At 70.6% G+C, this 114,219-nt stretch carries 99 protein-coding genes and 5 tRNA genes (2 of these 104 running past the window's edge); 31 read left to right on the plus strand and 73 right to left on the minus strand.

Annotated elements, in window-relative coordinates; translation table 11 throughout:
* The 4 genes from AC07DC_RS29220 to nsdA all read right to left on the minus strand — a co-directional run.
* Window positions 1-1,287, minus strand: the 5' portion of a protein-coding gene (locus AC07DC_RS29220; RefSeq protein ID WP_478917491.1) for a [protein-PII] uridylyltransferase. It extends 1,194 nt beyond the left edge of the window; 1,287 of the gene's 2,481 nt are visible here — the first part of the coding sequence; it begins with the start codon at window positions 1,285-1,287; its stop codon lies off the left edge, out of view.
* Window positions 1,288-1,346: 59 nt separating this feature from the next.
* Window positions 1,347-1,685: a P-II family nitrogen regulator gene (locus tag AC07DC_RS29225; protein WP_269273744.1), complete on the minus strand. Its 339-nt coding sequence runs from the start codon at window positions 1,683-1,685 to the stop codon at window positions 1,347-1,349.
* Window positions 1,682-3,034: an ammonium transporter gene (locus tag AC07DC_RS29230; protein ID WP_478917492.1), complete on the minus strand. Its 1,353-nt coding sequence runs from the start codon at window positions 3,032-3,034 to the stop codon at window positions 1,682-1,684. Before AC07DC_RS29230 ends, AC07DC_RS29225 begins: the two co-directional genes overlap by 4 nt.
* Window positions 3,035-3,313: 279 nt before the next feature.
* Window positions 3,314-4,774 carry a transcriptional repressor NsdA gene (gene nsdA / locus AC07DC_RS29235; protein ID WP_478917493.1) on the minus strand — a complete coding sequence of 487 codons (1,461 nt, stop codon included), beginning with the start codon at window positions 4,772-4,774 and terminating at the stop codon, window positions 3,314-3,316.
* 279 nt (window positions 4,775-5,053) lie between these two features.
* On the opposite strand from nsdA, the gene AC07DC_RS29240 reads away from it, so the two are divergent.
* Window positions 5,054-5,737, plus strand: coding sequence for a bifunctional DNA primase/polymerase (locus AC07DC_RS29240; RefSeq protein ID WP_478917494.1), 684 nt, complete (start codon window positions 5,054-5,056; stop codon window positions 5,735-5,737).
* A gap of 157 nt (window positions 5,738-5,894) precedes the next feature.
* On the opposite strand, the gene ftsY is transcribed toward AC07DC_RS29240, so the two are convergent.
* Window positions 5,895-7,100 (minus strand): signal recognition particle-docking protein FtsY, encoded by a 1,206-nt coding sequence (ftsY, locus tag AC07DC_RS29245; protein ID WP_478917495.1) that lies wholly within the window; start codon window positions 7,098-7,100, stop codon window positions 5,895-5,897.
* A 244-nt stretch (window positions 7,101-7,344) separates the two neighbouring features.
* On the opposite strand from ftsY, the gene AC07DC_RS29250 reads away from it, so the two are divergent.
* A complete protein-coding gene (locus AC07DC_RS29250; protein ID WP_478917496.1) occupies window positions 7,345-8,328 on the plus strand; it encodes an LLM class flavin-dependent oxidoreductase in 984 nt (327 codons plus the stop codon).
* A gap of 6 nt (window positions 8,329-8,334) precedes the next feature.
* Here AC07DC_RS29250 and AC07DC_RS29255 read toward each other — a convergent pair whose 3' ends face one another.
* The 4 genes from AC07DC_RS29255 to AC07DC_RS29270 form a co-directional block, all read right to left on the minus strand.
* Window positions 8,335-9,750 (minus strand): sugar porter family MFS transporter, encoded by a 1,416-nt coding sequence (locus AC07DC_RS29255; RefSeq protein WP_478917719.1) that lies wholly within the window; start codon window positions 9,748-9,750, stop codon window positions 8,335-8,337.
* A gap of 214 nt (window positions 9,751-9,964) precedes the next feature.
* Complete coding sequence (locus AC07DC_RS29260) at window positions 9,965-13,654, minus strand: AAA family ATPase (protein WP_478917497.1); 3,690 nt, start codon at window positions 13,652-13,654, stop codon at window positions 9,965-9,967.
* Window positions 13,655-13,839: 185 nt separating this feature from the next.
* Entirely contained in the window at window positions 13,840-14,043 is a 204-nt protein-coding gene (locus tag AC07DC_RS29265) for a hypothetical protein (RefSeq protein WP_138356463.1), read from the minus strand.
* Window positions 14,044-14,386: 343 nt separating this feature from the next.
* The gene (locus AC07DC_RS29270) at window positions 14,387-14,668 is read right to left on the minus strand and encodes an acylphosphatase (RefSeq protein ID WP_478917498.1); all 282 of its coding nucleotides are present in this window, start codon (window positions 14,666-14,668) and stop codon (window positions 14,387-14,389) included.
* A 121-nt stretch (window positions 14,669-14,789) separates the two neighbouring features.
* On the opposite strand from AC07DC_RS29270, the gene AC07DC_RS29275 reads away from it, so the two are divergent.
* On the plus strand, window positions 14,790-15,674 hold the full coding sequence (locus tag AC07DC_RS29275) for a CAP domain-containing protein (RefSeq protein WP_478917499.1): 885 nt from the start codon (window positions 14,790-14,792) through the stop codon (window positions 15,672-15,674).
* Window positions 15,675-15,736: 62 nt separating this feature from the next.
* Window positions 15,737-16,153, plus strand: coding sequence for a winged helix-turn-helix transcriptional regulator (locus tag AC07DC_RS29280; protein ID WP_478917500.1), 417 nt, complete (start codon window positions 15,737-15,739; stop codon window positions 16,151-16,153).
* A gap of 12 nt (window positions 16,154-16,165) precedes the next feature.
* Here the strand turns inward: AC07DC_RS29280 and mutM are convergent, their stop codons facing one another.
* The 10 genes from mutM to AC07DC_RS29330 all read right to left on the minus strand — a co-directional run bounded on the left by mutM (window position 16,166) and on the right by AC07DC_RS29330 (window position 25,732).
* A complete protein-coding gene (gene mutM / locus AC07DC_RS29285; RefSeq protein WP_478917501.1) occupies window positions 16,166-17,041 on the minus strand; it encodes a bifunctional DNA-formamidopyrimidine glycosylase/DNA-(apurinic or apyrimidinic site) lyase in 876 nt (291 codons plus the stop codon).
* Between the two features lie 70 nt (window positions 17,042-17,111).
* Window positions 17,112-17,849, minus strand: coding sequence for a ribonuclease III (gene rnc / locus AC07DC_RS29290; protein ID WP_478917502.1), 738 nt, complete (start codon window positions 17,847-17,849; stop codon window positions 17,112-17,114).
* 19 nt (window positions 17,850-17,868) lie between these two features.
* Window positions 17,869-18,042 carry a 50S ribosomal protein L32 gene (gene rpmF, locus AC07DC_RS29295; RefSeq protein ID WP_138356469.1) on the minus strand — a complete coding sequence of 58 codons (174 nt, stop codon included), beginning with the start codon at window positions 18,040-18,042 and terminating at the stop codon, window positions 17,869-17,871.
* Window positions 18,043-18,044: 2 nt separating this feature from the next.
* Window positions 18,045-18,662 (minus strand): YceD family protein, encoded by a 618-nt coding sequence (locus tag AC07DC_RS29300; RefSeq protein WP_478917503.1) that lies wholly within the window; start codon window positions 18,660-18,662, stop codon window positions 18,045-18,047.
* A gap of 202 nt (window positions 18,663-18,864) precedes the next feature.
* Window positions 18,865-19,944: an ATP synthase F0 subunit B gene (locus AC07DC_RS29305; RefSeq protein WP_478917504.1), complete on the minus strand. Its 1,080-nt coding sequence runs from the start codon at window positions 19,942-19,944 to the stop codon at window positions 18,865-18,867.
* 56 nt (window positions 19,945-20,000) lie between these two features.
* Window positions 20,001-20,480 carry a pantetheine-phosphate adenylyltransferase gene (gene coaD / locus AC07DC_RS29310; protein ID WP_478917505.1) on the minus strand — a complete coding sequence of 160 codons (480 nt, stop codon included), beginning with the start codon at window positions 20,478-20,480 and terminating at the stop codon, window positions 20,001-20,003.
* A gap of 26 nt (window positions 20,481-20,506) precedes the next feature.
* Window positions 20,507-21,088: a 16S rRNA (guanine(966)-N(2))-methyltransferase RsmD gene (rsmD, locus tag AC07DC_RS29315; RefSeq protein WP_478917720.1), complete on the minus strand. Its 582-nt coding sequence runs from the start codon at window positions 21,086-21,088 to the stop codon at window positions 20,507-20,509.
* A gap of 69 nt (window positions 21,089-21,157) precedes the next feature.
* Entirely contained in the window at window positions 21,158-21,676 is a 519-nt protein-coding gene (locus tag AC07DC_RS29320) for a hypothetical protein (protein WP_478917506.1), read from the minus strand.
* Between the two features lie 96 nt (window positions 21,677-21,772).
* Window positions 21,773-23,974 (minus strand): ATP-dependent DNA helicase RecG, encoded by a 2,202-nt coding sequence (recG, locus tag AC07DC_RS29325; protein ID WP_478917507.1) that lies wholly within the window; start codon window positions 23,972-23,974, stop codon window positions 21,773-21,775.
* Between the two features lie 57 nt (window positions 23,975-24,031).
* A complete protein-coding gene (locus AC07DC_RS29330) occupies window positions 24,032-25,732 on the minus strand; it encodes a DAK2 domain-containing protein (protein WP_478917508.1) in 1,701 nt (566 codons plus the stop codon).
* A 208-nt stretch (window positions 25,733-25,940) separates the two neighbouring features.
* Between AC07DC_RS29330 and rpmB the strand changes: the two genes are divergently transcribed.
* Window positions 25,941-26,126, plus strand: a complete 186-nt coding sequence (rpmB, locus tag AC07DC_RS29335) for a 50S ribosomal protein L28 (RefSeq protein ID WP_138356476.1) — start codon at window positions 25,941-25,943, stop codon at window positions 26,124-26,126.
* A gap of 141 nt (window positions 26,127-26,267) precedes the next feature.
* On the opposite strand, the gene thiD is transcribed toward rpmB, so the two are convergent.
* Entirely contained in the window at window positions 26,268-27,068 is an 801-nt protein-coding gene (thiD, locus tag AC07DC_RS29340; protein ID WP_478917509.1) for a bifunctional hydroxymethylpyrimidine kinase/phosphomethylpyrimidine kinase, read from the minus strand.
* 10 nt (window positions 27,069-27,078) lie between these two features.
* Window positions 27,079-28,059, minus strand: a complete 981-nt coding sequence (locus tag AC07DC_RS29345) for a thiamine-phosphate kinase (protein ID WP_478917510.1) — start codon at window positions 28,057-28,059, stop codon at window positions 27,079-27,081.
* Window positions 28,060-28,207: 148 nt separating this feature from the next.
* On the opposite strand from AC07DC_RS29345, the gene AC07DC_RS29350 reads away from it, so the two are divergent.
* Together AC07DC_RS29350 and AC07DC_RS29355 are read left to right on the plus strand one after the other, a co-directional pair.
* Window positions 28,208-28,441, plus strand: coding sequence for an Lrp/AsnC family transcriptional regulator (locus tag AC07DC_RS29350; protein WP_138356479.1), 234 nt, complete (start codon window positions 28,208-28,210; stop codon window positions 28,439-28,441).
* Window positions 28,442-28,461: 20 nt separating this feature from the next.
* Entirely contained in the window at window positions 28,462-28,941 is a 480-nt protein-coding gene (locus AC07DC_RS29355) for a DUF3515 domain-containing protein (RefSeq protein WP_478917511.1), read from the plus strand.
* Window positions 28,942-28,963: 22 nt separating this feature from the next.
* On the opposite strand, the gene AC07DC_RS29360 is transcribed toward AC07DC_RS29355, so the two are convergent.
* From AC07DC_RS29360 to AC07DC_RS29370, 3 genes are read right to left on the minus strand one after another with little or no spacing between them, the layout of a single operon-like run.
* Window positions 28,964-30,118, minus strand: a complete 1,155-nt coding sequence (locus tag AC07DC_RS29360) for a D-alanine--D-alanine ligase family protein (RefSeq protein WP_478917512.1) — start codon at window positions 30,116-30,118, stop codon at window positions 28,964-28,966.
* Between the two features lie 12 nt (window positions 30,119-30,130).
* Window positions 30,131-31,132, minus strand: coding sequence for an NAD(P)H-dependent glycerol-3-phosphate dehydrogenase (locus tag AC07DC_RS29365; RefSeq protein ID WP_478917513.1), 1,002 nt, complete (start codon window positions 31,130-31,132; stop codon window positions 30,131-30,133).
* Complete coding sequence (locus tag AC07DC_RS29370) at window positions 31,133-31,978, minus strand: lysophospholipid acyltransferase family protein (RefSeq protein WP_478917514.1); 846 nt, start codon at window positions 31,976-31,978, stop codon at window positions 31,133-31,135. It abuts the gene before it with no gap.
* A 288-nt stretch (window positions 31,979-32,266) separates the two neighbouring features.
* Here AC07DC_RS29370 and cofC point away from each other — a divergent pair, with 288 nt between their 5' ends.
* Window positions 32,267-32,899: a 2-phospho-L-lactate guanylyltransferase gene (cofC, locus tag AC07DC_RS29375; RefSeq protein WP_478917721.1), complete on the plus strand. Its 633-nt coding sequence runs from the start codon at window positions 32,267-32,269 to the stop codon at window positions 32,897-32,899.
* Window positions 32,900-33,126: 227 nt separating this feature from the next.
* Window positions 33,127-33,354, plus strand: a complete 228-nt coding sequence (locus tag AC07DC_RS29380) for a hypothetical protein (protein ID WP_478917515.1) — start codon at window positions 33,127-33,129, stop codon at window positions 33,352-33,354.
* A gap of 108 nt (window positions 33,355-33,462) precedes the next feature.
* Here the strand turns inward: AC07DC_RS29380 and AC07DC_RS29385 are convergent, their stop codons facing one another.
* The 4 genes from AC07DC_RS29385 to leuC form a co-directional block, all read right to left on the minus strand.
* Complete coding sequence (locus AC07DC_RS29385) at window positions 33,463-34,104, minus strand: HU family DNA-binding protein (RefSeq protein WP_478917516.1); 642 nt, start codon at window positions 34,102-34,104, stop codon at window positions 33,463-33,465.
* Between the two features lie 123 nt (window positions 34,105-34,227).
* On the minus strand, window positions 34,228-34,461 hold the full coding sequence (locus AC07DC_RS29390) for an SCO5555 family protein (RefSeq protein WP_478917517.1): 234 nt from the start codon (window positions 34,459-34,461) through the stop codon (window positions 34,228-34,230).
* A 154-nt stretch (window positions 34,462-34,615) separates the two neighbouring features.
* Window positions 34,616-35,209 (minus strand): 3-isopropylmalate dehydratase small subunit, encoded by a 594-nt coding sequence (gene leuD / locus AC07DC_RS29395; protein WP_478917518.1) that lies wholly within the window; start codon window positions 35,207-35,209, stop codon window positions 34,616-34,618.
* A gap of 5 nt (window positions 35,210-35,214) precedes the next feature.
* Window positions 35,215-36,645 (minus strand): 3-isopropylmalate dehydratase large subunit, encoded by a 1,431-nt coding sequence (gene leuC, locus AC07DC_RS29400; RefSeq protein WP_478917519.1) that lies wholly within the window; start codon window positions 36,643-36,645, stop codon window positions 35,215-35,217.
* A gap of 160 nt (window positions 36,646-36,805) precedes the next feature.
* On the opposite strand from leuC, the gene ndgR reads away from it, so the two are divergent.
* Complete coding sequence (gene ndgR, locus AC07DC_RS29405; RefSeq protein WP_138356489.1) at window positions 36,806-37,522, plus strand: IclR family transcriptional regulator NdgR; 717 nt, start codon at window positions 36,806-36,808, stop codon at window positions 37,520-37,522.
* A gap of 153 nt (window positions 37,523-37,675) precedes the next feature.
* Here ndgR and AC07DC_RS29410 read toward each other — a convergent pair whose 3' ends face one another.
* A complete protein-coding gene (locus tag AC07DC_RS29410; RefSeq protein ID WP_478917520.1) occupies window positions 37,676-38,167 on the minus strand; it encodes a DUF4188 domain-containing protein in 492 nt (163 codons plus the stop codon).
* Between the two features lie 83 nt (window positions 38,168-38,250).
* On the opposite strand from AC07DC_RS29410, the gene AC07DC_RS29415 reads away from it, so the two are divergent.
* On the plus strand, window positions 38,251-38,898 hold the full coding sequence (locus tag AC07DC_RS29415) for a MerR family transcriptional regulator (RefSeq protein WP_478917521.1): 648 nt from the start codon (window positions 38,251-38,253) through the stop codon (window positions 38,896-38,898).
* Window positions 38,899-38,969: 71 nt separating this feature from the next.
* On the opposite strand, the gene AC07DC_RS29420 is transcribed toward AC07DC_RS29415, so the two are convergent.
* From AC07DC_RS29420 to AC07DC_RS29460, 9 genes are all read right to left on the minus strand, one after another.
* Window positions 38,970-39,042, minus strand: a tRNA-Glu gene (locus tag AC07DC_RS29420).
* 29 nt (window positions 39,043-39,071) lie between these two features.
* Window positions 39,072-39,143 (minus strand) — tRNA-Gln (locus AC07DC_RS29425).
* A 12-nt stretch (window positions 39,144-39,155) separates the two neighbouring features.
* Window positions 39,156-39,228, minus strand: a tRNA-Glu gene (locus AC07DC_RS29430).
* 61 nt (window positions 39,229-39,289) lie between these two features.
* Window positions 39,290-39,362: transfer RNA gene (locus AC07DC_RS29435), tRNA-Glu, on the minus strand.
* A gap of 21 nt (window positions 39,363-39,383) precedes the next feature.
* Window positions 39,384-39,455, minus strand: a tRNA-Gln gene (locus tag AC07DC_RS29440).
* A gap of 88 nt (window positions 39,456-39,543) precedes the next feature.
* Window positions 39,544-40,275, minus strand: a complete 732-nt coding sequence (locus AC07DC_RS29445; RefSeq protein ID WP_478917522.1) for an HAD family hydrolase — start codon at window positions 40,273-40,275, stop codon at window positions 39,544-39,546.
* Between the two features lie 56 nt (window positions 40,276-40,331).
* Entirely contained in the window at window positions 40,332-41,813 is a 1,482-nt protein-coding gene (gene gltX, locus AC07DC_RS29450; protein ID WP_478917523.1) for a glutamate--tRNA ligase, read from the minus strand.
* Window positions 41,806-42,588: a fumarylacetoacetate hydrolase family protein gene (locus tag AC07DC_RS29455; RefSeq protein ID WP_399643196.1), complete on the minus strand. Its 783-nt coding sequence runs from the start codon at window positions 42,586-42,588 to the stop codon at window positions 41,806-41,808. The genes gltX and AC07DC_RS29455 overlap by 8 nt, the downstream gene beginning before the upstream one ends.
* Window positions 42,589-42,684: 96 nt before the next feature.
* Entirely contained in the window at window positions 42,685-42,867 is a 183-nt protein-coding gene (locus tag AC07DC_RS29460; protein ID WP_478917524.1) for a hypothetical protein, read from the minus strand.
* Between the two features lie 604 nt (window positions 42,868-43,471).
* Here AC07DC_RS29460 and AC07DC_RS29465 point away from each other — a divergent pair.
* The 8 genes from AC07DC_RS29465 (at window position 43,472) to AC07DC_RS29500 (ending at window position 53,942) form a co-directional block, all read left to right on the plus strand.
* Complete coding sequence (locus AC07DC_RS29465; protein WP_478917525.1) at window positions 43,472-47,329, plus strand: sensor histidine kinase; 3,858 nt, start codon at window positions 43,472-43,474, stop codon at window positions 47,327-47,329.
* A 9-nt stretch (window positions 47,330-47,338) separates the two neighbouring features.
* On the plus strand, window positions 47,339-47,752 hold the full coding sequence (locus AC07DC_RS29470) for a roadblock/LC7 domain-containing protein (RefSeq protein WP_285370762.1): 414 nt from the start codon (window positions 47,339-47,341) through the stop codon (window positions 47,750-47,752).
* A 76-nt stretch (window positions 47,753-47,828) separates the two neighbouring features.
* Window positions 47,829-48,236 carry a DUF742 domain-containing protein gene (locus AC07DC_RS29475; RefSeq protein ID WP_138358185.1) on the plus strand — a complete coding sequence of 136 codons (408 nt, stop codon included), beginning with the start codon at window positions 47,829-47,831 and terminating at the stop codon, window positions 48,234-48,236.
* Window positions 48,217-48,822 carry a GTP-binding protein gene (locus AC07DC_RS29480; protein ID WP_374117340.1) on the plus strand — a complete coding sequence of 202 codons (606 nt, stop codon included), beginning with the start codon at window positions 48,217-48,219 and terminating at the stop codon, window positions 48,820-48,822. Before AC07DC_RS29475 ends, AC07DC_RS29480 begins: the two co-directional genes overlap by 20 nt.
* A gap of 312 nt (window positions 48,823-49,134) precedes the next feature.
* Window positions 49,135-52,320: a nitrate- and nitrite sensing domain-containing protein gene (locus AC07DC_RS29485; protein WP_478917526.1), complete on the plus strand. Its 3,186-nt coding sequence runs from the start codon at window positions 49,135-49,137 to the stop codon at window positions 52,318-52,320.
* A 9-nt stretch (window positions 52,321-52,329) separates the two neighbouring features.
* Window positions 52,330-52,743, plus strand: coding sequence for a roadblock/LC7 domain-containing protein (locus AC07DC_RS29490; protein ID WP_138358230.1), 414 nt, complete (start codon window positions 52,330-52,332; stop codon window positions 52,741-52,743).
* 112 nt (window positions 52,744-52,855) lie between these two features.
* Window positions 52,856-53,383: a DUF742 domain-containing protein gene (locus AC07DC_RS29495; protein ID WP_478917527.1), complete on the plus strand. Its 528-nt coding sequence runs from the start codon at window positions 52,856-52,858 to the stop codon at window positions 53,381-53,383.
* A complete protein-coding gene (locus AC07DC_RS29500; RefSeq protein WP_138358192.1) occupies window positions 53,364-53,942 on the plus strand; it encodes a GTP-binding protein in 579 nt (192 codons plus the stop codon). Before AC07DC_RS29495 ends, AC07DC_RS29500 begins: the two co-directional genes overlap by 20 nt.
* 129 nt (window positions 53,943-54,071) lie before the next feature.
* Here AC07DC_RS29500 and AC07DC_RS29505 read toward each other — a convergent pair whose 3' ends face one another.
* The 6 genes from AC07DC_RS29505 to AC07DC_RS29530 form a co-directional block, all read right to left on the minus strand.
* Complete coding sequence (locus AC07DC_RS29505) at window positions 54,072-54,293, minus strand: acyl-CoA carboxylase epsilon subunit (protein ID WP_478917528.1); 222 nt, start codon at window positions 54,291-54,293, stop codon at window positions 54,072-54,074.
* A gap of 11 nt (window positions 54,294-54,304) precedes the next feature.
* A complete protein-coding gene (locus AC07DC_RS29510) occupies window positions 54,305-55,888 on the minus strand; it encodes an acyl-CoA carboxylase subunit beta (RefSeq protein WP_399643207.1) in 1,584 nt (527 codons plus the stop codon).
* A 147-nt stretch (window positions 55,889-56,035) separates the two neighbouring features.
* On the minus strand, window positions 56,036-56,908 hold the full coding sequence (locus AC07DC_RS29515; protein WP_478917529.1) for an HpcH/HpaI aldolase/citrate lyase family protein: 873 nt from the start codon (window positions 56,906-56,908) through the stop codon (window positions 56,036-56,038).
* 5 nt (window positions 56,909-56,913) lie between these two features.
* On the minus strand, window positions 56,914-57,975 hold the full coding sequence (locus tag AC07DC_RS29520) for an HpcH/HpaI aldolase/citrate lyase family protein (protein ID WP_478917530.1): 1,062 nt from the start codon (window positions 57,973-57,975) through the stop codon (window positions 56,914-56,916).
* A 109-nt stretch (window positions 57,976-58,084) separates the two neighbouring features.
* Window positions 58,085-58,633, minus strand: a complete 549-nt coding sequence (locus tag AC07DC_RS29525; protein WP_478917531.1) for an N-acetyltransferase family protein — start codon at window positions 58,631-58,633, stop codon at window positions 58,085-58,087.
* A gap of 69 nt (window positions 58,634-58,702) precedes the next feature.
* Complete coding sequence (locus tag AC07DC_RS29530) at window positions 58,703-61,111, minus strand: polysaccharide lyase 8 family protein (RefSeq protein WP_478917532.1); 2,409 nt, start codon at window positions 61,109-61,111, stop codon at window positions 58,703-58,705.
* 195 nt (window positions 61,112-61,306) lie between these two features.
* On the opposite strand from AC07DC_RS29530, the gene AC07DC_RS29535 reads away from it, so the two are divergent.
* Window positions 61,307-63,067 (plus strand): glycoside hydrolase family 35 protein, encoded by a 1,761-nt coding sequence (locus AC07DC_RS29535; RefSeq protein ID WP_478917533.1) that lies wholly within the window; start codon window positions 61,307-61,309, stop codon window positions 63,065-63,067.
* A 55-nt stretch (window positions 63,068-63,122) separates the two neighbouring features.
* Here the strand turns inward: AC07DC_RS29535 and AC07DC_RS29540 are convergent, their stop codons facing one another.
* The 3 genes from AC07DC_RS29540 to AC07DC_RS29550 all read right to left on the minus strand — a co-directional run bounded on the left by AC07DC_RS29540 (window position 63,123) and on the right by AC07DC_RS29550 (window position 65,402).
* Window positions 63,123-63,677 carry a hypothetical protein gene (locus AC07DC_RS29540; RefSeq protein ID WP_478917534.1) on the minus strand — a complete coding sequence of 185 codons (555 nt, stop codon included), beginning with the start codon at window positions 63,675-63,677 and terminating at the stop codon, window positions 63,123-63,125.
* 173 nt (window positions 63,678-63,850) lie between these two features.
* Window positions 63,851-64,852 (minus strand): peptidase, encoded by a 1,002-nt coding sequence (locus tag AC07DC_RS29545; RefSeq protein ID WP_478917535.1) that lies wholly within the window; start codon window positions 64,850-64,852, stop codon window positions 63,851-63,853.
* A gap of 19 nt (window positions 64,853-64,871) precedes the next feature.
* Window positions 64,872-65,402, minus strand: coding sequence for a hypothetical protein (locus AC07DC_RS29550; protein ID WP_478917536.1), 531 nt, complete (start codon window positions 65,400-65,402; stop codon window positions 64,872-64,874).
* Window positions 65,403-65,602: 200 nt separating this feature from the next.
* On the opposite strand from AC07DC_RS29550, the gene AC07DC_RS29555 reads away from it, so the two are divergent.
* Both AC07DC_RS29555 and AC07DC_RS29560 read left to right on the plus strand, forming a co-directional pair.
* Window positions 65,603-66,481: an SIS domain-containing protein gene (locus AC07DC_RS29555; protein WP_478917537.1), complete on the plus strand. Its 879-nt coding sequence runs from the start codon at window positions 65,603-65,605 to the stop codon at window positions 66,479-66,481.
* A 27-nt stretch (window positions 66,482-66,508) separates the two neighbouring features.
* Entirely contained in the window at window positions 66,509-67,354 is an 846-nt protein-coding gene (locus AC07DC_RS29560; protein ID WP_478917538.1) for a class II fructose-bisphosphate aldolase, read from the plus strand.
* 237 nt (window positions 67,355-67,591) lie between these two features.
* Here AC07DC_RS29560 and AC07DC_RS29565 read toward each other — a convergent pair whose 3' ends face one another.
* The 3 genes from AC07DC_RS29565 to AC07DC_RS29575 all read right to left on the minus strand — a co-directional run bounded on the left by AC07DC_RS29565 (window position 67,592) and on the right by AC07DC_RS29575 (window position 72,372).
* Window positions 67,592-71,104, minus strand: a complete 3,513-nt coding sequence (locus tag AC07DC_RS29565; RefSeq protein WP_478917539.1) for an endo-alpha-N-acetylgalactosaminidase family protein — start codon at window positions 71,102-71,104, stop codon at window positions 67,592-67,594.
* 149 nt (window positions 71,105-71,253) lie between these two features.
* Window positions 71,254-71,757, minus strand: a complete 504-nt coding sequence (locus tag AC07DC_RS29570) for a hypothetical protein (protein WP_478917722.1) — start codon at window positions 71,755-71,757, stop codon at window positions 71,254-71,256.
* A 195-nt stretch (window positions 71,758-71,952) separates the two neighbouring features.
* Complete coding sequence (locus AC07DC_RS29575) at window positions 71,953-72,372, minus strand: ATP-binding protein (protein WP_478917540.1); 420 nt, start codon at window positions 72,370-72,372, stop codon at window positions 71,953-71,955.
* Window positions 72,373-72,485: 113 nt separating this feature from the next.
* On the opposite strand from AC07DC_RS29575, the gene AC07DC_RS29580 reads away from it, so the two are divergent.
* Window positions 72,486-73,310: a helix-turn-helix domain-containing protein gene (locus tag AC07DC_RS29580; protein ID WP_478917541.1), complete on the plus strand. Its 825-nt coding sequence runs from the start codon at window positions 72,486-72,488 to the stop codon at window positions 73,308-73,310.
* On the plus strand, window positions 73,307-73,585 hold the full coding sequence (locus tag AC07DC_RS29585) for a DUF397 domain-containing protein (RefSeq protein ID WP_478917542.1): 279 nt from the start codon (window positions 73,307-73,309) through the stop codon (window positions 73,583-73,585). Before AC07DC_RS29580 ends, AC07DC_RS29585 begins: the two co-directional genes overlap by 4 nt.
* A gap of 7 nt (window positions 73,586-73,592) precedes the next feature.
* Here AC07DC_RS29585 and cimA read toward each other — a convergent pair whose 3' ends face one another.
* The 6 genes from cimA to ureA form a co-directional block, all read right to left on the minus strand.
* Complete coding sequence (gene cimA, locus AC07DC_RS29590; protein ID WP_478917543.1) at window positions 73,593-75,191, minus strand: citramalate synthase; 1,599 nt, start codon at window positions 75,189-75,191, stop codon at window positions 73,593-73,595.
* Window positions 75,192-75,468: 277 nt separating this feature from the next.
* The gene (locus tag AC07DC_RS29595) at window positions 75,469-76,815 is read right to left on the minus strand and encodes an MFS transporter (protein ID WP_478917544.1); all 1,347 of its coding nucleotides are present in this window, start codon (window positions 76,813-76,815) and stop codon (window positions 75,469-75,471) included.
* Between the two features lie 82 nt (window positions 76,816-76,897).
* A complete protein-coding gene (locus AC07DC_RS29600) occupies window positions 76,898-77,455 on the minus strand; it encodes a TetR/AcrR family transcriptional regulator (RefSeq protein WP_478917723.1) in 558 nt (185 codons plus the stop codon).
* An 81-nt stretch (window positions 77,456-77,536) separates the two neighbouring features.
* Window positions 77,537-78,571 (minus strand): agmatine deiminase family protein, encoded by a 1,035-nt coding sequence (locus AC07DC_RS29605; RefSeq protein WP_478917545.1) that lies wholly within the window; start codon window positions 78,569-78,571, stop codon window positions 77,537-77,539.
* Window positions 78,572-78,585: 14 nt separating this feature from the next.
* Window positions 78,586-80,277, minus strand: a complete 1,692-nt coding sequence (locus tag AC07DC_RS29610) for an urease subunit alpha (protein ID WP_478917546.1) — start codon at window positions 80,275-80,277, stop codon at window positions 78,586-78,588.
* The gene (gene ureA, locus AC07DC_RS29615) at window positions 80,274-80,975 is read right to left on the minus strand and encodes an urease subunit gamma (protein ID WP_478917547.1); all 702 of its coding nucleotides are present in this window, start codon (window positions 80,973-80,975) and stop codon (window positions 80,274-80,276) included. Before ureA ends, AC07DC_RS29610 begins: the two co-directional genes overlap by 4 nt.
* 165 nt (window positions 80,976-81,140) lie before the next feature.
* Between ureA and AC07DC_RS29620 the strand changes: the two genes are divergently transcribed.
* The gene (locus tag AC07DC_RS29620; protein ID WP_478917548.1) at window positions 81,141-82,568 is read left to right on the plus strand and encodes a cytosine permease; all 1,428 of its coding nucleotides are present in this window, start codon (window positions 81,141-81,143) and stop codon (window positions 82,566-82,568) included.
* A 114-nt stretch (window positions 82,569-82,682) separates the two neighbouring features.
* On the opposite strand, the gene AC07DC_RS29625 is transcribed toward AC07DC_RS29620, so the two are convergent.
* Both AC07DC_RS29625 and AC07DC_RS29630 read right to left on the minus strand, forming a co-directional pair.
* Window positions 82,683-83,768 carry a branched-chain amino acid aminotransferase gene (locus tag AC07DC_RS29625; protein WP_478917549.1) on the minus strand — a complete coding sequence of 362 codons (1,086 nt, stop codon included), beginning with the start codon at window positions 83,766-83,768 and terminating at the stop codon, window positions 82,683-82,685.
* 188 nt (window positions 83,769-83,956) lie between these two features.
* The gene (locus tag AC07DC_RS29630; RefSeq protein WP_478917550.1) at window positions 83,957-84,994 is read right to left on the minus strand and encodes a 3-isopropylmalate dehydrogenase; all 1,038 of its coding nucleotides are present in this window, start codon (window positions 84,992-84,994) and stop codon (window positions 83,957-83,959) included.
* Window positions 84,995-85,124: 130 nt separating this feature from the next.
* Between AC07DC_RS29630 and AC07DC_RS29635 the strand changes: the two genes are divergently transcribed.
* Window positions 85,125-86,714 carry a purple acid phosphatase family protein gene (locus AC07DC_RS29635; protein WP_478917551.1) on the plus strand — a complete coding sequence of 530 codons (1,590 nt, stop codon included), beginning with the start codon at window positions 85,125-85,127 and terminating at the stop codon, window positions 86,712-86,714.
* 486 nt (window positions 86,715-87,200) lie between these two features.
* Here AC07DC_RS29635 and pruA read toward each other — a convergent pair whose 3' ends face one another.
* Window positions 87,201-88,829, minus strand: coding sequence for an L-glutamate gamma-semialdehyde dehydrogenase (pruA, locus tag AC07DC_RS29640; RefSeq protein WP_478917552.1), 1,629 nt, complete (start codon window positions 88,827-88,829; stop codon window positions 87,201-87,203).
* A 94-nt stretch (window positions 88,830-88,923) separates the two neighbouring features.
* Window positions 88,924-89,853, minus strand: a complete 930-nt coding sequence (locus AC07DC_RS29645; protein ID WP_478917553.1) for a proline dehydrogenase family protein — start codon at window positions 89,851-89,853, stop codon at window positions 88,924-88,926.
* A gap of 135 nt (window positions 89,854-89,988) precedes the next feature.
* On the opposite strand from AC07DC_RS29645, the gene AC07DC_RS29650 reads away from it, so the two are divergent.
* Window positions 89,989-91,248 carry a PucR family transcriptional regulator gene (locus AC07DC_RS29650; protein WP_478917554.1) on the plus strand — a complete coding sequence of 420 codons (1,260 nt, stop codon included), beginning with the start codon at window positions 89,989-89,991 and terminating at the stop codon, window positions 91,246-91,248.
* A 130-nt stretch (window positions 91,249-91,378) separates the two neighbouring features.
* Here AC07DC_RS29650 and serA read toward each other — a convergent pair whose 3' ends face one another.
* The 6 genes from serA to AC07DC_RS29680 form a co-directional block, all read right to left on the minus strand.
* The gene (serA, locus tag AC07DC_RS29655) at window positions 91,379-92,971 is read right to left on the minus strand and encodes a phosphoglycerate dehydrogenase (protein ID WP_478917555.1); all 1,593 of its coding nucleotides are present in this window, start codon (window positions 92,969-92,971) and stop codon (window positions 91,379-91,381) included.
* Between the two features lie 235 nt (window positions 92,972-93,206).
* A complete protein-coding gene (ilvC, locus tag AC07DC_RS29660; RefSeq protein ID WP_478917556.1) occupies window positions 93,207-94,208 on the minus strand; it encodes a ketol-acid reductoisomerase in 1,002 nt (333 codons plus the stop codon).
* A gap of 123 nt (window positions 94,209-94,331) precedes the next feature.
* Window positions 94,332-94,859 carry an acetolactate synthase small subunit gene (gene ilvN / locus AC07DC_RS29665; RefSeq protein WP_138358736.1) on the minus strand — a complete coding sequence of 176 codons (528 nt, stop codon included), beginning with the start codon at window positions 94,857-94,859 and terminating at the stop codon, window positions 94,332-94,334.
* A 31-nt stretch (window positions 94,860-94,890) separates the two neighbouring features.
* A complete protein-coding gene (locus AC07DC_RS29670; RefSeq protein WP_478917557.1) occupies window positions 94,891-96,768 on the minus strand; it encodes an acetolactate synthase large subunit in 1,878 nt (625 codons plus the stop codon).
* 196 nt (window positions 96,769-96,964) lie between these two features.
* The gene (locus AC07DC_RS29675) at window positions 96,965-99,895 is read right to left on the minus strand and encodes a putative bifunctional diguanylate cyclase/phosphodiesterase (protein ID WP_478917558.1); all 2,931 of its coding nucleotides are present in this window, start codon (window positions 99,893-99,895) and stop codon (window positions 96,965-96,967) included.
* Window positions 99,896-100,102: 207 nt separating this feature from the next.
* Window positions 100,103-101,056, minus strand: a complete 954-nt coding sequence (locus AC07DC_RS29680; RefSeq protein ID WP_478917559.1) for a 2-hydroxyacid dehydrogenase — start codon at window positions 101,054-101,056, stop codon at window positions 100,103-100,105.
* Window positions 101,057-101,144: 88 nt separating this feature from the next.
* Between AC07DC_RS29680 and AC07DC_RS29685 the strand changes: the two genes are divergently transcribed.
* The 3 genes from AC07DC_RS29685 (at window position 101,145) to AC07DC_RS29695 (ending at window position 103,775) form a co-directional block, all read left to right on the plus strand.
* On the plus strand, window positions 101,145-102,137 hold the full coding sequence (locus AC07DC_RS29685; protein WP_478917560.1) for an aldo/keto reductase: 993 nt from the start codon (window positions 101,145-101,147) through the stop codon (window positions 102,135-102,137).
* A gap of 271 nt (window positions 102,138-102,408) precedes the next feature.
* Entirely contained in the window at window positions 102,409-103,596 is a 1,188-nt protein-coding gene (locus AC07DC_RS29690; RefSeq protein WP_478917561.1) for a PQQ-dependent sugar dehydrogenase, read from the plus strand.
* 17 nt (window positions 103,597-103,613) lie between these two features.
* Window positions 103,614-103,775: a DUF6191 domain-containing protein gene (locus tag AC07DC_RS29695; protein WP_478917562.1), complete on the plus strand. Its 162-nt coding sequence runs from the start codon at window positions 103,614-103,616 to the stop codon at window positions 103,773-103,775.
* Here the strand turns inward: AC07DC_RS29695 and AC07DC_RS29700 are convergent.
* From AC07DC_RS29700 to AC07DC_RS29710, 3 genes are all read right to left on the minus strand, one after another.
* Window positions 103,756-106,842, minus strand: coding sequence for a helix-turn-helix transcriptional regulator (locus AC07DC_RS29700; RefSeq protein ID WP_478917563.1), 3,087 nt, complete (start codon window positions 106,840-106,842; stop codon window positions 103,756-103,758). The two genes, AC07DC_RS29695 and AC07DC_RS29700, sit on opposite strands and share 20 nt — an antisense overlap.
* Window positions 106,843-106,880: 38 nt before the next feature.
* Window positions 106,881-107,096 (minus strand): hypothetical protein, encoded by a 216-nt coding sequence (locus AC07DC_RS29705; RefSeq protein ID WP_478917564.1) that lies wholly within the window; start codon window positions 107,094-107,096, stop codon window positions 106,881-106,883.
* A gap of 174 nt (window positions 107,097-107,270) precedes the next feature.
* Complete coding sequence (locus AC07DC_RS29710; protein WP_478917565.1) at window positions 107,271-107,870, minus strand: hypothetical protein; 600 nt, start codon at window positions 107,868-107,870, stop codon at window positions 107,271-107,273.
* A gap of 181 nt (window positions 107,871-108,051) precedes the next feature.
* Between AC07DC_RS29710 and AC07DC_RS29715 the strand changes: the two genes are divergently transcribed.
* On the plus strand, window positions 108,052-109,932 hold the full coding sequence (locus tag AC07DC_RS29715; protein WP_478917566.1) for a serine/threonine protein kinase: 1,881 nt from the start codon (window positions 108,052-108,054) through the stop codon (window positions 109,930-109,932).
* Here AC07DC_RS29715 and AC07DC_RS29720 read toward each other — a convergent pair.
* The 4 genes from AC07DC_RS29720 to gatA all read right to left on the minus strand — a co-directional run.
* Complete coding sequence (locus AC07DC_RS29720) at window positions 109,922-112,132, minus strand: MMPL family transporter (protein WP_478917567.1); 2,211 nt, start codon at window positions 112,130-112,132, stop codon at window positions 109,922-109,924. The genes AC07DC_RS29715 and AC07DC_RS29720 overlap by 11 nt on opposite strands.
* Before the next feature lie 204 nt (window positions 112,133-112,336).
* Entirely contained in the window at window positions 112,337-113,845 is a 1,509-nt protein-coding gene (gene gatB, locus AC07DC_RS29725; RefSeq protein ID WP_478917568.1) for an Asp-tRNA(Asn)/Glu-tRNA(Gln) amidotransferase subunit GatB, read from the minus strand.
* Between the two features lie 11 nt (window positions 113,846-113,856).
* The gene (locus AC07DC_RS29730; RefSeq protein WP_478917569.1) at window positions 113,857-114,096 is read right to left on the minus strand and encodes a hypothetical protein; all 240 of its coding nucleotides are present in this window, start codon (window positions 114,094-114,096) and stop codon (window positions 113,857-113,859) included.
* A protein-coding gene (gatA, locus tag AC07DC_RS29735; protein WP_478917570.1) for an Asp-tRNA(Asn)/Glu-tRNA(Gln) amidotransferase subunit GatA crosses the window boundary here: on the minus strand, window positions 114,093-114,219 show its end. It continues 1,367 nt past the right edge of the window; only the last 127 of its 1,494 coding nucleotides appear in the window; the start codon falls outside the window, past its right edge — the gene reads right to left on this strand; it ends in the stop codon at window positions 114,093-114,095. Before gatA ends, AC07DC_RS29730 begins: the two co-directional genes overlap by 4 nt.

A 114,219-nucleotide genomic window follows, 5' to 3' on the forward strand; every position in this document is an offset into this window, starting at 1 on the left:
GTCCGGCAGCAGCCGGGTGATGAGCCCCTCGGCCTCCAGCGCCTCCCAGACCTGGACGGTGGCCTCGCCCGCGCCGAGCAGCGTGAGCAGCTGTTCGCGGGCCTCGGCGGGCCAGGGCACCGGCAGCGGGCGGGCGGCGGCCGCCAGCCGGCGCACCGCGTGCAGGCTGAGCGGCAGCCCGGCCTGGGCGGCCGCGGCGGCGGCGCGCAGCGGCAGTACGGGGTCGCGCTCGGGCTTCGCGGCCAGCGCCAGGACGGCTTCGCCCTCGTGCTCGACGACGCCTTCGGCGAGCGGGGTGCGCTCGGCGGGGGCGGGGGCCGGTCCGGTGCGGCCGATGCCGAGCAGGCCGCGCCGACGCGGGCGGGCCTCGCGGGAGCGCAGCACCCGGCCGACCTCGCGCCAGGTGACGTCGGCGGCGTAGCTGATGGTGCGGGCGGCCTCGTAGACCTGGCGCAGCAGCGCGTCGGCGTCGAGCAGGCCGAGGGCTTCGGCGACCTGGTCCTGTTCCTGGAGCGCGAGCCGGTCGGTGGCCCGGCCGGTGACCAGGTGCAGGGCGTCGCGGGCGTCCAGCAGCCGGGTGCGGGCCTCCTCCAGGCCTTCGCGGGGGGCGTCGGCGAGCCAGGACGCGGCGACGGCGCGCAGCGCGGTGGCGTCGCGCAGCCCGCCCCTGGCCTCCTTGAGGTCGGGTTCGAGGAGGTAGGAGAGCTCGCCCTGGCGTTCGGCCCGTTCCTGGCACAGCTCGTGCAGGGCGGGCAGCCGTTTGGGGGCCTGGTTGCGCCACTCGGCCAGGACCGCCGTCCGCAGGGACGCGGTGAGGGACGGATCGCCCGCGATGTGCCGGGCGTCGAGCAGCCCGAGCTGGACCTTGAGGTCCTCGGCGGCGGTCTCGCGAGCCTCGGCGGGGGTGCGTACCGAGTGGTCCAGGTCCAGGCCCAGGTCCCAGACCGGGTACCAGATCCGGTCGGCGAGCGCGGAGATCCGGTCCTTGCCGGCGGAGCCGTCGTAGAGCAGCAGCAGGTCGAGGTCGCTGCGTGGGGAGAGTTCGCCGCGCCCGTAGCCGCCCACGGCGACCAGGGCGTATCCGGCGACGCCGGTCTCCCCTGCCGCGCCGGTGGCCAGACCCGCCAGCCAGCGGTCGGTCAGTCCGGACAGGGCGGAACGGCGCGGCGGCCCGGACCGCGCCTCCTCGTTGAGGAGACGCAGCCGGGCCGCCGCGTAGCCGCTGGGACCCTCAGGGGTTCCGGCGGCGGATTCGTCGTCCGCTTTCGCTTCGACGCTTTCCGTCACTTGTGCTCCAGCGCTGGGCGCTTGTTGCCAGATCCGGTCCGAATGATCACGGACAGGGTCTAGAGGGCGTCCGGGCCGCGTTCGCCGGTGCGTACGCGGACCGCTGTCTCGACCGGGATACTCCACACCTTGCCATCACCGATCTTGCCGGTGCGGGCGGCCTTGACGATGACTTCGATCAGCTGATCGGCGTCACTGTCCTCGACCAGGACCTCTATACGGATCTTCGGCACGAGGTCGACGGTGTACTCGGCGCCACGGTAGACCTCGGTGTGGCCGCGCTGCCGGCCGTAGCCGCTGGCCTCGGTGACCGTGAGGCCGTGCACCCCGAAGGCCTGCAGGGCTTCCTTGATCTCGTCCAGCCGGTGCGGCTTCACAACTGCCGTGATGAGCTTCACGCGTCCACCTTCTTGTCCGAGGCGCCGGCCTCGCTGCTCGTGCTGCCGGGGACGGGTACCGCGGTGGTGCGGACCGTGCCGCCGCCCGCTCCCGCGAAGTCGTACGCCGTCTCGGCGTGTTCGATCTGGTCGATGCCGGTGATCTCGTCGTCCTCGGTGACCCGGAAGCCCATGATCAGGTCGATGAGCTTGGCGAGGATCGCGGAGGCGACCAGGGAGTACCCCAGGACCGCGCCCACACCGACCGCCTGCTTGCCGAGCTGGTCGAGGCCGCCGCCGTAGAACAGGCCCTTGGCGGTCTGGCCGACGCCGCCGGTGGCGAAGAGGCCGATGAGCAGGGAGCCGACGATGCCGCCGACCATGTGGACACCGACGACGTCCAGCGAGTCGTCGTAGCCGAACTTGTACTTCAGGCCGACCGCGGCGGCGCACAGCACACCGGCGATCAGGCCGACGGCGATCGCGCCGAGCGGGGAGACGGAACCGCAGGCGGGGGTGATGGCGACCAGCCCGGAGACCGCGCCGGAGGCGGCGCCCAGGGTGGTGAAGGAGCCGTGCCGGATCTTCTCGTAGGCGAGCCAGCCGAGCATCGCGGCGGCGGTGGCGACCTGGGTGTTGGTGAACGCGACGGCGGCGACGCCGTCGGCGCCGAGCCAGGAGCCCGCGTTGAAGCCGAACCAGCCGAACCACAGCAGACCAGCGCCGAGCATGACCAGCGGCAGGCTGTGCGGACGCATCGGGTCCCGCTTGAAGCCGACCCGCTTGCCGATGACGAGGATCACACCGAGGGCGGCGGCGCCGGCGTTGATGTGGACCGCGGTACCACCGGCGAAGTCGATCACGCCGTACTTGAAGAGCCAGCCGTCCGAGCCCCAGACCCAGTGCGCGACCGGGAAGTACACGATCGTCGCCCACAGGGTGATGAAGAGCGCCCAGGCGGTGAACTTCACGCGGTCGGCGAGCGCACCGCTTATCAGCGCCGGGGTGATGATCGCGAACATCAGCTGGAAGACGGCGAAGACGTAGACCGGGATGCCGTATCCGGGCCACAGCTCGGCGATGCCGATGTTGCGCATCCCGAGCCAGTCGGTGCCGCCCATGAAGCCGTTGCCGGAGTCGAAGGCGAAACTGAATCCGTAGAGCGTCCACAGGATGGTGATGATGCCGAGGCTGATGAAGCTCATCATCAACATGTTCAGCGCGCTCTTGACGCGGACCATGCCCCCGTAGAAGAAGGCGAGGCCCGGCGTCATCACCATGACCAAGGCGGCGCTGAGCAGCATGAACGCCGTATTTCCGGTATCGAGCTTGGGCGCATCAGCGGCAAGCGTCAGGATGGCTGGTGCCATCGGCGTCTCCTCGTCATCCGAGCGGCCCTGCGGGACGGTGCTGGGTGGGCCGGTTATCGCCCAGAGGTTGTCCCAGTCGGGTTTCGCCCGATGCCGCAGGGTGTTTCGACGCGGTGACGAAGACGTCGCGTGTGTTACGTGAAGATGAACCGCTCCCGGCAGGCGCGGGCGCCGTATACGGGACCGGCCGCGGAAGCCACCCGGTTGACCTGGCGTGGGGGAGCCGAGTCGGGCTGATCGGGTGGGCTGCCGCGGCCGGGGTCTGGGTGGCTCCGCCGACTATGCGGTTTCGGCCACTTCCGGGAGCTCGACCGCCAGCCGCTCGGAGAGGTCGATGACCTCCGCCACGTCTCCGAAGTCGCGCAGCGCGGTGTCGGCGGTCTTGCGGATTCGGGTGTTGACCCGCTCCGAGCGCACTTTTCTGGCCACGGAGATGGCCTTGTGCGTCATGTCGGCGGCCTGTTCCGGGTTCCGCTCCAGGAGGTGGACGGTGGCCATGCCGATGAGGTTGAGGGCATACGCCCGCTGGTGGACGGAGTCCTTGCCGAACAGCTCGACCGCGCGCTCCATCACCGGGTGCGCGAGCGACGCGTAGGTGGAGCTGCGGCCGGCGACGTAGGCGAGGTCACGGTAGGAGTGGGCGTTCTCCGCGTTCAGCTCGGCCTCGTTGAAGAAGCTGATCCAGTCCGGGTCCTCGCCCCTGCGGGCGTCGGTGAAGGAGTCCTCGGCCATCCGGACCGCCCGGTGGCACTTGCTGACCTGGCCCATGTTGGCGTAGGCGCGCGCCTCGACCGCGTGCAGCATCGCCTGGGTGGTGGCGGTGGCCGAGTCCCGGCTGCCGTACTGGGCGAGGTGGATGAGCTCCAGCGCGTCGTCCGGCCGGTTCAGATGGATCATCTGGCGGCTCATGCTGGAGAGGATGAACGCGCCCAGCGGCCGGTCGGCGGCCTCCTTGGCGGCGTGCAGCGCCAGCACGAAGTATTTCTGCGCGGTGGGCTGCAGGCCGACGTCATAGCTCATCCAGCCGGCCAGCGCCGCGAGGTCGCCGGTGACCCGGTAGAGCCGCTTGGCGACGGCCTCCGGGTGCGACTCCTGGAGCAGGTCGGTCACCTCGTGGAGCTGGCCGACGACCGCCTTGCGGCGCAGCCCGCCACCGCACTGGCTGTCCCAGGTGCGGAACATCACCGTGGTGGTCTCCAGCAGCTGCAGCTCCGGCTCCGACAGCCGGTTCGGCCGGTTCCCGGTGTCCCGGGGCGCACCGACGGCGGGCGTCGGGAAGGCGCCGAGCGAGGGGGGCACCAGCCACCGCTGCATCGGCTCGACGAGGGCAGGGCCCGCCGAGAGGGCCAACGAGGCTCCGAGGAAGCCGCGACGGCCGAGCATCAGGTCGCTGCGGGAGAACTCGTTGATCAGCTGGACCGTCTGGGGGCCCGCCCAGGGCAGGTCCACGCCCGATTCGGACGGTGACTGGTGCGCCGAGCGCAGTCCCAGGTCCTCGACCGGGACCACGCAGCCGAACCGTTCGGAGAACAGCTCGGACATGATGCGCGGGATCGGCTCGCGCGGCTGCTCGCCATCGAGCCAGCGCCGCACCCGGGAGGTGTCGGTGCTGATGTGGTGGGCGCCCATCTGACGCGCCCTGCGGTTGACCTGACGTGCCAACTCGCCCTTCGACCAGCCACTGCGCACGAACCACGAGTTCAACTGCGCGTTGGGCTGCTTGTCTTGTGTGCCGCCCACCGGTAGGCCCCCATCCGAGTCGCCCAACGCCCTTACGGCCAAGGCCCGCTGAGTCCAGGTCCCGATGTGTTGCCTCCGGCATACCCGGAGGGGACACATCTCTGGGGCTCATGAACCGAAAGTAATCCTACGATCACCCATCCGGCGAGTGCCACAGCGGAAACGCCACCATTCGCCACCCCTTCGAATGAACTCGTCTGCGACTGCGCACGATTCACTTGACACACCCCGGTCAGCCAGGGGCGTAACCATCAGCGACCGCAACCCGTTGGGGGTGTCATGGGTTTCACGATCGGCGGCATTCGGGATATCCGGGCCGGCTCGCGCCGCAGGGAACGCGCCACGGCGTGCACCACGGTGGCGGAGTACACGGGGTTGTGCGGTTGGGCGGTCACGCCGGGAGCGCGCGCCGCCCGGGGTGGCGGGGCCTGCTCGTGCGGTGACCCGGGCTGCAAGGAACCGGGGGCGCATCCCCTGGTGTTCGCCGACGAGATCCCGGCCGGCGCGACCTTGGAGCAGGCCACCGAGGCATGGGACCAAGTGCCGGGAGCGGCCGTGCTGCTGCCGGTGGGCCGGACCTTCGACGTCATCGACGTGGCGGAGCACTCCGGGCGGCGCGCCCTGGTGCGGCTGGAGCGGATGGGGTTACGGCTCGGCCCGGTGCTGGTCACCCCGACCGGCCGCGCGCAGTTCTTCGTGGCGCCGGGCGCCGCGGCCGAACTCCCGCACCTGCTCTACCGGATGGGCTGGGACGACGCAGACCTCGATCTGCGCTGCCTGGGGCTGGGCGACCATGTCACCGCCCCGCCGTCCGACCTCGGGGGGCTCGGTCCGGTGCGCTGGCTGAGGTCGCCGCTGCTCGACTCGGTGCACCAGCCGCCCGAGGCCCGGCTGCTGCTCGGCACCCTGGCGTACGTCTGCCACCGGGACCGCGCGCCCGGCCCCTGGCTCGTACGGGCCTGAGCCCTCACCGCACCCGGCACGGAGAAAAAGCCATCACCCCGGGGAGGCGCGTAAGGGGCGCCCTCCAGGGATGGGCGCCCCTTACGTATACAACCGCTCGCGTCAGTGCGGGTCAGTCATCGATGGGTCGGTCGCCGATCGATGAGCCGCCGATCGATCAGTCGCCGATCAGGGCGTCGACGAAGGCCTCCGCCTCGAAGGGCGCCAGATCGTCCGCGCCCTCGCCCAGTCCGATCAGCTTCACCGGAACGCCCAGCTCGCGCTGGACCGCGATCACGATGCCGCCCTTGGCGGTGCCGTCCAGCTTGGTCAGCACGATGCCGGTGATGTCGACGACCTCGGCGAAGACCCGGGCCTGGACCAGCCCGTTCTGACCGGTGGTCGCGTCGAGCACCAGCAGCACCTCGTCGACCGGGCCGTGCTTCTCCACGACGCGCTTGACCTTGCCCAGCTCGTCCATCAGGCCGGTCTTGGTGTGCAGCCGGCCCGCGGTGTCGATCAGGACGGTGTCCGCACCCTCGGAGATACCTTCCTTCACGGCCTCGAAGGCGATCGACGCCGGGTCGCCGCCCTCCGGGCCGCGCACGGTACGGGCGCCCACCCGCTCGCCCCAGGTCTGCAGCTGGTCGGCGGCGGCGGCACGGAAGGTGTCCGCCGCGCCGAGCACCACGCTGCGGCCGTCGGCCACCAGGACGCGGGCGAGCTTGCCGGTGGTCGTGGTCTTGCCGGTGCCGTTGACACCGACGACCAGCACGACGGCCGGGGTCGTCTCGTGACTCTCGGTCTTCAGCTCGCGGTCCAGCGTGGGGTCGACCAGCGTCAGCAGCTCCTCGCGGAGCAGGGCGCGCAGATCGGCGGGGGTGCGGGTGCCGAGCACCTTCACCCGGGTGCGCAGCCGGTCCACCAGCTCCTGGGTCGGAGCGACACCCACATCGGCGGTGATGAGGATGTCCTCGATCTCCTCCCAGGTGTCCTCGTCGAGGTGCTCGCGGGAGAGCAGCGCGAGCAGCCCCTTCCCGAGCGTGTTCTGCGAGCGGGACAGCCGGGAGCGCAGCCGCACCAGGCGGCCGGCGCTGGGTTCCGGCTGCTCGATTTCGGGAGCGGCCGGTACCGGCACCTCCTCCACGGCGGTCGGCGCGCCAGGCGTCTCGGGGAGGACGACCTCTTCGATCGTCCGGCGCGGTTCGTCCCGTGGGACCTCCGCTTCGTCCCCGACGCCTGGCTCGGCGGGCGGCGCGGTGATGGTCGGCGTGCTCGGCGGCGCGGGCGGCAGCTGCTTCTTGCGGCGGCTGCCGACCACCAGTCCGCCGACCGCGACGACGGCGACCAGAGCGATGATTACAGCAAGGATGACGGTTTCCATATCGTCCCCAGTATCGGTCACGTGCGCGGGTGGCCGCGACAACGTGGCCCTCCGGGCAGGTCCCTGGTGCCGGCCGTTGCGGGCCGGTGCCGACCGGTGCGGGGTCGGGGCCGGGGCCGGGCTCTCCGGCGTGGGGGTCCGAACCCATTCGTGGCCGCCCGGTAGCCCGCGTGCAGGACTCTGGAAATCTGACACTGCGTCAGCTACCGTCTGGCCCATTCACCGGCGAAGGGGAGCGTCCGCCATGCCCATCACGGTCATCCGTTTCAACCTCGTCGATCCCGCCGCCGAGCCCGCCTCGCTCAGCGCCCGCTACAAGGCGGCCCTGGAGATGGCGGCGTACGCGGACGACCGGGGTGTCGGCACCGTCCAGACCGAGGAGCACCACGGCGCGGCCAACGGCTGGCTGCCGTCGCCGCTCACCTTCGCGGGCGCGGTCTTCGGCGCCACCCGGCGGATCGCGGTCACCGTCTCCGCTCTGATCGGCCCGCTCTACGATCCGCTGCGGCTGGCCGAGGACATCGCCGTACTGGACCTGCTCAGCGGCGGCAGGCTCGTCACCGTGGCCGGCATCGGCTATCGGCAGGCGGAGTACGACGCGCACGGCCGGGACTGGACGCACCGGGGCAAGCTCCAGGACGAGGTCCTGGAGACGCTCCTCACCGCGTGGACCGGCGAGCCCTTCGAGTACCGCGGCAGGACGGTACGGGTCACGCCGCGCCCGTTCACCCAGCCGCATCCGCTGCTGCTGGTCGGCGGCAGCTCCAAGGCGGCCGCCCGCCGCGCCGCCCGGCTCGGTCTGCCGCTCTTCCCCAGCGCGTACCTGCCGGAGCTGGAGGCGTACTACCAGGAGCGGCTCGCGGAGCACGGCACCGAGGGCTGGTGCATGATGCCGCCGGCGAAGGTCCCGCTGCTGCACATCGCCGAGGACCCGGACCGTGCCTGGGCGCAGTACGGCGAGCACCTGCTGCACGAGGCCCGGATGTACGCCTCCTGGCAGTCGGCCGACATCCGCTCCGCGGTGCGCTCGGCCGCCACCGGCGTCGAGGAGCTGCGCCGGGAGGGGGTCTACCGGATCGTCACGCCCGATGAATGCGTCGCCCTCGCCGAGGCCGGCGGGGACCAGGCGAGCCTGGTCCTGCACCCCCTGTGCGGAGGTATGCCGGTCGACGAGGGCTGGCGCAGCCTGCATCTGCTGGCGGAGCAGGTGCTGCCGCGTCTCAAGTGACGGGTGCTAGCCCATCTCCTCCAGCGTCATGCCCTTGGTCTCCTTCACGAAGATGAGCACGAAGGGGATCGAGAGCAGCGCGAAGCAGGCGTAGATGACGTACGTCGCCGACAGGTTCCAGTCCGAAAGGCTCGGGAAGCTCGCGGTGATCGCCCAGTTGGCGATCCACTGCGCAGAGGCCGCTACGCCGAGCGCCGCCGCGCGGATCCGGTTCGGGAACATCTCGCCGAGGAAGACCCAGACCACGACACCCCACGAGAGGGCGAAGAAGAGCACGAAGACGTGGGCGGCGATGAGCGCCACGGTGCCCTCGGTGTTCGGAAGCGTCCCCTCGGCGGTCTTGGCGGAGAAGGCCCAGGCCTCCAGTGACAGGGAGACGGCCATACCTGCGGAACCGATCAGCGCGAGCGGCCTGCGGCCGATCCGGTCGACCAGGAGCATCGCGATCACGGTGCCGATGATGTTCACGATCGAGGTGGTGAACGAGTACAGGAAGGAGCTGCTCGGGTCGATGCCCACCGACTGCCACAGCGTGGACGAGTAGTAGAACGCCACGTTGATGCCGACGAGCTGCTGGAAGACCGAGAGGCCGATGCCGACCCAGACGATCGGCAGGAAGCTGAACCGGCCGAGCAGGTCGCGGAAGGTGGACTTGTGCTCTCTGCGCATGGCGAGTTCGATCTCGGCCACCCGCGCGTCGAGGTCGATGTGCTTGCCCTCGACGTCGGCGAGCACCTGCTTGGCGTGGTCGGTCCTGCCGACGGAGATCAGGAAGCGCGGCGACTCGGGGATCGCGAAGGAGAGCAGCCCGTACAGGACGGCCGGGATGACCATCACGCCGAGCATGACCTGCCAGACCTCCAGGCCGAGCAGCTTCCCGCGCTGGTCCCCGCCGGCCGCGTTGAGCAGGGCCCAGTTGACGAGTTGCGAGACGGCGATGCCGATGACGATGGCGGCCTGCTGGAAGGAGCCGAGCCGTCCGCGGTAGGCGGACGGGGAGACCTCGGCGATGTACGCCGGGCCGATCACCGAGGCCATACCGATGGCGATACCGCCGAGCACCCGCCACATGGCGAGGTCCCAGAGGGCGAACGGCAGCGCGGAGCCCACGGCGCTGACCGTGAAGAGGGTGGCGGCGATCTGCATGACGCGGATGCGGCCGATGCGGTCGGCGATCCGGCCGGCGGTGGCGGCGCCGATGGCACAGCCGATCAGCGCGATCGCGATGACCTGGGCGAGCGTGCCGGAGCCGATGTCGTACTTGCCGCGGATGCCCTCGACCGCGCCGTTGATCACAGAACTGTCGTAGCCGAAGAGGAAGCCGCCCATGGCGGCCGCCGCGGTGATGAAGATGACATGGCCGAGGTGATCCGGATGGGCCAGACGGCCTTCCGGACCGGCCACAGGTGCGGTACTGGTCAACGTGTACTCCTGGGGCTCGGCGGTGAGCCTGCACATGAGGGGTTGGATCTTCCAGTGTTGACCGCCCCCTGGGTGGCCACCACTCGAATGTAAAAGTGACTTTGCAGAGACTATGCCTTCAAGTTTCGAAGTCAACACGGGGTCCACTGGCGCTTCTGGCACCGATGGGCACAGAGATCACCCGCTTGAGTTCATCAATTGAATGCATACGGACTTAGGCCAGCTTGCGCTTGCCCTCACGCAGCCGCTGGCTGATCACTTTGGAGACCCCGTCGCCCTGCATCGATACGCCGTACAGGGCATCGGCCACCTCCATCGTCCGCTTCTGGTGCGTGATGACGACAAGCTGTGAACTCTCCTGAAGCTCCTCCATGAGCCCGATCAGCCGCTGCAGATTGGTGTCGTCCAACGCCGCCTCGACCTCGTCCATGACATAGAACGGACTCGGCCGGGCCTTGAAGATCGACACCAGCAGCGCCACCGCGGTCAGCGAGCGCTCACCGCCCGACAGCAGCGACAACCGCTTGACCTTCTTCCCGGGCGGTCGCGCTTCAACCTCCACACCTGTGGTGAGCATGTTGTCCGGATCTGTCAGCATCAGCCGGCCCTCGCCGCCGGGGAAGAGCCGCGAGAACACGCCCTCGAACTCCCGCGCCGTGTCGTGGTACGCCGCCGAGAAGACCTGCTCGACGCGCTCGTCGACCTCCTTGACGACCTGCAGCAGATCCAGCCGGGTCCTCTTCAGGTCCTCCAGCTGCTCGGTCAGGAACTTGTGGCGCTCCTCCAGCGCGGAGAACTCCTCCAGCGCCAGCGGATTGACCTTCCCCAGCTGCTGGTAGGCCTTCTCCGCGGACTTCAGCCGCTTCTCCTGCTCCGCGCGCACGAAGGGCTTCGGCCGGTTGCGCGGGTGCTCCGGGTCCTCGGGCAGCTCCTCGCCCTCGGCGGGCAGCGACGGCGGCACCGGATGGTGCGGGCCGTACTCGTCGACCAGCCCGGACGGCTCGATGCCGTGCTCCTCCAGCGACCGGGTCTCCAACTGCTCGATGCGCAACCGCTTCTCGGCGCCCAGCACCTCGCCCTTGTGGACAAAATCGGTCAGCTTGTCCAGTTCGGCCTTCAGCTCCCGGCCCTGCCGGCGCTCCTCGCCCAACTGCGCCTCGCGCTCCGAGCGGGCCCGCTCGGCCGCGCCGCGCTCCTCCTCCGCGCGGGCCAGCGACACCGTCACGTACTCCAGCAGGGCGCGCGCACCGGCCAGCACCGCGGAGGCGACCCGCGCCTCGTACTCCAGCCGCGCCCGGCGCTGTTCGGCGCGGGCCCGGGTCTCGCGCTCGATGCGGGCGGCGCGGTCCAGCCCGTCCGCCCGCCCGGCCAGCCCCTTCACCCGCTCCTCGTGGGTGCGCAACTGGAGCCGCGCCTCCATCTCGGTCTGCCGTGCGTTGGCCCCGTCGGCGGACAGCCGGTCCCGTACGGAGGTGTCCGGCTCCTCCTCGCCGGGCGCCTCCACGGCCTCCCCCAGCCGCACCGACAGCTCCTCGAACTCCTCCATCGCCGCAGCCAATGACTCCTCGGCCCGCCCCACGGCGGCGGCGCTGCGCTCGGCCTCTCCCCCGGCGGCGCGCGCCTGGCCGGCCAGCCGCCCCAGCTGCTGGGCGACCGAGGACTTCTCCTTCTCCGCGGCCCGGCGCGCCTGCGCCAGCGAGTCCACGGTCCGCGCGCACGCCGCGCGCCGCTCCTTCGTCTCCTGCTGCTCCTGCGCCAGCGACTCGCAGAGCGCCGCCAGCCGCTCCAGCTCGCGGGCCGCCTCGTCGACGGCGGCCCGCACCTCCAGCAGGCTCGGCACGCCCGCCGACCCGCCGTGCGCGAAGTGCGCGGCGAGCACATCGCCTTCGGCGGTGACGGCAGTGAGTTCCGGGTGCGCGGCCACGAGGACCTCCGCGTCGGCGAGGCTCTCCACGACGACCGTGTCGCGCAGGATGCGGTGCACGGCGGGGAGCAGGTCGCCGGGACCGCCGACCAGCCTGGCCGCCTGCCTCGCCCCCGCGGGCAACGGGGCGGTTTCGGCGCGGGCGTGCGGTACGGAGGCGGCGGCCACGGCGGCCTGCGGCAACGTCGCCGATTGGGGGCCGGTGGCCGGGTGGGCGCAGGCGCCGCCGGCGGGACCGCCGGCCCACGCCCCGGACGACGTTCCGTCCGCCAGCACCAGGGCCGCCCGGCCGGCGTCGTCCTTGCGCAGTAGCCGCAGTGCGTCGGCGGCGGCCGAGGGGCCCGATACGGCGATGGCGTCGGCTGCCGCACCGAGGGCGGCGGCGACGGGGATCTCGAAGCCCGGCGCCACGCTGAGCAGTTCCGCGGCGGGGCCGAGCAGGCCGGTGAGCCGGTCGCCCGCGGCGAGCAGCGCGCCGGTGCCATCCTTGCGGCGCAGGCCGAGCGCCAGCGCGTCGCGCCGCGCGGTGAGGGCGGCGCGCTCGCGCTCGGCCGCGGTGGCCGCGTCGCGGACGGCCGAGAAGGCCTCCTCGGCCGCCGCCCGTTCGCGGGTCGCGGCCTCCAGGCGCTCCTCCAGTTCGGAGTCGTCCGCCGCCAGGCCGTCCACCCGCTCCTTGAGTTCCTCGTACTCCTCCTGCGCGGATTCGGCGCGGTCCCGTGCCTCGTCGCGGGCGGTGGCGAGCCGGCCGATCTCCGCCTCGGCGGAACCGGCCCGGCCGCGCGCCGCGTTGACCTGGCCCTGCAGTCGCGCCAACCCCTCGCGGCGGTCCGCGATCGCCCGCGCCACGGACCGCAGCCGCTGCTCCTCGGCCGCGAGCTCCTGTTCCAGGGCGGCACGGTGGCCGACGGTGTCGTCCAGCGCCCGCCGGGCCGCGTCCAGGGCCTCGGTGAGCTCGGCCTCCTGCTCGCGGATCCGGGCCGCCTCGCGTTCCATGTCCTCGGGCTCCCGGCCGCGCCGCTCCTCGGCGGGTTGGTCGGTGGCGTGCCGCACCCGTTGTTCGGCGAGGCCGATCGTGCCGCGCACCCGTTCGGCGAGCTGGGAGAGGCCGTACCAGGTGGCCTGGGCGTCGGCCAGCCGTGGCGCGAGCGCTCTGACCTGCTCCTCGAGACCGGCTTCCCGCCGCAGGACGGCGGCCAGGTCCCGTTCCACCGCGTCCCGCCGCTCCTTGAGCGACGCCTCGTCGGCGACTTCGGCGCTCAGCGCTTCGCGCAGCGTGACCAGGTCGTCGGCGAGCAGTCGCAGCCGGGCGTCGCGCAGATCGGCCTGGATGACGGCGGCGCGCCGGGCGACCTGCGCCTGCCGCCCCAGCGGCTTGAGCTGCCGCCGCAGTTCGTTCGTCAGATCCTGAACGCGCGCCAGATTGGCCTGCATCGCGTCGAGCTTCCGCAGCGCCTTCTCCTTGCGCTTGCGGTGCTTGAGCACGCCGGCAGCCTCCTCGATGAAGGCGCGGCGGCCCATCGGGTCGGCGTGGAGTACGGAGTCGAGCTGGCCCTGACCGACTATGACGTGCATCTCGCGGCCGATACCGGAGTCGGAGAGCAACTCCTGGATGTCCAGCAGCCGGCACGTGTCGCCGTTGATCTGGTACTCGCTGCCGCCGTTGCGGAACATGATCCGCGTGATGGTGACCTCGGCGTACTCGATGGGCAGCACACCGTCGGAGTTGTCGATCGTCAGCGACACCTCGGCGCGGCCCAGCGGCGGGCGCCCCGTGGTGCCGGCGAAGATGACGTCCTCCATCTTGCCGCCGCGCAGCGACTTGGCCCCCTGCTCCCCCATGACCCAGGAGAGCGCGTCCACCACATTGGACTTACCGGACCCGTTGGGGCCTACGACGCACGTGATGCCGGGCTCGAAGCGCAGCGTCGTGGCGGAGGCGAAGGATTTGAATCCGCGCAGCGTGAGGCTCTTGAGATGCACGCCGTCGGACTCTACCTTCCGTGTTCGGTTTCGCCAGGGAAGGTGCAGGGCACATCAGACGATGAGAGCAGTGATCGTCAGGGGGGCTGCCTGCGGGTGACGATGGAACGACGAAGGGACGCCGAGGCGTCCCTTGCAAAAAACTCTAGCGGTGCCGTAGCACCCGTCCGGTGGCTTGAGCCGGATCAGGCGGGTACGGGCTCCGCGCGAGATACATCGATGCTGCTGAGCAGCGACTCTTCGTGCGACGCCACAGTGAGCGCGTCGTTCTCGGTCTGCATCCGAACGAGCTCGGACTCCAGATCCTGAACGCGCTGCTGAAGCCTTCGCATCTCGGCGAGGAGTCGCGGGTCGGGGCCGCCGACGTAACCGAGAAGCGCCTTTGCCATGATTGATGGTCCTCCACGCTGAGTGACCGACCGGGAGCGGTAGGGTCGTGGGTGAGGGGTATGTGCACCCGCGCGGTGCGCCGAAGCCGCCGCTTTGATTGCATTACGGCTACGATGCGCGGGGCTTCCAGCGTCTCACCAAATACTGGGACGGTCAACACGATCACAGCCCAGCCATCGGGTCAGCCTCAGAAAACACGGCAAATGAGTGCCGGCGGCTGCCCGTGGGGCGTCGAGATCATCCTCGATGTCGGCAGCCTTGCACGACACTCCGGATATGGCAACTGTCGCGGGCAGCCTTGCCGTCGGCGATTGCCTACCGCATGTACGCGCGGCGTGACACTCAGCGGATCTCGAAGCCGTCGTACCCGCCGCGCGGTGGTCCCCAGATTTCGGTGACGCCGTCGACCCGGCCGGGCGTGTCCCCGGCCGCCAGCCAGTCGAGCAGCTGTTCGCACTGTGCGCGTGTCCCCTCCGCGACGACCTGCACCCGGCCGTCCCCGAGGTTGCCGGCGTAGCCGTCCAGCCCGCCGATCCGCATCGCGTTGGCCCGGGTCCACCAGCGGAAGCCGACGCCCTGGACGCGCCCGCGCACCCAGGCCGTAAGCCGGACATTTTCGTTCATGTGTGCACGCTATCCCGTCAGTTGCACAGGCTTCACTCCGGTCCCGTGCGTCATTCGCTACAGTCGGCCCGCAACAGGACTCACCCGTTCGGGTTAATCCGAGACCGTGAGGACAGCATTAATGGGCCGCCACAGTCGCAATGCCACCGAGGCCGTCGCGCCGACCCGGAGCCGCCGGGGCCACCGGGGCCCCCGGGGCCCCCGGCGACGCCACAGCGCCGTTCGCACCGGGCTGCTGGCGTCGTCCGCCGCTCTGGCCGTGGGCGCCGTCGCGATGTCGTCCGGACTGCTGTCGTCGCTGAACGGAGCACCGGGTGGCCTCACCGCCCAGGGCAGCCCCGGCGGGACGCGCACCCAGCCGGACGGCACGTCCGGCCCGTCGCTGCCGGACACCGGCTCCCCCTCCGCGAGCGACACCGGCCGCCCGAGCGTGCCGAGCAGCCCGACCACGACGCGCGGCGGCCGCCCTTCAACGACGCCGACGACGCCGCCGACGTCGGCCGCAGCGCCCAGCACCACCCCGGCCCCGACGATCCCGCCCAGCCGGACACCGGTCACGCCGCGGCCCACCACCCCTCCCGTGACGCCGTCCCACACCGCGACCCCGACGCCGAGCCGGACCGACTCCCCCGTCACCGCCCAGGCCGCGGTGCTGAAGCTGGTCAACGCCGAGCGCGTCAAGGTCGGCTGCGCCCCCGTGACCGCGGACGCCTCGCTGGCCAAGCTCGCCCAGTCGTTCAGCGAGGACATGGCGGTCCGGGACTTCTTCGACCACACCGACCCGGACGGCCACACCCCGTGGGACCGGGCCAAGGGGGCCGGTGTCACCAACCTCGGCGGGGAGAACATCGCCCGCGGCCAGGCCGACGCGGAGGCCGTGATGAACGCCTGGATGAACAGCGAGGGACACCGCGCCAACATCCTGAACTGCGACTACAAGACCCTCGGCATCGGCGTCCACTTCGCGGCGGGCGGCCCCTGGTGGACGCAGGACTTCGGCTACTAGGAGAGCCAACCTTCCGAAAGCGCAAACCGTGGGTTAGCGCAACCCAGGAGTACGCTGCCCTCATGGACACCGGCCCGCACGACCTCCGGCCCGACGCGCAGCTCCCGTTCAACGTCCTCTCCAGCAACTGCCCCTCCCGCGCCACGCTGGAGCACGTCACCGGCCGCTGGGGCAGCCTGACGCTCGGGGCGCTCGGCGAGGACACCGTGCGCTTCAACGAGCTGCGCCGGCGGATCGAGGGCGTGAGCGAGAAGATGCTCTCCCAGACGCTGCACGCCCTGGAGCGCGACGGACTGGTGCACCGCGAGGCGCAGACGACCAACCCGCCGCGCGTCGAGTACCGCCTCACCGAGCTGGGCCGGGAGACCACCCGGCGGCTGCTCGACCTGATCCACCTGGTCGAGGGCCGGATGCCCGAGGTACTGGCGGCCCGGGAGAGCTACGACGCGCAGCGCGCCGCCCGGGAAGCCAGCGCGTAGCGCCCTCGCGGCCTACCTGGGGATGCGGCCGGGGACCGGCGGGCGCTGGCAGCGCGGGCAGAAGTAACTGGACCGGTTCATCCACGGGCGGCGCCGGATCGCGGTACCGCAGCGGCGGCAGGGCTCGTCCTCCCGCCCGTACGCGTCCAGCGACCGGTCGAAGTAGCCGGATTCACCGTTGACGTTGACGTACAGGCTGTCGAAGCTCGTGCCGCCGGCCGCCAGCGCGTCGCTCATCACCTCGCGGATGTGCGTCACCAGCTCGGCCGTCCTGGGCCGGGTCATCGTCGCGGTGGGCCGCTCGTAGTGCAGCCGCGAGCGCCACAGCGCCTCGTCGGCGTAGATGTTGCCGACCCCGCTGATCAGCGACTGGTCGAGCAGGGCGCGCTTGATCGTGGTCCGGCGCCGGCGCAGCGCGGCGTGGAAGGCCTCCTCGTCGAAGGCGTCCTCCAGCGGGTCGGGGGCGATGTGCGCGAGCGGTACGGGCAGCGCCAGCGGACTGCCCGGCACGACGTCATGGAGCGACAGACCGCCGAAGGTGCGCTGGTCGACGAAGCGCAACTCGGTCCCGAGCTCGTCGTCGAACCTGATCCGGATCCGCAGATGGGTCTCGTCCGGGGCCGTGTGCGGCTGGATCAGCAGCTGGCCGCTCATGCCGAGGTGTCCGAGCAGCGCGGTCGTCCCGTCCAGCGGCAGCCACAGGTACTTGCCCCGGCGGTGGGCCGGGCCGATCAGCGCGCCGGCCAGCCGGTCCGTGAAGTCCGCGGCGCCCGCCAGGTGCCGGCGGACGGCACGCGGGTGCAGCACCTCCGCGTCCGCGACGGTGCGCCCGGTGACCCAGCGCTCCAGCCCGATGCGGACCACTTCGACCTCAGGCAGCTCGGGCAACGCCCCTCCTCCTGGTACGCGTCGAGCCCACCGACTGATCGTCGGTGGGCTCGTTCTGACGGGTGTGCGATCAGCTCGCCGCCGAGGCGGAATCGCGGATCGCACGCCAGGCGGCCTCGGCCGCCTGCTGTTCTGCTTCCTTCTTGCTGCGGCCGGTGCCGGCGCCGTACTCGACACCACCGACGCGGGCGGCAGCCGTGAAGGTCTTCTCGTGGTCGGGACCCGACTCGGTGACCACGTATTCGGGGACACCCAGGCCCTCGCTCGCGGTCAGCTCCTGGAGACTGGTCTTCCAGTCCAGGCCTGCCCCGAGGTTGGACGACTTCTCGATCAGCGGATCGAAGAGGCGGTGCACGAACTCGGACGCGGCATCCAGACCCTGGTCCAGATAGACCGCACCGATCACTGCCTCGAGGGTGTCCGCGAGGATCGATGCCTTGTCCCGGCCGCCGGTGCCTTCCTCGCCCCGTCCCAGCCGGATGAATCCGCCCAGGTCGAGTTCACGACTCACCTCCGCCAGCGCACGAGAGTTGACCACCGCGGCCCGCAACTTGGCCAGTTGGCCTTCGGGCAGGTCGGGGTGGGTGCGGTACAGCGTGTCCGTGACCACCAGGCCGAGCACGGAGTCCCCGAGGAACTCCAGCCGCTCGTTGGTGGGCAGACCGCCGTTCTCGTACGCGAACGAACGGTGGGTCAGCGCACGCACCAGAAGGGCGGGCTCGAGTGTGTACCCGAGCCGCCCTTCCAGAAGCGTGTGAGGCCAGGCTGTGTCCGCCGGCGCCTGCTTCGGCGATTTGGCGTCTGACATGAAGCCTGTCACCCGCCGATCAGACCTCGAGGACCTGACGACGGTTGTACGTGCCGCAGCTCGGGCACGCGATGTGGCTCTGCTTCGGCTGGTGGCAGCTCTCGCACGCCACCAGGCTCACGGCAACAGCCTTCCACTGCGCACGGCGGTGGCGCGTGTTGCTGCGCGACATCTTCCGCTTCGGAACAGCCACGGCTACTTCTCCTGGTTCTCGTCGGCGCCCTGGTCGGCACCGCTCTTCTTAAATTCCTGCAGGGCCGCCCACCGGATGTCGGCGACCTCATGGTGGTGGTCCGGGTCGTCCGCGAGCCGCTCTCCGCAATCGGAGCACAGTCCCGGGCAGTCTTCCTGGCACACCGGCTGCAGCGGCAGTGCGAGCACTACCGCGTCCCGCAGCGCGGGTTCGAGATCGAACAGGTCGTCCTCGAGGAAGAGAGCCTCCTCCTCCGCGTCGTCACCGGCTTCGTCCTTGCGGGCGGTCCGGGTGTCGGCGTCGGGGTAGGAGTACATCTCTTGGAAGTCCGCATCGAGCTTGCGCTCGAACGGCTCCAGACACCTTACGCACTCCCCCGTGAGCGGCGCACGGACGGTACCTGTGACAAGTACCCCCTCCATGACCGACTCCAGACGGAGCTCCAGCTGTACTGCCGTGCCCTCGGGCACCCCGATGACCTCGATACCGAGATCCTTGGGTGCCGGCACCGAACGGGAGACCTTCCGCATCGAACCAGGACGACGACCCAGCTCGTGCGTGTCGAACACGAGAGGCTCGCGGTGGTCGAGACGGGGGGTTTTCAGGGCTTCCTCTTTCATCGGTGCGGCATGCCGACATCCCGGAGGATGGGCAGCCCAAAGAGCCGGCGATTCACACGGCTGGAAAGGTCAGGATACTGGACGTGCGGGCAGGACCCAACTCGCCCACCCCTCGCCCGCCACCACCCTTGCAACGAGGCGCCTCGCGCCGCCCCTTTTTCCCTCACCCGTCGCCCACTACCCAACCCTCTGAGCAGCGCGTTCAGCGCCCCTGTTCCAGCTCCCGCAGCCGGTTCAGGTCGATCATGCCGGTGTCGAAGAGGCTGGTCTCGTCGAGCGCCGCGGCCTGGTGCTGGGGCTGGTGCTGCTGCTGGTGCTGGTGCTGCTGCTGGGCGTACGGCTGCTGCTCGTACTGCCCCTGCGGGTCGGCGTAGTTCTGCTGCCCGTACTCGGGCTGGTAGCCGTTGTAGGCGGGCTGCTCCGGGTATCCCTGCTGCTGGGCCGCGTACGGGTCGGAGTAGGCGGCCTGCTGGCCGTAGTCCTGCTGGTACCCGTAGTCGGCGTTGGCGGGAGTCGGGTCGTACGAGTAGTCCGTCTGCTGGGTCTGCTCGGGCACCGGCGCCGCCAGCCCCGCCATGAACTCGGCGTCGGTCTGGTGGCCGCCCGCCGCGTCCGCGGCGTCCTGGGCCGCCATGTGGGCGCCCAGCTCGTCGGCGACGCTGTGGCCGGTCAGCTTGAGCCGGCCGCGGCCGACGGCCTCCAGGGTCTTGGAGAGCACCGCCTCGAAGGCTCCGAGCTTGGTGTCCACGTACTCGTCGGCCCGGCGCCGCAGCGTCTCCGGGTCGGCGCTGCGCTCGGGGGCGTCCGCGTCCTCGTACCCCTGCTCGTCAAGGCCGGGGCCCTGGCCGAGCAGCTTCTCGCGGCCGCGGTCGACGGAGCCGATGGTCTTGGTGAGGACGACCTCGAAGTTGGCGAGCTTGCTGTCCACGTAGTCGTCGGCCTCGGCGCGGATCTCCTCCGCCTCGCGGCGGGCCTCGCCCACGATGCGCTCCGCCTCGTCCTGGGACTGCCGGGCGACCTGGGTGTCGGAGATCATCGAGCCGCGTTCGGCGTGCGCCGACTCGATGATCCGGTTCGCCTCGGCCCGGGCCTCCTCGACCAGCTGCTCGCGGCCGCCCAGCAGCGCCTCGGCCTGCGACAGCGAGTCGGGGAGCGCGGAGCGCACCTCTTCGAGCCTGCTCAGCAGCTCGGCGCGGTTGACCACGCACGAGGCGGACATCGGCATGGACCGCGCGCCTTCGATGGCCGCGACGATCTCGTCGAGCTTCTTCTGCACGTCCACGGGCGTCAGTCTTTCCTCAGCGGGGCCCGGCCGGGTCCGGACGGGACATGCAGACTCTAGCGCTGCCCGAGCCGGTCGTTGAGAGCCGCCAGGATCGCGGGCGGCACCAAGTGGGAGATGTCGCCGCCCCATTGGGCCACCTCCTTGACCAGACTGGAGGAGAGGAAGCTGTACGTGGGGTTGGTCGGGACGAAGAGCGTCTCGACCCCGGAGAGCCCGATGTTCATCTGGGCCATCTGCAGCTCGTAGTCGAAGTCGCTGACGGCGCGCAGGCCCTTGACGATGGCCGGGATGTCGCGCTGCTTGCAGAAGTCGACGAGCAGGCCGTGGAACGACTCGACCTGCACGTTTCCGAATTCGGCGGTGACTTCCTGGATGAGCTCGATGCGCTCCTCGACCGAGAACAGACCCTGCTTGGACTGGTTGATCATCACCGCCACGTACACGGTGTCGTAGAGCCTGGAGGCGCGGGCGATGATGTCGAGATGTCCATTGGTGATGGGGTCGAACGACCCCGGACAGACTGCGCGACGCAACTGAGACTCCTCGCTCTCCGGGCCGTTCATGACTCGGCGGTAACTTCGGCGGCGCGACCGTACCAAAGTGTTGCCTCGCCGTAACGGCGGGCCCTCACTGCCTCGAAGCCGTCGGGCCAGGGGGAGACTCCGCCACGGGTGCGCCGTTCCACGGTGACGATCGCGTCGTCATCCAGCCACCCCTGAATGCGGAGTGTGAGCAGGATCTCCCGCAGTTCGGCGTCGCCCATGTCGTAGGGCGGGTCCAGAAAGGCCATGTCGAACGGGGTCGCCGGCGCCGGGCCGGCGACGATCTGCTCGGCCCGGCCGGCCCGCACCTCGGCGCCGGGCAACCCGATCATCTGCACGTTCTCCCGGATGGTGCGGGCCGCGGCCGGGTCGGACTCGACCAGCAGGACGTGCTCGGCGCCGCGCGACAGCGCCTCCAGCCCGATCGCCCCGGAGCCGCCGTACAGATCCAGCACCCTGGCCCCGTTCAGCGTGCCGCGCAGCGACTCCCAGGTGGAGAACATGCCCTCCTTGGCGCGGTCCGAGGTGGGGCGGGTCCCATTGCCCGGGGGCACGGCCAGGCGGCGGCCACCGGCGGCTCCGGCGATCACGCGGGTCATCTCGTCCTTCACGTCCTCGACATCGTGGGGGAGCGGCGCTGTGCGCGGCCGCTCCCCCACGATACGGAGTCACTCCCTGCCGGGCTCCTCCACCGCCCCCACCAGGGAGGTGGACGCGTAGCGGGACCAGGACAGGCAGCCGTCGGGCGGGCAGAACTCGGGGCGGCGCGGGTCGTGCCCCAGCTCACGGAGCTTGGTGCGGACCGAGTCCGGGGTCCGCCCGAAGCGGGCGGCTATCCGGGCGACGGTCTCGCTGTCGTGGAACCGCCGCAGCAGCTCCTCCTCGTGCTGCGGCACCCAGGGGGCGCCGTGGCCGGGGAACAGCTCCCGGAGCACGTCACGGTCGGGGATGGGCTCCGATACGTCGGCGACGAGCGCGAGGGCGCGCAGGGCGCGGTTGAGCGCGATCCGCAGGGACGGTACGTCTGCCATGGGCAGCCGCAGATCGCCTGAGGCGAGGAGGGTGTCGGGGTCGTCCTCACTCCATCCGGAGAGGGTGAGAGTGACGTTGGTGTCGTCGTCGCTGGCGAGCTCGATCCGGAAGACCTTGTCGCCGAGCGGCAGTTCGTTGAGATGACGGAACGACATGCTTTTGCCCCCAAAGGTCCATCGACTTGGACTACGTCCATTCTCTCAGGGACCACTGACAATCCACCTGCTCAGCAAGGCTGTTGGGCTCTTGGGTCAGCCCTTGTCGAGGTACTCCTCGCGGTCCGCGTCGACCAGGCTCTCCAGGGCGCTCCGCAGGTCCGGGTGATCGGCCAGTTCGGGGTCGGCGGCGACCAGGGCGGTGGCCTCGTCGCGGGCGGCGGCGATGACCTCCTCGTCGTCGATGACGGTCAGCATGCGCAGCGACGAGCGGGTGCCGGACTGGGCCTGGCCGAGGACATCGCCCTCGCGGCGCTGCTCCAGGTCGATGCGGGAGAGCTCGAAGCCGTCCAGGGTGGCTGCGACGGCGGCGAGGCGCTGCCGGGCGGGGCTCGCCTCGTGCGCCTCGGAGACGAGCAGGCACAAGCCGGGGGCGGAGCCCCGGCCGACCCGGCCGCGCAGCTGGTGGAGCTGGGAGACGCCGAAGCGGTCGGCGTCCATGATCACCATGACGGTGGCGTTCGGGACGTTCACCCCGACCTCGATGACCGTGGTCGCCACCAGGACGTCCACCTGACCGGCGGAGAACCGGCGCATCACGTCGTCCTTGGCGTCCGGCTGCATCCTGCCGTGCAGCACCTCGACCCGCAGCCCGGCCAGCGGCCCCGCGACGAGCTGTTCCGCGATGTCCAGAACGGCCAGCGGGGGGCGGCGCTCCGCGTCGTCCGGCTTCTTCTTCGCGTCCTCCTCGTCACCGATGCGCGGGCAGACCACGTACGCCTGGTGGCCGTTGGAGACCTCCTCGCGCACCCGTTCCCAGGCGCGGGAGAGGAAGTGCGGCTTGTCCTTGGCCGGGACGACGTGGGTGGCGATCGGCGAGCGGCCGGCCGGCAGCTGGTCCAGGACGGACGTCTCCAGGTCGCCGAAGACGGTCATGGCGACCGTGCGCGGGATCGGGGTCGCGGTCATCACCAGCAGGTGCGGGGGCTTGGCGGCCTTGGCACGCAGCGCGTCCCGCTGCTCGACGCCGAAGCGGTGCTGCTCGTCGACCACGACCAGGCCCAGGTCGTGGAACTGGACCTTGTCCTCGATCAGGGCGTGCGTGCCGATCACGATCCCGGCGTCCCCGCTGATCAGGTCGAGCAGGGCCTGCCGGCGGGCGGGCACCCCCATGGAGCCGGTGAGCAGCACGATCTTGGTGGCGTTCTCCGCACCGCCGAGCATGCCGCCGCCGGCGAGGTCGCCCATCATCTCGGTGATCGACCTGTGGTGCTGCTGGGCGAGCACTTCGGTGGGCGCGAGCAGTGCGGCCTGGCCGCCGGAGTCGACGACGGCGAGCATGGCGCGCAGCGCGACCAGCGTCTTGCCGGAGCCGACCTCGCCCTGCAGGAGGCGGTGCATGGGGTGTTCGGTCGCCAGGTCGGCGAAGATCTCGGCCGAGACCTTCTGCTGGCCCTCGGTGAGGGTGAACGGCAGCCGGGTGTCGAACGTGGCCATCAGCCCGTCGGCGTGCGGCACGCGCGGGGTGGCGGGCAGCGCGGAGTCGGCGGCCCGGCGGCGCGCCAGCGCGACCTGCAGGACGTACGCCTCGTCCCATTTCAGGCGCGTCCTCGCATCCTCGATGTCGGCCTTGGTCCGCGGCCGGTGGATCTTCTCCAGCGCCTCGGGAAGCGGCGCCAGGTCATGTGCCTCGCGCAGCGCGGCCGGCAGCGGTTCGCCGACGCCCGCCCAGCCGGTGGCCTCCATCGAGTTGAGGACCGTCTGCACGGACTGCGCGATCTGCCAGGAGCTGATCTGCTTGCACGCGGGGTACAGCGGGATCTGCTGGTTGGCGAACGCGGCGGCCACGTCCGACTCCCCGCCCTTGGCATCGTCCGCATCGAGCAACTGGTAGTCCGGGTGGGCGAGCTGGCGGGTGCGGTTGAAGACCGAGACCTTGCCGGAGAACATGCCGCGGCGGCCGGGGATCAGCCGGTGGGCGTGGGCGTGCGCCGCCTTGCTGAAGAACACCAGGGTCAGCGAGCCGCTGCCGTCGGTGACGACGACCTCCAGGCGGACCCCCGTCCCGCCGTTGTAGGTCCGCTTGTCGGCCTTGGCGATCTCCGCGACGACGGTGACGTGCTCGTCGAGCGGGAGGTCGGCCAGCCGCGTCAGCTCTCCGCGCTCGGCGTACCGGCGCGGGTAGTGGTGCAGCAGGTCGCCGACGGTGTGCAGGTCGAGGTGGTCGGCGAGCACTTTTGCGGTGCGGCCGCCGACCGCCTTCTTCAGGGGTTCGTCCAGGGCAGACATCGGGTCCATCTTTGCGTACCGGACTGACAGAGCCCGGTCCGATGCCCCGTGCGGGTGCGTCGTCGGCTATTCGACGCCTATGAGGAGCGGGCAGGTCTGCTGGCCGCCCTGGTAGACCACGGTGTCCACGGTGATGTGCCCGGCCTGGACATGGGCCTCGATGCGGTCCGCGAGGTCGGGCGGAGCGGCGGCGCCGAGGACCAGGGTGACCATCTCACCGCCCGCGGCGAGCATGCGGTCCAGGACGATCGTGCCGGTCTCGACGAGGTTCCCGCCGATGACCGCGACATCGCCGTCGATCAGCCCGAGGACGTCGCCGGCCTGGCAGATGCCGGCCATCGTCCAGGACTGGTGCTCGGCGACGGCCAGTTCGGCGTAGCGGGTGGCGCCGGCCGCCGAGGTCATGGCGACGACGTCCTCGTCGAAGCGCCGTGCGGGCTCGTGCACGGCGAGCGCGGCGAGGCCCTGCACCGGGGAGCGGGTGGGGATCAGGGCGACGCGTACGCCGTCGGCGCGGGCCCGGTCCGCGGCGGCGCCCGCGGCGTGCCGCAGCTCCACGTCGTTCGGCAGCAGCACCACCTCGCGGGCGTTCGCCCGGCGGATCGCGGCCGCGATCTCGCCGCTGGCGGGCGGGTCACCGGGGCGGACGGCGACGACGGTCGCACCGGCCCGCCCGCAGAGGTCGGCCAGCCCGTCGCCCCGGACGACCGCGACGACGGCCCGCCGCACCCGCTCGGGCGGCCCGCCGTCGCCGGCCCGCTCGTGGTGCCGGGAGACCGGCTCGGGCACCGCGGGGGTGTCGGTGTCGGAGCGGTCCTGGGTCTGGTCGCCGAAGTGGGTGACGCGGATCCGGTAGGGGCGGCCGGCCTCGATACCGGCCTCGATGGCCGCTCCCGCGTCGTCCACGTGGACGTGGACGTTCCACAGCCCTTCGCCGCCGACGACCACCAGGGAGTCCCCGAGGGCGTCCAGCCGGCCGCGCAGCGCGGGCAGGGCGGTGTCGGCCGCCTCCAGCAGGTAGATGACCTCGAAGGCCGGGCCGCCGGGCACGACGTGCGGGTCCGCGCCGTCCTCGGCGCGGCAGCCGTACGGGACGGCGGGCGAGTGATCGGCCAGCGGCCCCATCGGCACCTCGCCGGAGACGGCGTCGGCGAGCGCGCCCAGGACGGCCACCAGCCCGCGCCCGCCCGCGTCCACGACGCCGGCCCGGCCCAGTACGGCGAGCTGGCCGGTGGTGGCGGCGAGCGCGGTGCGCGCGCCCTGGTGGGCGGCTCTCGCGACGGCCACCAGGGCGCCGCCGTCACCTTCGGCGGCCGTGGCCGCCTCGGTGGCGACGGTGAGCATCGTCCCCTCGACGGGGTGGGCGACCGCCAAGTAGGCGGAGCTCGCGGCGCGGCGCAGCGCCCGGCGCAGCAGTTCGGCGGCGTCCTGGTCCCCCGCGGCGTCCGTGAGGACGTCCGTCATGCCGCGCAGCAGCTGCGCGAGGATCGTGCCGGAGTTGCCGCGGGCGCCTATCAGGGCGCCGTGGGACATGGCGCGGACGACTTGGGCGAGGTCGGGCGAGTGGCCGGAGGCACCGTGGCCGTCGAAGACGGCGTCGACGGACTGGGCGGCGGATTCCATCGTCAGGTACAGATTGGTGCCGGTGTCCCCGTCGGCGACGGGATACACGTTGATCGCGTCGATCTCCTCGCGGGCCCTTCCCAGCGCCTGAAGGGCCAGTCGGCACCACGCGCGCACCGCGGAAGCGTCGAGCGTGTGCGGCACCAAGTCCTCCTGCGGGACACCTGAAGCGGAGACTGCTGCAGGTGAGAGTATCCGTGACACCGGTCACGGCGGCAGTCGGCCGGGGCGGCGGACCCCGCAACCATGGTAATTTCGTTGTCCGGGAGTGGCCGTTGTATGCTGCTCCGGTTGTCCGGGAATCTCCCGGGCTTTTCACTGTAAGTGCATCTCGAAGTCTTTGGAGTGACCCGTGGCTGCCAACTGCGACGTCTGCGGCAAGGGGCCGGGCTTCGGCAACGCTATTTCCCACTCGCACCGCCGTACTCCCCGCCGTTGGAATCCCAACATTCAGCGGGTGCGTGCTGTGGTCGGTCGGACGCCGAAGCGCCTCAATGTCTGCACCTCGTGCATCAAGGCCGGCAAGGTCTCGCGCTGACGCGTACACGTCGTAGCAGCGCAGCCTTGCGGCTACTCGAAGCCGGTCCACCTCAGGGTGGGCCGGTTTTCTTGCGTTTGCGGCCGGCCGTCAGACGCTGACGGCCGCCGGACGCTGACGGCCCCAGCACCCGGCGCGCGCTCACCGCTCCTGGCGTTGGCGCCAGGCGTGGTCGACCGGGCCGATGCCGCCGCCCAGCGGGAAGCCGGCCACGATGGCGCCCGTGACGTAGTCCTTGGCAGCGCCCACCGCTTCCGGCACCTCCAGACCCAGGGCCAGGTACGAGGCGATGGCAGCGGCCAGCGTGCAGCCGGTGCCGTGAGTGTGCCGGTTGTCGTACCGCGCGGCGCGGAACCAGTACTCCCGGGAGCCGTCGGAGAGCAGGTCCACGGCGTCGCCGTCGAGGTGGCCGCCCTTGATCAGGACCCAGCGCGGCCCGAGCGCCAGCATCGCTTCCGCGGCCTCGCCCATCGCGGCCTCACCGTCCACGACGACACCCGTCAACTGGGTGACCTCGTCGAGGTTCGGGGTGGCGACGGTGGCCACGGGCAGCAGCTCGGTGCGGACGACCTCCAGGGCGCCCGCCGTCAGCAGGGCGTCCCCGTGCTTGGAGATGCCGACCGGGTCGACGACCACGGGGGCGGCCACGTCCGCCAGCAGAGCGGCCACCTCGGAGGCGATCGCCGCCGAGGAGAGCATGCCGGTCTTGACGGCCTGTACGCCGATGTCGTCGACCACACTGCGGAACTGCGCGCGAACGGCCGCCACAGGCAGCTCCCAGGCCCCCTGGACGCCCAGCGAGTTCTGCGCGGTGACCGCCGTCACCACGCTCATACCGTGCACGCCGAGCGCCAGCATCGTCTTCAGGTCGGCCTGGATGCCCGCACCGCCGCCGGAATCGGATCCGGCGACGGCGAGCACCCTGGGCGGGGAGGTACGCATACCCGTGAACCTAGTCCCCGGAGCCCTGCTCCGCGGTGTCGCCGAAGTGGTCCCAGCCGCCGGCCTTGTCCCAGGCGGCGCCGTCCACCGTGACGTGCGGAGTGCCGGTGGCCTTGAGCACCTCACCGATCACCCGCCAGCGGGCCGGGAGCTTCACATCGGGCGGGAACGCCGCGACGATCGCGTGGTCCTCTCCCCCGGTCAGCACCCAGTGCAGCGGGTCCACGCCGACCGCCTGCCCGATGTCGGACATCTGCGCGGGTACGTCGATGTCCGCGGACTTCAGGTTGATCAGCACCCCGCTGGCCGTCGCGATGTGCCCGAGGTCGGCCACCAGGCCGTCGCTGACGTCCGTCATCGCGGTGGCGCCGAGCTCGGCCGCCGCGGGGCCCGCGTGGTACGGCGGCTCCGGCCGCCGGTGCGCCTCGACGAAGGCGCGCGGCGAGCGGAAGCCGCGGGAGAGCACCGCGAGGCCGGCCGCCGACCAGCCCAGCCAGCCGGTGACCGCGATGACGTCGCCCGGCCGGGCGCCGGACCGCTTGACGGGCTCGCGGTTGCGGAGGTCGCCGAGCGCGGTGATCGCGACCGTGATCGTGTCCCCGCGCACCACGTCGCCGCCGACCACGGCGGCTCCCGCCACCTGGCACTCGTCGCGGATGCCGTCCATCAGCTCGATCGGCCAGGTGGCCGGCAGCTCCGCCGGGACGACCAGCGCCAGCAGGACCGCGGTGGGCACCGCGCCCATCGCGGCGATGTCCGCGAGGTTCTGCGCCGCGGCCTTGCGGCCCACGTCGTACGCGGTGGACCAGTCGCGCCGGAAGTGCCGGCCTTCGAGCAGCACATCGGTGGTGGCGACCACCCGGCGGTCCGGCGCGGCCACCACCGCCGCGTCGTCCCCAGGCCCCAGGCGTACATTGGGAGTGGTCGTGAGCCGGGAGGTCAACTCCCTGATCAACCCGAACTCCCCCAACTCGCCCACGGTCCCCTTCATCTGTTTGTCCCTTTCACGTCGTCATTCCCCTGGAGATTCCGCGCAATGCGAGTGCTCGGTACCGCGCGGGTCTCCCCGCGCCGTGCGGCGACGCGATAACGTGGCGTCCCCCCTCCCACATGATCCTCGAAGCCGCCCTGGAGGTTCCGTGGTACAGGCGTACATCTTGATCCAGACCGAGGTTGGGAAGGCCTCGGCAGTAGCGGAGACGATTGCGAAGATCTCCGGTGTCATTCAGGCCGAAGATGTCACCGGTCCCTACGACGTCATCGTCCGGGCCCAGGCAGACACGGTCGACGACCTGGGCCGCATGGTGGTCGCGAAGGTACAGCAGGTGGACGGGATCACCCGTACTCTGACCTGTCCCGTCGTCCATCTGTAGCCCCCGACTATGCTCGTCCGGTGATAGCTTTTCGCCGGTTCGCGCTGATTTCCGTTGCCGCCGTCGCGTGCTTGTCCGCGGCGGCGGTCTTCGTTTCCGCAGCCGGTCCGGCCGATGAGACACCCGTACCGGCTCCGGACGCGCGGGCCGCCGTCTACTGCCGTGCGCTGCACAGGGATCTGCCGCACTCGGTCAATGGACTCGGCGTGCATGATCTCAGGCCCGCATCCGACTTCACCGCCGGGTGGGGTGATCCGGCGATCGTGCTGCGCTGCGGGGTACCGCGGCCGGCGGCGATGAGCGACTCCAGCGCGGACTCGGTGGAGGTGGACGGCGTCGGCTGGCTGATCCAGGCCCAGGGCGACGGCAGCTTCAAGCTCACCACCACGCTGCGCAAGGCGTACGTCGAGGTGACCCTCCCCAAGAAGTACGCCGGCGACCTCGGTCCCCTCACCGACCTCGCCGGCGCCGTCAAGAAGACGATCCCGAACGAGCTCTGACGCAGCGCTCCGGCGCAGCTTTCTAGCGCAGCCCGGTCCGGCGGCGCAGCGCCGCCTGGATCAGCTTGTCCACCAGCTCGGGGTAGCTCACGCCGCTCTCCTGCCACATCCGCGGGTACATGCTGATGGGCGTGAAGCCGGGCATCGTGTTGATCTCGTTGATGACGAACTCTCCGCTGTCGAGCAGGAAGAAGTCCGCGCGGACCAGGCCCTCGCAGGAGACCGAGTCGAAGGCCTGGACAGCGAGCCGCTGCACCTCGGCGGTCTGCTCGGGGGTGAGCGGCGCCGGCACGATGCCCTCGGCCGAGTCGATGTACTTGGCCTCGAAGTCGTAGAAGTCGTGGGCGGTGACCGGCGGGATCTCGGCCGGGAGGCTGGCGCGCGGCCCGTCCTCGAACTCCAGGACACCGCACTCGATCTCGCGGCCGCGCAGCAGCGACTCGATGATGACCTTCGGGTCGTGCCGCCGGGCCTCCTCGATCGCCTCGTCGAGACCGGACGCGTCCTCGACCTTGCTGATGCCCATCGACGAACCCGCGCGGGCGGGCTTGACGAAGAGCGGCCAGCCGTGGTCCGCGGCGAACTCCACGATGCTCCGGCGGGCCGCGTCCTGGTTGTTCTCCCAGTCGCGGGGGCGCACCACGAGGTACGGGCCGACGGGCAGGCCGAAGGAGATGAAGACCCGCTTCATGTACTCCTTGTCCATGCCGACGGCCGACGCGAGGACGCCCGCACCCACGTAGGGCACGCCGGACAGCTCCAGCAGGCCCTGCAGGGTGCCGTCCTCGCCGTACGGGCCGTGCAGCACGGGGAAGACGACGTCGACGTCGCCGAGCACCTTGGGTACGGCTCCGGGCTCGGAGTAGACGACCTCGCGGTTGGCCGGGTCGACCGGGAGGACGACGGTGCCGTCGTGGTCGGTGACCTGTTCGACGGTCGGCATCCGGCGGTCGGAGATCGCCATCCGGTCCGGGTCGTCACTGGTCAGCGCCCAGCGGCCGTCCGCCGTGATCCCGATGGGGAGGACGTCGTACTTCGACCGGTCGATGGCCCGCAGCACGCTGGCCGCGGTGACCACCGAAACCCCGTGCTCGGAGCTGCGGCCGCCGAAGACGAGCGCTACCCGAGGCTTGCGCTGCGGCTGGTCGGGGGTCTGGGAAGAAGGCAGATTGCTCATGGTTCGTTGACCCTACCGCTCGGATTTCGCGGAGCGGGACATCAGCTCCTTGACGGCCACGACCGGCGGCTTCCCGTTGTGCACGATGTCCACGACGGTGTCCGTGATCGGCATGTCGACTCCGTGCCGACGCGCCAGATCGGCCACCGACTCGCAGGACTTCACGCCCTCGGCCGTCTGCCGGGTGACCGCGATGGTCTCCTCAAGGGACATGCCCTTGCCGAGGTTCCGGCCGAAGCGGTTGTTGCGCGAGAGCGGCGAGGAGCAGGTGGCCACCAGGTCGCCCATGCCGGCCATGCCGGCGAACGTCTGCGCGTCGGCGCCCATGGCCAGGCCCAGCCGGGTCGTCTCGGCGAGTCCGCGGGTGATCAGCGAGGCCTTGGTGTTGTCGCCGAGCCCCATGCCGTCGGCGATGCCGACGGCGAGCGCGATGACGTTCTTGACCGCGCCGCCGAGTTCGCAGCCGACCACGTCGGTGATGGTGTACGGGCGGAAGTACGCGGTGTGGCAGGCGGCCTGGATCCGCCGCGCCACCGACTCGTCCCGGCAGGCGACGACGGAGGCGGCGGGCTGCCGGGCGGCGATCTCCGGGGCCAGGTTGGGCCCCGACAGCACCGCGACCCGCTCGGGGCCGGCCTTGGCCACCTCTTCGATGACCTCGCTCATCAGCTTCGCGCTGCCGAGTTCGACGCCCTTCATCAGGCTGACCAGGACGGCGTCCTGGCGGAACAGCGGCGCCCACTCGGCGAGGTTGCCGCGCAGCGTCTGCGACGGGACGGCGAGTATGACGAATTCGGCGTCCTGGGCGGCCTCCGCCGGGTCCGTGGTGGCGCGGATGGTGTCGGGCAGCGCGATTCCCGGCAGGTAGTCGGGGTTCGTGTGGGTGGTGTTGACCGTCTCGGCCAGTTCCGGCCGGCGCCCCCACAACGACACCTCACAGCCGGCGTCGGCGAGCACCATCGCAAAGGTGGTGCCCCATGAGCCGGTTCCGTACACCGCGCAGCGCGTTGACACTTACGACTCCTCCTGCTGATCCATCGGGTTCTTCACGGGCTGCGGTACGGGCTTGCGCGCCGGCCTTCCGGCCTTTCCCTTGCGGGTCTTCCCGGCCTGCTCGGCCTTCTCGGCCTTGTCCGCGCGGCGCGCGCGGGCTGCCTGGCGCGGGTCGTAGCGCTCGGCGGGCGCGGGCTCGCCGCGCACCTCGGCGAGCAGCTCGCTGATCTCCGCCATGATCACGTCGGTGACCTCGCGCAGCACCTCGGCGGTGGGCTCCTGCCCGTAGAACCGCGACAGGTCGACGGGCGGGCCGGCAATCACCCGCAGGGTCTTGCGGGGAAAGAAGAAGAACTTCTTGCCCTTGGCGTACGGCGGCATCGCCTCGTTGGCGCCCCATTGCGCGACGGGGATCACCGGCGCCTTGGTGAGCAGCGCGACCCGGGCGACACCGGTCTTGCCGACCATCGGCCACTGGTCGGGATCGCGGGTCAGCGTGCCTTCCGGATAGAAGGCGACGCATTCGCCGGAGTTGATCGCGGCGACGGCGGCGCGGAACGCGTTGGCGGCGTCCGTGGACTCCCGGTAGACCGGAATCTGTCCGGTGCCGCGGAGCATCATGCCGACAAAGAAGATCTTGAAGAGACCGGCCTTCGCGAGCAGGCGCGGAACCCGTCCGGTGTTGTACTGGAAATGGCCGTACGACAGCGGGTCGAGGTAAGAGTTGTGGTTGACGGCTGTGATGAATCCACCGTCGGCCGGAATGTGCTCCATTCCGCGCCAATCCCGCTTGAAGAGGACAAGAAGCGGCGGTTTCGCGATGACGGCTGCGAGCCGGTACCAGAAGCCGATTCTGCGGCGGGACACCAGAACTTCCTCCTCATTGCACGGGGCTGCACCAGTGCAGCCGCACAAGTGTCGCCGGTACGCACACCGTAACGCCAGGGCGAGCGAGCTGAAGGGCGCGCCCCTGCCGAAAGTGACGAGGCTAAGCCCGCGATGGGCCCCTCCTCGCCGGAGGGGGCGAGGAGGGCGAGTGGGCGCAGCGCCAGGGCGCTCCCGGCCCTCGGCTCACTGCGGCGGGCACTGGAGGGGTGGGTTTCCGGCCGTGGGGAGGGTGGGTCACCGCACAATGGTTCGGTGCCCGTACCCGTCATGTGGTCTCTCGTCGTACCGCTGAAGCCGCTCGCCGTGGCCAAGAGCCGGCTGGCGCCGGCCGGGGGGACCGTGCGGCCAGGACTGGCGCTGGCGTTCGCCCAGGACACGGTGGCCGCCGCGCTGGCCTGCGCCCGGGTTCTGAGCGTGACCGTTGTCACCGACGACCTGCTGGCGGCGGCGGAACTGGCCGCCCTGGGGGCCCGGATCGTGCCGGACGCCCCGGCGGCCGGACTCAACGCGGCTCTCGCGTACGGCGTGCACCGCATCCGGTCCGCCGGCCCCGATGCGGCCGTAGCGGCCCTGAACGCCGATCTCCCGGCCCTGCGCCCCCTGGAGCTGTCCGCGGTGCTCAACGCCGCTGCGCGGGCCTCAGGGAGGGCTTTTCTGGCCGACGCGGCGGCGATCGGCACCACGTTGCTCACCGCGCCGCCGGGTCACGACCTGGCGCCCGCCTTCGGCGGCGCGTCGCGGGCCCGGCACCGGGCCTCCGGCGCCCGGGAGATCACGGTGCGCGGGGTGGACTCCGTGCGCCAGGACGTCGACACCCCCGCCGACCTGCGGGTGGCCCTGGCCATGGGGGTCGGCCCGCGGACCTCCGATGTCACCGCCGGGCTGTTCATCACCGACTGAGCGACCCCCTACGCGGTGCCGCGCACGGTGTCGTAGTGGTCCCGGCATTCACTAGTGCTCTGGCCGGAAAGGTTTGCCTGGTTCGCGGCGGCCGGCGCGGTGCATCGCAAGGCGGAGGATCGTCCTCGTACCGGGCGTACTCGGACGACTCCGACAACGCAGCGAGGTGCCGTGCCGGGCGTCGCGAACCGGTGAACCTTTCCGGTCAGAGCACTAGGCTTCCGGTCATGCAGGCGACCGCGTTCACATACGACCCCGGGACACGTGGCGGCAGCGTGCTGCTCGACGACGGGACTCCGCTGCCGTTCGACGCGGCGGCCTTCGACGCGGGCGGCCTACGGCTGCTGCGGCCGGGCCAGCGGGTGCGGATCCGCACCGAGGGGGACGGCGACGACCGCCGGGTGGTCTTCCTGACGCTGCAGACCTTCGCGGATCCCCAGGCGCCGCAGGCCTAGGCCATGTCTGGCCCAGGAGCGTCCCGGGAGCTGCCGTACGGGCCGGAGAACGGCGCGGGCCGGGCTCCCTGTCGGGGAGCCCGGCCCGTCGCGGCCTGCTGGTGGTGACTACTTCTTCGCAGCCCGCTTCACAGCGGTCTTGCGCGCGGCACTCTTCTTGGCCGGGGCCTTCTTCGCCGTGGCCTTCTTGGCCGGCGCGGACTTCTTGGCGGCCGCCTTCTTGGCGGTGGCGGCCTTCTTGGCCGGGGTCGCCTTCTTGGCGGCGGCGGTGGTCTTCTTCGCCGTGGTCTTCTTGGCGGTGACCGTCTTCTTCGCGGGAGCCGCCTTCTTGGCGGTCACGGCCTTCTTCGCCGCGGTCGCCTTCTTGGCGGTGGCCTTCTTGGCCGCGGCCTTGGCGGTGGTGCGGGTGGAAGCCCCGCCACTCAGGCTGCCCTTGGGCGCCTTCTTCACCGCGACATCGTTCTTCGGGAGCTTCTTGGCCCCGCTGACCAGGTCCTTGAACCCCTGACCCGCGCGGAAGCGCGGCACCGAGGTCTTCTTGACCCGGACCCGCTCCCCGGTCTGGGGGTTGCGGGCATAGCGGGCGGGACGGTCGACCTTCTCGAACGAACCGAATCCGGTGACCGAGACCCGGTCGCCGGAGACGACCGCGCGGACGATCGCGTCGAGAACCGCGTCAACCGCGTCCGCGGCGGCCTGACGGCCACCTACCTTGTCGGCAATCGCTTCTACGAGCTGCGCCTTGTTCACGTCTTCCCCTTCGGAAACTTGCCCGGCGAATGAGTACGGGCTTTTTCGCACGTTAGGCGGATATATACCGCAAATCAAATACGAAACGGGCGAATCACCCTTGTGCCGCAACGAACTCGGCTCTCAGACAGTTCCTTGATCAAGAAATCCCGCGTCGTCGAGCTCCCGCATCAGGACGTCCAGTCGTCGTGCCGCGCCGGCGAGATCGTGCTTGGCCGCGGCGGTCACGACGAGGAGCTTCCGGTTCAACTCCAGCCGTACGTCATCGGGTACTTGGAGATTCGCGACGCGCGCATGCGCCTCCTTCAGCCGGGCGGCGAGGACCCCGTAGAGCTCGAGTTGGCCATCGCGTTCCATGTACCGATTGTGCCATCTGCGGTGAGTTGTCGCGCGCGACGGGACCAATGTCTCGCGCGACAGGGCCAATACGGTGGTGCGGGCATGCCGAAGCGCCCTCCGCGGAGTGCGGAGGGCGCTTCGAAATCCGGGCCGGATCCCCGTCCGAGGACGGTCAGACCTGCACGGTGCTCGGCTTGTGCGCCGGGCGGGAGCGCTCGTAGGTGGTGATGTCCGCCTCGTTGGCGAGGGTCAGGCTGATGTCGTCCAGCCCTTCCAGCAGGCGCCAGCGGGCGTTGTCGTCCAGCTCGAACGCCGCGGTGATGCCTTCTGCGCGCACCTCGCGGGCGACCAGGTCGACCGTGACCTCGGCGGTCGGGTCGGCCTCGGTCAGCTTCCACAGCTGCTCGACGGTCTCCTGCGGCAGCACGACCGTGAGCAGGCCGTTCTTGAGCGAGTTGCCCCGGAAGATGTCCGCGAACCGGGACGAGACCACGGCTTTGAAGCCGTAGTTCTGCAGCGCCCACACGGCGTGCTCGCGGGACGAGCCGGTGCCGAACTCGGGGCCGGCGATCAGGACCGTCGCCCCCGCGCGCTCGGGCAGGTTGAGAACGAACGTCTCGTCCTTGCGCCAGGCCTCGAAGAGCCCGTCCTCGAAGCCGTTGCGGGTGACCTTCTTCAGCCAGTGGGCCGGGATGATCTGGTCGGTGTCGACGTTGCCGCGGCGCAGCGGGACGGCCCGGCCGGTGTGTGTGGTGAAAGCTTCCATCGGTATCAGGCCTCCACAGCGGTACGGGCGTCGGAGTCGGTCAGGTCCGCGGGCGAAGCGAGGTGCCCGAGCACCGCCGTTGCGGCGGCGACCTGCGGCGATACCAGGTGGGTACGGCCGCCCTTGCCCTGCCGTCCTTCGAAGTTGCGGTTGGAGGTGGACGCGGAGCGCTCACCAGGGGCGAGTTGGTCGGGGTTCATGCCCAGACACATCGAGCAACCCGCGTGCCGCCATTCGGCGCCGGAGGCGGTGAAGACCTTGTCCAGGCCCTCGGCCACGGCCTGCAGGGCGACCCGGACCGAGCCGGGGACGACCAGCATGCGGACGCCGTCGGCGACCTGGCGGCCCTCGACGATGGACGCCGCGGCCCGCAGGTCCTCGATCCGGCCGTTGGTGCAGGAGCCGACGAAGACGGTGTCGACCTTGACCTCGCGCAGCGGCTGCCCCGCGTGAAGTCCCATGTACTCCAGGGCCTTCTCGGCAGCCAGCCGGTCGCTGGGGTCGTCGAACGAGGCCGGGTCCGGCACCGAGGCGCTCAGCGGGGCGCCCTGGGCGGGGTTGGTGCCCCAGGTGACGAACGGGGCCAGTGTGGCACCGTCGATGTAGACCTCGTGGTCGAAGACCGCGTCGTCGTCGGTGCGCAGCGTCTGCCAGTACTCGACGGCGGCGTCCCAGTCGGCGCCCGAGGGCGCGTGGTCACGGCCCTGCAGGTAGTCGAACGTGGTGCGGTCGGGGGCGATCATGCCGGCCCGCGCGCCCGCCTCGATCGACATGTTGCAGACGGTCATCCGGGCTTCCATCGACAGCTTCTCGATGGCCGGGCCGCGGTACTCGATGACATAGCCCTGGCCGCCGCCGGTGCCGATCTTCGCGATGATGGCGAGGATCAGGTCCTTGGCGGTGACATCGGCGGGCAGTTCGCCACCGACGGTGATCGCCATCGTCTTGGGGCGGGCCAGCGGCAGGGTCTGGGTGGCCAGTACGTGCTCGACCTGGCTGGTGCCGATACCGAACGCCAGCGCGCCGAAGGCGCCGTGCGTGGAGGTGTGGCTGTCGCCGCACACCACGGTGGTGCCGGGCTGGGTCAGGCCCAGCTGCGGTCCCACCACGTGGACGACGCCCTGCTCGACGTCGCCCAGCGGGTGCAGCCGGACGCCGAACTCCGCGCAGTTCTTGCGCAGCGTCTCCAGTTGGGTGCGCGAGACCGGGTCGGCGATGGGCTTGTCGATGTCGAGGGTCGGGGTGTTGTGGTCCTCGGTGGCGATGGTGAGATCGGTCCGCCGCACCTGGCGCCCGTTCAACCGCAGACCGTCGAAGGCCTGGGGGCTGGTCACCTCGTGCAGCAGGTGCAGATCGATGTAGAGAAGGTCGGGCTCGCCCTCGGCGCGCCGGACGACATGGTCGTCCCAGACCTTTTCCGCGAGTGTCCTACCCATCGCTGTCCCTCCGACCGGCGTCGCTGCCGGCCAACTCGTCTGATGTGGACTCCGTCCGGTCCCCTGGTTCCGGTCGGCGTCCCTGCCGTGCTCCCCAGCCTGACGCTTTCGCTGGAAAATTGAACTTGCGTTTCACAGTGTGAGACGTGAATATCGTTGCATGGACAACTCTAGCGGCGTCGGCGTTCTCGACAAGGCGGCTCTGGTGCTCAGCGCGCTGGAGTCCGGACCGGCCACCCTGGCCGGGCTTGTCGGCGCCACGGGCCTCGCCCGCCCCACCGCGCACCGCCTGGCGGTCGCGCTCGAACACCACCGGCTGGTCGCCCGCGACATGCAGGGCCGCTTCATCCTGGGCCCCCGGCTCTCCGAGCTCGCCGCCGCGGCGGGCGAGGACCGCCTGCTGGCCACGGCGGGACCGGTCCTCACGCACCTGCGGGACGTGACCGGCGAGAGCGCCCAGCTCTATCGCCGCCAGGGCGACATGCGAATCTGTGTGGCCGCGGCGGAACGGCTGTCCGGACTGCGGGACACCGTGCCGGTCGGCTCGACGCTGCCGATGAAGGCCGGTTCCGCCGCCCAGGTCCTGATGGCATGGGAAGAGCCGGAGCGACTGCACCGTGGTCTCCAGGGTGCCCGATTCACGGCCACCGCGCTCTCCGGCGTGCGCCGCCGGGGCTGGGCCCAGTCCATCGGTGAGCGCGAGCCGGGCGTCGCCTCGGTCTCCGCGCCGGTGCGCGGGCCCTCGAACCGGGTGGTCGCCGCCGTCTCGGTCTCCGGACCGATCGAGCGGCTGACCCGGCACCCGGGCCGGATGCACGCCCAGGCCGTCATCGACGCCGCCGGGCGGCTCTCCGAGGCCCTGCGCCGCAACGGCTGAGGCCGCCTCGCGCACCTGAGGCCCTCGCGCACCTGGGGCCGCCTCCGGCGCCCGGGGCAACCCTTCCCGCACCATCCGTAACCGAGCGCGCCGGCGCCGGGGGCTCCGTCCAAGCCCTCGGCACCGGCGCGCTCCTGTTTCCCGGCCCTGACGTCAGCCCGCCCGGTACGCCAGGCGGTCCTTGGCGCTCTCACCGCGGCGGCCGACCTCGACGACTTCGGTGGCCTCGCCCAGGCCGTACGCCGGCATGTTGACGTATATCGACTCGTACCCCCCGGCGGGCACCACATAGGTCTCGTGGAAGAAGCCGACCTTGTTCTTGCCCGCCCGCGCCCGCCGGTTGAAGGCCGCCCACGCCGGGCGGTGCTCGCCGTCCTGCGCCGAGGCGTAGGCGAGCAGCTGCTCGCGCGACTCCCAGTACTGGATCACCTCGAAGACCCGCGGCATTCCCGGGCGGAGCCGGAAGCCCAGCAGCCCTCTGTCCTTCTGCTGCGACAGCTCCTTGAGCATGCGCGGCATGGCGGTCATCACCGGCCACCAGCTGCGCAGAGCCCAGAAGTTGTTGATCCGCATCCCGATGATGAAGACGATCACCTCACCCTCCGCCGCGGCGGTGGTCCGGCCCTCGATCAGCTTGGCACCCATGGTGTTCCCCCGGTCTCGATGTATTGGATAGCTTCACTATCCATGGTTGGATAGTGCCACTCTCCAAGGGAAGGCGCAAGAGGATGAAGCTCGCGGAACTGAGCGAACACAGCGGACTCCCGGCAGCCACGATCAAGTACTACCTGCGGGAGCGGCTGCTGCCCCCCGGCCGCCGGATCACCGCCACGCAGGCGGAGTACGGCGACGACCATCTGCGCCGGCTGCGTCTCGTCCGGGCCCTGATCCAGGTCGGGAAGATGCCGGTGGCCACTGCGCGCCAGGTGCTGGCCGCCGTCGAGGACGACTCGCTGGACCAGAACACGCGGCTGGGCGCCGCCGTTTGGGCGCTGCCGCAGGGTCCGAAGCCGGTCGAGGACGATCCGGCGACCACCGTCGCGCGGCGCGAGGTGGAGCTGCTGATGCGGCGCCTCGACTGGCGCGAATGCCTGGACGCCGGCGAGAACGCGCCCGCCTGGGGAACGCTCGTGGTCGCGGTGGCGGCGCTGGTCCGGCTCGGATACCCCTGCGACGCGGACGACTTGGCGCCGTACGCCCGGTCCGCGGCCCAACTGGCCGTTACCGACCTGGATCTTGTCGAGGAGTTCACCACCCCCCTCGAACAGGTCGAGGCGGCGGTCGCGCTCACCGTGCTCTACGAGCCGGTGCTGCTGAGCCTGCGCCGGCTGGCGGAGGCCGAGGAGTCCAACCGCCGCTTCGGCACAGCCGGTTGAGGGCCCGCGCGGCGGTGCGGGCCGGGAAAAGCGAAGAGGCCCTCCGCCGTGACGGAGAGCCTCTTCCTACGTACCCCCGACCGGATTCGAACCGGCGCTACTGCCGTGAGAGGGCAGCGTGCTAGGCCGCTACACAACGGGGGCTCGCACTTGCATCAACATACGTTACTGCGCTGGGGTACCAGGACTCGAACCTAGACTAAGGGAACCAGAAACCCTCGTGCTGCCAATTACACCATACCCCATGGTGTGTCAAGTACCCCCGACCGGATTCGAACCGGCGCTACTGCCGTGAGAGGGCAGCGTGCTAGGCCGCTACACAACGGGGGCCCTAGCGATCCTGCATCGTCACGGCCAGGTGCGACCTGAAGGTGACGGAGAGAAGGATCTGTACCCCCGACCGGATTCGAACCGGCGCTACTGCCGTGAGAGGGCAGCGTGCTAGGCCGCTACACAACGGGGGCTCGCACTTGCTTTGTACTGCGCTGGGGTACCAGGACTCGAACCTAGAATAAGGGAACCAGAAACCCTCGTGTTGCCAATTACACCATACCCCACCAAAACACAACCCCCTGGCCGGGGGTTTGTTTGATGTTGCGCTTCCGGCCTGGCCTTTCGGCCCGGTTGGGCGGCGCAGGAAGAACATTACCCGATGGGAGACGGGGCTCCAAAACCGGTATTCGCAGCCAGCAGCGCGGGCAGCTCCGCCAGTCCGATGATCCTTCGCAGGCCCGAGGGCATATCCGCACCCGCGGCGGTGCCGCGGCGGTCCAGCCAGATGCCGAAGAGACCCGCCTCGTCCGCGCCACGCGCATCGATTTCCGGCTGGTCGCCGACGTACGCCACCTCGGCGGGCGGCAGCCCCAGCGCCGCACAGCCGGCCAGGAACGCCTCGGCGGCGGGCTTGCTCACGCCCAGCTCAGCCGCGCAGAGCAGCACCTCGAACTGCTCCCGCAGCCCCAACCTGCGCAGCTTGCGCTCCTGATGGACGGTGCTGGAGTTCGACAGCACGCCCTGCCGGTAGCCGGGCGCCAGTGCCGCCACGGCGGGCGAGGCGTCCGGGAACAGGGCCCAGGCGGCCTCGTAGTGGGCGATGTAGCGGCCGAACCACGCCGACGCCTCCGCATCGCTCAGCGGCTCACCCAGGAAGTCGCGGACCCGGTCGCGGCGCTGGCCCTCGTAGTCGACGGCCCCGTCCGCGAATCGCTGCCAGTGGCGCGCGGTGATCAGCTGCCAACGACCGAGGGCCTGGCCGGCGGATTCGGATCCGCCGGCCAGGCCCTCGGCCATCACATGCTGCACAAACCCCTGCTCGTCGGCTGACGTGAAGTCGAACAGAGTGTCGTCTACGTCCCAGAGGACGGCACGGATCGGCATGCCGCCAACCCTAGGACGGTGGCCCCGGAGCCGTCAGCCCCAGGACCGGACAGGCCCTAGCCGGCGAGCTTCGCCAGCGCGGCGTCGATTCGGGTCAGGGTGCGGTCGCGGCCCAGGATTTCCAGGGACTCGAAGAGCGGCAGGCCGATCGTGCGGCCGGTGACCGCGACGCGGACCGGGGCCTGGGCCTTGCCGAGCTTCAGGCCGTGCTCCTCGCCGGCCGCCAGGACCGCGGCCTTCAGCGACTCCGGGTCGGACCAGTCCGCGTCGACCAGCTTGGCGCGGGCGGTGCGCAGCAGGGCGTCGGAGCCCTCCTTCATCGCCTTCTGCCAGGACGCCTCGTCCTCGACCGGCTTGTCCAGGAAGAGGAAGTCGACGTTGGCCGTGATGTCCGAGAGGACCTGGAGGCGGGTCTGGGCGTACGGGGCGATCGCCTCCCAGGCCGTCCGGTCGAAGGACTCGGGGGCCCAGTTGGCGTGCGGGGCCTTCAGCCAGGGGGTGCAGGCCTCGGTGAAGGCCTTCACGTCCAGCCGGCGGATGTGGTCGGCGTTGATCGCCTCGCACTTCTTCAGGTCGAAGCGCGCCGGGTTGGCGTTGACGGCCGCGATGTCGAAGGCCGCGACCATCTCGTCCATCGAGAAGATGTCCTGGTCGGCCGAGAGCGACCAGCCGAGCAGCGACAGGTAGTTGAGCAGCCCCTCGGGCAGGAAGCCGCGCTCGCGGTACAGGTTGAGCGAGGACTCCGGGTCGCGCTTGGAGAGCTTCTTGTTGCCCTCGCCCATGACGTACGGGAGGTGGCCGAAGGCCGGGGTGGTGCCGTTGCCGACGCCGATCTCGGCGAGGGCGCCGTAGAGCGCGATCTGCCGCGGGGTGGAGGACAGCAGGTCCTCGCCGCGCAGCACGTGCGTGATCTCCATCAGCGCGTCGTCGACCGGGTTGACCAGCGTGTAGAGCGGGTTGCCGTTGGCCCGGACGATGCCGAAGTCGGGCACGTTCTCCGGGGTGAAGGTCAGCTCGCCGCGCACCAGGTCGGTGAAGGTGATCGGCGCGTCCGGCATCCGGAAGCGGACGATCGAGGTGCGGCCCTCGGCCCGGTACGCCGCGATCTGCTCGGCGCCGAGGTCACGGCAGTGACCGTCGTAGCCGGAGGGCCGGCCGGCGGCGCGGGCGGCGTCGCGGCGGGCGTCCAGCTCGGGGGTGGTGCAGTAGCAGTCGTAGGCGTGCCCGGCGTCCTGGAGCTTCTTCGCGACGTCCGCGTAGATCTCCATGCGCTCGGACTGCCGGTACGGGGCGTGCGGGCCCCCGACCTCGGGGCCCTCGTCCCAGTCGAAGCCGAGCCAGCGCATCGAGTCGAGCAGCTGCTGGTAGGACTCCTCGGAGTCCCGGGCCGCGTCGGTGTCCTCGATGCGGAAGACCAGAGTGCCCTGGTGGTGCCGGGCGAACGCCCAGTTGAACAGGGCGGTGCGGACCAGACCCACATGCGGGTTGCCGGTCGGCGAGGGACAGAAACGGACGCGTACGGGGGATGCGCTAGCCACGCTTGATCACCTTGTTGGTGAGAGTGCCGATGCCTTCGATGGAGACGGCGACCTCGTCGCCGACGTTGAGCGGTCCGACGCCTGCCGGGGTGCCGGTGAGGATGACGTCGCCCGGGAGCAGCGTCATCGCCTCGGTGATGTGCACGATCAGGTCCTCGATCGAGCGGACCATCTGACTGGTCCGGCCCGCCTGGCGCAGTTCGCCGTTGACCGTGGCGGTGATGGCGAGGTCCGAGGGGTCCAGATCGGTCTCGATCCAGGGGCCGAGGGGGCACGCGGAGTCGAAACCCTTGGCGCGGGCCCACTGGCCCTCGGCGCGCTGCGCGTCGCGTGCGGTGACGTCGTTGGCGCAGGTGTAGCCGAGGATGACGTCCTTGACGCGTTCGCGCGGGACCTCGCGGCAGAGCCGGCTGATGACGACCGCCAGCTCGGCCTCGTGGTGTACCTCGTTCGAGAACGAGGGATACACGATCGGGTCACCCGAACCGACGACGGAGGTGGACGGCTTGAAGAACGCGACCGGGACCGTGGGGACCTCGTTGCCCAGTTCCGCGGCGTGTTCGGCGTAGTTGCGGCCGATGGCGACGACCTTGTTCGGGAGCACCGGCGGAAGGAGCCGGACCTTGCTCAGCGGCACCTTGGTGCCGGAGAGCTCGAACTCGGCGAACGGGATGCCCTTGATGATGTCGAGGACGAGACCGTCGGGGACGGTCGGGTCGCCCTCGACCGCGCCGAAGGCGACATTGCCGTCGATGGAGAACCTGGCGATGCGCACGGGAAGCTGCTGCCCCTCACTGGCCGAAGACTGGATCGCTCCAGGTTAACGTGAGGCCCCTGGCGCTCCCGGCTGATTTCCCGCGCTGCCCGCGGTTCAGGCGGTGGGCAGGTCCATGAGGATCGTGCGGCGCGGGTTGGCCGTCTGCTGCGGCAGCGCTTCGCCGATGATGTCCTCGGCCGCGATCACGGGGGCCTGCAGTTCCTCGGCATCCTTGAGGTGCATGAGGTTGGTGCGGCGCGGGTTGGCGATCGGGCGGAACAGCATGGTGGTCTTCATGTGGTGTCTGGGCCTCAGGGGGTCGGGGCGCCGGTTGCGACGCGGGGTCTGCGGGTTCACCTGGGTGCACTGGTTTACAGAACGCTGCCGTGCGTAAAGATCCAGGCTAGTGGCGCCAGTTCCCCGATTCCCGTGACCCAGGCAACGATCTCGCTGTGATTTTGCTCACGAACTACCCGACATAAGGCCCGAATCGGACGGTCCGACGCGACACCCGAAGCGGACATTACGGGAGTTCACGGACCTAACTCCCTGCCCGGTCGGCACTGCGGCGACCTGCCCGGAGCGTCCTCCAGTGCCCAAAAGTTCCAGAATCGCGGGCTTTCTCCGAAACAGGCCGGGACGCTCCGTGCTCGAACCGACGCGGTGAGTCACTCATTCCACTGACTGGGCTGCGGCCCTTGTTGGAGATCCTGCACTGTGCTGGAATTCCCCGGACCACCACATCAAGCGAAGCCGGCGCGTCAGGGGGCGCGGAAGAGCATCGAGTGGTGGTGAAGGGCATCGTCGGTCGTCCCTACTCCGGGATAACCCGGGGCCCCCATGACTCGACACCGTCCCGCCGCACGTGCGGGGGACGCCTGGTCCAGAGGTTGCGACGCTAGTGCAGGGACGTTTCAAGAGGGACAGCGGCGCTGCGGGTGACCCGGAGCAGCCCGGCGGAGCCAACAGCGGTCCGTCGCCGCAGCGATCCGACGACGCCGTGAACACTGCGGCCGCCGGACGCTCAAGCACGCACAGCGGCATCGACGCCGGCCGGATCACGGGCGGTGTCGGTAAGCCAGGCCCCCGAATAGCCATGCGCAACTGGAGGATCAGCACCCGTCTGATCTCTCTGCTCGCCCTGCCGGTGGTCGCGGCCACCTCGCTCGGTGCGCTGCGTATCTCCAGCTCGCTGGACAACATCTCCCAGCTCGAGCACATGAAGCAGCTCACCGAGATCACCGAGCACGCGACCGACCTCGCCGGCGCGCTGCAGGAGGAGCGGGACCGCTCCGCGGGACCGATGTCCTCCGGCAGCGGCAAGAGCGACGACGCCGTCGGCGCCTCCCGCGAGACGACCGACCGCTACCGCAAGGTCTTCCAGAACGCCACCGACGACGTCGACCCGAACGACAAGGTCTTCGCCGGTGTCCGCTCCACCCTGTTCGCCATCGCGCAGCAGCTCGGCAGCATCAACGAGATCCGCGACCAGGCGTACCAGCAGCCGCAGTACATCGCGCTGACGGTCAACAAGTACGACTCGCTCATCCAGTCGCTGCTCGCGCTGTCCCAGGACATGGCGCAGGCGACCAGCAACCAGGAGATGATCCGCAGCACCCGCGCGCTGGCCGCGTTCTCCTCCGCCAAGGAGTTCGAGTCCATCCAGCGCGCGGTGATCAGCGCCGCGCTCGCCCCGCAGGGCGGCTCCACGCTCTCGGAGAACGACTGGCAGTACGCGAAGGCCGCCGCCCAGTCCGAGAAGACCGCGCTGGTCCGGTTCACGACGATCTACGAGCTCGGTAGCCCCGGCGCGTCGGCCGAACTGATGGCGCCCCTCAACGGCGGCAACGACACGATCAAGAACCACGACACCAACGCCTCCCGGATCCTGAACTCCAGGGGCGGCATCAACACCTTCGCGGCCACCGGAGCCACCTACCGCGACTGGGACGACGCCGCCCGGAGCAAGATCCAGGCGATGACCAACATCGAGCGGTCGCTGCTCAACGAGATGCAGCAGCAGGCCCTCAAGCTGCGGGGCGAGGCCCAGCGCCAGGCGATCATCGACGGTGCGATCATCCTGCTCGTCCTCGGTGTCGCCGTCGTCGGCGCCTTCATCGTCGCCCGCTCGATGATCCGCTCGCTGCGCCGGCTGCAGGAGACCGCCCAGGACGTCGCCCAGAAGCGGCTGCCCGAGCTGGTCAAGCAGCTGTCGGAGTCCGACCCGCAGGACGTCGACACCTCCGTCGTCTCGATCGGTATCCACAGCCGTGACGAGATCGGCCAGGTGGCCCGCGCGTTCGACGAGGTCCACAGCGAGGCCGTCCGACTCGCCGCCGAGCAGGCCCTCCTGCGAGGCAACGTCAACGCGATGTTCACCAACCTCTCGCGCCGCAGCCAGGGGCTCATCCAGCGTCAGCTCTCGCTCATCTCCGAGCTGGAGAGCCGCGAGGCGGACCCGGACCAGCTCTCCAGCCTCTTCAAGCTCGACCACCTCGCGACCCGTATGCGCCGGAACGGCGAGAACCTTCTCGTCCTCGCCGGTGAAGAGCCGGGCCGCCGCTGGACCCGCCCGGTCCCGCTGGTCGACGTGCTCCGCGCCGCCGCCTCCGAGGTGGAGCAGTACGAGCGCATCGAGCTCACCTCGGTGCCCGCCGCCGAGGTCACCGGCCGTATCGTCAACGACCTCGTCCACCTGCTCGCCGAGCTGCTGGAGAACGCCACCTCGTTCTCCTCCCCGCAGACCAAGGTGAAGGTCACCGGCCACGCGCTGCCGGACGGCCGGGTGCTCATCGAGATCCACGACACCGGCATCGGGCTCTCGCCCGAGGACCTGTCGGACATCAACGAGCGGCTCGCCAACCCGCCGACCGTGGACGTCTCGGTCTCGCGCCGCATGGGCCTGTTCGTGGTCGGCCGCCTGTCCCTGCGACACGGCATCCGCATCCAGCTGCGCCCGTCGGACTCCGGCGGCACCACCGCGCTCGTCATGCTGCCGGTGGACGTCACGCAGGGCGGCCAGAACGCCAAGAACGCGGCCGCCGGCAAGCGCGGCCCCATCGCGACGGGCATGCCGGGTACGCCCAACGGCCCCGGCGCCCCCACCACCAACGCCTTCGGTGCCGCCGCCGGTCCCGCCGGCCAGGTCGGCCGGCCGCCGCAGCGCGGCCAGGTCGCTGGCGGCGGGCAGCGTCCCGCGCTGAACTCGGGCCCGGCAGGCCCCGGCCAGGGCGGCTCCGGCACCCGGCGTGGCGGCCAGCCGCAGGGCCAGCCGCAGCCGTCGGGACCGAGCTGGGCGCAGGGCGGCCAGCCGCCGCAGGGCCAGCCGCAGCGCGGCGGGAACCCGCAGGGCTTCCCCGCTCCGGCCGACCGCGGTCCGGCGATGGACGCTCCGCGCGGCCACGAGGACGTGGAGTCCACCGCCAGGTTCGAGCGCCCCGACTTCGACGGTCCGCCGCCCGGCTCACGCCCGGCACAGCAGCCGCCCCAGCAGCCGCAGCCGCGGGGCGACTACCAGCGCCCGAACCCCGGCGCCGGCTCCCGGCAGGACGCCGGGCTGCCGCTCGGCGACCCGTTCTCCCCCACCTCCAACCCGTACCCCGCGCCCACCGCGCAGGACGCGGGCCCCGGTGGCTTCCGCTCGGACGTCTTCGGCGGCGCGCCGGGCCCGGCCCCGGTACGCGGCGGGGCTCGCCCCGACGGGTACCAGCCGGAGTCCACCGGTCAGTTCCAGCGCCCCGGACAGCCCGACAACAGCGGCACCGGCGAGTTCCCGCTGCCGGGCGGCCAGCAGGCCGGCCCCGGCGCCGGTTACCCCGACGGCCGTACCGACACCGGGCAGTTCCCGGTGGTCGGCAACCCGCCGGCCAACGACCGGCCGCTGACCGAGCCGTACCCGGGCCAGAACGTCCCGGCCCAGGGCCGCCCGCAGGGTGGTCTGCCGCAGCGCGGCGGACCGGCCGACGGCGGGTTCAACGGCAACCGGCCGCCGCAGGGCCCGTCGCAGAACGGCCAGCAGGGCAACCAGCAGCAGGGCTACCCTCAGCAGGGTTACCCGCAGCAGGCCAACCGGCAGCCGAACCGCGGCGTCGAGCCGCAACTGCCGCCGGTCTCCGAGCCGATGGCACTGCCGCCGGCCCCGCCGCGCGGTGACGAGCCCACGCCGATCTTCGCGACGATGGAGTCCGACTGGTTCCGTACCGGTCAGGCCGAGCGGATGCAGCAGGTGCACGTGGAGCGGGCGGCGCCCGCCGCTCCCACCGCCGCCGCGCCCGCCGCTCCGGCCCGTCCGGCACCGCAGCCGCGGCAGGCGCAGCCGGCCCAGCCGCAGCAACAGCAGCCCGCTCCGGCCCAGCCGCAGCAGCAGCCCCAGCGGGCACGGGCCGAACAGCCCGCACCGGCTCCCGTCCAGGCACGGCCGGTGACGCCGTCGCAGCCGACCCAGCCGGCGCCGCGGGAGACGCCGAACTGGCGTACCTCTCCCAACGACGAACTGCGGCAGCGGGCCGAGCAGGTCCGCGAGCCGTCGGCGGGCGGGGTCACCCCTTCCGGTCTGCCACGCCGGGTACCCAAGGCCAACCTGGTCGCCGGCGGGGCAACGCCCCAGCAGGCGCCGCAGGGCGGTCCGCAGGTCTCCCGGGCGCCCGACGATGTGCGCGGCCGGCTGACGAACCTCCGGCGCGGCATCCAGCAGGGCCGCGAGGCAGGCAATGGCAACACCGACGGCCGGGGCTTCGGCACGAATAACCAGGAGCGTTAGTTGAGTGCGATGAGCCAGGCGGCACAGAATCTGAACTGGTTGATCACCAACTTCGTGGACAACACCCCTGGGGTGTCCCACACGGTGGTGGTCTCCGCCGACGGCCTGCTGCTCGCGATGTCCGAGGGTTTCCCTCGCGACCGCGCCGACCAGCTCGCCGCCGTCGCCTCCGGCCTGACCTCGCTCACTGCCGGAGCCTCCCGCATCTTCGAAGGCGGTGCTGTCAACCAGACCGTCGTGGAGATGGAACGCGGGTTCCTCTTCATCATGTCCGTCTCCGAGGGTTCGTCGATCGCCGTACTCGCTCACCCCGAGTGCGACATCGGCCTCGTCGGCTACGAGATGGCCCTGCTCGTCGACCGGACCGGGACCGTCCTCACCCCGGACCTCCGCTCCGAACTCCAGGGCAGCCTGATGCACTGACTGCTCTGACAACGTTTCACCGCACGATGCGTACTTCCTGCACCGAGACCGTTTTGCCCGGACACGGAGGACCCTCATGACCCCGCCACCCGCCTCGCCGGGCCCGTACGGCGCGTCCCACCACGCGCCGTACGGGGATGAAGGCGACCAGCCGCTGGTGCGGCCGTACGCCATGACCGGTGGCCGTACCCGGCCGCGCTACCAGCTCGCCATCGAGGCCCTGGTCAGCACGACGGCCGATGCGGGCCAGTACCAGGGGCTGCTTCCAGAACACCAGCGCATCTGCCACCTGTGCCGGGAGATCAAGTCGGTTGCGGAGATCTCGGCGCTGCTGGGATTCCCGCTCGGTGTGGCACGCATTCTCGTGGCCGACCTCGCCGAGGCCGGCATGGTCGCTATCCACCAGCCGGGCAGTGGCGAGGCCGGCGGACAGCCTGATGTGACACTGCTCGAAAGGGTGCTCAGTGGACTTCGCAAGCTCTAGACCGCAACCGCAGGCGGCTTACGGCCCGCCTGTGGCCCGGTCCACCACCTCGGCCAAGATCGTGGTGGCGGGCGGCTTCGGCGTGGGCAAGACCACGTTCGTCGGCGCGGTCTCGGAGATCAACCCGCTGCGCACGGAGGCCGTCATGACCTCCGCGTCGGCCGGGATCGACGACCTCAGCCACGTCCAGGACAAGACGACCACCACGGTGGCGATGGACTTCGGCCGTATCACCCTCGATGACGACCTGATCCTGTACCTCTTCGGTACGCCGGGCCAGGACCGCTTCTGGTTCATGTGGGACGACCTGGTCCGCGGCGCGATCGGCGCCGTCGTGCTGGTCGACACCCGCAGGCTGGCGGACTGCTTCCCGGCCGTGGACTACTTCGAGAACAGCGGCCTGCCGTTCGTCGTCGCCCTCAACGGTTTCGAGGGCCACCAGCCCTACCGGCCGGAGGAAGTACGCGAGGCTCTGCAGATCGGGCCCGAGGCTCCGATCATCACCACGGACGCCCGTCACCGCGGCGAGGCGAAGAGCGCGTTGATCACGCTCGTGGAGCACGCTCTGCTGGCGCGACTCAAGTAAGCCTTTCGGCTTGCCAGTTGTCCCCGGAACCGGCTGTGTCTTTTGACACGGCCGGTTCTTGCGTTCATAACGTTTCGACAGAGAATCGGCGGGAGACGAACACCCCCCGCGCTCGAATGGTTCCGTTGCGGTGATACAGGACGTGCGGTTTGCCACTTCAAGGAGCTTATGCCCTATTTATGTGGCCCCGTTCGCCTGTTGGTTTCACTTTGTACGACGTTTGGCTAGTACCCCCATGACGTGCTGAAATTCGCAGAACCCGAGAGTAGTAACGGCACTTTGCTGTGTTGTCGCCGAGAGGTTGTTGGTCAAGTGAGGGACACGAGGCGAGCAGAGCCGGGCTCCGCGGATGGCCCCCGGGGCAATTTCACGCCGCCCCAGCGTTACGACGGCGTGCCCGACGCGATCGCTGTCGCCACCCCGGAGCCCGCCGGTTCCGGCAGCCGATTCGCGGTGCGCAACTGGCGGGTGGCCACCAGGCTGAACGCCATCCTCCTCATCCCGGTTCTCGTCGCCCTCGTCATGGGCGGCTTCACCGTGCAGAACTCCGTGCACACGTGGCAGCAGGCGGACGCCGCCAAGCGGACCGCCATCCTGGTGCGCGCGGCGGCCGGCTACAGCCACGCCTTGATCAACGAACGGGACATCACGGTCGTTCCGCTGGTCCAGGGCAGGCGGGACGACCCTGTCGTGACAGGGGCCTACGCGGCCACCGACGCCGCCGCCCAGGTCTTCAACGAGGCCGTCGACCAGATGCCCGCCTCCGCCTCGCTGGAGCGCCGCGTGGAGGGCTTCCGCACGGTGGAGCCCAGCCTGCAGGCCATCCGCAAGGCCGCCTACACCCGGCAGCTGCCCGACAAGCAGACCGAAGAGGCGTACGTCAAGGTCCAGCACCCGCTGATGGAGCTCGCCAACGAGCTGAGCCTCGGCACCGGGAACATCACCAGCTACGGCCGTACCCTCTACGCCATCTCGCTGGCCAAGGCCGCCGAGTCGCTGAGCCGCTCCATCGGGATGCACATCCTGGTCGAGGGCCAGGTACCGGCCGGGGAGCGCAAGCTCCAACAGACCGCTCTCACCTCGTACCTCTATCTGCAGCGCATCGCGCTCCAGGAGTACAGCGGTGGCGGTACCCCCGCCGACGCCCAGCACCTGAAGGATGCCAAGGCCGCGGCGGAGAAGAAGGGCAAGGAGCAGCTCACAGCCGCCGCCACCCAGGCCGAGCAGGCCGGCCAGACCTTCGTGCCGCCGCCGACCATCGAGAAGATGGTCGCCGAGATCGCGTCCGACAAGTCGACCAAGGAGCTGCGGGCCGAGGGCATCACGCCGGAGAGCTGGTTCGCCAGCAACACCCTGGTCTTCGACGCGTACCGGACCGTCGAGCAGAACCTCGCCGACACCGCCGTGAACGACGCCGAGACCATCTCCTCCAGCGCCAAGACCGACGCGATCATCAACGCGGCCATCGTCGTCCTCGCCCTGATCGTCGCCTTCATCATCGCGGGCATGATGGCGCGCAACATGAGCCGCAGCATGCGCAAGCTGCGCAACGCCGCCTTCGACGTCGCGGAACAGCGGCTGCCGGGGCTGGTCGACCAGCTGTCGCGCACCGACCCGGGCCGGGTGGACACCACCGTCCAGCCGATCCCGATCACCAGCCACGACGAGATCGGCGAGGTCGCCCGCGCCTTCGACCAGGTGCACCGCGAGGCCGTCCGGCTCGCCGCCGAGCAGGCCCTCCTGCGAGGCAACGTCAACGCGATCTTCACCAACCTCTCGCGCCGGAACCAGGGCCTCATCCAGCGGCAGCTCACGCTGATCACCGACCTGGAGAACAACGAGGCGGACCCGGACCAGCTCGAGAACCTCTTCAAGATGGACCACCTCGCCACCCGTATGCGGCGCAACGGCGAGAACCTGCTGGTCCTCGCCGGCGAGGAGCCGGGCCGCCGCTGGAACCAGCCGGTCCCGCTCGTCGACGTGCTGCGCGCGGCGGCCTCCGAGGTGGAGGCGTACGAGCGCATCGAGCTGGTCGGGATACCGGAGACGGACATCCACGGCACCGCCGTGACCGACCTCGTGCACCTGCTGGCCGAGCTGCTGGAGAACGCCACCACCTTCTCCTCGCCGCAGACCAAGGTGCGGGTCACCGCGACCCGGCTGCCGGACGGCCGCGTCATGGTCGAGATCCACGACAAGGGCATCGGCCTGACCGCCGAGGACTTCGCGGACATCAACCACAAGCTGGCCGACCCGCCGACCGTGGACGTCGCGATCTCCCAGCGCATGGGCCTGTTCGTGGTCGGCCGCCTCGCCGACCGGCACGGTGTCCGCGTCCAGCTGCGTCCCTCGGGCGAGCAGGCCGGCACCACCTCGCTGGTCATGCTCCCGGAGGCGATCACCCACGGTGGTGGCGGCGAGGACCAACTGCCCGAGGACGACTCGGACTTCACCGTGTCGCGGATCGTGCCCGAGCACTCGACGGCCGAGTTCGGCTACCAGCCGACCGCCGCGGAACTGGGCTTCGACGACTCGCAGTACGAGCGGTCCGGCGACTCCGGGTTCACCGCCTCCGGCGCCCCCGGGCAGCTCGACCCCGTCGGACGCTCGCTGCTGCGCGAGGAGCGCCGCGCCCAGCTGGAGGCCTCGGCCTCCGAGCGGCCCGAGGACGTCGCGATGTTCGGCGAGGTCCCGCAGCAGCGCGGCGGGCAGAACCAGCAGGGGTACGAGCCGCAGTACGACGGCGGCTACTCCGAGGGCCAGGACTTCCAGGGCCAGGACTACCCGGCGCAGGACTTCCAGGGCCAGGACTTCGCCGGGCAGGACTTCACGGGGCAGCCGGAGTACGACGGGCAGGACCCGTACGGTTCGCAGCCCTCGTACCAGCAGCATGGGTCCTACGAGCCGGAGTGGCAGCAGGACTTCACCGTCCAGCCCGCACCTTCCGGACCTCCGGCCCCACCCGTGCTGGACGACTGGCCGCAGCCCGTCGCCCGCCAGGAACCGCAGGCGCCGGATTCCGTTCCCGGGGCACCCTTCGGGGCGCCGGAGAGCGTAGGCTCCCCCTCGCTGACGGATGCCGGCCTGCCACGCCGCGACCGGCAGTGGCCGCAGCCGGACCAGGCGGCGGCGGAACCGGCGGCCCAGCCGGTCCCCCAGCCCGATCCGGAGCCGGAACAGGCACCGGAAGAGGCCGAGACCGACTGGCGTTCCCAGAACGACCAGCACTGGCAGCGGGCCGAACAGGTCCGCGAACCCAAGGCAGGTGGGGTAACCCCCTCCGGCCTGCCCCGTCGAGTACCCAAGGCCAACCTGGTCGCGGGTACCGCACAGCAGACTCCGCAGGGCGGCCCACAGGTCTCCCGCGCGCCGGAGGATGTCCGCGGCCGGCTGAGTAATCTGCGCCGCGGCGTCCAGCAGGGACGCACTGCGGGAACTGACACGAACGGCCAGGCCCCCGACAATCACTACGGTGGCCCTCAGAACCAGGAGCGTTAGTTGAGTCCGATGAGCCAGGCGGCACAGAATCTGAACTGGTTGATCACCAACTTCGTGGACAACACCCCTGGGGTGTCCCACACGGTGGTGGTCTCCGCCGACGGCCTGCTGCTCGCGATGTCCGAGGGCTTCCCTCGCGACCGCGCCGACCAGCTCGCCGCCGTCGCCTCCGGCCTGACCTCGCTCACCGCCGGAGCCTCCCGCATCTTCGAAGGCGGCAGCGTCAACCAGACCGTCGTGGAGATGGAACGCGGATTCCTCTTCATCATGTCGGTCTCCGACGGCAGCTCGCTGGCCGTACTCGCCCACCCCGAGTGCGACATCGGCCTCGTCGGCTACGAGATGGCCCTGCTCGTCGACCGGACCGGGACCGTCCTCACCCCCGACCTCCGCTCCGAACTTCAAGGCAGTTTGCTCAACTAGCAGTCGTCCCACATAGGTGCCTGCTCAACTAACGGACAGGCGTGCGGGCGCGTCCCCGTACCCATAGGGTGCGGGAACGCAGCCCGCACAACCCTCATCAGGAGGAGGAACCGTGACAACGCCACCCGGCGGAGATCCGTACGGCAGCCAGCAAGCGCAGCCGCCTCTGAACCGATACAACTTCCCCTCGGCTCCGACTCCTGACCCCGAGCCCCGCTACCGCCAGCCGCGGATCCAGCCGTACGACCCGCCGCAGGCACCGCCGCGGTCCACGGGCGGCCGGCAGCGCGCCCAGGCGCCCTCCGGGCTGGTGCGGCCGTACGCCATGACCGGTGGCCGGACCCGGCCGCGCTACCAGCTCGCCATCGAGGCCCTGGTCAGCACCACGGCCGACCCGGTGCAGCTGCGCGGGCAGTTGCCGGAGCACCAGCGGATCTGCATTCTCTGCCGGGAGATCAAGTCGGTGGCGGAGATCTCCGCGCTGTTGACGATCCCTCTCGGTGTCGCCCGTATCCTCGTCGCCGACCTGGCCGAGGCCGGGTTGGTCGCCGTCCACCAGCCCGGTGGCGACGAGTCCGCGGGCGGTCAGCCAGAAGTGACATTGCTTGAAAGGGTGCTCAGTGGACTTCGCAAGCTCTAACGGGGCGACCCGCTCCACGACCTCCGCGAAGATCGTGGTGGCGGGCGGGTTCGGCGTGGGCAAGACCACGTTCGTCGGTGCCGTTTCCGAGATCAACCCGCTGCGCACCGAAGCTGTGATGACCTCCGCGTCGGCCGGTATCGACGACCTGACGCACGCGCCCGACAAGACCACGACCACCGTGGCGATGGACTTCGGCCGCATAACGCTGGACGAGGACCTGATCCTGTACCTGTTCGGTACCCCGGGCCAGGACCGTTTCTGGTTCATGTGGGACGACCTGGTCCGCGGCGCGATCGGCGCCGTCGTCCTGGTGGACACCCGCCGGCTGGCGGACTGCTTCCCGGCCGTGGACTACTTCGAGAACAGCGGCCTGCCGTTCGTGATCGCGCTCAACGGCTTCGACGGCCACCAGCCGTACGGCCCCGAGGAGGTGCGCGAGGCCCTGCAGATCGGGCCCGAGGCACCGATCATCACCACGGACGCCCGCAACCGCGGTGAGGCCAAGTCCGCGCTGATCACCCTCGTGGAGCACGCGCTGATGGCGCGCCTGCGCTGAGGATCCCCGGACGCGAACGCCGGGCGGCCCCCACGGGGACCGCCCGGCGTTCTGGCGTTCTGGCTGTCGTTACGGCGTCCTGAGACGCGCTGGACGACGTGCTGGACGTTCTGGGACGTGCCGGCGGGCTCAGCCCTGCCAGCTGTGCGAGCTGCGGAAGCCCGGGGTGCGCTCCAGGCGGCGCCAGCCGGCCATGGAGCGGGGCTGCTCGTAGCTGGTGGCGGCGTGGCCGTTGGCGGCGGCACGGGCCAGCAGAACCGCGGTGAGAGCCGCGAGCTCCTCGGCGCTGGCGTGGCCCTTCTCGACGCGGACCAGGGTGTCGTCGGCCAGGGTGTCGGCGGGAGTACTCAAGGTGGTCTCCATTACTGCGGCGGGTTGCCGTGCTTGCGCGACGGCAGGTCTGCGTGCTTGGTCCGGAGCATCGCCAGCGAGCGGATGAGCACCTCGCGGGTGTCGGCCGGGTCGATGACGTCGTCCACCAAACCGCGTTCCGCGGCGTAGTAGGGGTGCATCAGTTCGGCCTTGTACTCCTTGACCATGCGGGCACGCATGGCCTCGGGGTCGTCGGCCTCGGCGATCTGCTTGCGGAAGATGACGTTGGCGGCACCTTCGGCGCCCATCACCGCGATCTCGTTGGTGGGCCAGGCGTACGTGAGGTCGGCCCCGATGGACTGGGAGTCCATGACGATGTAGGCGCCGCCGTAGGCCTTGCGCAGGATCAGCGAGATCCGCGGCACGGTGGCGTTGCAGTACGCGTAGAGCAGCTTCGCTCCGTGCCGGATGATCCCACCATGCTCCTGATCGACGCCCGGCAGGAAGCCGGGTACGTCCAGGAGAGTGATGAGCGGGATGTTGAAGGCGTCGCACATCTGCACGAAACGCGCGGCCTTTTCGGAGGCAGCGATGTCCAGGACACCCGCCATGCTGTTGGGCTGGTTGGCGATGATGCCCACCACCTGGCCGTCCAGCCGGGACAGCGCGACGATGATGTTGGTGGCCCACCGCTCGTGGATCTCCAGGTACTCGCCCTCGTCGACGATCTCCTCGATCACCTTGCGCATGTCGTACGCACGGTTGCCGTCGGCCGGCACGAGGTCCAGCAGGACGTCGCCGCGGCGGTCGGCCGGGTCGGAGGTCTCCGTGGCGGGCGGGTTCTCCCGGTTGTTCTGCGGGAGCAGGGAGAGCAGGTAGCGGACCTCTTCGAGGCAGTGCTGCTCGTCGTCGTAGGCGAAGTGCGAGACGCCGGAGACCTCGGAGTGGACGTCGGCGCCGCCGAGCCCGTTCTGGGAGATCTTCTCGCCGGTCACGGCCTGGACGACGTCCGGTCCCGTGATGAACATCTGCGAGGTCTCACGGACCATGAAGACGAAGTCGGTCAGGGCCGGGCTGTAGGCCGCGCCGCCCGCGCACGGGCCGAGCATCACCGAGATCTGCGGGATGACACCCGAGGCCCGGGTGTTGCGCTGGAAGATGCCGCCGTAGCCGGCGAGCGCCGAGACGCCCTCCTGGATACGGGCGCCGGCGCCGTCGTTCAGCGACACCAGCGGGGCACCTGAGGAGATCGCCATGTCCATGATCTTGTGGATCTTGGTGGCGTGCGCCTCGCCGAGCGCGCCGCCGAAGATCCGGAAGTCGTGGGCGTACACGAACACGGTCCGGCCGTGGACGGTGCCCCAGCCGGTGATGACGCCGTCGGTGTACGGCTTCTTCGCCTCCAGGCCGAAGCCGGTGGCGCGGTGCCGGCGCAGCGGCTCGACCTCGTTGAAGGAGCCCTCGTCCAGCAGTAGTGCGATGCGCTCGCGTGCGGTCAGCTTGCCCTTGGCGCGCTGCGCCTCGGTCGCCCGCTCGCTGGGGCCACGGAGGACCTGCTCGCGGATCGCGCGCAGCTCGGCCACGCGCCCGCGAGCGTCGTTCACCTCGACGGGCACCTCTTCCAGAAAGCTCATGTATCGACAGTACGAGCGCGACCCCCGCAATCGGGGGGTCCACTTCGTACAGTGTCCGCTCGTACTTCATGGCGGGTATCGACAGAACCAAAGAAGGGCCGGGCCCTGCGCTCGGTGCGCGGGACCCGGCCTTTTGTACCTTTCGCCCTACCGTCCGGCGACCGCTCCGGCCAGCGCGAGGATCCGGCGGGCGTCCTCGACGTGCAGGTTCTCGATCATCCGACCGTCGACCGTGACCACGCCGCGCCCCTCTGACGTGGCCTGATCGAAGGCTTCGATGATCCGGCGGGAGTGTGCGACCGCATCCTCGGAGGGGGCGAAGAGCCGGTTGCAGGGTTCCAGCTGCTTGGGGTGGATCAGGGTCTTGCCGTCGAATCCGAACTGGCGTCCCTGGAGGCATTCGGCCTCGAAGCCCTCCAGGTTCTGCACGTCGTTGTAGACACCGTCCAAGATGGTCTTACCGGTGGCGCGGGCGGCGAGCAGGGCCAGCGACAGACCGGTCAGCAGCGGGGCCCGGCCGGGGACGTGCTCGGCGTGCAGTTCCTTGGCGAGATCGTTGGTGCCCATCACCAGGACGGTCAGCCGCTCGCTCGCGGCGGCGATGGCGCGGGCGTCGAACATCGCCTGCGGCGTCTCGATCATGGCCCAGATGGCGGTGCGGTCGGGGGCGCCGGCCGCCTCCAGGGCGCGCTCGACGGCCCGTACGGTCTCCGGGGAGTCGACCTTGGGGACGACGACGGCGTCCGGGCCCGCCTCGGCGGCGGCCCGCAGGTCGTCGGCGTGCCAGGCGGTGTCCGGGGCGTTGACCCGGATCGTCACCTCGCGGTAGCCGTACTCCCCGGACGCGGCGGCGGCCGCGACGCGCTTGCGGGCGTCGGCCTTGGCGTCCGGCGCCACGGAGTCCTCGAGGTCGAGGATGAGCGCGTCGGTGGGGAGGGTCTTGGCCTTCTCCAGCGCGCGTTCGTTGGCACCGGGCATGTAGAGCACGGAGCGGCGGGGGCGGAGGGTGGTGTCCGTCATGGTCGTCACTCCTTCTCTGCCGCGGCGTAGGCCTCGGCGAGCTCGGGGTCGCGGGCGGCGAGGGTGTCGGCCAGTTCGGAGACGACCAGGCACTGCTTGTACGTCGCGTCGTCCTGCATCTTGCCGTCGATCATGACGGCGCCGGTGCCGTCGCCCATCGCGTCGATCACCTTGCGGGCCCAGGCGACATCGGCCGGGGAGGGCGAGAAGACCTTCTTGGCGATGGCGATCTGCACCGGGTGCAGGCTCCAGGCGCCGACGCAGCCGAGCAGGAAGGCGTTCCTGAACTGGTCCTCGCAGGCGAGGGTGTCGCGGATGTCGCCGAAGGGTCCGTAGTACGGCAGGATCCCGTGCGCCGCGCACGCGTCGACCATGCGGGCGATCGTGTAGTGCCACAGGTCCTGCTGGAACGTGGCGCGCGGGGCGTCGGCGTCGGTCGGGTTCGGGTCTTCCCTGACCAGGTAGCCGGGGTGGCCGCCGCCGACCCGGGTGGTCTTCATCCGGCGGCTTGCGGCCAGGTCGGCCGGGCCCAGCGAGATGCCCTGCATCCGGGGGCTGGCGCCGGCGATCTCCTCGACGTTCGCGACGCCGGTCGCGGTCTCCAGGATGGCGTGCACCAGGATCGGCCGCGTGATGCCGGCCTTCGCCTCCAGCTGCGCCAGCAGCCGGTCGATGTAGTGGATGTCCTCGGCGCCCTCGACCTTCGGCACCATGATGACGTCGAGCTTGTCGCCGATCTCGGTGACCAGGGTGAGCAGGTCGTCCAGCGCCCACGGCGAGTCCAGGCTGTTGATCCGCGTCCACAGCTGGGTGTCGCCGAACTCCGTCGCCTTGGCGATCTCCACGAGCCCGTTCCGGGCGGCCTCCTTGCGGTCGGCCTGGATGGCGTCCTCCAGGTTGCCCAGCAACACGTCCACCTGGGGCGCGATGGAGGGGACCTTGGCAGCCATCTTCTCGTTGCCCGGATCGAAGAAATGGATCATCCGCGAGGGCCGGAACGGCACCTCCCGTACCGGGGCCGGAGCCCCTACGGCCAGCGGGCGGAAGAAGTCCTTCGCGGAGCGCATGCGGTCTCCCGGATGTCGGTCGAGGGTGGGGAGGAGCGTACGGCGATCACCCTACGGCCACGACCACCGTACGTTACCGGCCAGTATGTGTGCCGTTGGTCACCGCGTGTCAGCGGCCGGGCGCCGAACCCGTGTCCGTACTCGTACCCGCACCCGTGCCGGGAATCCAGCGCATCGTCATGTCGGGCAGGTTCTCCATGTTGCGGCTGCCGTCATCGGTGTCCAGGACGGTGAAGCCGTGCCGCTCGTAGAAGGCGCGGGCGCCGGTGTTGGCCTGGAAGACGTGCAGCGACAGGCCGTCGGGGCTGTTGCGCCGCACCTCGCCGAGGAGCGCGGAGCCGACGCCCCGGCGGCGGGCCTCCGGGCGCAGGTACAGCTGCTCCAGCATGTCGCCCTCCAGCGCGGCGTAGCCGAGCACCTCGCCGGAGTCGTCGACCGCCACCCAGGCCTGGCCCTCGGTGAGCACGATGTTCTCCACCCACCACGCGACCTCCGCCAGGCTCCGCTGCTGCGGCGGGAGGTACGGCATGGTGCCCGCGCGCGACGCCATGTGGATCTCGGCAATGACAACCGCGTCCCCGATGTCCGCGGGCCGGATCTCCAGCCTGCCGTTCTGCGCACTGGTGGGCGTGTTGTCCTGCCTACTGTCATCCGTCACGCGGGCACCCTACGAGCAATCCGGCCGCGCGAACGAATCATTTAGGGCGCGTGTCACGTAAGCCGCGTGTCACGCAAGAGTCACCGTGGCCCGGTGGGTGGCCCCGGTGGTGCCGGGGGCGATGGTGAGCCGCAGCGAGGCGCCGGTACCGACGACCGTGACCGTGGCGTCCTTCGACGTGACGGCGGACACCGGCCGGTTCCAGGTGATGTCGAGCGAGCCCCCGGATCGCGGCGGCTCCGACACGCAGACCGTGGCCGTGGAACCGCTGACGCGGATCATGACGCAGGACGGGAGGGACGCGGTGACAGCGCCGACGGTGCCCGCCGACCAGAAGTTGATCCCGGTGAACCCCAGCGACGGCACCGAGACGCCCTGCTGCGCCGCGGTGTTGGCCAGGATCACCAGCCAGCCGGTGGCGCCCGCGCGGGCCGCGGTGGCCGCGGCGGTCGCGCCCGGCATGACGAGATAGGCGTAGGAGGCGTTCACCGGGTCCACGCCGTGGTCGAGCCAGAGCGTGAGGTAGCGGCGGGTGAGCGCGTCGGTCGTGCCGCCGGTGTTGATGGCGGCCCAGGTGCCGGTGCGGGCCTCGCGCAGCGCCTTGACCGTCGCTCCCCCGGTGCCGGGGAAGACATAGCCGCCGAAGCCGGTGATCCGGGCCCAGGTGGTGCCGGCCAGGGTCGCGGACCAGCCGAGCGTCGCGGACTGCGTGGTGCCGTTGACGACGAGCCCGTGGGTGCCGGTCGCGCCGAGGTTGCGGTTCTCGACGACGGTCTCGACGGCCGTGCCGTCGGTGCCGCTGATGCCCGCGCCGAGACAGACCACCGTGTCGTCCAGGCAGAACCACGACTTGCGCGCGCTCATCGTGCTCGACAGGCCCTTGAGGTGCTGGCCGACCGCGGCGAACACCCCGTCCGTGGCGCCGCCGACCCAGGTCACGTCCGGCCGCGCCGCGCCCCAGGTGCCGCCCGCCCCGTCCGCCAGCGTCTTCTTCGACACCGTCGTGCCGGGCAGCCGGTACGGGTCGACGGTGGGCCAGAAGGCGTCGCTGTACTGGCCGTTGCCGTAGGTGGAGCCCCACCAGGAGAGCATCCCCGAACCGGTGTGCCAGCCCCGCAGGTTCTCGCCGTTGCCGTTCTCGTAGTACGTGATCCGCTTCGAGGACATGCCGATCGCGGCGGCCCAGTCGGCGCGGCGGTGCACCGCGCGGTCCATGCCGGGGAAGAGCCGGTGCTCGACCGGTTCCGGCACCGCGGTCACCGCGCTGCCGGCGATGGCCGCCAGCCGGGCGAGGTCGGCGATGGAGAGCTTGGCGTCCGCCAGCACCGGGCTGTAGTAGTCGCGCTGGATCCAGCCCTTGACCAGACCCTGCCAGCGGGTCCGCTCGGTGGCGCTCGCGCCCTCGGCGAGCAGCGCGACATGGGCGAGCAACGGGTGGCCGCGCCGGTGGTCGTCGCCCTGGATACGGGTGGGGTCGGTGGTGGCGATGCCCCGGCTGATGGCGCGCCCGGAGACGGTGTCCATGACCAGGCCGTTGTAGAGGAAGGGCGCGTACGCCTTCTCGACCGAGTCCAGGATGATCTGCCGGTTCGGGTCGGTGACCTCCCAGCTGGATCCGGCGAGCAGGGCGAAGAGCCGCGCCAGGCCGTCGATCTGCACCTCGCCGTAGGAGCCGGTGTACGCGACCCAGGTGTGCTGGACGAACGAGCCGTCGGCGTACAGCCCGTCGCCGGACGTCACGTACGGGAAGACCGGCGAGAGCGCGTCGCGGGCCAGCGCCAGCTTCGCCGCCGACTTGCCCAGCACGCCCCGGGTGGCGATGACCCGGCACAGGTCCACGCGGTTCGCGCCGGTGCTGGTGCCGGTGTACGTGCCGACGGCGGAGTCCGGCACGAAGTGGTCGACGGCCCGCAGGTAGGAGGCGGTCCGATCGGCGCTCAGCGCGTCGTAGGCGACGGTCACCGTGTCGAGCAGGAGGCGGGGGCTGCCGATCTGCCAGTCCCACCAGTTGGGGAGGAACGGGGTGGTGTTCTCGTTGTAGACCTGCCCGTAGAGGTGGTCCAGGCCCTGGACGACGGCCGCGATCATCGCGGGGTCGCCGGTGGAGCCGGTCGCGGGCTGGGCCCAGGCCTGCGCCATCTCGTTGAGCCGGGCGTAGCTCCCGGTCATGGAGGCGGTGCTGCTCAGCGGCTGGTCGGGCCAGAGCGATCCGGTGGCCGGGGCCATGGACGCCAGCGAGGTGCGCGCGGCGGTGCCGAGCGTGGCGAGCTTCGTCGCGTACGGCTCGGCGGCGGCGTCGAAGCCGCTGCCCAGGGTGAGGGCGCGCCAGCGCAGCCGCAGAGTGTCGAAGGCGTCCGCGTCGGCGGAGGCGTCCGCGGGTGTCGTGGCTGCAGCGCGCGGGGCGGTGGGAAGGCCTGCGGCAACGGCCGCGGCGCCGCTTCCGGCGAGGAATGTCCGGCGGGACCAGGGGGAGGACATGGCGGTTGGAACCTCCATGGGCGAAGACGACGGTGTGCTTCACTTCTCTCTAGTAAGCGGTTTCTACCATGGCCGTTCCGCCCCCCACAACGGATTGAACACTGTTTGATTCTTTGGATTGTGGCGACAGGAACGCCCACTTACGATCACGCTGACGCCACCCGCAGCAGCACGTCACAGCACCGGAGAACCCTCATGCTCGAGATGTCACCCGAGGGCTTCTCCCTCGACGGCCGCCCGTTGCGCCTGCTCTCCGGCGCGCTGCACTACTTCCGCACCCTGCCCGAGCAGTGGCCGCACCGGCTGCGCATGCTGCGGGCGATGGGCCTCAACACCATGGAGACGTACGTCCCGTGGAATCTCCACGAGCCGCGCCCCGGCGAGTACGACTTCGACGGCATCGCCGACCTGGACGGCTTCCTGCGCGCCTCCGCCGAGGCCGGACTGCACGCGATCGTGCGGCCCAGCCCGTACATCTGCGCGGAGTGGGAGAACGGCGGGCTGCCCTGGTGGCTGCTCGCGGACCGGAACCTGCGGCTGCGGGTGGCCGATCCGCAGTACCTGGTCCAGGTGGACCGGTGGTACGACCGGCTGATCCCGGTGATCGCGGCGCATCAGACCACCAGGGGCGGCAATGTCCTGATGGTCCAGATAGAGAATGAATACGGGTCATTCGGTACGGACAGCGCTTACCTAGAGCACCTCGCCGACGGCCTGCTCTCGCGCGGGATCGACGTCCCGCTCTTCACCTCCGACGGCCCGGAGGACTTCTTCCTCACCGGCGGCGCGGCCCCCGGCCGGCTCGCCACCGTCAACTTCGGCAGCCGTGCCACCGAGGCCTTCGCCGAGCTGCGCCGCTTCCGGCCGCAGGACCCGGCGATGTGCATGGAGTTCTGGAACGGCTGGTTCGACCATTGGGGTGAGAAGCACACCGTCCGCTCCCCCGAGGACGCCGCCGGCGCGCTGCGCGAGATCCTGCAAAACGACGCCTCGGTCAACCTCTACATGGCGCACGGCGGCACCAACTTCGGCACCTGGGCGGGCGCCAACACCGCCGACCCGCGCACCGGCGAGGGGTACCAGCCGACGATCACCTCCTACGACTACGACGCGCCGATCGACGAGCGCGGCGCGCCCACCCCCAAGTTCTGGGCCTTCCGCGAGGTGCTCGCCGCCTACGCCGACCAGCCGGCGCCCGACCCCGAGCCGATGCCGCCGCTGCTGGAGCCGGCCCGGATCGAGCTCACCGAGTCCGTACCGCTCTTCGACGTCATCGGGCGGCTCTCGACCGGCACCGTCCACGCGCCGGTGCCGCTGTCCTTCGAGGAACTGGGCCTGGCCCATGGCCTGGTGCTCTACCGGACCGCCATCCCCGGCCCCCGCAAGGCGTATCCGCTGACCCTGGAGGGCCTGGCCGACCGGGCGCACGTCTTCGTCGACGGCACGCTGACCGCCGTGCTGGAACGCGACGGCGGCGAGCGGCCCGAGATCGCGGTGGCGGGGCCGGCCGCCCGGCTGGAGCTGCTCGTGGAGTCCATGGGCCGGGTCAACTACGGTGCCGCGATCGGCGACCGCAAGGGTCTGTCGGGCGTGCTGCACACCCAGCAGTACCTGCACGGCTGGACCGCCGAGCCGGTGCCGCTCGGCGACGGGACGCCGGACGGCCTGCCCTGGGGCGCCGCGCCGGACGGGCCGTCCGGCGCCGCCGCCTTCCACCGCGGCTTCCTGGACATCGACGAGCCCGCGGACGGCTATCTCGCGCTGCCCGGCTGGACCAAGGGGTACGCCTGGGTCAACGGCTTCTGCCTGGGCCGCTACTGGGACCGCGGCCCGCAGCGGACGCTCTACGTGCCGTGGCCGCTGCTGCGTCCCGGCCGCAACGAGATCGCCGTCCTCGAACTCGACGGACACGCCGGACCGTTCGTGGAGATCCGCACCGAGCCCGACCTCGGCTGAGTACCTCGGGCGGCCTGCGGGCCCATGAGGCCATGGGCGAGGCGTGCCCGCTTGGTTACGCGATCGAGTGGGTCACAGTACCGGTATAAGTACCCGTCACGGCAGCGGCCGGCACCGAGACCACCAGAGTCGGATTCCAGGTCACTGAGCTGAGAATCACCAAGAGACCTGTGGCCCGGAATGCCGTGCGAGGGACGTCCAGCGTTTGCGCCTGCCCCGCCGTCGCCTGACCCGGGGTGTAGGTTCCAACGCCGCTCCTCGCGGTGACTGGGCCTGACCAGTACGACACGTTATTCTTCGTGATCGTCTCGGCGGACGTACCGCCGCCCGTCCTGAAATTCGTCGTGGACACCGTCGCTGTCCAGGAACCGCCGAGGTCGGAATCGACCTTCACCGACCCAAGGTGCGCGCTGACCGTTCCACCGGGCGTCGTGCTGCCGAGGTTCGCCGACGCCGGCGCTGTGATCGTCAAGCCGAGCGCGAACCGGGCCGATGTGGACCTGGTGTCCGGCCCTGCCAACGCCGCTCCTGCCGCGGGGAAGGTCAGAAAGGCGATGCAGATCAGTCCCGTCCCAATCCACGTGACGCGCCTTGTTCCTGTCTTGTTCACCGCGACCAGCGGCAGGGAGGTTGTGCGATCGGCGGAGCGATCATCGATGCTTCTCCTTCGGCGGCGACATCCGCGCAGTACTCCGCCTGAGCTTCGCGCGTGAAGCCGTACTTGGGCGGAGACGCGCGCCCATGTCAGCCGTTCGGTCCCGCGCGTTCACCCGCTGGACAGGGTCAGGCAGTCGGCCGGCGTCGGAACCGGATCACCCCTACGGTGAGCGCCCCGCAGACCAGGGCGAGCACGATGCCGGACCACGGCCCGAAGCCTGAGGACTTCACGAACGTCGCCTCGGAGGTGGCGCCAGGCTCAGGAAAGGTCAGCCTTGTCACGACCTGACGTTTCACCGTGCCGCTTTCGAGGTGCAGGGTGGCCTTCCACGGCCCATTGGGAAGCTGTGGGTCGAGTGCCACATTGACGGTTCCGCTTCCGCCCGGGGGCAGCGTGGTGCCCGGAGTCACCGAGTACGGTCCGGCGCTCATCGCCCCGGGACCGTCGGTGAGGTTGAGTTTCCCCTTCAGGTCCAGGGCTCGTTTCCCGGTATTTCGCACCGTGGCGACAACGCTGGGTCGGCCGTCATTACCGCGTGTGGCGGTGAGCTTGTCGATCGTGAAGTCGCAGAATTCTGCACCGGTCTCGATGTCCAAGTAGATTCGCACCCCCACACGGGTAATGCTGCCGATATTGTGCCTGGCATCCGGTGGCGTACCGCTTTCAGCCCAAAGAACCGCGTATCGCTCCCCGGGTGCTGCCGTCTTCGGCACCTTGATCGTCACCCGCGCTTCGGATGCTGTCCAGGGAGCCAGATCTTGCTCCGCACCGTCGACGCTGGTCCAGTCCGTCAATTCGTTCGATGCATGCCCCTCGGCGAAGGTGAATCTGTTGTCCTTGATTTTCGCGGCAGAGGGGTACAGCTTCATGTGGCGCCTGATCGGCGTTTTGTTGGAGATTTCCACACGCCGCTTGATCGTGGTCCCTGGCTTGAGGTGGTCAACGATGTATGTCAGTGCGCGGGGGTCGTCACGCCGGACAACGGGTGCTTCAAGAAGCCGCAGGCCGATGGATCCGGGTGCCGGTTCAGGTGAGGGAGTCGCGGCGGAAGCCGCGGGGAATCCGATCGGGACAAGCGCCCCTGTCAGCAACGCCGCACTGGAGAGCAGGTTGGCGAGTGATTTCATGAGTCCCCGTCTTCTCTGTTCAAGCCACCGAATGCCGCAAAATTCCGCTGTAGAGGCCTGCGACCGCCGTTGCCGGCACGTGAACCACCAGGGTGGGGTTCCAGCTCACCGAGTTGTTGCCGGAGCCGCTGGGTCGGGAAAACGCCGTACGAGGAGCACCGAGGTCGCCCGGGGTACCGGGAACGAATGGGCCGTTCACGGGGTTGATTGCCGCGCCCGGGTCGTAGTCGACGTTGGCCCTTGGGATCGTCTCGGCAGTTGTCTGTGTGCCGGTCGTGAAAGGGGCGAAAAGCGCGACCGTCGCCGTCCAGTGCGTGTCGAGTGCGGAACGCTCGTCAGTCACCGTGACTACGCCTATCGGCCCGGTGGCATCACTGCCGGGCGTCGTGTTGGACAGAGCCGCGGAAGCAGGAGCCGTAATGTTCAGTCCATCGGTGGCGCCCACGGTGAACGTGACCGTGGTGTCGGCTGACGTGGCGGCGGTCGCCGACGTCACTGCTATCGCGGTGAAGATCGCGGTCGCAACGGCAGTGGCTGTGTAGCGCATCATGACTCCTTTTTGGGGGAAATCGTCTCAAAACGCCACGCTATAGAGAAGCTCAGGCTTCGGCGCGGCGGGAGGACCGGCGTCACACTTTGGGGGTGCTTCGGAGAGCCGGATGGTCGTCCTCCGCCACCACCCAGGGATGCCGGGCGTAAGCGGAGCCTCCGCAGCCACTGGCCGCCCAACGACGAAGGGACTGCACCTCCATGTCGATCACCGCGGAAGAGATCGCCACCCAGCCCGAGTGCTGGGAGCGCGCCGCCGGACTCGTTCCCGAGGTCGCGGGCTCGCTGCCCGCCACCGGGGAGAAGGTCGCGGTCGTGGGCTGCGGCACTTCCTGGTTCATGGCCCAGTCGTACGCGGTGCTGCGCGAGCGCGCGGGACTGGGCGTGACCGACGCCTTCGCCGCCTCCGAGTTCCCGTACGGCCGCGACTACGACCGGATCGTGGCCATCACCCGGTCCGGCACCACCACCGAGGTGCTGGAGCTGCTCCGCAAGGTGCGCGGGACGGTCCGCACCACAGCGGTCATCGGTGACCCCGCCACCCCGATCGTGGACCTCGTGGACGATCTGGTGGTGCTGGACTTCGCCGACGAGAAGTCCGTCGTCCAGACCCGCTTCGCGACCAGCGTGCTGGCGCTGCTCCGCACCCACCTGGGCGAGGACATCGCGCCCGCGGTCGCCGACGCGCGCCGCGCCATCGCCGAGGTGCTGCCGCCGGATCTGCTGGGCGCCGAGCAGTTCAGCTTCCTCGGCACCGGCTGGTCCTACGGCATCGCGCTGGAGGCCGGCCTCAAGATGCGCGAGGCCGCGGGCGCCTGGACCGAGTCGTACCCGGCGATGGAGTACCGGCACGGCCCCATCGCGATCACCGGCCCGAACCGCATCGCCTGGGTCTTCGGTGATCTGCCCGAGGGCCTGGACGGGGACGTGGCGCGCACCGGCGGCACGTTGGAGGCGGCGGGCACCGACCCGCTGGCCGATCTGATCCGGGTGCAGCGGCTGGCGGTCGCCATCGCCGAGGCGAACGGCCTCAACCCCGACACCCCCCGCAACCTGACGCGTTCCGTCGTCCTGTCCTGACCGTTCCGACTGCTTGAAGGGGATCCCATGCCACTGGTCAGCACGGGTGAGATCACCGGACCGGCCATGGCCGCGGGCCGGGCGGTCGGCGCGTTCAACGTCATCCAGCTGGAGCACGCGACCGCCATCACGGCGGGCGCGGAGCGCGCCGGTCTGCCGGTGGTCCTGCAGATCAGCGAGAACGCGGTGCTCTACCACGGCGCCCTGGAGCCGGTCGCGGTCGCGACCCTCGCCATCGCCCGCGCCGCCTCCGTACGGGTCGCCGTCCACCTCGATCACGCGACCGACCGGTCGCTGGTGGAGCAGGCCGTCGCGCTGGGCCTGACATCGGTGATGTTCGACGCCTCGACGCTGCCGTACGAGGAAAATGTGGCGGTCACCGCCTCGGTGGCCGAGCACTGCCACCGCGCGGGCGTCTGGCTGGAGGCCGAGTTGGGCGAGGTCGGCGGCAAGGACGGCGTGCACGCGCCGGGCGTGCGCACCGATCCGGCCGAGGCGGCGGCGTATGTCGCGGCGACCGGCGTGGACGGCCTGGCCGTCGCCGTCGGCACCTCGCACGCGATGAGCACCCGTACCGCCACGCTCGACTTCGAGCTGATCGGACGGCTGCGCGCCGGAGTCGGGGTGCCGCTGGTTCTGCACGGCTCGTCGGGTGTTTCGGACGAGGACCTGGCGCGGGCCGTCGCGCACGGCATGGTGAAGGTCAACATCGCCACCCACCTCAACGCCTGCTTCACGGCGGCGGTGCGCGAGACCCTGACGGCGCAACCGCAGCTGACCGACCCCCGCAAGTACCTCGGCCCGGGGCGTACCGCCGTCGCGGACGAGGTGGCGCGGCTGCTGCGCGTCCTGGCAGGTCCGGCCGCCGACTAGTGCTCTGGCCGGAAAGGTTGCCTGGTTCGCGGCGGCCGGCGCGGTGCATCGCAAGGCGGAGGATCGTCCTCGTACCGGGCGTACTCGGACGACTCCGACAACGCAGCGAGGTGCCGTGCCGGGCGTCGCGAACCGGTGAACCTTTCCGGTCAGAGCACTAGCAGCTGACAGCGAGGAGCCGGGCTCCGTTCGCCCCCGTGAGCGAGCGGAGCCCGGCTCCTCAGCCGGTCACCCGGGTCAACCGGCGCAGTGGAACAGCGCGTTACCCCAGTCCGCGTGGTCGTTCCCGTTGTCGTCGCCGCCGTCGCCGACGACCAGGTCCACGTACTGGGCGCCGGTGACGTCGGCGGTGATCGTGTACGCGGTGTCGGAGAAGCGCAGCACCGGGGAGGTGGCCTTCTGGGTGCCGTCGGCGAGGACGGTGAAGGTCACCGAGCCGCGTGCCGTCTGCTCGTCGTCCACGCCGACCTGCGCGGTGAACGAGGTGCAGCCCTTTCCGGCGAGGTCGTAGCGGACGGTGGAGGCCGCGTGCGCGCCCAGGCCCTTGGCGTAGACCGTGCCGCCGACCGTCAACTGGCCGCCGTCACCGGCCGCCTGCTCCCCGTTGGACATGTCACGCTCCACCGGGCCCCAGCCGTTCGTGGCCGACACCCAGGTCAGGTCGCTGGCCCAGGTGCCGGTGGGCGGCGGGGTGCCGCCCAGGTCGGTGACGGTGAAGTTGTCGAGCGTGAGATCGGCGTCGGCGGGCGCACCGCCGAGCTTCTCCAGACCGACCCAGCTGCCGGACCCGGCCACCACCTGCTCAGTGAAGTGCGTGGTGGTTCGCGCCTGCGGCAGGGCCGTCTTCCGGGATGCGGTCGTCCCGGTGCCGGTGTCCCAGGTGTACGCGCCCGCGTTGCTCGACTGGTAGTCGAACTCGACCTTGTAGGTGTGCCCGGAGACCATCGGGACGGTCCAGGGCGCGGTGCGGTAGACGATCCCGGAGTTCTCGTCGTGCGACTTCAGCGACTCCGCGCCGCCGATGACGTCGTCGGTGAGCTTCCCGTTCCAGCCGGTCTGCGTGTACGGCGCGTGCTTCTGCGCTATGTGCGTTCGGGGATCCGTCACCCCGCCCGCGTTGCCCTTCAGGAAGGGCCCCCAGCCCTGGTCGACAGCCTCGAAGTCCTCGTAGGTGACGGTGCCCGCCTTCGTGGCCGGCGCGTTCGCCACGATCCGTACGTCGTCGACCCGGACCTTCACCGCGCTCCCGGCGGCCGCGGCCACCTGGAAGGTCACCGTGCCGTTCGCGGGTGCCGTGAAGTTGACCTTGGCGCGCTGCATGTTGGTGTCGTGCCAGTCACTGGCGGCGACGGCGTTCTGCAGCGCCGAGCTGTCGACGGCGACCGACGTCCCGCCCGCGGAGAGCACCGTGTGCCGGGTCGAGCCCGGGGCGACCTCGATCCAGGCGGAGGCGCTGTACCCCTTGCCCGGTGTGAGGCCGGTGATCTGCTGGGAGAGCGACGCGGCGGCGGTGCCGGTGAGCGCGGCGCTGCGCCGGCCGAGGCTGTCGGTGTCGTTGACGACGGTGCCGGTCTTCGTCCAGTCGCCGAGGCCGTTGGCGTTGAAGCCGGGGTCCTTGACGAGCGTCCCCTCGCCCCACACCGGGCCCTGCTGCGCGGGGGCCGCGTTCGGGTAGAGCGCGTACCCCTGGTTCGCGGCGGCCGTCAGCGTCACCTTGCCGCCCGACGGGGTGACGGTGCCGGCCGCGACACGGCCGTTGTCGGTCAGCTTGTAGAGCCTGAACGAGGACGCGGACGCGAAGGCCGGGGGCAGCGTCCAGGTGGTCGTGCCGCCCGCCTTGTTGTAGTGGTAGAGCTTGTCCTGCTGCTCGTCGTCGCCCCAACCGCTCATCCACGGCAGCAGGTAGTTGTCGCCGTCGAGCACCTTGGCGCCGCCCGAGTAGACGGCGCGCTTGCCGCTCTCGGTGGCCCCGTGGACGCCGCCGGTGAAGTCGATGCGATTGGCGGCCCACTTGGTGATGTCGTAGTGCTGGAGGAACTTGGCGGGGAGGTTCTTCTGCCAGACGTTGGCGATCGTCGCGTTCCAGTCGTTCTCGCCGGTCCAGCCCTCGAAGCCAACGAGCGAGGTCTGGCCGAGGATCGGGTCGTTGTTCCAGACGTCCTTCTGGCCGTTGCGGATGAAGCGGATGATCTTCGAGTTGAGGCCCTTGTTGGTGGGGCCGCCGTAGTCCAGGTCATTGGCCCAGTGCGACCACAGCGAGCCGCGTTCGAACTTGTCGGCCCATTCGGTACCGACGTTCCAGCCCTGCGCCTTGAGCGCGTTCAGCGTCGAGTCCGCTATCCAGCCGTGCGTGTAGTAGACGTCCAGGTAGAGCAGCGTGAGATTCGGATCCGTCTCGTCGCGCAGCTGCTGGAAGCGCTGGGCGAGGCTGCCGGTGGTGATGTCCTTGCGCTGGTCGATGTAGTAGCTCTGGTCGAGCCAGTTCCAGCCCTTGGCACTGGTGTCGACCAGGCCGTCGCTGAAGTGGTTGGCGACCGGATACGCCTCGGTGGCGTTGACGTGGACGCCGAAGGTGGCGCCCCACTTCTTGCCGTCCTTGAGCAGCGCGTTCAGATCGCTGAGGCCGCCGGCGCGCTTGTTGTAGTTGCCGCCGTAGTCGGGGTGCGCCGAGTCATGGCCCTCCGACTGGTACCCCTTGAGCAGCGCGAGCTGCTCGAGGCCGTCGGTGGACAGCGAGATCCGCTTGACGTCGTCGAGCGTGCGCAGGAACGGGTGGGTGGCCTGGCTGGCGAAGTTGAACGGGATGTGGGTGATCACCCGGTTCGGCGTCTGGTCACCACCCTGCGGCAGGATGCCGATCGAGCGGAACGCGACGGCACCGTCCTGCCAGTCCACCGCCCCGTCACCGTTGGCGTCCGGGGTGACGACCACCTTCGCCCACGGCAGCCCGTCGCCGGTCGCGGGCTGGGAGGACCCCGCGCCCCGGTACGTCCACTGCCCGGACCAGACGCCGACCCGGACCGTACCGTCGGACGCCTTGCGGGCCTGGTGCCAGAAGCGGGCGTCGTCGCCGTCGGTGGCGCCAGCCGGCTTGTCGTACGAGGAGTTGGACTCCACGGCCGCCGCCAGCCGGCCGGTGTTCACGATCGCGTACGTGGCCCCGACCGGCGCGGTCTGCGCGGCGGTGCCGGAGGTGACGGTGCCGAAAACGTCCGCCGTGCGGGTGGAGTCGGGGTCCAGGGTGGTGAAGGCGGTGGCGACGCCCGAGTCTGTGCTCGCCACCGCGACCAGGTCGTGACCGGGGATGTCGATCGTGCCGACCCGGAACGCGGTGGTGTCGCGGACGGCGTCGACCTGGAAGGTCGTCGCCCGCCCGGACACCGACAGCCGGGCGTCCAGCTCGACCCCGGCCAGCGCCGGGAAGACCAGCGTGTAGCGGGCGGAGGTGGCGTCGAGGACCGGCGGGCTTTTCAGGGCCACCGGATAGGCGGTGCCGTTGAGCGTCACCGCGGTGACGGGGGCGCTGCTCGCACCGAGCGTCGCCCCACTGGCGGTGTCGGTGTAGGAGACCACGCGGGGGAAGTCGGTGGCGACGGCCACCGACAGCTGCCCGGAGGCGATGACCGCGGTGCCGGCGGCAACGGCGGCAGGGGCGGGAGCGGCGGCGGCCGGCAATGCGGGCCCCGCCATGGCCATGACGGCCGAGGAGACGGCGGCGAGCGCGCACGCCGTACGGATTCTTCGCGACATGCGCCCTGAGTAGTGGCGCGCGCGACCACCCGTCAACGGACCGGTCACTTCCGGAAGCGGGAGTCCAACAACCCACTTCCGGAAGTCCAACCCGAGTGAGACCTGTTCAGGTCTGTTTAGGTCTGTTCATTGCTGCTCGGCAACTCTGTTCAGCAGCCGCCGCAGTTGTAATAAAGCACGTCCCAGTGACTGCCCTCGTCCGCGTAGATGTTCCCCGACCCCGACTTGTACTGCGGAGCGCCGTCGCCCCGCAGGCCGATGTACGTGAACCGGTGGATGTAGTTGGTGATGCAGGTGTTCTTGCCGAAGTCGAGCTTGTAGCCGTTCCAGTGGCTGTACGTGCCGCTCGCGTGCCCGGTCTCCGTGCCACCGGTGATGTTCAGCGCGCAGGCGCTCGCGTGCTTGAGCGTGACGGCGCCCTGCGCGGTGGCCAGGTTGAGCTGATCGAAGGACGTACAGGTGGAGACGTTGCGGTTGGAGCAGCCACCGGACGAGGACCAGGTGATCCCCGCGTCACGGAACATGGCGGTGGCCTGCGCGTGCGTCAGCTTGGTGACGGCGTAGGCATCGTGGGAGGCGGCGATGCCGACCCCCGGGGCGAACAGGACGCCGAGCGCGAGAACGAGCGCGCTCAGAACTCTGCGGAACTTCATCACTCTGCCGAGCCTCATACGAGGTCCTCCTGCGGGATACGTGCAACCGGTGGGGCGGTTGTGCGGGTGCCGCTCTTGGTGCGTGACGAGTGTGCCCGAGTTCTACGCGCGTCCGCCAGATGTTCGCACCAACAACAGGCCTCGCGCGCCCGCGCGTTGGCGGGACGATCGGGGCGGCAGACGAGGCGGCCCGATCTACGGGAGCGGCAGCGCGAACTCGCACCACACGATCTTGCCGGGATCGCGCCGACCCACGCCCCAGTCGTCGGCAAGTCCCGCCACCAGCAGCAACCCGCGCCCGCCCTCGTCCCCACCCTGGGGGCAGAGGGCGGGCGTCCGCACGTCACCACCCCCGCTGTCGTGCACCTCGACCCGCAGCGGGCCGCCGCCGTGGTCGAGGGTGAGGTGCAGCCGGAACCCGCGCCCGGGGGGCACGCCGTGCAGCAGGGCGTTGGTCGCCAACTCGCTCACACAGAGCAGCACCTCGTCCCGGCGGGCCGCCACACCCCACGCCGTCAGCGCCTGCTCGGTGAAGTGCCTGGCAGCGGGGACGGAACGGCGCTCGCGCCGGTAGAACGCCTCGCGGAAAAGGCGCAGTTGATTGTTCTTGTCCATAGCCCGACTGTCACAGTCAGTGATTATGTTGGACCACAGTGTCAGGGCGTACGGATGGGTTGTACGCCTCGGGAGGGGGTCGTGTGCGGCGGCGGACGGGAATGGGAGACCTCATGCATCCGGCGAACAAGCCCAAGAAGAATCCGTCGTGGCACGTGATCGGCGCCATGCTCGGTCACCTCCGGAGAGGGGCGGGATACACCCAGTTCTCGCTGGCCGAGCGGCTGTGCGTGCACGAGGAGACGATCGCCTCGATCGAGCAGGGTCGCAGGCCGCTCAAGCGGGACCTGGCGGAGCACTTGGACGAGCTCTTGGGGACGAAGGGGACGCTGGCGGTTGCGGTGACGCAGATCCCGGAGAGGGAGCGGTATCCGCTGTTCGCGCAGGACTTCATGGAGCAGGAACAGAAAGCGCTGACGCGCCTGAGCTACGAGACCCAAGTGGTTCCCGGACTACTCCAGACCGAGGATTACGCGCGTGCGGTGTTCGGCTGCCTCTTCCCGCCGCTCAGCGAGGAGGAGGTCGAGGAGTGGGTCTCAGCGCGGCTCGATCGGCAGCAGATTTTCGCACGCGAACCCTGGCCGCCGATGATGAACTACATCCTGGAGGAGGTGATTCTGCACCGCCCCATCGGCGGCTCCCACGTGCTGCGCGAGCAGATCCGCCAACTGCGCCAGTGCGCCGAACTCCCCTTCATGGGGCTCCAGATCATGCCAACGCACCGAAAGCGGCACGCAGGTCTCGCGGGCCCCATGGTGCTACTGGAGACACCCGAGCACGATCAACTTGCCTATGTTGAAGGGCAACTGGTCAGTTTCCTCCATGATGATCCAGACCAGGTCAGTACCCTCCAGCAGAAATATGGGATGCTGCGCTCACAGGCCCTGACCCCTGAGGAGAGCATGGGTCTGCTGGACGATCTGCTAGGAGATTCATGAACCGCGCAGCAAGCCCACAGCCTTCAGACGATCTCGCCTGGTTCAAATCCAGCCGCAGCAGCGACCAAGGCGGCGACTGCATCGAAATCGCCTACGCCTGGCGCAAGTCAAGCCACAGCAGCGACGCAGGCGGCGACTGCGTCGAGGTCGCCGCCCACCCCCAGGCCGTGCACATCCGTGACTCCAAGGACCCCGACGGCCCGGCCCTGACGGTCTCCCCCGCCGCCTGGACCCGCTTCGTCGCTTTCGCCGCCGGGGCCGACCTCACCGTGTAACGCCGCCTTACTCCTGCGGGTCGACACCCGCCCGCAGCAGCCCGTAGGCATACGCGTCGTCGAGTGCCTGCCATGACGCCGCGATCACGTTCTCCGCGACGCCGACCGTGTTCCACTCGCCCTTGCGGTCGCTGGTGGTGACCAGGACGCGGGTGGTGGAGTCGGTGCCCTGGCGGCCTTCGAGGATGCGGACCTTGTAGTCGACGAGCTGGAGCTCGGCGAGCTGCGGGTAGATCCGCTCCAGGGCGACGCGCAGCGCGCGGTCGAGGGCGTTGACCGGGCCGTTGCCCTCGGCGGTGGCGACGATGCGCTCGCCCTTGGCCCACACCTTCACCGTGGCCTCGTTGGCGTGGGTGCCGTCGGGGCGGTCCTCGACGATCGCGCGCCAGGATTCGACGCGGAAGTAGCGGCGGGGGCGGCCGTTGATCTCGTCGCGCAGCAGCAGCTCGAAGGAGGCGTCGGCCGCCTCGTAGGTGTACCCCTGGAGCTCGCGCTCCTTCACGCGGGCGACGACCCGTCCGACGAGCTCGCGGTCGTCGCCGAGGTCGATACCGAGTTCCTTGCCCTTGAGCTCGATGGAGGCGCGCCCCGCCATGTCGGAGACGAGCATCCGCATGGTGTTGCCGACCTGCTCGGGGTCGATGTGCTGGTAGAGGTCCGGGTCGACCTTGATCGCGGAGGCGTGCAGGCCGGCCTTGTGGGCGAAGGCGGAGACGCCGACGTAGGGCTGGTGGGTGGAGGGCGCGAGGTTGACGACCTCGGCGATGGCGTGCGAGATCCGGGTCATCTCGGCCAGCGCGCCCTCGGGAAGCACCTTCTTGCCGTACTTCAGCTCCAGCGCGGCGACCACCGGGAAGAGGTTGGAGTTGCCGACGCGCTCGCCGTATCCGTTGGCGGTGCACTGCACGTGGGTGGCGCCCGCGTCGACGGCGGCGAGCGTGTTGGCCACCGCGCAACCGGTGTCGTCCTGCGCGTGGATGCCCAGCCGGGCGTTGGTGTCGGCCAGGACGAGGCCGACCACGGCCTGCACCTGCGCCGGCAGCATGCCGCCGTTGGTGTCGCACAGCACGACGACGTCGGCGCCGGCCTCGTGCGCGGTCCTGACGACCTGCTTCGCGTACTCCGGGTTGGCCTTGTAGCCGTCGAAGAAGTGCTCGCAGTCGACGAACACGCGGCGACCCTGCTCCCGCAGGTAGGAGACGGTGTCGCGGACCATCTCCAGGTTCTCTTCCAGCGTGGTGCGCAGCGCCAGCTCGACATGCCGGTCGTGCGACTTGGCGACCAGCGTGATCACCGGTGCACCGGAGTCCAGCAACGCCTTGACCTGCATGTCCTCGGCGGCCTTGCCGCCCGGACGGCGGGTGGCGCCGAAGGCGACCAGCGTGGCGTGCCGCAGCTCCAGCTCGGCGGCGGCGCGTGCGAAGAACTCGGTGTCGCGGGGGTTGGCGCCCGGCCAGCCGCCCTCGATGAAGCCCACCCCGAAGTCGTCCAGGTGCCGGGCGATCGTCAGCTTGTCCGCGACGGTGAGGTTGATCCCCTCACGCTGCGCGCCGTCGCGCAGCGTGGTGTCGAAGACGTGGAAGCTGTCGTCCAATGCGGCTGTCATGGTGGTGAGGCTCCTGTCGGGTGAGTGGCTACCGGAAGACCCGTCTCCACTTGCCCCCAATGATCCCTCGCGCTTCGCGTCCGGCATGGGTGGGCCGGGAAACGAAAAAACCTCTCGCGGATGCGAGAGGTCTGCACGCGGGTCTGGGACACGGTGGTCGCTGCCGTACCTGTTCTACGGGGCGCTCACTGCGGACCGGCGTGCGCTGTCCATAATGATGACGTTGGAGAGCACGGAGGCAGTCTGGCACAGACCCGCCTCCGCGCCCCGGCCCGTCTCAGGATGCGAGCGGTGCGGGATCGGCCTGCCCCTGGTCCCGGGCGTCCCCGGTGTCCCGGACGTCCCGCCCCACCCGGTGCAGATCGATCTCCTTCGTTTCGCGCATCGTCAGATAGACGACGAGCGACACCGCCGCGCACCCCGCCACGTACCAGTAGTAGCCGGACTCGATGCCGCCCTTCTTGAACCACAGCGCGACGTATTCCGCGGTACCGCCGAACAGGGCGTTGGCGAGTGCGTACGGCAGCGCGACGCCCAGCGCGCGGATGTGGGTCGGGAACAGCTCGGCCTTCACGCAGGCGTTGATCGACGTGTAGCCGGTGACCACCACCAGCGCGAGCAGGGCGAGCCCCAGGGCCGACCAGAAGCCGCTGACGTGCCGGAGCATCGTCATGATCGGGACGGTGAGGAAGGTCGAACCGACCGCGAAGGTGATCAGCAGCGGCCGGCGGCCGATCCGGTCCGACAGCGCTCCCGCGAGCGGCTGCAGGCAGGCGAAGACCGTCAGCGCGCAGAAGCTGACGAGCGTCGCGGTCTGCTTGGGCAGTCCCGCGCTGCTGGACAGGTACTTGGTGAGGTAGACGGTGTACGTGTAGTACGCGACCGTGCCGCCCATGGTGAGCGCCATGACCAGGAACGCCTCGCGCCGGTGGTTCCACAGCGTCCCGAGGGTGCCGCGCTCCTCCCCCGCCTCGCCCGCCGCCGCGGACGCGCCCTCGTACACGTCCGTCTCCAGCATGCTGCGCCGCAGGTAGAAGACGATGGCCGCGCCGGCGGCGCCGACGATGAACGGGATCCGCCAGCCCCAGCTGTGCAGCGCTCCGTCCGACATCGTGCGCTGCAGGATCAGCTGCAGCCCCAGCCCGATGATCTGCCCGACCGTCATCGACACGTACTGGAAGCTGGAGGCGAACCCCCGGCGGCCCGGCGCCGACGCCTCCGTCAGATACGTGGCGCTCGCCGCGTACTCACCGCCGACCGACAGCCCCTGCAGCAGCCGCGCCACCAGCAGGACGCCCGCGCCGCCGTACCCGGCGACCGCGTACGTCGGCGCCGCCGCGATCAGTACCGCGCTCGCCGACATCAGCGAGACCGAGAGCGTCAGCGCCGCCTTGCGCCCCTTGCGGTCACCGATCCGGCCGAGCAGCCAGCCGCCCACCGGCCGCATGAAGAAGCCGACCGCGAAGATGCCCATCGTGTTGAGCATCTGGGCGGTCTCGTCCCCCTTGGGGAAGAACGAGGCCGCGAAGTACGTGGCGAACGTCGAGTACACGAACCAGTCGAACCACTCGACCATGTTGCCGGCCGAACCGACCCAGATCTTCTTCCAGTGCTGCTGTCCCATGGCGCCCATGGTCAACGACCGTGCCGGAACCGGACGTTCCCCCGCAAGGGCGCCTCCGGCGGAGCCGGCTCCCGGCGGCCCCTCACACCTCGGGCGCGAACAGTCCGTCCTGGAGGAACTCCCGCACGTGGTCGAGGACCGCCTCGCGGTCGGTGCCGGGCAGGCCGACGACCAGGTGGGTGCCGAAGCCGTCGAGCAGCGCCCGGAGCCGGACGGAGAACCGTTCCGGGTCGGTGGTGCGGAACTCGCCGTGGGAGATGCCCTCGGCGACCAGCGCCACCAGGTCCCGGTGCCAGGCCAACTCCAGCGAGAGCTGTCGCTGCAGGCCCTCCTCGCCCAGCTGGGAGCGGGTCCAGACCTCGGACCACAGCACCCAGTGCGGATCGCGGTGGCCGTCGGCGAGGTAGTGGTCGATGACCAGGTCGAGCCGCTCGCGGGCGGGCAGCGGCCGGGAGAGCAGCGCGCGGCGCTGGGCGCCGAGCTGCTCCTCGCTCCACTCCAGGGTCTGCAGGAGCAGCTCGTCCTTGCTGCCGAAGTAATAGAGGACGTGGCCGCTGCTCATGCCGACCTCGCGGCCGAGGCCGGCGAGGGTGAGTTCGGCCAGGCCGCGCTCCGCGATGGCCGTCATCGCGGCGGCCATCACCAGTTCACGGGGCTGCTTGAGCCGCCGCCTGGCGCGGGGCTGTCCGGTCACCGCGTCCTCCGACGATGTATCCCTGGGTCACACCTGGGGCTGCTGTTGCGTGATGCAGTGGATGCCGCCGCCGTGCGCGAAGATCGTGCGGGCGTCGACGGGGACCACTTCGCGCTCCGGGAAGAGCCGGCCGAAGATCTCCGCGTTGACCCGGTCGGCCGGGTCGTCGAAGGAGCACAGCACGACGGCGCCGTTGCACAGGTAGTGGTTCACGTAAGAGTAGTCGACCAGTTCGCCGTCCTCCCCGGTGGCCGTGGGAGCGGGCAGCTCGACGACCTCCAGGGCGCGGCCGCGCGCGTCGGTGGCGTTGCCGAGCAGCTTGATCGCCTCCTGCGACACCGCGTGGTCGGGGTGCGCGGGGTCCTGCTGGCTGTGGACGACGACCGTGCCGGGCCGGACGAACGCGGCCAGGATGTCGACATGGCCGCGGGTGCCGAAGAGCCCGTAGTCCGCGGTCAGCCCGCGCGGCAGCCAGATCGCCTTGGTCGTGCCGAGGTACGCGTGCAGCTCCTCCTCGACCCGCTCCTTGGTCCAGCCCGGGTTGCGGCCCGGGTCGAGCTGGACGGTCTCGGTGAGCAGGACGGTGCCCTCGCCGTCGACGTGGATGCCGCCGCCCTCGTTGACCAGCTGTGAGGCGTAGGCGCGCGCGCCGGCCAGTTCGGCGACCTTCGCGCCGACCTGGGAGTCCAGGTCCCACTGCGCCCATTCCTGGGCGCCCCAGCCGTTGAACACCCAGTTCGCGGAGGCCAGTTCGCCGTCGCGGACCAGGAACGTCGGGCCCATGTCGCGCATCCACGCGTCGTTGAGCGGCTGCTCCACGACATCGACGCCGGGGCCGAGCAGCGAGCGGGCCGCGGCGCCGTCACCGGGTGTGGTGAGGACGGTGACCGGCTCGTAGCGGCTGATGGTGCGGGCGACCTCCGCCCAGGCGCGGCGGGAGACGTCGAGGTCCTCGTCGTCCGCGAAGGTGGTGCTCGGGGAGGGCAGCGCCATCCAGGTGCGGGCGTGCGGGGCCCACTCGGGGGGCATCCGGAAGCCGTCGGCGGCGGGGGTCGTGTTCATGGTGCGGATCCTTGTCACAAGAAGTACAGGCGGCTGAGGGACACCTGGTCGGCGGGTTCGGAGCGCAGCGGGTCACCGTCGAGGGTGACCAGGCCGGTGCTGCCGTTCACGTCGACCTGCCCGGTGCGGGAGTTGAACAGCAGCTCGGCGGGGCCGATACCGCGGGTGCCGCGCACCGCCACCCGGCGGCGGCGGGTCGGCATCCGGTCGTTCGCCGACTCGGCCGCGGCGCGGGCGACGAAGGCGACGGACAGATCGGCCGCGGTCGCGCCGTGCGCCCCGAACAGCGGGCCGATGACCAGGGGTTCGCAGTCGTCGGTGGCCGCGTTCGGATCGCCGGTGACGCCGTACGCCGGGAAGCCCGACTTGAGGACCATCTGCGGCTTGGCGCCGAAGTACTGCGGCTTCCACAGCACGATGTCGGCGAGCTTGCCGACCTCCAGGGAGCCGACCTCGTGGGCGAGGCCGTGGGCGATGGCGGGGTTGATCGTGAGCTTGGCGATGTAGCGCAGCACGCGCGCGTTGTCGTCGGCGGGCCCGTCGCCCTCCATCGGCCCCAGCTCGGCCTTCATCTTCCCGGCCATCTGGAAGGTGCGGCGTACGGTCTCGCCCGCGCGCCCCATGCCCTGTGCGTCCGAGGAGGTGATGCCGATCGCGCCGAGGTCGTGCAGCACGTCCTCGGCGCCCATCGTCCCGGCGCGGATCCGGTCGCGGGCCATGGCCGCGTCGCCGGGCAGGTCGGTCTTGAGGTCGTGGACGGAGACGATCATGCCGTAGTGCTCGGCGACCGCGTCCCGCCCGAAGGGCAGCGTGGGGTTGGTGGACGAGCCGATGACGTTCCGCACGCCGGCCATCTTCAGGACGTTGGGCACATGCCCGCCGCCGCAGCCCTCGATGTGGAAGGCGTGGATGGTGCGGCCGTCGAGGACGGACAGGGTGTCCTCCACCGACAGGCACTCGTTCAGGCCGTCGCTGTGCAGCGCCACCTGGACGTCGTGCTCCTCGGCGACGCGCAGCGCGGTGTCCAGCGCGCGGGTGTGCGCGCCCATGTCCTCGTGGACCTTGAAGCCGGACGCGCCGCCCTCGGCGAGCGCCTCGACCAGCGGGGCCGGGTCGGAGGAGGAACCGCGGGCCAGGAAGCCGATGTTGACCGGCCAGGCGTCGAAGGAGTTGAACGCGTGCCGCAGCGCCCAGGGCGAGTTGACGCCCACGCCCCACACCGGGCCGAACTCCTGGCCGATGATCGTGGTGACGCCGGAGGCGAGCGAGGCCTCCATGATGCGCGGCGAGAGCAGATGGACGTGGGTGTCCACGGAGCCGGCCGTCGCGATCATGCCCTCGCCGGAGACGATGCTCGTGCCGGTGCCGACGACGACATCGACTCCGTCGAGGGTGTCCGGGTTGCCCGCCCGGCCGATCGAGCAGATCCGGCCCTCCCGGATGCCGATGGACACCTTGCGGATGCCGAGCACCGCGTCGATCACCACGACGTTGCTGATCACGACGTCGCAGGTGTCGCGGACGGCGGCGGCCTTGAGGTGCATTCCGTCGCGGGCGGTCTTGCCGAAGCCGGCCAGGAACTCGTCGCCGGGCTGCTGCGCGTCGGACTCGACGCGGATGACGAGCCCGGAGTCGCCCAGCCGCACCCGGTCCCCGGCCCGGGGGCCGTGCACCGCCACGTACTCGCGCGGGTCGATGCCGGTCATGAGCCGTCCTCCAACGTCGTCGGGGTGCCGAGGTAGCCGCAGGCCGCGGCCCTGCGCAGGGCCTCCTCGCGGGCACCGGGCGCGTCCAGCGGGCCGTCCACCAGGCCCGCGAAGCCGATCGCGACGCGGGCGCCGCCGATCGGCACCAGGCCCACCGGCGCCGACTCCCCCGGGCCGAAGCGCACCGACGAGCCCGCCGGGACGGCGAGCCGCATGCCGTACGCGGCCGACCGGTCGAAGTCGAGCCGCGGATTGGCCTCGAAGAAGTGGAAGTGCGAGGTGACGCTGATCGGCACGGTCGCGGTGTTGTGCACGGTCACCGTCACGGACGGAACCCGGTCCGGGACCGCGGGGCCGGTCAGTACGGCGCCGGGCGCGTCGTCGCCGAGCCAGCCCCCGCCGATCGGGTCGGGGACGACCGCGAGCCGGGAGCCGTCGTCGAAGACCGCCTCGACGTGCACTTCCCTGACCACGTCGGCCACGCCGGGCAGCACGTCCTCGGGCCCGAGGACGGCCCGCGCGGCGGCGATGGCCTCGGCCAGCCGGCGGCCGTCCCTGGCCGCCTCGCAGACGGTGTCCGCGATGAGCGCGGTCGCCTCCGGCACGTTCAGCCGCAGGCCGCGGGCCCGGCGGGCCCGTGCCAGCTCGGCGGCGCCGAACAGCAGCAGGCGGTCCCGCTCGGTCGGGGTCAGTCGCATGTCGCGCCTCCCGGCATGAGGGTCATGAAGGTCTTCAAGGGCATGAAGAGTTAGAACGACACTCTAACAATTCATCCCGTCGACAGGAAGTATTGACCGTGGGCCATGCGTGAGAGACATTGAGTGCCGTTCAAAGATGGCAGGAATCGTGTAGGGAGACCGCCCATGCAGATCGAGCAACGCGGAGTCGACACCGTTCCGGACGAGGAGCGCACCAGCGGTCCGCGCGACCTGGTCAGCATCCTGCTCGGGTCGAATCTCGCCCTCGGAGTGATCGTCTTCGGCTGGCTGCCGGTCTCCTTCGGCCTCGGCTGGTGGGCCTCGGTGAGCGCCCTGGTGATCGGCACCCTGGTCGGCACGCTGCTGACCGCGCCGCTCGCCCTCGTGTCGCTCCGCAGCGCCACGAACCTCTCCACCAGCAGCGGCGCCCACTTCGGGGTGCGCGGGCGGCTGCTCGGCTCGGTCATCGGCCTGCTGCTCTCGCTCGGCTACACCGCCCTGACCCTGTGGGTCGGCGGCGACGCCGTCGTCGGCTGCCTCAACCGGCTCTTCGGCCTGCCGACGGGCGCGGTGAGCTACGCCGTCGTCTACGCGGTCCTCGCCGGGGCCACCGCGACCGGCGCCGTCTTCGGCTACCGGCTGCTCCTGCGGCTCAGCCGCGCCCTGGCCATCGGCCTGACCGTGCTGCTGCTCATCGGCTTCATCGCCTACGCGGGCAGCTTCACCACCTCACCCGTCGAGGGCTCGACGTACCTGCTCGGCGGCTTCTGGCCGACCTGGCTGCTCGCGGCGGTCTCCGCGGGGCTCAGCGGGCCCATCGCCTTCATCACGCTGCTCGGCGACTACACGCGCTACATCTCGCCGCGGCGCTTCACCCAGCGCAAGGTCTTCTGGTCCACCTGTCTGGGCCTGGTCGTCGGGCTTCTCGTGCCGCAGCTCTTCGGTACCTTCACCGCGCTGGCGGTCGGTGCGGCCGACGACTACGCCGGCCCGCTGGTGGCCGCCGCGCCCGCCTGGTACCTGGCGCTGCTGCTGGCCAACGCCTCGGCGGGCTCGGTCGGCAACGCCGGACTGATGCTCTACAGCATGGGCCTCGACCTGGACGCGATCCTGCCGCGCGCGTCCCGGACGCAGGCCACGTACGTCGTCGCCGCGTTCTCCACCGCGCTGGTCTTCCTGGGGCACTTCGCGTGGGCCGCGCAGGACGCGATGACGTCGTTCGTGCTGTTGCTGACCGCGGTCGGGACGCCTTGGGCGGTGGTGACGCTGCTGGGGTTCGTGCGGGTTCGCGGCCGCTACGACACCGATGCGCTGCAGGTGTTCAACCGGGGGACGCGTGGGGGGCTGTACTGGTACCGGGGCGGCTGGAACGTTCCGGCTACCGCCGCCTGGGCCTCCGGCGCGGTGGTCGGCCTCCTGGCCGTGGATACGCCGCTCTACAGCGGCCCGCTGCTGGGGTACACCGGCGGTATCGACCTCAGCTTCCTGATGGCCGCGGCCATCAGCGCTTGCGCCTACCTCGCGCTGAACGCGAAGCGCCCGCATCCGGTTCCGGCGATGGAAACGGAGCGGGCGCTCGTACAGCAGGTCTGATGGGCCGGTGCGGGCCGGTGGTCGGTTGTGCCCACCCGTTCCGCCCAGGCGAACCGTTGCCCACAACCGTGGGTGGGTTCAGCCGTGCGGGGCCGGGGGGCACAACGCAGTGATCTAGCCGAGCGGGTGCATCCAGCCGTGGGGGTCCGGGGCGGTGCCTGTCTGGATGGACAGGAGCGCTTCGCGCAGCTTCATCGTCACGGAGCCGGGGTTGCCGTCGGCGACGGTCCAGTCGGCGCGGGTGGACTTGACGGAGCCGACCGGGGTGATCACCGCGGCGGTGCCGCACGCGAAGACCTCGGTGATGGAGCCGTCGGCGCAGCCGCGCTTCCATTCCTCGACGGAGATCCGGCCCTCGCTGACCTCGTAGCCCAGGTCGGCGGCGATCCGCAGCAGCGAGTCACGGGTGATGCCCGGGAGCAGCGAGCCGGTCAGGGCGGGGGTGAGGATCTTGTTGCCGGACACGAAGTACAGGTTCATGCCCCCCATCTCCTCGATCCAGCAGCGCTCGATCGCGTCCAGCCAGACGACCTGGTCGCAGCCGTGCGAGATGGCCTGGGCCTGGGCGATGAGGGACGCGGCGTAGTTGCCGCCGGCCTTCGCGGCGCCGGTGCCGCCGGGCGCGGCGCGCACGTACTCCTCGGAGAGCCAGACGGAGACCGGCTTCACGCCACCGGCGAAGTACGCGCCGGCGGGCGAGGCGATCACCATGAAGAGGTACTCGTTGGCCGGCTTGACGCCCAGCCCCACCTCGGTGGCGAACATGAAGGGCCGCAGGTAGAGCGACTGCTCGCCCGCGCTGGGCACCCACGCCTTGTCCTGGCCGACGATCGCGTCGACGGCCTCGATGAACGTCTCGACGGGCAGTTCGGGCATGGCCAGGCGGCGTGCGGAGTCCTGGAAGCGCTTCGCGTTGGCCTCGGGGCGGAAGGTGGCGACCGTCCCGTCGGGCTGGCGGTACGCCTTCAGGCCCTCGAAGATCGTCTGCGCGTAGTGCAGCGTCATGTTCGCCGGGTCGATGGAGAGCGGGGCGTACGGCACGAGCTGCGCGTCGTGCCAGCCACGGCCCTCGGTCCACCGGATCGTCACCATGTTGTCGGTGAAGTGGCGGCCGAACCCGGGGTTGGCGAGGATCGCCTCGCGCTCCGCGTCGGACAGCGGGTGCGAGGAAGGCTTGAGCTCGATCGTGGGCGTCGTCATGTCTGCGTGTCCTTCACCGTGAGGTCATGGCGGACCGCACCCGCCGTCCCAGTGCTTGGACGTCCGAGTTTCCCCTCGCACAGCGGCCCCATCGCTGATTATCGCAGCGATGGGGCCATAGGCATAAATGTGCGGCCCGGGGTCGATGGTCGCACCCGGCAGGGCTGGAAGCCCAGGGGCCAGGTGCGTCAGCCGGCTACTCGTGCGGCCAGCGCGTCGCCGACCTCGACCGTGGTGCGCGGGGCGGAGCGCTCGGCGAGGTCCGCGTGCACGGCCGTCTCGACGCGGGCGGCCTCGTCGGCGTAGCCCAGGTGCTGGAGCAGCAGGGCCACGGAGAGGATCGTCGCGGTCGGGTCCGCCTTGCTCTGGCCGGCGATGTCCGGGGCGGAGCCGTGCACCGGCTCGAACATCGACGGGAAATCGCCGCTGGGGTTGATGTTGCCGCTGGCGGCGATCCCGATGCCACCGGAGACGGCGGCGGCGAGGTCGGTGATGATGTCGCCGAAGAGGTTGTCGGTGACGATCACGTCGAAGCGCGCCGGGTCGGTGACGAGGAAGATCGTCGCAGCGTCCACGTGCAGGTAGTCCGTGGTGACGTCGGGGAACTCCTCGCCGACCTTGTTGAAGATGTTCGTCCACAGGTGGCCGGCGTAGACCAGCACGTTGTTCTTGTGGACCAGCGTGAGCTTCTTGCGCGGGCGGGCCTGGGCGCGAGCGTAGGCGTCCCGCACCACGCGCTCGATGCCGAACGCGGTGTTCAGGCTGACCTCGGTGGCCACCTCGTGCGGGGTGCCGGTCCTGATGGAGCCGCCGTTGCCGGTGTACGGGCCCTCGGTGCCTTCGCGGACCACGACGAAGTCGATGTCCGGGGTGCCGGCCAGCGGGGTGGCCACGCCGGGGAAGAGCCTGCTGGGGCGGAGGTTGACGTGGTGGTCGAAGGCGAAGCGGAGCTTCAGCAGGAAGCCCCGCTCCAGCACTCCGGACGGCACGGACGGGTCGCCGATCGCGCCGAGCAGGATCGCGTCGTGCTCCTTGAGCTGCGCCAGATCGTCCTCGGTGAGCGTCTCACCTGTCGCGTGATAGCGCTTGGCGCCGAAATCGAAGGACTTCGTCTCCAGCTTCACGTCCGAAGGGAGGGCGGCGGCAAGGACCTTGAGGCCTTCGGCCACGACCTCCTGGCCGATTCCGTCACCGGGGATCACTGCGAGGCTGAGGGTGCGAGACATGCGGGAAACCCTACTCGGCGTCCCATTGAATGACACGCGGTGTCCGCATGACGGACATATGGGCGGGTCGACATGCACCGTTCATTCGCAGTACGACCGCGGGTTGACCGGGACTGCGAGATTGCGCGGCATGGACACACCACGGATGGGTATTGCGGACAAGCTCGCCGACCGGATGAGCATGGCCGAACAGCACGAATACCTGCGTACCCGGCTGACCCGCCGCCGGGTCATCAGCAGCACCGTCGCCGCCGCCGGTGCGGTGGCGGGGGCCGGGCTGCTGAGCGGCACCGCGAACGCCGCCTCGCCCACGCTGCTGAGCAAGCCCGCGACCGGGCACCACGTCAGTGGCTCCCTCGTCGCCCCCTTCGGGCGCCACCTCGCCTTCGGCGCGGACCCCAAGACCCAGTTCCGGGTCTCCTGGCAGGTCCCGCTCGCCGTGCGGAAGCCGTTCATCCGGGTGGGCCTCAAGCCGTGGGCCCTCAGCCACAAGATCGACGCCGAGGTCCGCGCGCTGCACACCCCGCAGCTGCTCAACAGCAAGCTGCCGCCGGTGGACCAGTACTACCTGCACGCCGCGCTGGACGGGCTGCACCCCGGCACCACCTATTACTACGGCGTCGGCCACGAGGGTTTCGACCCGGCCTCCGGCCAGGCGTTCGGCACCATCGGCACCTTCACCACCGCGCCGCGCAGCGGTGAGCGGTTCACCTTCACCGCCTTCGGCGACCAGGGCGTCAGCTACCACGCGCTCGCCAACGACAGCCTGATCCTGGCGCAGAACCCGGCGTTCCACCTGCACGCCGGCGACATCTGCTACGCCGACCCGGCCGGTTCCGGCACAGCCGGCGACTCCTCCGTCTACGACGCGCGGACCTGGGACCAGTTCCTCGCCCAGACCGAGTCGGTCGCGGCCCGCGTCCCGTGGATGGTGACGACCGGCAACCACGACATGGAGGCCTGGTACTCCCCCAACGGCTACGGCGGCCAGGAGGCCCGCTGGAGCCTGCCGGAGAACGGGCCGGACCCGAAGAACCAGCCGGGCGCGTACTCCTTCGTCTACGGCAACACCGCTGTCGTGGCGCTCGACGCGAACGATGTCTCGTACGAGATCCCGGCCAACTACGACAGCAGCGCCGGCCGGCAGACCGCATGGCTGGACAAGCGCCTCGGTGAGCTGCGCAGGCAGCGCGGCATCGACTTCATCGTGGTCTTCTTCCACCACTGCGCCTTCTCGACCACCAACTCGCACGCCTCGGACGGCGGTGTGCAGGAGAAGTGGGTGCCGCTCTTCGAGAAGCACCAGGTCGACCTGGTCGTCAACGGCCACAACCACGTCTACGAGCGCACCGACGCGATCCGCGGCGGCAAGGTCTCCAAGCCGGTCGCCATCGGCGACACGGTGCACCCGGACCGGGACGGCGTCGTCTACGTGACGGCCGGCGGCGCGGGCCGCAGCCTCTACAACTTCCCGGCCCCCGACTCGTACGAGGGTCACGAGAACAACGTCGACTCCGTCACCACGTGGCACTCGGCCAAGGGCGGCGGCAAGGTCACCGAGGACGTCGCCTGGTCGCGGGTCCGCTACACGGGCTACTCGTTCATCGCGGTCGAGGTCGAGCCGGCGCCGTCCGGCCGTACGGCGACCCTGACGGTGTCCGCGCTGGCGGAGACCGGTGAGCGTGTCGATCACTTCACGGTGGCGCGCCGGGCGCGCTGAACGGCATCTCAAGTGCCGGACGGGCTGAACATCCCGTCCGGCACTTGAGGACCAATGCTTGTGTGTCTGCTGCGCCGCGCTAGCGGGCTTCGTGGCCGGTGCTGCCGCCGTTGTCCCGGCGGTCGAGCGAGCGCTGCAGGGCCTTCATCGCGTTGTCGCGTGCGGTCTCGTCCATGGTGATCAGCTCCAAAGGAAGATCAAGGAGATGGTGGTCGCCACAGAACGGGGCGGGGAACGTGCGCGGCAGGGGGTGACCTGCGTGAAAGGCGCTGGTTCGCATCCGCCGATCGCTGGTGGAGCGAGTCGTTCGGCTTCTACAAAGCTAGGTCAGCTCGGCCGTTATGTCTCCACAGTTACTCGGACTTCCTACTATCTGAGACGGAGACCACCCGAACGCAGGCCGCCCCCGCATCCGGATGGGGACCGGAGTACGGGGGCGGCGGTATGCGGTCGGGCCGCTGCGGGGCTGGTCAGCCCTGGTGCGGATCAGCCCTGGTGCGGGTACCGGTAGTCGGTCGGCGGGACCAGCGTCTCCTTGATGGAGCGGGTGGACGTCCAGCGCATCAGGTTGGACGCGGCGCCGGCCTTGTCGTTCGTACCGGAGGCGCGGCCTCCGCCGAACGGCTGCTGGCCGACGACGGCGCCGGTCGACTTGTCGTTGATGTAGAAGTTGCCGGCCGCGAAGCGCAGCTTCTCCATCGCGTCGACGGCGGCGGCGCGGTCCTGGGCGATGATCGAGCCGGTCAGAGCGTACGGCGAGACGGACTCCATCTGGGCGAGCATGGTGTCGAAGTCGGCGTCGTCGTAGACGTGGATGCCGAGGATCGGGCCGAAGTACTCGTCGCGGAAGATCTCGTTCGACGGGTCGGAGGAGACCAGGACGGTCGGGCGGACGAAATAGCCGACCGAGTCGTCGTAGGTGCCGCCGGCGACGACCTCGATCGTCGGGTCGGACTTCGCGCGGTCGATGGCGGCCTTGTTCTTGGCGAAGGCACGCTCGTCGATCACGGCGCCGATGAAGTTCGACAGGTCGGTGACATCGCCCATGGTGATGCCGTCGACCTCGGCCGCGAACTCCTCCTTGAAGCCGTTCTCCCAGATGGAGCGCGGGATGTAGGCGCGGGAGGAGGCCGAGCACTTCTGGCCCTGGTACTCGAAGGAGCCACGGGTCAGCGCGGTCTTCAGGATCGCCGGGTCGGCGGAGGGGTGGGCGACGACGAAGTCCTTGCCGCCGGTCTCACCGACGAGGCGCGGGTACGTCTTGTACTTCTCGATGTTGGTGCCGACCGTCTTCCACAGGTGCTGGAAGGTCCGGGTCGAGCCGGTGAAGTGGATACCGGCCAGGTCCGGGTGGGTGAGCGCCACCTCGGAGACGGCGATGCCGTCACCGGTCACCAGGTTGATGACGCCCTTGGGCAGGCCGGCGGCCTCCAGCACGCGCATGAGCAGCACGGCGGCGTGCGTCTGCGTCGGGGACGGCTTCCACACGACGGTGTTGCCCATCAGGGCGGGGGCGGTCGGCAGGTTGCCCGCGATGGCCGTGAAGTTGAACGGCGTGATCGCGTAGACGAAGCCCTCCAGCGGCCGGTGGTCGCTGCGGTTCCACACGCCCGCGCTGCTGATCGGCTGCTCGGCGAGGATCTGCCGCGCGAAGGAGACGTTGAAGCGCCAGAAGTCGACGAGCTCGCACGGGGTGTCGATCTCGGCCTGCTGGGCGGTCTTCGACTGGCCGAGCATGGTCGAGGCGGCGAGCGTCTCGCGCCACGGGCCCGACAGCAGGTCGGCGGCGCGCAGGATGATCGCTGCGCGGTCGTCGAAGGAGAGCGCGCGCCACGCCGGGGCCGCGGCGAGGGCGGCGTCGACGGCGTCCTGCGCGTCCTTGGCGGTGGCATTGGCGTAGGTGCCGATGCGGGCGCTGTGATTGTGCGGCTGCACGACGTCGAAGCGCTCACCACCACCCATCCGCTGCTCGCCGCCGATGGTCATCGGCAGGTCGATCGGGTTGGCGGCCAGCTCCTTCAGCTTCGCTTCGAGCCGGGCGCGCTCGGGGGTTCCCGGGGCGTAGGAGTGGATCGGCTCGTTCACCGGCGTGGGGACCTGGGTCACAGCGTCCATGGTGGTGCGCTCCTTGGGTTGAGGGCCGCTATGCGGTTGAGGGGGGCGCGCGCAGCGCTCCTTGGAAGGGTGGCGGCGGGTGACGGGTGGGCGCTCAGCGGCTGGGGAGGAAGGAACGGAGGAAGAAGGCGAGGTTGGCCGGACGCTCCGCGAGACGGCGCATGAAGTATCCGTACCAGTCTGCTCCGTAGGGCACGTAGATGCGCATACGCTCGCCGTCGTTCGCGAGGCGGCGCTGCTCCGCGGTGCGGATGCCGTAGAGCATCTGGAATTCGTAGCTGCCGGGCTTGCGGCCGTAGCGCGCGGCCAGCTCCTGGGCGATGGCGATCATGCGCGGGTCGTGCGAGCCGACCATCGGGTAGCCGTCGCCGGCCATGAGGATCTTCAGGACGCGCACATACGCCTTGTCGACCTCGGCCTTGGTCTGGAATGCGACGCTCGCGGGCTCCTTGTACGCGCCCTTCACCAGGCGTACCCGCGAACCGGCGACGGCCAGCTTCCTGGCGTCGTCCTCGGTGCGGAACAGGTACGACTGGATGACGGCGCCGGTGTCCGGGTGCTCCTTGCGCAGCTCGGCGAGGATCCCCAGGGTCGAGTCGACGGTGGTGTGGTCCTCCATGTCGAGGGTGACCGTGGTGCCGATCGCGGTGGCCAGTTCCGCGACCTCGCGGACGTTCTCCAGCGCGATGTCGTGGCCCCCGTCCGGCAGCGCCTGCCCGAAGGCGGACAGCTTCACGGAGACCTCGGCGCGGGTGCCGAGACCTTCGGCCTCCAGTGCCCGCAGCAGGCCCAGGTACGCGTCGCGGGTCGCGCTCGCGGTGGCCGCGTCCGTGACGTCCTCGCCCAGGTGGTCGAGGGTGACCTCCAGGCCGGACGCGGTGAGCTCGCGGACGTTGTCCATGGCGGGGTGCAGTTCGTCACCGGCGACGAAACGGTTCACCACGGGACGGGTGATCGGCGCGGCGGCGACGATGCGACGCATGCGGTCGCTGCGCGAGGCGGCGAGCAACACGGGACCGAGCACGGGGGCTCCTTCAGGATCAGAGCATGAACAGGCAGCGACACCGCGAAATCTAGGGTTCACCTACCCCGTGAACCATCGACACCTGTCACGCATCCGTGCCGCATCCCTCATACAGATGTAAGAGACAATGGCGGGGTGCGAGGTGACTACGAGGAACTGGTCGACGAGGTGTCCGCGCTCGTCGGCGCGCCCGCGACCCTGGAGGACCGCGATTTCCGGCTGATCGCCTTCGGCGCGCACGACAGCGACGACGGCGCGATGGACCCTGTCCGCACCCGGTCGATCCTGACCCGGCGCTCGACGGCCGAGGTCCGCTCCTGGTTCGAACGGTTCGGCATCGCCCGCGCCACCGGCCCGGTACGCATCCCCGCCGCCCCGGCCGCAGGCGTCGTCAGGGGCCGGATCTGCCTGCCGGTGCGCCATCGCGGCATCGTGCACGGCTATGTCTGGCTGCTCGACGACTCGGACGCCGGGCCGGACCCCGACCCGCGGCTGGTCGCCGCGATGGAGGTCTGCGACCGGATCGGCGACCGGCTGGCCGCCGAGTCCCGGGCGGGCGCCGATGTCGGCCGCGAGCTGCGCGCGGCGCTGACCGCGGGCCCCGGCGAGCGGCGCGATGCGGCGCGGGACGCGCTGAGCGCGGCGCTCGGCCCGGACGCGGACGAGGTGCACGCGCTCGTGTGCGTCCTCGGCTGGACGGCTCCGCCCGCCCTGGACAGCGCCTCCGGATCCGTCCTCCTCGCCGGAACCGGGGCCGGGGCCGATGCCGCCGACGGCGCGGACGACGGCTCGGGGGAACTGCCGGGGATCCGCTCGATCCCGGGCGCCGCGGCGCTCTGCCGGGTCCCGGCCCACGGGCCGCCCCATCCCGGCCCGGTCCCGGCCGCCGACCCGCTGGCCGTGCTGGTCCGGCTCCGCTCCGTCCAGCACCTCTCCCCCGCCCGCACCGCCGCCGCCCGGCTGCTGGAGACCTCGACCGCGCCCGGCGCGGTGGCCGGCATCGGCGAGCCCGCCCGCGGGCTGGACGGACTGTCCGAGGCGTGGCGGCAGGCGACCGCCGCCGCCCGCGCGGCCCGCGCCCAGCCCCGGCTCGCGCCCATCGCGGACTGGTCGGGCCTCGGCCCGTACCGCATGCTGTCGGCTTTCCCCGCCGGCGCGACCCCCGACCCCGCCGTGCTGCCGCTGCTCGAGCCGTCCCACCGCGAGCTCGCCCGCACCGCCGAGGTCTACCTCGACTGCGCGGGCCAGGCCGGTCGCACGGCCGCCGCCCTCGCCATCCACCGCCAGACGCTCTACTACCGTCTGTCGCGCATCGAGCAGCTCACCGGACTCGACCTCGACGAGGGCGAGGACCGGCTGCTGCTGCACATGGCGTTGAAGGCCGCGCGGCTCTAGAAACAGCCCCGGAGAAACGGCATCGGGGACACGTCACCGGAGAAACAGCTCCGGAAACGCGAAAACGAGTGGCGGCCCGGAGGTTTCCCCCCGGGCCGCCACTCGTCACTCATGTTCCCGACCGGACAGGTCAGTCCGTGAGGTCCACCGCGCGGGCCGACGTGGCGCCGATCTCCTCGGCGATCTCCGCGAGGGCGGCCGGCGGGATGCAGGAGTCGACGGTGAGAGCCACGAGGGCCTCGCCACCGACCGTCGCACGGGCGACCTGCATGCCCGCGATGTTGACGCCGGCCTCGCCGAGGATGCGGCCGACCGTGCCGACGACGCCGGGGCGGTCGGTGTAGCGGAGGAAGGCCATGTGGTCGGCGAGGACCAGGTCCACGTCCTCGTCACCGACGGCGACGATCTTCTGGATGTTCTTCGGCCCGGCCAGCGTGCCGGAGACCGACACCTCCGTGCCGTCCGTCAGAGTGCCGCGCACCGTGACCATGTTGCGGTGGTCGGGAGACTCGCTCGACGTGGTCAGCCGGACCTCGACACCGCGCTCCTGGGCGAAGAGCGGCGCGTTGACGTAGGAGACCGTCTCGGCGACGACGTCCTCGAAGACGCCCTTGAGCGCGGAGAGTTCGAGCACCTTCACGTCGTGCTGGGTGATCTCGCCGCGGACCTCGACATCGAGGCGGGCCGCGACCTCGCCGGCCAGCGCGGTGAAGATCCGGCCGAGCTTCTCGGCGAGCGGCAGGCCGGGACGGACGTCCTCGGCGATGACGCCGCCCTGGACGTTGACCGCGTCCGGAACCAGCTCACCGGCGAGCGCGAGGCGGACGGACTTGGCGACGGCGATGCCGGCCTTCTCCTGCGCCTCGTCGGTGGAGGCGCCCAGGTGCGGGGTGGCCACCACGTTGTCGAACTGGAAGAGCGGGGAGTCGGTGCACGGCTCCTTCGCGTACACGTCCAGGCCCGCACCCGCGACGCGGCCCTCCTTCAGGGCCGAGGCGAGCGCCTCCTCGTCCACGATCCCGCCGCGCGCGGCGTTCACGATCCGGACCGACGGCTTGACCTTGTGCAGGGCCTCGTCGCCGATCAGACCGAGGGTCTCGGGGGTCTTCGGGAGGTGGACGGTGATGAAGTCGGAGACCTCCAGCAGCTCGTCCAGGCTGAGGACCTTGACACCCATCTGGGCCGCGCGCGCGGGCTGGATGTAGGGGTCGTAGGCGACGATCTTCATACCGAACGCGGACATGCGCTGGGCGACCAGCGCGCCGATGCGGCCGAGGCCGACGACGCCGAGGGTCTTCTCGGCCAGCTCCACGCCGGTGTACTTGTTCCGCTTCCACTCGCCGTTCTTCAGCGCCGAGTTGGCCGGCGCGATGTTGCGGGCGGTGGCGATGAGCAGGCCACAGGCCAGCTCGGCGGCGGTGACGATGTTGGACGTCGGCGCGTTGACGACCATGACGCCGGCCTTGGTGGCGGCGGATACGTCGACATTGTCCAGGCCGACGCCCGCACGGGCGACGACTCGCAGTTTGGGCGCGGCGGCGATGGCTTCCGCATCCACCTTGGTGGCGCTTCGGACCAGGATGGCGTCGGCATCCTTGATCGCGGAGAGCAACTCACCCCGGTCGGCGCCGTTGCAGTGCCGGATGTCGAAATCCGGCCCCAGTGCGTCGACAGTGGCGGGCGACAGCTCTTCGGCGATGAGTACGACAGGCTTCTGGCTCACGTGGTCCTCACTTGTCCTTCGTGGGCGGCCGGTCCCGCGGACGCTCCAGGGAGGGAGGGGATGGCATGCCGCGTGGAAGACGCACGACGCTGTGAGCCTGACGCGCTTTGTAGTTGCAGTGTATCGGCGCCGCCGAGTACGACTTGTGCCTTGGTGGAAGGATCACCCGCACGTGGCTGTACGCCGTGGACAAGGTGCGGGGCGGCCACTGCGACCGCCCCGCACCCTACGGGGCTCACGCCTCGTCGTCGACCCAGCTCATGAGCTTGCGGAGCTTCTTGCCGGTGGTCTCCAGCAGGTGGTCCTGGTCGGCCTTCTTGTACTCGTTGTACTTCGGGAGGCCGGCGTTGTACTCGGCCATCCAGTTGTTGGCGAAGGTGCCGTCCTGGATCTCGGCGAGGACCTTCTTCATCTCGACCTTGGTCTGGTCGTTGATGATGCGGGGGCCGGTGATGTAGTCGCCCCACTCGGCGGTCTCGGAGACCGACCAGCGCATCTTCTCCAGGCCGCCCTCGTACATGAGGTCCACGATCAGCTTGAGCTCGTGGAGGCACTCGAAGTACGCGATCTCGGGCTGGTAGCCGGCCTCGACCAGGGTCTCGAAGCCCGCCTTGACCAGCGCGGAGGCGCCGCCGCAGAGGACCGCCTGCTCGCCGAAGAGGTCGGTCTCGGTCTCCTCGGTGAAGGTGGTCTTGATGACGCCGGCGCGGGTGCCGCCGATGCCCTTGGCGTAGGACAGCGCGAGCTCGAACGCCTTGCCCGTCGCGTCCTGCTCGACACCCGCGATGCACGGGACGCCGCGGCCCTCTTCGTACTGGCGGCGGACCAGGTGGCCCGGGCCCTTCGGGGCGACCAGGGCGACGTCGACATTGGCCGGCGGCTTGATGAAGCCGTAGCGGATGTTGAGGCCGTGGCCGAAGAAGAGGGCGTCGCCGTCCTTGAGGTTGTCCTTGATGGACTCCTCGTAGACCTTGGCCTGGAGCGGGTCCGGAACCAGGATCATGATGACGTCGGCCTCGGCGGCCGCCTGGGCGACGGAGACGACGCGCAGGCCCTCCTCCTCGGCCTTGACCTTGGACTTGGAGCCCTCGTGCAGGCCGACGCGCACGTCGACGCCGGAGTCACGCAGCGACAGCGCGTGGGCGTGGCCCTGGCTGCCGTATCCGATGACCGCGACCTTGCGGCCCTGGATGATGGAGAGGTCGGCGTCGTCGTCGTAGAACAGCTCGGCAGCCACTTGGGATATCTCCTTGGTTCTGGTGGATTGCCCACACAGTACGTCCGGTGGGCGGAAGAAAGCTTCTCGGTCTCGCTATGCGGTACCGCGTCGCCGCCGGAGCGGCGACGCGGTGCGCCGGCACTACGCGGAGCGGTCGAGGGCCCGCAGGGAGCGGTCGGTGATGGAGCGGGCGCCGCGCCCTATGGCGATGGTGCCGGACTGCACCAGCTCCTTGATGCCGAAGGGTTCCAGCATCTTGAGCATCGCCTCGAGCTTGTCGGCGCCGCCGGTGGCCTCGATCGTGACGGCCTCCGGGGAGACGTCCACGGTCTTGGCGCGGAACAGCTGGACGATCTCGACGATCTTGGAACGGGACTCGTTGTCGGCCCGCACCTTCACCAGAACGAGTTCACGCTGAACAGCGCCGGCCGGCTCCAGTTCCACGATCTTCAGAACATTGACCAGCTTGTTGAGCTGTTTGGTGACCTGCTCCAGCGGCAGCTCGTCGATCACGTTGACGACGATCGTGATGCGGGAGATCTCGGGGTGCTCGGTGGTGCCCACCGCGAGGGAGTCGATATTGAAGCCGCGGCGGGAGAACAGCGCGGTGATCCTGGCCAGGACGCCGGGCTTGTTCTCCACCAGGACGGAGAGCGTGTGCTTGGACATGTCGCTTCGTTCCTTCTCTCGGTCCTGCGCCTCAGTCTTCCTGGCCGTCGCTGAAGTCCGGGCGGACATCGCGGGCGGCCAGGATCTCGTCGTTGGAGGTACCGGCCGCGACCATCGGCCACACCATGGCGTCCTCGTGGACGATGAAGTCCACGACCACCGGGCGGTCGTTGATCGAGTTGGCCTTGGCGATGACCGCGTCCAGCTCGTCCGGGCTCTCGCAGCGCAGGCCCACGCAGCCCATCGCCTCGGAGAGCTTGACGAAGTCCGGGACGCGGGTGCCGCGGTTCACCGTCGAGCCGACGCCGACCGTCGAGCCGCTGTCGGCGTTGGTCTCACCGGCGTGCAGCACGGTGTTGGAGAAGCGCTCGCCGTAGAAGAGGTTCTGCCACTGGCGGACCATGCCCAGGGCGCCGTTGTTGATGATGGCGACCTTGATCGGGATGTTGTTGAGCGCGCAGGTGACCAGCTCCTGGTTGGTCATCTGGAAGCAGCCGTCACCGTCGACCGCCCAGACGGTCGCGCCGGGGACGCCGGCCTTGGCGCCCATCGCGGCGGGCACCGCGTACCCCATGGTCCCGGCGCCGCCGGAGTTGAACCACGTGTTGGGCTTCTCGTACTTGATGAACTGCGCGGCCCACATCTGGTGCTGGCCGACGCCGGCCGCGAACAGCGTGCCCTCGGGGGCCAGCTGGCCGATCCGCTCGATGACCTGCTGCGGGGAGAGGCTGCCGTCGTCCGGGGTGTCATAGCCCAGCGGGTACGTCTCCCGCCAGCGGTTGAGGTCCTTCCACCAGTCGGCGTAGTCGCCCTTGTGGCCGGCCTCGTGGTCCGCCTGGACGGCGACGATCAGGTCGGCGATGACCTCGCGGGCGTCGCCGACGATCGGCACGTCGGCGGCGCGGTTCTTGCCGATCTCGGCGGGGTCGATGTCGGCGTGCACGATCTTCGCGAACGGGGCGAAGGTGTCGAGCCGGCCGGTGACCCGGTCGTCGAAGCGGGCGCCGAGCGCGATCAGCAGGTCGGACTTCTGCAGCGCGGTGACCGCGGTGACGTCACCGTGCATGCCGGGCATGCCGACGTGCTGCGGGTGGCTGTCGGGGAACGAGCCGAGCGCCATCAGCGTGGTGACGACCGGGGCGCCGGTCAGCTCGGCGAGGATCCGCAGCTCGGCGGTGGCGCGGGCCTTCATGACGCCGCCACCGACGTACAGCACCGGGCGCTTGGCCTCGTTGATCAGCCGGGCGGCCTCGCGGATCTGCTTGGCGTGCGGCTTGGTCACCGGGCGGTAGCCGGGCAGGTCCATCTGCGGCGGCCAGGAGAAGGTCGTCTGGTTCTGCAGCGCGTCCTTGGCGATGTCGACGAGGACCGGGCCCGGACGGCCGGTGGCGGCGATGTGGAACGCCTCGGCGATGGTCCGCGGGATGTCGTCGGCCTTGGTCACCAGGAAGTTGTGCTTGGTGATCGGCATCGTGATGCCGCAGATGTCCGCCTCCTGGAAGGCGTCCGTACCGATCGCCTTGGAGGCGACCTGGCCGGTGATCGCGACCAGCGGGACGGAGTCCATGTGGGCGTCGGCGATCGGCGTCACGAGGTTGGTGGCGCCCGGTCCCGAGGTGGCCATGCACACGCCGACCCTGCCGGTGGCCTGCGCGTAGCCGGTGGCGGCGTGGCCGGCCCCCTGCTCGTGGCGGACCAGGATGTGGCGGACCTTGACGGAGTCCATCAGCGGGTCGTAGGCCGGCAGGATCGCACCGCCAGGGATACCGAATACGGTGTCGGCGCCGACCGCCTCGAGCGAACGAATGAGGGACTGGGCGCCCGTCATGCGCTCTGCGGTGGTGGGCTGCTGTCCCCCGCTACGGGCCCGCTGCTGCGGATGGGGGGCCCCGGTGGCCTGCTCGGTCATCTGCGTTCTCTTCTCTCGAAGATGAGTTTCTTCTGGGTGCCAGGCAACAAAAAACCCCTCGTGCCGTCAGGCAAGCGAGGGGAGCGCGTCGGTGCGTTTCCAAGGCGGTGATGGGCCTCGGTCAGCCGACGCGCTTTCCAAGTACGAGAATTCGGGTGCGCATGGACACGACCCTCCCCCTGGACCCCTCGGAGTGTCAAGCGGGTGGGACGGGCGTCTCAGCATTTGAGCGAAGAGGATCACCCGTTCCGGTGTTTCCGGTGTGCCGCACGGGCAGCGGGCCGCCGGTCAGAGCGATGGAACCATGCGGTACGGGATAACCGCCACGGGCCAGGGAGCCCCTCAGCCGGTGTTCGTCGAGCGGACCGGAGAAGGCCATGCCCTGGCCGTGCGTACAGCCCATGGCGCGCAGCGCGAGGACCTGCTCCGGCCGGTCCACCCCGTCCGCGACGGTGCGGATGCCCAGGTCCTCGGCGATCCGCAGCATGCCCGCGGTGATCTTGTGGAGCCGGGCGGACTCTCCCCCCACCTTCGGCGGGGGGACCCCCAAGCCCTCGACGAAGGAGCGGTCGAATTTGAGCAGGTCCACCGGGAGCCTGCGCAGCGCGGTCATCGCGGCGTATCCGGCGCCGAAGCCGTCCAGCGCGATCTGCACGCCGAGCCGGCGCAGCGCCGACAGCCTGCGCTCCAGATCCTCCAGGGAGATCCTCGGGTCGTTGTCGGTCAGCTCCAGGACCAGTCCACCGGTCGGCAGCTCGTGGCGGGCCAGCAGGGACTCGATGTTGCCGAGCGGCAGGTCCCGGTGCATCAGCCGGCGGACGGACATCCGGACGGCCACCGGTACGGCATGGCCCGCGCCGTGCCGCAGCGCGGCCTGCTCGACCGCCTCCTGCAGCAGCCAGCGGCTCAGCTCCGCGGTGCGGTCGGTGTCCTCCGCCACCCGCAGGAACTCGGCGGGGGTGAAGAGGATGCCCTGGGCGGAGCGCCAGCGGGCCTGCGCCTCGACGGCCACCACCCGGCCGGTCCGCAGCTCGACCACGGGCTGGTGCAGCAGGGTGAACTCCCCGTCGTGCAGGGCGTTGCGCAGCCGGGTGGCCAGCTCCGCGCGGCGCACCACGTCGGCCTGCATCTGGGGCGCGTACATCTCGACCCGGCCCTTGCCCGCCTGTTTCGCGCGGTACATCGCCAGGTCCGCGTTGCGCATCAGCTCGCTGGGCGTGATCCCCGGCTCGGCGAAGGCGACGCCGATGCTGGCCGCCACCCGGACCTCACCGGATTCCACCCGGTACGGCTCGGAGAGCGCGGAGCGCAGCCGGTCGGCGATCTCGTGGATCTGGTACTCCCGCAGCTGCCGGTCGGCGCTCCCGCCACAGATGAGGGCGGCGAATTCATCGCCGCCCAATCGTGCCGCCGTGTCCCCGGACCGGACCGACTCCTGGAGCCGCCGGGCCGCCTGGACGAGAAGCTCGTCGCCGGCCTGGTGGCCGACCGTATCGTTGACCGCCTTGAAGCCGTCGAGGTCGACGAAGAGCACCGCCGCGTCGCCGTCGCCGCTCCGGCGGCCGCCGAGCGCTCGGCTCACCCGCTCGGTGAACAGGGCCCGGTTGGGCAGGTCGGTGAGCGGGTCGTGCGAGGCGTTGTGCTGGAGCTGGGCCTGCAGCCGCACCCGTTCGGTCACATCGCGGCTGTTGAAGATCAGGCCGCCCTGGTAGCGGTTGACGCTGGACTCCACATTCAGCCAGCCGTCGCCGTCCCGGCCGCGCCCGGCGCGGATCCGGCATTCGATGCGCGTAGCGGGCTCCGCGGCGGGCGAGGCGGCGAGAAACCTGCGGACCTCGTGCACCACCCGCCCCAGATCCTCGGGATGGATGTGCGAGGCGAGCTCGGTGCCGACCATGTCCTCGGCGTCACGCCCGTACACACCGCGGGCGGCGGGACTCACGTAGCGCAGCACGCCGGTGGGCGCGGCGATCATGATGACATCGCTGGAGCCCTGCACCAGGGAGCGGAAGTGGTTCTCCTTCTGGGCCAGTTCCTGGGTGAGGGAGATGTTGTCGAGCAGCATGATGCCCTGGCGGACGACGAGCGCGAGGACGACGGTGCAGCCGGTGAAGAGCACCACATGGTCGGTCTTCAGGCCGTTGATCACGTTGGAGAGGATGCCGAGGGTGCAGACGGCCGCGGCGAGGTACGGGATGAGCGCGGACAGCGATCCCGCGACCCTGCGACGGGAGTGCGCCATGGAGCGCCGGTCGCCCGACCGGGCACCCTCACGCCGGCCGGCCCAGGGGGCGTAGGCGAGCAGCATGCTGCCGGCGAACCAGCCGGCGTCCAGCATCTGGCCGGAGTGGTATCCGTGGCGCCAGAGCGAGGAGCGGAACAGGGCGTCGCACAGCACGGTCAGAGCGAGCGCCGCGATCGCGGTGTTGACCGCGGCGCGGTTGGCCGGGGAGCGCCGGAAGTGCAGCGCTAGCACCATGCTGGCCAGCGCGATGTCGAGCAGCGGGTAGGCGAGCTTCAGCGCGGCATGGGCGGCGCTCTGCCCGCGCAGCGTCGCGTCGCTCGCGAGCGCGAGGCTCCACGACAGGGTGAGCAGCGAGCCGCCGATCAGCCAGGCGTCCAGCCCCAGGCAGACCCAGCCCGCCCGGGTGACCGGGCGCTTGGCGAGCATCAGCAGGCCGACGATGGCCGGTGGGGCGAAGAGCAGGAAGAAGAAGTCGGCGGCTGTGATGTCCGGGAGATGTTCGACGCCCAGCACTACCTCGTACCAACCCCATGTGCCGTTGCCGAGCGCCACCATGGCGGACGATCCGGCGAACAGGAACCAGGTCGGTCGGCTGCGATCGGTGAGCGTCCTTGCGTAGACGAACGAGGAGACGCTGGCCGCGGCCGCGGCGCCGGCGAGCCCGAAGTCTCCCATGATGTCGGCGACCCAGGCCGATCCCCAGCCGACCGCGGCGCCGGTCGCGTAGCCTCCGCAGAGCACGGCGACCAGGAGTTGGGGCACCAGCCCCGCCCGGCCGGTGTGGGCGGGTGGCTGAGCGAGTACGGCCCCGGTCGAACTCACCGTGTGATCCCGTATCGCTGTCGCGGCGCGCCTCGGTGCCGCGTCAGGTCGTCTCGCCATTGGCCGTGCATCACCCGTCGCCCCCCTCGCTTGCTGACCCTTCGCGCGCCGCCGGCAACCCATGGGCGTCCGTGACGCGTCCCCCGGTCCGGACGATACACCAGACTCGTCACTCAGGGACATAGTTCCTCTACACAGCGTAACCGCAAGGGAGATCACCAGTACGCAGTGCAGTCACCGGGTGCCGCACGCCCTCCACCTGCGACGTCAGGTGGTGGTGACCACGTTGCTCAACGGCTCTCCCGTGGCGAAACGGAACAGTTGTGCGCGCAGCAGCCGCTTGGCCCTCGGGAGGAACGCGGAGGTGCTGCCGCCGACGTGCGGGCTGATGAGAAGGCCCGGAGCGTGCCAGAGCGGGTGGCCGGCGGGCAGCGGTTCCGGGTCCGTGACATCGAGTGCCGCGCGCAGCCGTCCGGACTCCAGTTCGGCGAGCAGCGCCTTGGTGTCGACAACGGGCCCGCGCGCGACGTTGACCAGGAGCGCGCCGTCCCTCATCCGGGCGAGGAATTCCGCTCCCACCAGCCCGCGGGTGGTCTCGGTGAGCGGGGTGGACAGGACCACCACATCGGCCTGCGGCAGGAGTTCGGGCAGTTCGGCGAGGGCGTGCACCGGGCCGCGCGGGGAGGGTCGCGCGGTGCGGGCGACCCGTACGACATCGCACTCGAACGGCGTGAGCCGGTCCTCGATCGCGCTGCCGATCGCGCCGTAGCCGATGACGAGCACGCTCTTGTCGGCGAGCGCCGGGTAGAAACCGTCGTGCCACTCCTCGGCGTCCTGGCCGCGGACGAAGCGCGGGATGCCGCGCAGCGAGGCGAGGGTGAGCGCGAGGGTGAGTTCCGCGGTGCTCGCCTCGTGCACCCCGCGGGCGTTGCACAGGCGCACGCCGGGCGGCAGGTCCTTGAGGTGTCCGGCGACCTGGTCGGTGCCGGCGCTCAGGGTCTGGACGACGCGGACGCCCGTCATCCGGGGCAGCGGCCGGGAGGCGACCTCCGCTCCCTTCATGTACGGGACGACGTAGAACGCGGCGGTCGACGGGTCCGCCGGGTACTCGTCGGCGCCGTCCCAGAAGACGTAGTCGAGGTCGGTGGGGAGCGGGCCGATCTCCTCGGCCGGGATGGGCAGCCAGACCTGGGGCCGGTGGTTCAGCAACGTGTCAGCCATGGTCAGGAGGTTATGTGATGCGCTGTCGGACGGGGACGTTACCTTGGTCCACGCCCCCCGTTCGGGCGCGGCGAGGAGGGCAGGGCAGGTGGAGCGCAGGACAATCGGTGCAGCAGCTCTCGAAGTGGGCGCCGTGGGCCTGGGATGCATGCCCATGAGCTGGGCGTACAGCGCTTCGCGGCAGGACGGCGAGGGGTCCTTGCGGGCGGTGCACACCGCGCTGGACAGCGGGACGTCACTGCTGGACACGGCGGACATGTACGGGCCGTTCACCAACGAGTTGCTGGTGGGGCGGGTGCTGCGGGAGCGCCGTCAGGACGTGTTCGTCTCCACCAAGTGCGGTCTGCTGGTGGGCGAGCAGCACATCGTGGCCAACGGGCGGCCCGGCTACGTCAAGAGGGCTTGTGACGCGTCGCTGCGGCGGCTGCAGACCGATGTCATCGACCTGTACCAGTTGCACCGCATCGATGCGGAGGTCCCCGTCGAGGAGACCTGGGGTGCGATGGCGGAGCTGGTGGCGGCGGGCAAGGTGCGGTCGCTCGGCCTGTGCGCGGTCGGGGCGCGCGGAAACCGGCGTACCGGCTCCCGGATGCACGACGAAACGATCCGGCAGTTGGTGCGGGCGCAGCAGGTCTTCCCGGTGAGCTGCGTGCAGGCGGAGCTGTCGGTGTGGTCCACCGAGGCGCTGGAGGCGCTGCTGCCGTGGTGCGCGGCGCGCGGCGTCGGCTTCATGGCGGCGATGCCGTTGGGCAACGGGTTCCTCACCGGCACCCTGACCCCGGGACAGGGCTTCGAGCCGGACGACCTGCGGGCCCGCCATCCGCGGTTCACGGCCGAGATGATGGCGTCCAACCAGCCGATCGTGGCGGGCCTGCGGCGGATCGCGGAACGGCACGACGCGACTCCCGCGCAGGTGGCGCTGGCCTGGGTGCTGGGCCAGGGCGCCGCGGTGGTCCCGGTACCGGGCACCAAGACCGAGCGGTGGGCGGCGGAGAACGCGGGGGCGGCCGCGCTGCGCCTGGAGCCGGCGGACTTCGCGGAGATCGCCGCGCTGCCCGCCGTACGGGGCTCCTGGGACTGACCGTGCGGCGTGCGGGCTCCGGAGCGTGCGGGCCCCCGGGGCCGGCGGGAGACTGGGACGGAGCGGCGGGGCGGCGGCGCGGGGCCCGGTGCCGGGCACCGCGGGCGGACCGACGACGACCGGAGGCGACCCCATGGGAACCGCGAAGACCCGGGCGGCGCGGGCCCGTTGTGTGCTGCAATTTCCCGGGGGTCGTCCCCGAGTCCCAGGCAGGCATCGCGGGGCGGAGCCCGGTGATGCCACCGCGGGACACCACGAGGGAGGACCCGCCGTGCACCGCCGTACCACCACCGTGACCGCCGTGACCGCCGTGCTTGCCGCCGCCGCGCTGCTCGCCGGCTGCTCGTCGCCCGACGGCGGGGTGCCGAAGCCCCCGGCCACGCAGCGGCCGACCACGTCCACCGCCCCCAGCCCGACGGCGACCGCCGAACCCTCGGATTCCGCGTCCGCCGCTCCCGCGACGGGCACCGCCACGGTGTCCGGCACCGTCGCCACCGGCCTCGCCACGCCCTGGGGGGTCGCCGAACTCCCGGACGGGGCGCTGCTGGTCGCCTCACGGGACACCGGAAAGATTCTCAGGACCGATCCGGCCACCGGGAAGACCACCGAGGTCGGCTCGGTGCCGGGGGTGGCCGGCGGAACGGGCGGCGAGGGCGGCCTGCTCGGGCTCGCGATCTCCCCGTCGTTCGGCTCGGACCGGCTCGTGTACGCGTACTTCACCACCGCCGACGACAACCGCATCGCGCGCATGCTCTACGACCCGGCAAGGCCCGTGGGCCAGCAGCTGGGCGCGCCCGACACGATCCTGCGCGGCATTCCCAGCGGCACCAACCACAACGGCGGCCGGATCGCCTTCGGCCCCGACAAGATGCTCTACGCCGGGACCGGCGAGAGCGGCAACAAGCCGCTGGCCCAGGACAAGACGTCGCTGGGCGGGAAGATCCTGCGGATGACACCGGACGGGCAGCCCGCGCACGGCAATCCCGAGGCCGATTCCGTGGTCTATTCGTACGGCCACCGCAATGTGCAGGGCCTGGCCTGGGACGCCCAGGGCCGGCTGTGGGCCGCGGAGTTCGGGCAGAACACCTGGGACGAGCTGAACCTCATCGAGCCGGGCAAGAACTACGGCTGGCCGGTCGTCGAGGGCCAGGCCCACCGCGAGGGGTACGTCGACCCCGTGGCGCAGTGGCACACCGAGGACGCCTCCCCCAGCGGCATCGCCTACGCCGCCGGCTGCATCTGGATGGCTTCGCTGAAGGGCGAGCGGCTGTGGCGCATCCCGCTGAACGGCACGAAGGCAGCGGCGGCCCCACAGCCGTTCTTCACCGGAACCTACGGGCGGCTGCGAACCGTTGTCACCCTGGAGGACGGCACCCTGCTGCTGACCACCAGCAACACCGACGGACGCGGCACACCCAAGCCCGGCGACGACCGCATCCTGCGGCTGAAGGTCGGCTGACAGCGGGAAGGTGCGAGATGTTCAATCCCCTGGAGGAGCTCTTCACCCCGGGACGCAAGCACACCGACGACGAGCAGAACCGGCTGGCGCTCTCCCGGGAGGACACCGGCGACAACGATCCCGGACGCGGGTCGATCGACCTCGAGTCCGGGAAGGTCGTCATACGGACGGAACGGTGAACAGCCGCAGCCGGTGCGCCAGCGCCGCCGCCTCGCCCCGGCCGGAGACGCTCAGCTTGGCCAGGATGTTGGAGACGTGCACGCTCGCCGTCTTCGGCGAGATGAAGAGCTCCTCGGCGATCTGACGATTCGTCCGGCCGTCGGTGACCAGCCGCAGCACATCGCGTTCCCGCGCGGTCAGGCCCAGCGCCTCGGCCGGATCGGCGGGTCCGTCGGCCACGGGGATCTGCCGCGGGCCCTCCCGGCCGTCCGGCTCGTGCAGCGACAGCCGGGCACGCTGCGCGAGCAGCGCGACCTCGTCGGCCAGCGGGCGGGCGCCGAGCGCCTCGGCGGCCGAGTGGGCGAGGACGAGGAGCGCGCCGGCCTCCTCGCGGCTCTCCCTGGCCTCGCGGGCCTCCCCGGTCTCGTGCCCGGTGGCCAGCAGCGCCTCGGCCCACCGGTAGCGGACCTGGGCCAGCTCGTACGGTCGCCCCACCGGTTCGAAGGCGTGGACCGTCGCGGCCCACCGCTCGGGCGCGGCCTGGCCTTCGGCGCGGGCGAGTTCCGCCTCGACGAGCAGGGCGTACGCCTCCCAGACCGGTGCGAGCCGGGGCAGCGAGGACGCGGTGCTGCGGATGCGCTTCAGGTGCGCCGCGCGGTCCGGGTCGTCGACGGTCATCCAGGGCGCGTCCGCCTCGGCGGCGGCGCCCGCGGCCAGCAGCGGCCACCAGTAGCGGGAGGTGCCGGGCACGAAGCCCGCCGCGAAGGCGTCGGCCAGGACCTGACGCGCCTCGTCGAAGCGGCCCCGCCGGACGGCGATCTCCAGGGCGAGCGTGCGGATGGGGACCAGGTGCTGGGGCTGCGAGTCGTGGACGAAACTGTCGCGGGCGGCCCGCGCGTACTCCTCGGCCGGCTCGGTCAGCCCGCGGCGCAGTGCGAGGAAGCCCAGGTACATCGTCTGCCCGCCGGCCGCCATCCGTCCCGACGCGTTGTTGCGGGACCACTGGATCGCCGCCTCGCTGCGGTCCCACAGCCCGAGCGAGAAGAGCGATTCGCCCTCGTTGCCGCGCAGATAGGCCCGCACACTGCGGGTGGCGATCTCCCGGACCAGCTCGATGCCCTCGGTCGCGACGGCGATGGCGTCATGGGACCGGCCGACGCCCTCCAGGACCGAGGAGAGGTTTCCGTGGGAGCGGCCGATGAGCCCGGGCAACCCGAGCTCGCGCGCCTCCCGGCAGACGTCCTCGGCCAGCGCCAGACCGCCTTCGACGTCCCCGGAGTCGGCGTGCAGCAGCCCGAGGGTCAGCCGGGCGTTCAGCTCCGTCTCGTGGGCACCGACCAGGCGGGCCAGATCCACGGCCCGCTCCGCCGTGGCGATGGCCTCCTCACCCGACTTGTGGATCATCATCCAGGCGGCGGCGAAGGCGAGGACGTCGGCGTGGACGGCGGACGGCGGCAGACCGCGCAGGAGCTCCTGGGCGCGGGCCACGTCCTCCCAGCCGTCGCCCCGGCCCAGGTCCTGGACCAGCCGGGAGCGCTGGGCGCGGAACCAGGCGGCCCGCAGCGCGTCCGTCGTGTCGTCTATCAGCCGCAGCGCGCGCTTGGCCACGGCGAAGGCGCGCTCGGGCTCGCCGCTCAGCCGGGCGGAGACAGTGATCTCGGCCAGCAGGTCCAGGAAGCTCAGCGGGGTGTCGGGGTGGCAGCCGCACGGCGGATAGACCTCGGCGTAGTCGGCCGGACGCAGCTCGCCGCGGATCTCCTCCGGGGTGTCCTCCCACAGCTCCAGGGCCCGCTCCAGCAGCCGGTGCTGCTCGGCGTAGGCGTGCCGGTGCCGGGCCTCGACGGAGGCGCGCAGCACGGCGGGCAGCGCCTTGGCCGGGTCGTGCGCGTGGTACCAGTAGCTGGCCAGCCGGGCGGCCCGCTCGTCGGTGCGGACCAGGCCGGGGCCGTTCTCCAGGGCCTGCGCGTACCGGCGGTTGATCCGGCTGCGCTCGCCGGGCAGCAGATCGTCGCTGACGGCCTCGCGGACCAGGGAGTGCCGGAAGCGGTAGCCGTCGCCGTCGTCGGAGGGCAGCAGGATGTTGGCGCCGACGCAGGCGCGCAGCGCCTCGATGAGGTCGTCCTCGGAGAGGCCCGCGACGGCGGCGAGCAGCGGGTACTCCACGGTGGTGCCGCCTTCGGCGACGATCCGCGCGGCACGCTGGGCGTCCTCGGGCAGCGTTTCGAGCCGCACCAGCAGCAGGTCGCGCAGCGAGTCGCTCAGCCCGGAGCTGCAGCCCTGCTGGATGCTGACGGCCAGTTCCTCCACGAAGAACGGGTTGCCGTCGGAACGCTCGAAGACCCGGTCCACCATGCCGCCCTCGGGCTCGGCGGCCAGGATGCCGGTGATCTGGCAGCGGACCTCCGCTCGGCTGAACCGGGACAGCTCGATCCGTTCGACCGTGCGCAGCCGGTCCAGCTCGGCGAGGAAGGGCCGCAGCGGGTGCCTGCGGTGGATGTCGTCGGACCGGTAGGTGGCCACGATCACGAGACGGCCGCGGTGCAGCGACCGGAAGAGATAGGCGAGCAGCTCGCGGGTGGAGCGGTCGCCCCAGTGCAGGTCCTCCAGGACGAGGACGACGGTACGGTCCGCCGCCAGCCGCTCCAGCAGCCGGGCGGTGAGCTCGAAGAGCCGCACCCGGCCGTCGTCGTCGTGCGAGTCGCGCCCGTCGCGCGAGACCTCGCGGTGCTCGCCCAGCTCGGGCAGCAGCCGCGACAGCTCGCCGGCCTGGTTGCCGGCCGCGGCCGTCAGCTCGTCCCCGAGCTGCCGGTAGAGCGAACGCAGGGCCGTCGACACCGGTGCGAAGGGCAGGCCCTCCGCGCCGATCTCCACACAGCCGCCGACGGCCGTGACCGCGCCGTCGGCGGCGGCCGCCGCGAGGAACTCCTCGGTGAGGCGGGTCTTGCCGACGCCCGCCTCACCGCTGACGACCAGCGCCTGCGGCTCGCCCGCCCGGGAGCGGGCGAGCGCATCGGTGAGGCGGGTCAATTCGCTGTCGCGGCCGACGAAGACGGGGCTCACGGACTGGGTCTGCACAGTGCTGAGCATCGCACGGCGGTCCGACAGCGGCGTAGCGGATATCACCTTCACGAGGCCGCGTGGTGGCGTACTCCCCGCAGTACGCGCCCCACCCTTCCGGCGTCGGTGTTCACCTGCCCCCCGCGGCGTGCCGCGCGCTGCGCCTCGCGCTGGGCCTGGCGCCGGCTCCGGCGGGCGGCGATGACCGCACGGGCCTGGTTCTCGTCCCTGGCCCGACGCTGGAGTTCGGCGGCGCGGACCTGGTGGAGTTCGAACTCGTACATGGTGTTTCCCCTTGGCTCTGCGGCTTGTTCCGCTGAGACAAGACTCGTCTCCCAGGGGGGTGCGCCACATCGGGCAGCTGCCCGAACTCCGGTGGCCGGGGGTACTTAGGCCCGCTGCCGCACCGGCGCGGGAGGCCTTAGTTCGCTGCCGGGGACCTCACCGAGGGCCTCAGATCATGAGGTGGCGGCGACCACCGGCAGATCGGTGAAGACGTCGAACCACATGACTCCGGCGATCAGCAGGCCGAGGACACCGAGGATGAGGCCGCCCCACGCCAGTGCCTGGCTCCAGTGGTTGCCCGCGTCGGCGGGCCGGCCGGGACGGAACAGGACGGCGGCGGCGACCAGGATGGCGACCACGGCGAAGATGCCGTTGAAGAGGGCCACGGTGTGCCAGGGGGTGCCGTACCCGGCGGCCAGCTGGGCCTTGACCGAGCCGCCCGAGGACTTGATCTGGCCGATCAGCTGCTCCCGGTCCTTCATGAGATCACCGATCCAGGTGCCCGTGAGCGAGGAGATGCCGAGCCCGACCGCGACGACCGATCCGGCCGCGGCCGACACACCGGTCGCGGCCGGCGTCCTGGCCGGCTCGTCGTCGAGGTCGTCCTCGTCGAAGCCGTCCTCGTCGCGGGCGTCCGGGTCGATGATGCCCTGCGCCGGGACCGCCGCGTCCTGGTCCGCCGCCGCGCCCTCGGTGTCCTCGGTCTCCGTGCTGTCCGTGGTCTCCGGGTCGGTGGCGTTCTTGTCCAGTGCGTCGGTCTTCGTGGTGTCCATGCGACGAAACCGTAGGTTCCGTTTCTGAGAGGAGCCTGAGAGCCCGCTGAGTACGATCTCCGTGTTACGGCCCGGCAACTGAGCTTGACCGGCCCGAGCGGCGCGCGGCAACCTGAACTCCCTCTGGCCGCAATGTTGTTTGCGGTATTCCAGAGATCTAGGGGGAGGGAACAAACACCCAGTGGACACCGGTCTGTACATCGGCCCTGACGGCGCACCCGACCGTTATCGCCTGCTGCGATCCATCGGCCGCGGAGGCGAGGCCGTGCTCTACCTCGCCGAGCTCGAACTCGGCGGCGGCACCGAGCCCGTCGTCGTGAAGGTGCTCGATTCGAAGACGACCCTGTCGCAGGAACAGTTCGACCGGATCAGCTCCAAATGGCGAGAGCAGGCCGAACTGCTGCGGTTCGTCAACCGGCTCGGCGTGGTCGGCATCCGCGAGCACTTCGAGGGCCCCTCCGCGCACCGTACCGGGGAGGCGGCCCCGGAGGCGGGCCGCGCCCTGTACCTGGTCATGAACCATGTGGAGGGCCTCGACCTGCGCGACTGGCGCGCCGAGCGCGCCCTGGACACCCCTGCCGAGCGCCGCGAGGCGGTGCGCTGCCTGGAGCAGCTCGCCGACGTCCTGGACTGGCTGCACACCGGCTCCGCCACCCCCTCCGGCCGTTCGGTCGTGCACGGTGACCTCTCTCCCGGCAACGTCATGATCGACGCCAACGGCCAGGCCACCCTCGTCGACTTCGGCCTGAGCAAGCTGACCGCGGACCACCAGACCGCCGAGGTGTGGTTCACCCCCGGATTCGCCGCACCGGAGGTCTTCGAGGGCAAGCGCAGCGCGGCCACCGACCGCTACGCCTTCGGCGCCCTCGCGTACTTCCTGCTCAGCGGGGAGTCGCCGGCCACCATGCCGGAGCAGGTCAGGGCCGCGCTGCTGGCGCTGCCCGAGCTGGCGGGGCTGGACCCGGAGCGGGCGGCGAAGATCGCGGCGGTCTTCGCCACGGATCCGGCGAACCGGCCGGAGTCACTCTCCGCGTGGGTGCGTGAGCTGCGCCCGGCGGTGATCTCGACGACGCGCACTCCGCGCACCACGGGGCCCAAGGACGCCGTCCCGGTCGCGGACGCCACCCCGCCGCCGCCCGCCCATGCGCCGGCCCCGGTCGTGCCGCCGCTGCCGAACCGGCCGGCCCCCGTCCCGGCGCCGGTGCACGCACCGCCGGTCCATACGCCGCCGCCCTCGTACGTCCCGCCGCCGCCGGCCGAGGACCCGGTGACGGACACCCGGCCCACGGTGGTGCTGGGGGCGCAGCCGCCGGCCACGTTCCACGAGCAGCCCCCGCCGCCGCCGGCCCCGGGTCCCGCGACGGCGGCCACCCCGGTCCCGGTCCCGCCCAAGCGCGGCAAGAAGGGCCCGCTGATCCTGGCCGCGGTCCTCGCCGTCGTGCTGATGGCGTCCGGAGCGCTGGTCGCCGTCAAGTTCATGGGCGACGACAAGAAGGACGGCAACGCGGCCGACCCGAAGAGCAGCACGAGCGCACAGCAGCAGAGCAGTTCGCCGCCGACGACCGGTCCGACGAGCGCGTCGCCGTCCGACGACCCGTCCTCGCTCGAACCGTCGAGTTCGGACTCCGGGTCGGGCAAGCCGACCTCGATCACCGAGGGCGACAACGTGTCCCTGACGGCCATGACCTGGGTCGACGCCTCCGGGAACGACGCGTTCGACGAGGTCCCGGCGACGGTCAACACCAAGGAGTACACGGACGCCAAGGTGACCAAGGCTTGTGACACCGGCTTCGAGGAGTTCAACCTCAACCGGGCGTGGACGACGTTCACCGTCGACGCCGGCCTGCTGGACACCTCGAAGAACGCGGCGGTCGAGCTGACCATCACCGCGGACGGCAAGCGGCTGGCCCTCAAGAAGCTCGTGCTCGGCACGACGGAGAAGATCGTCGTCGAGGTGAAGGGCGCGCTGCGGCTGCGGATCGAGTACGACCGGAAGACGGCCGCCCAGTACTGCGACGATCAGGGCACGGCGGCGCTCGGCAACCCGATGCTCAGGAAGTAGGAGTCCGCTCCCGTTCGGCTGCCCGGGGTCCGGGCAGCAGGACGGGGGTGGGGGCCGGCGTGGCCGGCGGTTCGATGCTGATCCTGGGGAGCCGGCGGTCCAGCCATGCCGGCAGCCACCAGTTGGCGCCGCCGAGCATGTGCATGAGCGCCGGTACCAGCAGGGTGCGCAGGATGAACGCGTCGAGGGCGACGGCGGCCGCGAGGCCGATGCCGAACATCGCGATGACGCGGTCGCCGCTGAGTACGAAGGCCAGGAAGACAGCGATCATGATGACCGCGGCCGAGTTGATCACCCGGCTGGTCTCGGCGAGCCCGACCCGTACCGCGCGCCGGTTGTCCCGGGTCTCCAGCCACTCCTCGTACATCCGGCTCACCAGGAAGACCTGGTAGTCCATCGACAGCCCGAAGAGCACCGAGACCATGATCACCGGTAGGAAGGGTTCGATCGGGCCGGCCGCCCCCAGGCCCAGGAGCTCGCTCCCCCAGCCCCACTGGAAGATCGCGACGACGATCCCGAAGGACGACGCGACCGCGGCCACGTTCATCGCCGCCGCCTTCAGCGGGATGCCGATGGACCGGAAGGCCAGGAGCAGCAGCAGGCAGCCGAGGCCGACGACCGCTCCGACGAACAGCGGCAGCTTGCCGATGATGACGGACGCGAAGTCGTCGTAGCTCGCGGTGGGGCCGCCCACGTACACCTGGAGCGAGCTGTTCTGCTCGGCCCGTGGCAGCACGTCGTCGCGCAGCCGGTTCACCAGCTCCGAGGTGGCCCGGGACTGCGGGGCGGTGTCCGGCACCACGGTGATCACGCCGGTGTCGCCGCTGACGGTCGCCGAGGTCACCGAGGCGACGCCCGGAGTTTCGCGCAGGGTCTGCGGCAGCTGGTCGAGGGCGAGCCGGGCGTCGGCGCCCTGGATGTCGGCGACGAGGGTCAGCGGCCCGTTGGTGCCGGGGCCGAAGCCGTCCGCGAGCAGCTCGTAGGCCTGCCGGGTGGTGCTGGCGGCCGGATTGTTGCCCTGGTCGGAGGTGCCGAGGTGCAGCGAGAGCGTGGGCAGCGCGAGGACGAGCATGACGGCCGCGGCCAGGGTGCCGAGCAGCTTCGGGTGGCGTTCGACAAAGGCCGACCAGCGGGCGGCGAGCCCGGTGGGCATCTCGGGCTGCGGGCCGTGCTCGGCGAGCTGCCGCCGCTCCCGGCGGCTGAGCGCCTTCATTCCGATCATCGACAGCAGCGCCGGCAGCAGCGTGATGGAGGCGGCCACCGTCAGCACGACGGTGAGCGCCGCCGCGACGGCGACCCCGTTGAGGAAGCTGAGCTGCAGGATGAGCATGCCGAGCAGCGCCACGCAGACCGTGCCGCCCGCGAAGACCACCGCGCGGCCGGTGGTGGCGACGGCCTGCTCGGCCGCCTCCCGGACCGACAGGCCGCGTTTGAGCCCTCTGCGGTGCCGGGTGACGATGAAGAGCGCGTAGTCGATGCCCACGCCGAGGCCGATGAGCATGCCGAGCATCGGCGCGAAGTCGGCGACGGTCATGACGTGGCCGAGCAGCTCGATGCCCATGTAGGCGGTGCCGACGCCCATCAGCGCGGTCGCGATCGGCAGGCACATCGCGGCGAAGGAGCCGAAGGCCAGCAGCAGCACCACCGCGGCGACGCCGATCCCGATCAGTTCGCTGAGGTGGGCGCTGTCGCCCTCGGTGGCCGCGACGGCGGTACCGCCGAGCTCGACCCGCAGCCCGCCGCCCTCGGCCGCCTTGGCGGTGTCCACGACGGCCCGGGCCTGCCCGGCTCCGATGTCGTCGGCGGCGCTGTCGAAGGTGACGTCGGCGTACGCGGTCCGGCCGTCCTGGCTGATCCGTCCGGCACCCTCGGGGCTGTAGGGGCTGCTCACGGAGGCGACGCCGGGGAGTTTGGCGATCCGGTCGAGCGTCTTGGTCATCCGCTGCTCGACGCCGTCGGCGCGGACGCTGCCGTCGCCGACGGTGTGCCAGACGATCGTGTCGGAGTCGCCGGCCTGGTGCGGGAAGGCCTGCTCCAGCAGGGCGGTCGCCCGGCCGGACTCGGTGCCCGGTATCTCGTAGTCGTTCGAGTAGGCGGATCCGGCGAGCGCGGCACCGGCGGTGAGGCCGGCGAGCGCGACGATCCACAGCAGAACGACGATGAGACGGCGGCGGAGACACCACCGGGCGAGTGCGGCCATTCCCTGCTTCCCTGGGTATCTCGGGTGGATCTTTCAGGGAATAGCCCTCAAAGAACAGTTCAGGTGCGGCTGTCACTCTTGCAGTGGAAAATGATCCTTTGGTGGTTTCGTGCGCTTACTCACAGGGAAAAGGCGGCCCCCGCCGGGGACCGCCTTTCACCATTCGAACGAATCTTCGACCGTTCGGTCAGCCCTGCGTTCAGGTCAGCCCTGAACCCCGAGCTTCTCCAGGACCAGCTCCCGGACGCGCTTGGCGTCGGCCTGGCCACGGGTCAGCTTCATGACCGCGCCGATCAGGGCGCCGGCCGCCGCGAGGTTGCCGGCGCGGATCTTGTCGGCGACGGCGGCGTTGGCCGCGATCGCCTCGTCCACGGCCGCGCCGAGCGCGCCCTCGTCCGAGACGACCTTCAGACCGCGCTTCTCCACGACCTCGTCAGGACCGCCCTCACCCGCGAGAACACCCTCGATGACCTGGCGGGCCAGCTTGTCGTTGAGCGAACCCTCGGCGACCAGGGCCGCGACGCGCGCGACCTGGACCGGGGAGATGCCGAGATCGGCCAGTTCCTTGCCGGTCTCGTTCGAGGCACGGGCCAGCTCGCCCATCCACCACTTGCGGGCCTGGTCGGCCGGGGCGCCCTCGTCGATCGTGGCGGTGATCAGATCGATCGCGCCGGCGTTGAGCGCCGACTGCATCTCGTGGTCGGAGATGCCCCACTCGGTCTTCAGCCGGTCCCGCCGCACGCGCGGCAGCTCGGGAAGTCCGGCGCGCAGCTCCTCGACCCAGTCGCGGGCCGGGGCGATCGGGACGAGGTCGGGCTCCGGGAAGTACCGGTAGTCCTCGGCGTTGTCCTTGATGCGGCCGGCCGTCGTGGAGCCGTCCTCCTCGTGGAAGTGCCGGGTCTCCTGCACGATCGTGCCGCCGGAGTTGAGCACCGCCGCATGCCGCATGATCTCGTAGCGCGCGGCGCGCTCGACCGAACGGAGCGAGTTGACGTTCTTCGTCTCCGAGCGGGTGCCGAACTCCTTGCGGCCGTGCGGGCGCAGCGACAGGTTCACGTCGCAGCGCATCTGGCCCTGCTCCATGCGTGCCTCGGAGACGTCCAGCGCCTTGATGAGCTCGCGCAGCTCGGCGACGTACGCCTTGGCGACCTCGGGGGCCCGCTCGCCCGCACCCTCGATGGGCTTGGTGACGATCTCGATGAGCGGGATACCGGCCCGGTTGTAGTCGAGCAGCGAGTGCGAGGCGCCGTGGATACGGCCCGTCGCGCCGCCGACGTGGAGGGACTTGCCGGTGTCCTCCTCCATGTGGGCGCGCTCGATCTCCACCCGGAAGATCTCGCCGTCCTCCAGTGCGACGTCCAGATAGCCGTTGAAGGCGATCGGCTCGTCGTACTGCGAGGTCTGGAAGTTCTTCGGCATGTCCGGGTAGAAGTAGTTCTTCCGCGCGAAGCGGCACCAGGTCGCGATCTCGCAGTTCAGCGCGAGACCGATCTTGATGGCCGACTCGATGCCGATCGCGTTCACGACCGGGAGCGAGCCGGGCAGGCCCAGACAGGTCGGGCAGGTCTGGGAGTTGGGCTCGGCGCCGAGGGTGGTCGAGCAGCCGCAGAACATCTTGGTCTTCGTGCCGAGCTCGACGTGGACCTCAAGGCCCATCACCGGGTCGTACACCGACAGGGCGTCCTCGTAGGACTCCAGGTCCATGACGGTCATTCCCATACCTCTCAGTCCGCCAGGACGTCGTCGTCGGCGAGGTGGCGCAGCTCGCGGACGAGCAGCGCCAGGCCGGTGGCGATGGCGGCGGCGCTGACCACGGCGTCGGCCAGCATCAGCCGGTCGTGCTCGCCCTTGGCGTTGCGTGCCTGCTTGATGGTGCTCACGGCGCCGAAGAGCGTGGTGCCGATCGAGATGTACAGGCCGAGCTTGCTCTTCTTGAAGCCCTTGGCCTTCTTCAGCGTGCTCACAGCGCGGGTGCCTCCTCAAGCAGCGGGTGACCCCATCGTCCGGTGAACGCGGCCTCGACCGCGGCACCGACCCGGTAGAGCCGGTCGTCGGCCATGGCCGGGGCGATGATCTGCAGCCCGACC

The organism is Streptomyces sp. NPDC045021 (genome assembly GCF_056432645.1).

What these genes read in the sequence shown, in the direction of transcription:
- AC07DC_RS29585 (WP_478917542.1), top strand. Translation starts at nt 73,307, where the DNA reads ATGAACCGCGCAGCAAGCCCACAGCCTTCAGACGATCTCGCCTGGTTC.
- AC07DC_RS29610 (WP_478917546.1), bottom strand. Translation starts at nt 80,277, where the DNA reads ATGACCGGCATCGACCCGCGCGAGTACGTGGCGGTGCACGGCCCCCGG.
- thiD (WP_478917509.1), bottom strand. Translation starts at nt 27,068, where the DNA reads ATGCGTACCTCCCCGCCCAGGGTGCTCGCCGTCGCCGGATCCGATTCC.
- AC07DC_RS29570 (WP_478917722.1), bottom strand. Translation starts at nt 71,757, where the DNA reads ATGAAGTTCCGCAGAGTTCTGAGCGCGCTCGTTCTCGCGCTCGGCGTC.
- AC07DC_RS29300 (WP_478917503.1), bottom strand. Translation starts at nt 18,662, where the DNA reads ATGAAAGAGGAAGCCCTGAAAACCCCCCGTCTCGACCACCGCGAGCCT.
- AC07DC_RS29605 (WP_478917545.1), bottom strand. Translation starts at nt 78,571, where the DNA reads ATGAACACGACCCCCGCCGCCGACGGCTTCCGGATGCCCCCCGAGTGG.
- AC07DC_RS29710 (WP_478917565.1), bottom strand. Translation starts at nt 107,870, where the DNA reads ATGGACACCACGAAGACCGACGCACTGGACAAGAACGCCACCGACCCG.
- AC07DC_RS29600 (WP_478917723.1), bottom strand. Translation starts at nt 77,455, where the DNA reads ATGGCCGCCGCGATGACGGCCATCGCGGAGCGCGGCCTGGCCGAACTC.
- AC07DC_RS29475 (WP_138358185.1), top strand. Translation starts at nt 47,829, where the DNA reads ATGACCCCGCCACCCGCCTCGCCGGGCCCGTACGGCGCGTCCCACCAC.
- AC07DC_RS29265 (WP_138356463.1), bottom strand. Translation starts at nt 14,043, where the DNA reads ATGGCAAAGGCGCTTCTCGGTTACGTCGGCGGCCCCGACCCGCGACTC.
- AC07DC_RS29240 (WP_478917494.1), top strand. Translation starts at nt 5,054, where the DNA reads ATGGGTTTCACGATCGGCGGCATTCGGGATATCCGGGCCGGCTCGCGC.
- AC07DC_RS29620 (WP_478917548.1), top strand. Translation starts at nt 81,141, where the DNA reads ATGCAGATCGAGCAACGCGGAGTCGACACCGTTCCGGACGAGGAGCGC.
- cimA (WP_478917543.1), bottom strand. Translation starts at nt 75,191, where the DNA reads ATGACAGCCGCATTGGACGACAGCTTCCACGTCTTCGACACCACGCTG.
- AC07DC_RS29270 (WP_478917498.1), bottom strand. Translation starts at nt 14,668, where the DNA reads ATGAACGAAAATGTCCGGCTTACGGCCTGGGTGCGCGGGCGCGTCCAG.
- AC07DC_RS29345 (WP_478917510.1), bottom strand. Translation starts at nt 28,059, where the DNA reads ATGAAGGGGACCGTGGGCGAGTTGGGGGAGTTCGGGTTGATCAGGGAG.
- AC07DC_RS29575 (WP_478917540.1), bottom strand. Translation starts at nt 72,372, where the DNA reads ATGGACAAGAACAATCAACTGCGCCTTTTCCGCGAGGCGTTCTACCGG.
- cofC (WP_478917721.1), top strand. Translation starts at nt 32,267, where the DNA reads ATGTGGTCTCTCGTCGTACCGCTGAAGCCGCTCGCCGTGGCCAAGAGC.
- AC07DC_RS29530 (WP_478917532.1), bottom strand. Translation starts at nt 61,111, where the DNA reads ATGTCCTCCCCCTGGTCCCGCCGGACATTCCTCGCCGGAAGCGGCGCC.
- AC07DC_RS29380 (WP_478917515.1), top strand. Translation starts at nt 33,127, where the DNA reads ATGCAGGCGACCGCGTTCACATACGACCCCGGGACACGTGGCGGCAGC.
- rnc (WP_478917502.1), bottom strand. Translation starts at nt 17,849, where the DNA reads ATGTCAGACGCCAAATCGCCGAAGCAGGCGCCGGCGGACACAGCCTGG.
- AC07DC_RS29630 (WP_478917550.1), bottom strand. Translation starts at nt 84,994, where the DNA reads ATGTCTCGCACCCTCAGCCTCGCAGTGATCCCCGGTGACGGAATCGGC.
- AC07DC_RS29415 (WP_478917521.1), top strand. Translation starts at nt 38,251, where the DNA reads ATGAAGCTCGCGGAACTGAGCGAACACAGCGGACTCCCGGCAGCCACG.
- AC07DC_RS29520 (WP_478917530.1), bottom strand. Translation starts at nt 57,975, where the DNA reads ATGCGCTCCGCGAAGGACTTCTTCCGCCCGCTGGCCGTAGGGGCTCCG.
- AC07DC_RS29550 (WP_478917536.1), bottom strand. Translation starts at nt 65,402, where the DNA reads ATGATGCGCTACACAGCCACTGCCGTTGCGACCGCGATCTTCACCGCG.
- AC07DC_RS29675 (WP_478917558.1), bottom strand. Translation starts at nt 99,895, where the DNA reads ATGGCGAGACGACCTGACGCGGCACCGAGGCGCGCCGCGACAGCGATA.
- AC07DC_RS29705 (WP_478917564.1), bottom strand. Translation starts at nt 107,096, where the DNA reads ATGTACGAGTTCGAACTCCACCAGGTCCGCGCCGCCGAACTCCAGCGT.
- AC07DC_RS29445 (WP_478917522.1), bottom strand. Translation starts at nt 40,275, where the DNA reads ATGCCGATCCGTGCCGTCCTCTGGGACGTAGACGACACTCTGTTCGAC.
- ftsY (WP_478917495.1), bottom strand. Translation starts at nt 7,100, where the DNA reads ATGGAAACCGTCATCCTTGCTGTAATCATCGCTCTGGTCGCCGTCGTC.
- AC07DC_RS29460 (WP_478917524.1), bottom strand. Translation starts at nt 42,867, where the DNA reads ATGAAGACCACCATGCTGTTCCGCCCGATCGCCAACCCGCGCCGCACC.
- AC07DC_RS29670 (WP_478917557.1), bottom strand. Translation starts at nt 96,768, where the DNA reads ATGACCGAGCAGGCCACCGGGGCCCCCCATCCGCAGCAGCGGGCCCGT.
- AC07DC_RS29680 (WP_478917559.1), bottom strand. Translation starts at nt 101,056, where the DNA reads ATGGCTGACACGTTGCTGAACCACCGGCCCCAGGTCTGGCTGCCCATC.
- ureA (WP_478917547.1), bottom strand. Translation starts at nt 80,975, where the DNA reads ATGCGACTGACCCCGACCGAGCGGGACCGCCTGCTGCTGTTCGGCGCC.
- AC07DC_RS29635 (WP_478917551.1), top strand. Translation starts at nt 85,125, where the DNA reads ATGGACACACCACGGATGGGTATTGCGGACAAGCTCGCCGACCGGATG.
- AC07DC_RS29510 (WP_399643207.1), bottom strand. Translation starts at nt 55,888, where the DNA reads ATGAGCTTTCTGGAAGAGGTGCCCGTCGAGGTGAACGACGCTCGCGGG.
- AC07DC_RS29535 (WP_478917533.1), top strand. Translation starts at nt 61,307, where the DNA reads ATGCTCGAGATGTCACCCGAGGGCTTCTCCCTCGACGGCCGCCCGTTG.
- AC07DC_RS29360 (WP_478917512.1), bottom strand. Translation starts at nt 30,118, where the DNA reads ATGAGCAATCTGCCTTCTTCCCAGACCCCCGACCAGCCGCAGCGCAAG.
- ilvN (WP_138358736.1), bottom strand. Translation starts at nt 94,859, where the DNA reads ATGTCCAAGCACACGCTCTCCGTCCTGGTGGAGAACAAGCCCGGCGTC.
- AC07DC_RS29555 (WP_478917537.1), top strand. Translation starts at nt 65,603, where the DNA reads ATGTCGATCACCGCGGAAGAGATCGCCACCCAGCCCGAGTGCTGGGAG.
- pruA (WP_478917552.1), bottom strand. Translation starts at nt 88,829, where the DNA reads ATGGACGCTGTGACCCAGGTCCCCACGCCGGTGAACGAGCCGATCCAC.
- AC07DC_RS29320 (WP_478917506.1), bottom strand. Translation starts at nt 21,676, where the DNA reads ATGTCGTTCCGTCATCTCAACGAACTGCCGCTCGGCGACAAGGTCTTC.
- AC07DC_RS29545 (WP_478917535.1), bottom strand. Translation starts at nt 64,852, where the DNA reads ATGAAATCACTCGCCAACCTGCTCTCCAGTGCGGCGTTGCTGACAGGG.
- AC07DC_RS29470 (WP_285370762.1), top strand. Translation starts at nt 47,339, where the DNA reads ATGAGCCAGGCGGCACAGAATCTGAACTGGTTGATCACCAACTTCGTG.
- AC07DC_RS29230 (WP_478917492.1), bottom strand. Translation starts at nt 3,034, where the DNA reads ATGGCACCAGCCATCCTGACGCTTGCCGCTGATGCGCCCAAGCTCGAT.
- AC07DC_RS29490 (WP_138358230.1), top strand. Translation starts at nt 52,330, where the DNA reads ATGAGCCAGGCGGCACAGAATCTGAACTGGTTGATCACCAACTTCGTG.
- rsmD (WP_478917720.1), bottom strand. Translation starts at nt 21,088, where the DNA reads ATGACCCGCGTGATCGCCGGAGCCGCCGGTGGCCGCCGCCTGGCCGTG.
- leuD (WP_478917518.1), bottom strand. Translation starts at nt 35,209, where the DNA reads ATGGAAGCTTTCACCACACACACCGGCCGGGCCGTCCCGCTGCGCCGC.
- AC07DC_RS29700 (WP_478917563.1), bottom strand. Translation starts at nt 106,842, where the DNA reads ATGCTCAGCACTGTGCAGACCCAGTCCGTGAGCCCCGTCTTCGTCGGC.
- AC07DC_RS29580 (WP_478917541.1), top strand. Translation starts at nt 72,486, where the DNA reads ATGCATCCGGCGAACAAGCCCAAGAAGAATCCGTCGTGGCACGTGATC.
- AC07DC_RS29275 (WP_478917499.1), top strand. Translation starts at nt 14,790, where the DNA reads ATGGGCCGCCACAGTCGCAATGCCACCGAGGCCGTCGCGCCGACCCGG.
- AC07DC_RS29560 (WP_478917538.1), top strand. Translation starts at nt 66,509, where the DNA reads ATGCCACTGGTCAGCACGGGTGAGATCACCGGACCGGCCATGGCCGCG.
- AC07DC_RS29695 (WP_478917562.1), top strand. Translation starts at nt 103,614, where the DNA reads ATGTTCAATCCCCTGGAGGAGCTCTTCACCCCGGGACGCAAGCACACC.
- AC07DC_RS29250 (WP_478917496.1), top strand. Translation starts at nt 7,345, where the DNA reads ATGCCCATCACGGTCATCCGTTTCAACCTCGTCGATCCCGCCGCCGAG.
- AC07DC_RS29280 (WP_478917500.1), top strand. Translation starts at nt 15,737, where the DNA reads ATGGACACCGGCCCGCACGACCTCCGGCCCGACGCGCAGCTCCCGTTC.
- AC07DC_RS29410 (WP_478917520.1), bottom strand. Translation starts at nt 38,167, where the DNA reads ATGGGTGCCAAGCTGATCGAGGGCCGGACCACCGCCGCGGCGGAGGGT.
- ndgR (WP_138356489.1), top strand. Translation starts at nt 36,806, where the DNA reads ATGGACAACTCTAGCGGCGTCGGCGTTCTCGACAAGGCGGCTCTGGTG.
- recG (WP_478917507.1), bottom strand. Translation starts at nt 23,974, where the DNA reads ATGGACCCGATGTCTGCCCTGGACGAACCCCTGAAGAAGGCGGTCGGC.
- leuC (WP_478917519.1), bottom strand. Translation starts at nt 36,645, where the DNA reads ATGGGTAGGACACTCGCGGAAAAGGTCTGGGACGACCATGTCGTCCGG.
- AC07DC_RS29595 (WP_478917544.1), bottom strand. Translation starts at nt 76,815, where the DNA reads ATGGGACAGCAGCACTGGAAGAAGATCTGGGTCGGTTCGGCCGGCAAC.
- AC07DC_RS29625 (WP_478917549.1), bottom strand. Translation starts at nt 83,768, where the DNA reads ATGACGACGCCCACGATCGAGCTCAAGCCTTCCTCGCACCCGCTGTCC.
- AC07DC_RS29390 (WP_478917517.1), bottom strand. Translation starts at nt 34,461, where the DNA reads ATGGAACGCGATGGCCAACTCGAGCTCTACGGGGTCCTCGCCGCCCGG.
- gatB (WP_478917568.1), bottom strand. Translation starts at nt 113,845, where the DNA reads ATGACCGTCATGGACCTGGAGTCCTACGAGGACGCCCTGTCGGTGTAC.
- AC07DC_RS29565 (WP_478917539.1), bottom strand. Translation starts at nt 71,104, where the DNA reads ATGTCGCGAAGAATCCGTACGGCGTGCGCGCTCGCCGCCGTCTCCTCG.
- AC07DC_RS29515 (WP_478917529.1), bottom strand. Translation starts at nt 56,908, where the DNA reads ATGACGGACACCACCCTCCGCCCCCGCCGCTCCGTGCTCTACATGCCC.
- AC07DC_RS29720 (WP_478917567.1), bottom strand. Translation starts at nt 112,132, where the DNA reads ATGGCCGCACTCGCCCGGTGGTGTCTCCGCCGCCGTCTCATCGTCGTT.